Source organism: Aquihabitans sp. McL0605, from assembly GCF_049993875.1.
Classification (GTDB): Bacteria; Actinomycetota; Acidimicrobiia; order Acidimicrobiales; family Iamiaceae; genus Aquihabitans.
Genome location: NZ_CP188252.1, coordinates 3522903 through 3636439, shown reverse-complemented (window position 1 = coordinate 3636439; position 113537 = coordinate 3522903). Strand labels below are relative to the sequence as shown.

At 71.8% G+C, this 113537-nt stretch carries 108 protein-coding genes and 3 tRNA genes (2 of these 111 cut by a window edge); 51 read left to right on the top strand and 60 right to left on the bottom strand.

The genetic code is table 11. From position 1 onward, the window contains the following. Positions 1–1375, top strand: partial view of an ABC transporter ATP-binding protein gene (locus tag ACPPVX_RS16770; RefSeq protein WP_426571719.1) — the final stretch only. It extends 2429 nt beyond the left edge of the window; 1375 of the gene's 3804 nt are visible here — the last part of the coding sequence; its start codon lies off the left edge, out of view; it ends in the stop codon at positions 1373–1375. 24 nt (positions 1376–1399) lie between these two features. Here ACPPVX_RS16770 and vapC read toward each other — a convergent pair whose 3' ends face one another. The 7 genes from vapC to argS all read right to left on the bottom strand — a co-directional run bounded on the left by vapC (position 1400) and on the right by argS (position 8415). Next, complete coding sequence (gene vapC, locus ACPPVX_RS16765) at positions 1400–1789, bottom strand: type II toxin-antitoxin system VapC family toxin (protein WP_426571718.1); 390 nt, start codon at positions 1787–1789, stop codon at positions 1400–1402. Next, on the bottom strand, positions 1783–1995 hold the full coding sequence (locus ACPPVX_RS16760) for a type II toxin-antitoxin system VapB family antitoxin (RefSeq protein ID WP_426571717.1): 213 nt from the start codon (positions 1993–1995) through the stop codon (positions 1783–1785). The genes vapC and ACPPVX_RS16760 overlap by 7 nt, the downstream gene beginning before the upstream one ends. 33 nt (positions 1996–2028) lie before the next feature. Beyond that, a complete protein-coding gene (locus ACPPVX_RS16755) occupies positions 2029–2391 on the bottom strand; it encodes a VOC family protein (RefSeq protein ID WP_426571716.1) in 363 nt (120 codons plus the stop codon). 95 nt (positions 2392–2486) lie between these two features. Further along, positions 2487–3866 (bottom strand): threonine synthase, encoded by a 1380-nt coding sequence (thrC, locus tag ACPPVX_RS16750; protein ID WP_426571715.1) that lies wholly within the window; start codon positions 3864–3866, stop codon positions 2487–2489. 1 nt (position 3867) lies between these two features. Continuing rightward, positions 3868–5193, bottom strand: coding sequence for a homoserine dehydrogenase (locus tag ACPPVX_RS16745; protein WP_426571714.1), 1326 nt, complete (start codon positions 5191–5193; stop codon positions 3868–3870). A gap of 188 nt (positions 5194–5381) precedes the next feature. Beyond that, positions 5382–6653 carry a diaminopimelate decarboxylase gene (gene lysA, locus ACPPVX_RS16740; protein WP_426571713.1) on the bottom strand — a complete coding sequence of 424 codons (1272 nt, stop codon included), beginning with the start codon at positions 6651–6653 and terminating at the stop codon, positions 5382–5384. A 151-nt stretch (positions 6654–6804) separates the two neighbouring features. Further along, positions 6805–8415, bottom strand: a complete 1611-nt coding sequence (gene argS, locus ACPPVX_RS16735) for an arginine--tRNA ligase (RefSeq protein ID WP_426571712.1) — start codon at positions 8413–8415, stop codon at positions 6805–6807. A gap of 133 nt (positions 8416–8548) precedes the next feature. Between argS and ACPPVX_RS16730 the strand changes: the two genes are divergently transcribed. Further along, positions 8549–8620: transfer RNA gene (locus ACPPVX_RS16730), tRNA-Arg, on the top strand. 54 nt (positions 8621–8674) lie between these two features. Here ACPPVX_RS16730 and ACPPVX_RS16725 read toward each other — a convergent pair. Both ACPPVX_RS16725 and ACPPVX_RS16720 read right to left on the bottom strand, forming a co-directional pair. Beyond that, a complete protein-coding gene (locus ACPPVX_RS16725; protein WP_426571711.1) occupies positions 8675–9676 on the bottom strand; it encodes a matrixin family metalloprotease in 1002 nt (333 codons plus the stop codon). A gap of 37 nt (positions 9677–9713) precedes the next feature. Continuing rightward, positions 9714–10961 carry an acyl-CoA dehydrogenase family protein gene (locus tag ACPPVX_RS16720; protein ID WP_426571710.1) on the bottom strand — a complete coding sequence of 416 codons (1248 nt, stop codon included), beginning with the start codon at positions 10959–10961 and terminating at the stop codon, positions 9714–9716. 63 nt (positions 10962–11024) lie between these two features. Between ACPPVX_RS16720 and ACPPVX_RS16715 the strand changes: the two genes are divergently transcribed. Beyond that, positions 11025–12353: a Coenzyme F420 hydrogenase/dehydrogenase, beta subunit C-terminal domain gene (locus tag ACPPVX_RS16715; RefSeq protein WP_426571709.1), complete on the top strand. Its 1329-nt coding sequence runs from the start codon at positions 11025–11027 to the stop codon at positions 12351–12353. An 82-nt stretch (positions 12354–12435) separates the two neighbouring features. Here ACPPVX_RS16715 and ACPPVX_RS16710 read toward each other — a convergent pair whose 3' ends face one another. The 7 genes from ACPPVX_RS16710 to ACPPVX_RS16680 all read right to left on the bottom strand — a co-directional run bounded on the left by ACPPVX_RS16710 (position 12436) and on the right by ACPPVX_RS16680 (position 17590). Further along, the gene (locus tag ACPPVX_RS16710) at positions 12436–12807 is read right to left on the bottom strand and encodes a hypothetical protein (protein WP_426571708.1); all 372 of its coding nucleotides are present in this window, start codon (positions 12805–12807) and stop codon (positions 12436–12438) included. Positions 12808–13149: 342 nt separating this feature from the next. After that, a complete protein-coding gene (locus tag ACPPVX_RS16705; RefSeq protein WP_426571707.1) occupies positions 13150–13539 on the bottom strand; it encodes a hypothetical protein in 390 nt (129 codons plus the stop codon). Between the two features lie 10 nt (positions 13540–13549). Continuing rightward, positions 13550–14254 carry an N-acetyltransferase family protein gene (locus tag ACPPVX_RS16700; protein WP_426571706.1) on the bottom strand — a complete coding sequence of 235 codons (705 nt, stop codon included), beginning with the start codon at positions 14252–14254 and terminating at the stop codon, positions 13550–13552. Between the two features lie 2 nt (positions 14255–14256). After that, the gene (locus tag ACPPVX_RS16695) at positions 14257–14700 is read right to left on the bottom strand and encodes a YbjQ family protein (protein ID WP_426571705.1); all 444 of its coding nucleotides are present in this window, start codon (positions 14698–14700) and stop codon (positions 14257–14259) included. A gap of 96 nt (positions 14701–14796) precedes the next feature. Continuing rightward, a complete protein-coding gene (gene rsmI / locus ACPPVX_RS16690) occupies positions 14797–15600 on the bottom strand; it encodes a 16S rRNA (cytidine(1402)-2'-O)-methyltransferase (protein ID WP_426571704.1) in 804 nt (267 codons plus the stop codon). Positions 15601–15637: 37 nt separating this feature from the next. Further along, positions 15638–16714, bottom strand: coding sequence for a redox-regulated ATPase YchF (ychF, locus tag ACPPVX_RS16685; RefSeq protein ID WP_426571703.1), 1077 nt, complete (start codon positions 16712–16714; stop codon positions 15638–15640). Between the two features lie 63 nt (positions 16715–16777). Beyond that, a complete protein-coding gene (locus ACPPVX_RS16680) occupies positions 16778–17590 on the bottom strand; it encodes an HAD family hydrolase (RefSeq protein WP_426571702.1) in 813 nt (270 codons plus the stop codon). A 66-nt stretch (positions 17591–17656) separates the two neighbouring features. Here ACPPVX_RS16680 and ACPPVX_RS16675 point away from each other — a divergent pair, with 66 nt between their 5' ends. The 5 genes from ACPPVX_RS16675 to ACPPVX_RS16655 all read left to right on the top strand — a co-directional run bounded on the left by ACPPVX_RS16675 (position 17657) and on the right by ACPPVX_RS16655 (position 22747). Beyond that, complete coding sequence (locus ACPPVX_RS16675) at positions 17657–18691, top strand: PHP domain-containing protein (RefSeq protein WP_426571701.1); 1035 nt, start codon at positions 17657–17659, stop codon at positions 18689–18691. Positions 18692–19141: 450 nt separating this feature from the next. Next, positions 19142–20245: an ABC transporter ATP-binding protein gene (locus ACPPVX_RS16670; RefSeq protein WP_426571700.1), complete on the top strand. Its 1104-nt coding sequence runs from the start codon at positions 19142–19144 to the stop codon at positions 20243–20245. After that, complete coding sequence (locus tag ACPPVX_RS16665) at positions 20242–21009, top strand: ABC transporter permease (protein WP_426571699.1); 768 nt, start codon at positions 20242–20244, stop codon at positions 21007–21009. Before ACPPVX_RS16670 ends, ACPPVX_RS16665 begins: the two co-directional genes overlap by 4 nt. After that, on the top strand, positions 21006–21797 hold the full coding sequence (locus ACPPVX_RS16660) for an ABC transporter permease (RefSeq protein WP_426571698.1): 792 nt from the start codon (positions 21006–21008) through the stop codon (positions 21795–21797). The genes ACPPVX_RS16665 and ACPPVX_RS16660 overlap by 4 nt, the downstream gene beginning before the upstream one ends. Continuing rightward, positions 21794–22747, top strand: coding sequence for an ABC transporter substrate-binding protein (locus tag ACPPVX_RS16655; RefSeq protein WP_426571697.1), 954 nt, complete (start codon positions 21794–21796; stop codon positions 22745–22747). The genes ACPPVX_RS16660 and ACPPVX_RS16655 overlap by 4 nt, the downstream gene beginning before the upstream one ends. A gap of 81 nt (positions 22748–22828) precedes the next feature. Here ACPPVX_RS16655 and ACPPVX_RS16650 read toward each other — a convergent pair whose 3' ends face one another. From ACPPVX_RS16650 to ACPPVX_RS16640, 3 genes are read right to left on the bottom strand one after another with little or no spacing between them, the layout of a single operon-like run. Continuing rightward, positions 22829–23701 (bottom strand): thioesterase family protein, encoded by an 873-nt coding sequence (locus ACPPVX_RS16650; RefSeq protein ID WP_426571696.1) that lies wholly within the window; start codon positions 23699–23701, stop codon positions 22829–22831. 31 nt (positions 23702–23732) lie between these two features. Then, a complete protein-coding gene (locus tag ACPPVX_RS16645; RefSeq protein ID WP_426571695.1) occupies positions 23733–24590 on the bottom strand; it encodes a heme-dependent oxidative N-demethylase family protein in 858 nt (285 codons plus the stop codon). Continuing rightward, complete coding sequence (locus ACPPVX_RS16640) at positions 24587–26710, bottom strand: protein kinase domain-containing protein (protein WP_426571694.1); 2124 nt, start codon at positions 26708–26710, stop codon at positions 24587–24589. The genes ACPPVX_RS16645 and ACPPVX_RS16640 overlap by 4 nt, the downstream gene beginning before the upstream one ends. Before the next feature lie 115 nt (positions 26711–26825). Here ACPPVX_RS16640 and ACPPVX_RS16635 point away from each other — a divergent pair, with 115 nt between their 5' ends. Beyond that, entirely contained in the window at positions 26826–27746 is a 921-nt protein-coding gene (locus ACPPVX_RS16635; RefSeq protein WP_426571693.1) for a hypothetical protein, read from the top strand. Positions 27747–27755: 9 nt separating this feature from the next. Here ACPPVX_RS16635 and ACPPVX_RS16630 read toward each other — a convergent pair whose 3' ends face one another. Further along, positions 27756–28307, bottom strand: coding sequence for a DUF983 domain-containing protein (locus ACPPVX_RS16630; RefSeq protein WP_426571692.1), 552 nt, complete (start codon positions 28305–28307; stop codon positions 27756–27758). Positions 28308–28648: 341 nt separating this feature from the next. Here ACPPVX_RS16630 and ACPPVX_RS16625 point away from each other — a divergent pair, with 341 nt between their 5' ends. Next, complete coding sequence (locus ACPPVX_RS16625) at positions 28649–30697, top strand: FG-GAP-like repeat-containing protein (RefSeq protein ID WP_426571691.1); 2049 nt, start codon at positions 28649–28651, stop codon at positions 30695–30697. 57 nt (positions 30698–30754) lie between these two features. On the opposite strand, the gene ACPPVX_RS16620 is transcribed toward ACPPVX_RS16625, so the two are convergent. From ACPPVX_RS16620 to ACPPVX_RS16600, 5 genes are all read right to left on the bottom strand, one after another. After that, complete coding sequence (locus ACPPVX_RS16620) at positions 30755–33352, bottom strand: FtsX-like permease family protein (protein ID WP_426571690.1); 2598 nt, start codon at positions 33350–33352, stop codon at positions 30755–30757. Positions 33353–33459: 107 nt separating this feature from the next. After that, positions 33460–34137 (bottom strand): ATP-binding cassette domain-containing protein, encoded by a 678-nt coding sequence (locus ACPPVX_RS16615; protein ID WP_426571689.1) that lies wholly within the window; start codon positions 34135–34137, stop codon positions 33460–33462. Positions 34138–34140: 3 nt separating this feature from the next. Next, the gene (locus tag ACPPVX_RS16610; protein WP_426571688.1) at positions 34141–34818 is read right to left on the bottom strand and encodes an ABC transporter ATP-binding protein; all 678 of its coding nucleotides are present in this window, start codon (positions 34816–34818) and stop codon (positions 34141–34143) included. Between the two features lie 6 nt (positions 34819–34824). Continuing rightward, positions 34825–35289, bottom strand: a complete 465-nt coding sequence (locus ACPPVX_RS16605) for a hypothetical protein (RefSeq protein ID WP_426571687.1) — start codon at positions 35287–35289, stop codon at positions 34825–34827. A gap of 432 nt (positions 35290–35721) precedes the next feature. Continuing rightward, positions 35722–36255 (bottom strand): hypothetical protein, encoded by a 534-nt coding sequence (locus tag ACPPVX_RS16600; RefSeq protein ID WP_426571686.1) that lies wholly within the window; start codon positions 36253–36255, stop codon positions 35722–35724. A gap of 231 nt (positions 36256–36486) precedes the next feature. Here ACPPVX_RS16600 and ACPPVX_RS16595 point away from each other — a divergent pair, with 231 nt between their 5' ends. After that, complete coding sequence (locus tag ACPPVX_RS16595) at positions 36487–41010, top strand: BTAD domain-containing putative transcriptional regulator (RefSeq protein WP_426571685.1); 4524 nt, start codon at positions 36487–36489, stop codon at positions 41008–41010. A gap of 176 nt (positions 41011–41186) precedes the next feature. On the opposite strand, the gene ACPPVX_RS16590 is transcribed toward ACPPVX_RS16595, so the two are convergent. Then, positions 41187–41263 (bottom strand) — tRNA-Pro (locus ACPPVX_RS16590). A 70-nt stretch (positions 41264–41333) separates the two neighbouring features. Here ACPPVX_RS16590 and ACPPVX_RS16585 point away from each other — a divergent pair. Genes ACPPVX_RS16585 through ACPPVX_RS16575 form a run of 3 tightly spaced genes read left to right on the top strand, consistent with a single transcriptional unit; the run spans position 41334 to position 43435 of the window. After that, positions 41334–42023, top strand: coding sequence for a VOC family protein (locus ACPPVX_RS16585; protein WP_426571684.1), 690 nt, complete (start codon positions 41334–41336; stop codon positions 42021–42023). 12 nt (positions 42024–42035) lie between these two features. Then, positions 42036–42638 carry a hypothetical protein gene (locus tag ACPPVX_RS16580; protein ID WP_426571683.1) on the top strand — a complete coding sequence of 201 codons (603 nt, stop codon included), beginning with the start codon at positions 42036–42038 and terminating at the stop codon, positions 42636–42638. 11 nt (positions 42639–42649) lie between these two features. Then, entirely contained in the window at positions 42650–43435 is a 786-nt protein-coding gene (locus tag ACPPVX_RS16575; protein WP_426571682.1) for an enoyl-CoA hydratase, read from the top strand. 22 nt (positions 43436–43457) lie between these two features. Here the strand turns inward: ACPPVX_RS16575 and ACPPVX_RS16570 are convergent, their stop codons facing one another. Genes ACPPVX_RS16570 through ACPPVX_RS16560 form a run of 3 tightly spaced genes read right to left on the bottom strand, consistent with a single transcriptional unit; the run spans position 43458 to position 45918 of the window. After that, entirely contained in the window at positions 43458–44048 is a 591-nt protein-coding gene (locus tag ACPPVX_RS16570) for a hypothetical protein (RefSeq protein WP_426571681.1), read from the bottom strand. Positions 44049–44102: 54 nt separating this feature from the next. After that, complete coding sequence (locus tag ACPPVX_RS16565; RefSeq protein ID WP_426571680.1) at positions 44103–45245, bottom strand: ferritin-like domain-containing protein; 1143 nt, start codon at positions 45243–45245, stop codon at positions 44103–44105. Continuing rightward, positions 45235–45918, bottom strand: a complete 684-nt coding sequence (locus tag ACPPVX_RS16560; RefSeq protein WP_426571679.1) for a TetR/AcrR family transcriptional regulator — start codon at positions 45916–45918, stop codon at positions 45235–45237. The genes ACPPVX_RS16565 and ACPPVX_RS16560 overlap by 11 nt, the downstream gene beginning before the upstream one ends. 179 nt (positions 45919–46097) lie before the next feature. On the opposite strand from ACPPVX_RS16560, the gene ACPPVX_RS16555 reads away from it, so the two are divergent. The 11 genes from ACPPVX_RS16555 (at position 46098) to ACPPVX_RS16505 (ending at position 56947) form a co-directional block, all read left to right on the top strand. Beyond that, entirely contained in the window at positions 46098–47225 is a 1128-nt protein-coding gene (locus ACPPVX_RS16555; protein WP_426571678.1) for a BMP family lipoprotein, read from the top strand. A 73-nt stretch (positions 47226–47298) separates the two neighbouring features. Beyond that, complete coding sequence (locus ACPPVX_RS16550; protein WP_426571677.1) at positions 47299–48879, top strand: ABC transporter ATP-binding protein; 1581 nt, start codon at positions 47299–47301, stop codon at positions 48877–48879. Beyond that, positions 48876–50033, top strand: a complete 1158-nt coding sequence (locus ACPPVX_RS16545; protein ID WP_426571676.1) for an ABC transporter permease — start codon at positions 48876–48878, stop codon at positions 50031–50033. The genes ACPPVX_RS16550 and ACPPVX_RS16545 overlap by 4 nt, the downstream gene beginning before the upstream one ends. Then, on the top strand, positions 50030–51292 hold the full coding sequence (locus ACPPVX_RS16540) for an ABC transporter permease (RefSeq protein WP_426571675.1): 1263 nt from the start codon (positions 50030–50032) through the stop codon (positions 51290–51292). The genes ACPPVX_RS16545 and ACPPVX_RS16540 overlap by 4 nt, the downstream gene beginning before the upstream one ends. A 15-nt stretch (positions 51293–51307) precedes the next feature. Then, positions 51308–51712 (top strand): cytidine deaminase, encoded by a 405-nt coding sequence (locus tag ACPPVX_RS16535; protein ID WP_426571674.1) that lies wholly within the window; start codon positions 51308–51310, stop codon positions 51710–51712. After that, the gene (locus tag ACPPVX_RS16530; protein WP_426571673.1) at positions 51709–52485 is read left to right on the top strand and encodes a nucleoside phosphorylase; all 777 of its coding nucleotides are present in this window, start codon (positions 51709–51711) and stop codon (positions 52483–52485) included. Before ACPPVX_RS16535 ends, ACPPVX_RS16530 begins: the two co-directional genes overlap by 4 nt. A gap of 157 nt (positions 52486–52642) precedes the next feature. Beyond that, positions 52643–53749, top strand: a complete 1107-nt coding sequence (locus ACPPVX_RS16525) for a glycosyltransferase (protein ID WP_426571672.1) — start codon at positions 52643–52645, stop codon at positions 53747–53749. 3 nt (positions 53750–53752) lie between these two features. After that, positions 53753–54607: a phytanoyl-CoA dioxygenase family protein gene (locus ACPPVX_RS16520; protein WP_426571671.1), complete on the top strand. Its 855-nt coding sequence runs from the start codon at positions 53753–53755 to the stop codon at positions 54605–54607. A gap of 33 nt (positions 54608–54640) precedes the next feature. Then, positions 54641–55201: a GNAT family N-acetyltransferase gene (locus ACPPVX_RS16515; protein WP_426571670.1), complete on the top strand. Its 561-nt coding sequence runs from the start codon at positions 54641–54643 to the stop codon at positions 55199–55201. A gap of 52 nt (positions 55202–55253) precedes the next feature. Further along, positions 55254–56357, top strand: a complete 1104-nt coding sequence (locus ACPPVX_RS16510) for an adenosine deaminase (protein WP_426571669.1) — start codon at positions 55254–55256, stop codon at positions 56355–56357. Continuing rightward, the gene (locus tag ACPPVX_RS16505) at positions 56354–56947 is read left to right on the top strand and encodes a TIGR00730 family Rossman fold protein (RefSeq protein WP_426571668.1); all 594 of its coding nucleotides are present in this window, start codon (positions 56354–56356) and stop codon (positions 56945–56947) included. Before ACPPVX_RS16510 ends, ACPPVX_RS16505 begins: the two co-directional genes overlap by 4 nt. Before the next feature lie 123 nt (positions 56948–57070). Here ACPPVX_RS16505 and deoC read toward each other — a convergent pair whose 3' ends face one another. Continuing rightward, positions 57071–57730, bottom strand: coding sequence for a deoxyribose-phosphate aldolase (deoC, locus tag ACPPVX_RS16500; protein WP_426571667.1), 660 nt, complete (start codon positions 57728–57730; stop codon positions 57071–57073). Positions 57731–57838: 108 nt separating this feature from the next. Here deoC and upp point away from each other — a divergent pair, with 108 nt between their 5' ends. Both upp and ACPPVX_RS16490 read left to right on the top strand, forming a co-directional pair. Then, positions 57839–58462, top strand: coding sequence for a uracil phosphoribosyltransferase (gene upp, locus ACPPVX_RS16495; RefSeq protein ID WP_426571666.1), 624 nt, complete (start codon positions 57839–57841; stop codon positions 58460–58462). 68 nt (positions 58463–58530) lie between these two features. Continuing rightward, positions 58531–59280 carry a VOC family protein gene (locus ACPPVX_RS16490; protein ID WP_426571665.1) on the top strand — a complete coding sequence of 250 codons (750 nt, stop codon included), beginning with the start codon at positions 58531–58533 and terminating at the stop codon, positions 59278–59280. A gap of 4 nt (positions 59281–59284) precedes the next feature. On the opposite strand, the gene ACPPVX_RS16485 is transcribed toward ACPPVX_RS16490, so the two are convergent. The 3 genes from ACPPVX_RS16485 to ACPPVX_RS16475 all read right to left on the bottom strand — a co-directional run bounded on the left by ACPPVX_RS16485 (position 59285) and on the right by ACPPVX_RS16475 (position 62972). Continuing rightward, positions 59285–61021: a phospho-sugar mutase gene (locus tag ACPPVX_RS16485; protein ID WP_426571664.1), complete on the bottom strand. Its 1737-nt coding sequence runs from the start codon at positions 61019–61021 to the stop codon at positions 59285–59287. After that, complete coding sequence (locus ACPPVX_RS16480) at positions 61021–61863, bottom strand: purine-nucleoside phosphorylase (protein WP_426575048.1); 843 nt, start codon at positions 61861–61863, stop codon at positions 61021–61023. The genes ACPPVX_RS16485 and ACPPVX_RS16480 overlap by 1 nt, the downstream gene beginning before the upstream one ends. A 101-nt stretch (positions 61864–61964) precedes the next feature. Then, positions 61965–62972 carry an adenosine kinase gene (locus ACPPVX_RS16475; protein WP_426571663.1) on the bottom strand — a complete coding sequence of 336 codons (1008 nt, stop codon included), beginning with the start codon at positions 62970–62972 and terminating at the stop codon, positions 61965–61967. 130 nt (positions 62973–63102) lie between these two features. Here ACPPVX_RS16475 and ACPPVX_RS16470 point away from each other — a divergent pair, with 130 nt between their 5' ends. From ACPPVX_RS16470 to ACPPVX_RS16460, 3 genes are all read left to right on the top strand, one after another. Beyond that, positions 63103–63747: a hypothetical protein gene (locus ACPPVX_RS16470; RefSeq protein WP_426571662.1), complete on the top strand. Its 645-nt coding sequence runs from the start codon at positions 63103–63105 to the stop codon at positions 63745–63747. Between the two features lie 63 nt (positions 63748–63810). Further along, a complete protein-coding gene (locus ACPPVX_RS16465) occupies positions 63811–66381 on the top strand; it encodes a M1 family metallopeptidase (RefSeq protein WP_426571661.1) in 2571 nt (856 codons plus the stop codon). Next, positions 66378–67544, top strand: a complete 1167-nt coding sequence (locus tag ACPPVX_RS16460) for a metallophosphoesterase family protein (RefSeq protein ID WP_426571660.1) — start codon at positions 66378–66380, stop codon at positions 67542–67544. The genes ACPPVX_RS16465 and ACPPVX_RS16460 overlap by 4 nt, the downstream gene beginning before the upstream one ends. 39 nt (positions 67545–67583) lie before the next feature. Here ACPPVX_RS16460 and ACPPVX_RS16455 read toward each other — a convergent pair whose 3' ends face one another. From ACPPVX_RS16455 to ACPPVX_RS16430, 6 genes are all read right to left on the bottom strand, one after another. Then, positions 67584–68108, bottom strand: a complete 525-nt coding sequence (locus ACPPVX_RS16455; RefSeq protein WP_426571659.1) for a DUF4333 domain-containing protein — start codon at positions 68106–68108, stop codon at positions 67584–67586. Next, positions 68108–68740, bottom strand: coding sequence for a lysoplasmalogenase (locus ACPPVX_RS16450; RefSeq protein WP_426571658.1), 633 nt, complete (start codon positions 68738–68740; stop codon positions 68108–68110). The genes ACPPVX_RS16455 and ACPPVX_RS16450 overlap by 1 nt, the downstream gene beginning before the upstream one ends. Positions 68741–68774: 34 nt before the next feature. Next, positions 68775–69401, bottom strand: a complete 627-nt coding sequence (locus ACPPVX_RS16445) for an NUDIX domain-containing protein (RefSeq protein WP_426571657.1) — start codon at positions 69399–69401, stop codon at positions 68775–68777. Further along, positions 69362–70561, bottom strand: coding sequence for an NAD(P)/FAD-dependent oxidoreductase (locus tag ACPPVX_RS16440; RefSeq protein WP_426571656.1), 1200 nt, complete (start codon positions 70559–70561; stop codon positions 69362–69364). Before ACPPVX_RS16440 ends, ACPPVX_RS16445 begins: the two co-directional genes overlap by 40 nt. Before the next feature lie 86 nt (positions 70562–70647). After that, on the bottom strand, positions 70648–70839 hold the full coding sequence (locus ACPPVX_RS16435; RefSeq protein ID WP_426571655.1) for a ferredoxin: 192 nt from the start codon (positions 70837–70839) through the stop codon (positions 70648–70650). Positions 70840–71065: 226 nt separating this feature from the next. Next, a tRNA-Ala gene (locus tag ACPPVX_RS16430) sits at positions 71066–71138 on the bottom strand. 267 nt (positions 71139–71405) lie between these two features. Here ACPPVX_RS16430 and ACPPVX_RS16425 point away from each other — a divergent pair. Beyond that, positions 71406–71846, top strand: a complete 441-nt coding sequence (locus ACPPVX_RS16425) for a CAP domain-containing protein (protein WP_426571654.1) — start codon at positions 71406–71408, stop codon at positions 71844–71846. Positions 71847–72182: 336 nt separating this feature from the next. On the opposite strand, the gene ACPPVX_RS16420 is transcribed toward ACPPVX_RS16425, so the two are convergent. Beyond that, positions 72183–72689 (bottom strand): hypothetical protein, encoded by a 507-nt coding sequence (locus ACPPVX_RS16420; RefSeq protein ID WP_426571653.1) that lies wholly within the window; start codon positions 72687–72689, stop codon positions 72183–72185. A gap of 277 nt (positions 72690–72966) precedes the next feature. Beyond that, positions 72967–73470 carry a cyclic pyranopterin monophosphate synthase MoaC gene (moaC, locus tag ACPPVX_RS16415; protein ID WP_426571652.1) on the bottom strand — a complete coding sequence of 168 codons (504 nt, stop codon included), beginning with the start codon at positions 73468–73470 and terminating at the stop codon, positions 72967–72969. A gap of 40 nt (positions 73471–73510) precedes the next feature. Here moaC and ACPPVX_RS16410 point away from each other — a divergent pair, with 40 nt between their 5' ends. Further along, a complete protein-coding gene (locus ACPPVX_RS16410; RefSeq protein WP_426571651.1) occupies positions 73511–74410 on the top strand; it encodes a septum formation family protein in 900 nt (299 codons plus the stop codon). 25 nt (positions 74411–74435) lie between these two features. On the opposite strand, the gene moaA is transcribed toward ACPPVX_RS16410, so the two are convergent. The 3 genes from moaA to galU are packed head-to-tail and all read right to left on the bottom strand — an operon-like array spanning position 74436 to position 77621. Then, on the bottom strand, positions 74436–75437 hold the full coding sequence (gene moaA, locus ACPPVX_RS16405; protein ID WP_426571650.1) for a GTP 3',8-cyclase MoaA: 1002 nt from the start codon (positions 75435–75437) through the stop codon (positions 74436–74438). Between the two features lie 60 nt (positions 75438–75497). Then, positions 75498–76715, bottom strand: coding sequence for a gephyrin-like molybdotransferase Glp (glp, locus tag ACPPVX_RS16400; protein ID WP_426571649.1), 1218 nt, complete (start codon positions 76713–76715; stop codon positions 75498–75500). Positions 76716–76721: 6 nt separating this feature from the next. Continuing rightward, positions 76722–77621, bottom strand: a complete 900-nt coding sequence (gene galU, locus ACPPVX_RS16395; protein ID WP_426571648.1) for a UTP--glucose-1-phosphate uridylyltransferase GalU — start codon at positions 77619–77621, stop codon at positions 76722–76724. Between the two features lie 137 nt (positions 77622–77758). Between galU and ACPPVX_RS16390 the strand changes: the two genes are divergently transcribed. The 3 genes from ACPPVX_RS16390 (at position 77759) to ACPPVX_RS16380 (ending at position 79706) form a co-directional block, all read left to right on the top strand. Continuing rightward, the gene (locus ACPPVX_RS16390; RefSeq protein ID WP_426571647.1) at positions 77759–78154 is read left to right on the top strand and encodes an FmdB family zinc ribbon protein; all 396 of its coding nucleotides are present in this window, start codon (positions 77759–77761) and stop codon (positions 78152–78154) included. Positions 78155–78161: 7 nt separating this feature from the next. Next, entirely contained in the window at positions 78162–78959 is a 798-nt protein-coding gene (locus tag ACPPVX_RS16385) for an S-methyl-5'-thioadenosine phosphorylase (RefSeq protein WP_426571646.1), read from the top strand. A gap of 114 nt (positions 78960–79073) precedes the next feature. After that, positions 79074–79706, top strand: coding sequence for a hypothetical protein (locus ACPPVX_RS16380; RefSeq protein WP_426571645.1), 633 nt, complete (start codon positions 79074–79076; stop codon positions 79704–79706). Here the strand turns inward: ACPPVX_RS16380 and ACPPVX_RS16375 are convergent, their stop codons facing one another. Then, the gene (locus tag ACPPVX_RS16375; RefSeq protein WP_426571644.1) at positions 79707–80621 is read right to left on the bottom strand and encodes an undecaprenyl-diphosphate phosphatase; all 915 of its coding nucleotides are present in this window, start codon (positions 80619–80621) and stop codon (positions 79707–79709) included. A gap of 147 nt (positions 80622–80768) precedes the next feature. Between ACPPVX_RS16375 and ACPPVX_RS16370 the strand changes: the two genes are divergently transcribed. After that, on the top strand, positions 80769–81020 hold the full coding sequence (locus tag ACPPVX_RS16370; RefSeq protein ID WP_426571643.1) for a hypothetical protein: 252 nt from the start codon (positions 80769–80771) through the stop codon (positions 81018–81020). A 39-nt stretch (positions 81021–81059) separates the two neighbouring features. Here the strand turns inward: ACPPVX_RS16370 and ACPPVX_RS16365 are convergent, their stop codons facing one another. Both ACPPVX_RS16365 and ACPPVX_RS16360 read right to left on the bottom strand, forming a co-directional pair. After that, on the bottom strand, positions 81060–82403 hold the full coding sequence (locus tag ACPPVX_RS16365; RefSeq protein ID WP_426571642.1) for a TldD/PmbA family protein: 1344 nt from the start codon (positions 82401–82403) through the stop codon (positions 81060–81062). A gap of 148 nt (positions 82404–82551) precedes the next feature. Continuing rightward, positions 82552–83940 (bottom strand): TldD/PmbA family protein, encoded by a 1389-nt coding sequence (locus tag ACPPVX_RS16360; RefSeq protein WP_426571641.1) that lies wholly within the window; start codon positions 83938–83940, stop codon positions 82552–82554. Positions 83941–84014: 74 nt separating this feature from the next. On the opposite strand from ACPPVX_RS16360, the gene ACPPVX_RS16355 reads away from it, so the two are divergent. After that, positions 84015–84392 (top strand): thioesterase family protein, encoded by a 378-nt coding sequence (locus ACPPVX_RS16355; protein WP_426571640.1) that lies wholly within the window; start codon positions 84015–84017, stop codon positions 84390–84392. Positions 84393–84548: 156 nt separating this feature from the next. Continuing rightward, the gene (locus ACPPVX_RS16350) at positions 84549–85250 is read left to right on the top strand and encodes an HAD family hydrolase (protein WP_426571639.1); all 702 of its coding nucleotides are present in this window, start codon (positions 84549–84551) and stop codon (positions 85248–85250) included. 25 nt (positions 85251–85275) lie between these two features. Here ACPPVX_RS16350 and ACPPVX_RS16345 read toward each other — a convergent pair whose 3' ends face one another. Continuing rightward, positions 85276–86118: an alpha/beta fold hydrolase gene (locus ACPPVX_RS16345; protein ID WP_426571638.1), complete on the bottom strand. Its 843-nt coding sequence runs from the start codon at positions 86116–86118 to the stop codon at positions 85276–85278. An 8-nt stretch (positions 86119–86126) separates the two neighbouring features. Beyond that, complete coding sequence (locus tag ACPPVX_RS16340) at positions 86127–87044, bottom strand: hypothetical protein (protein WP_426571637.1); 918 nt, start codon at positions 87042–87044, stop codon at positions 86127–86129. Between the two features lie 134 nt (positions 87045–87178). Between ACPPVX_RS16340 and ACPPVX_RS16335 the strand changes: the two genes are divergently transcribed. Both ACPPVX_RS16335 and ACPPVX_RS16330 read left to right on the top strand, forming a co-directional pair. Next, positions 87179–88156 (top strand): lysylphosphatidylglycerol synthase transmembrane domain-containing protein, encoded by a 978-nt coding sequence (locus ACPPVX_RS16335; protein WP_426571636.1) that lies wholly within the window; start codon positions 87179–87181, stop codon positions 88154–88156. Beyond that, entirely contained in the window at positions 88153–89028 is an 876-nt protein-coding gene (locus ACPPVX_RS16330; RefSeq protein ID WP_426571635.1) for a phosphatase PAP2 family protein, read from the top strand. The genes ACPPVX_RS16335 and ACPPVX_RS16330 overlap by 4 nt, the downstream gene beginning before the upstream one ends. A 45-nt stretch (positions 89029–89073) precedes the next feature. On the opposite strand, the gene ACPPVX_RS16325 is transcribed toward ACPPVX_RS16330, so the two are convergent. Both ACPPVX_RS16325 and ACPPVX_RS16320 read right to left on the bottom strand, forming a co-directional pair. Beyond that, on the bottom strand, positions 89074–90138 hold the full coding sequence (locus ACPPVX_RS16325) for a DUF2332 domain-containing protein (RefSeq protein ID WP_426571634.1): 1065 nt from the start codon (positions 90136–90138) through the stop codon (positions 89074–89076). Further along, positions 90135–90935, bottom strand: a complete 801-nt coding sequence (locus ACPPVX_RS16320) for an adenylate/guanylate cyclase domain-containing protein (RefSeq protein ID WP_426571633.1) — start codon at positions 90933–90935, stop codon at positions 90135–90137. The genes ACPPVX_RS16325 and ACPPVX_RS16320 overlap by 4 nt, the downstream gene beginning before the upstream one ends. Before the next feature lie 170 nt (positions 90936–91105). Between ACPPVX_RS16320 and dxs the strand changes: the two genes are divergently transcribed. Then, positions 91106–93010: a 1-deoxy-D-xylulose-5-phosphate synthase gene (dxs, locus tag ACPPVX_RS16315; protein WP_426571632.1), complete on the top strand. Its 1905-nt coding sequence runs from the start codon at positions 91106–91108 to the stop codon at positions 93008–93010. A 536-nt stretch (positions 93011–93546) separates the two neighbouring features. Then, positions 93547–94161 carry an endonuclease domain-containing protein gene (locus tag ACPPVX_RS16310; RefSeq protein ID WP_426571631.1) on the top strand — a complete coding sequence of 205 codons (615 nt, stop codon included), beginning with the start codon at positions 93547–93549 and terminating at the stop codon, positions 94159–94161. Positions 94162–94287: 126 nt separating this feature from the next. Here the strand turns inward: ACPPVX_RS16310 and ACPPVX_RS16305 are convergent, their stop codons facing one another. Next, positions 94288–94965, bottom strand: a complete 678-nt coding sequence (locus tag ACPPVX_RS16305; RefSeq protein ID WP_426571630.1) for a NifU family protein — start codon at positions 94963–94965, stop codon at positions 94288–94290. Positions 94966–95190: 225 nt separating this feature from the next. Between ACPPVX_RS16305 and ACPPVX_RS16300 the strand changes: the two genes are divergently transcribed. From ACPPVX_RS16300 to ACPPVX_RS16290, 3 genes are all read left to right on the top strand, one after another. Beyond that, positions 95191–95832: a hypothetical protein gene (locus ACPPVX_RS16300; protein WP_426571629.1), complete on the top strand. Its 642-nt coding sequence runs from the start codon at positions 95191–95193 to the stop codon at positions 95830–95832. Positions 95833–96091: 259 nt separating this feature from the next. Beyond that, positions 96092–96883 (top strand): hypothetical protein, encoded by a 792-nt coding sequence (locus tag ACPPVX_RS16295; RefSeq protein WP_426571628.1) that lies wholly within the window; start codon positions 96092–96094, stop codon positions 96881–96883. A gap of 1 nt (position 96884) precedes the next feature. Further along, positions 96885–97676 (top strand): SDR family NAD(P)-dependent oxidoreductase, encoded by a 792-nt coding sequence (locus ACPPVX_RS16290; RefSeq protein WP_426571627.1) that lies wholly within the window; start codon positions 96885–96887, stop codon positions 97674–97676. 87 nt (positions 97677–97763) lie between these two features. Here the strand turns inward: ACPPVX_RS16290 and ACPPVX_RS16285 are convergent, their stop codons facing one another. Continuing rightward, on the bottom strand, positions 97764–99083 hold the full coding sequence (locus ACPPVX_RS16285) for an inositol-3-phosphate synthase (RefSeq protein WP_426571626.1): 1320 nt from the start codon (positions 99081–99083) through the stop codon (positions 97764–97766). Between the two features lie 181 nt (positions 99084–99264). Between ACPPVX_RS16285 and ACPPVX_RS16280 the strand changes: the two genes are divergently transcribed. Then, positions 99265–99501, top strand: coding sequence for a hypothetical protein (locus ACPPVX_RS16280; RefSeq protein ID WP_426571625.1), 237 nt, complete (start codon positions 99265–99267; stop codon positions 99499–99501). A gap of 48 nt (positions 99502–99549) precedes the next feature. Here ACPPVX_RS16280 and ACPPVX_RS16275 read toward each other — a convergent pair whose 3' ends face one another. The 3 genes from ACPPVX_RS16275 to murA form a co-directional block, all read right to left on the bottom strand. Continuing rightward, a complete protein-coding gene (locus ACPPVX_RS16275) occupies positions 99550–100632 on the bottom strand; it encodes a DUF2804 domain-containing protein (RefSeq protein ID WP_426571624.1) in 1083 nt (360 codons plus the stop codon). A 79-nt stretch (positions 100633–100711) separates the two neighbouring features. After that, positions 100712–102553 carry an ABC-F family ATP-binding cassette domain-containing protein gene (locus ACPPVX_RS16270; protein ID WP_426571623.1) on the bottom strand — a complete coding sequence of 614 codons (1842 nt, stop codon included), beginning with the start codon at positions 102551–102553 and terminating at the stop codon, positions 100712–100714. 131 nt (positions 102554–102684) lie between these two features. Next, positions 102685–103998: a UDP-N-acetylglucosamine 1-carboxyvinyltransferase gene (gene murA / locus ACPPVX_RS16265; protein ID WP_426571622.1), complete on the bottom strand. Its 1314-nt coding sequence runs from the start codon at positions 103996–103998 to the stop codon at positions 102685–102687. A gap of 116 nt (positions 103999–104114) precedes the next feature. On the opposite strand from murA, the gene ACPPVX_RS16260 reads away from it, so the two are divergent. Beyond that, on the top strand, positions 104115–104978 hold the full coding sequence (locus ACPPVX_RS16260) for a DUF3097 family protein (protein WP_426571621.1): 864 nt from the start codon (positions 104115–104117) through the stop codon (positions 104976–104978). Between the two features lie 70 nt (positions 104979–105048). Continuing rightward, positions 105049–105435: a thioredoxin gene (gene trxA / locus ACPPVX_RS16255; protein ID WP_426571620.1), complete on the top strand. Its 387-nt coding sequence runs from the start codon at positions 105049–105051 to the stop codon at positions 105433–105435. An 18-nt stretch (positions 105436–105453) separates the two neighbouring features. Here the strand turns inward: trxA and ACPPVX_RS16250 are convergent, their stop codons facing one another. After that, positions 105454–105768 (bottom strand): alpha/beta fold hydrolase, encoded by a 315-nt coding sequence (locus tag ACPPVX_RS16250; protein WP_426571619.1) that lies wholly within the window; start codon positions 105766–105768, stop codon positions 105454–105456. A gap of 120 nt (positions 105769–105888) precedes the next feature. Between ACPPVX_RS16250 and ACPPVX_RS16245 the strand changes: the two genes are divergently transcribed. Both ACPPVX_RS16245 and ACPPVX_RS16240 read left to right on the top strand, forming a co-directional pair. Further along, entirely contained in the window at positions 105889–106362 is a 474-nt protein-coding gene (locus ACPPVX_RS16245; RefSeq protein WP_426571618.1) for a hypothetical protein, read from the top strand. A 149-nt stretch (positions 106363–106511) separates the two neighbouring features. After that, positions 106512–107879, top strand: a complete 1368-nt coding sequence (locus ACPPVX_RS16240) for a transaminase (RefSeq protein WP_426571617.1) — start codon at positions 106512–106514, stop codon at positions 107877–107879. A gap of 7 nt (positions 107880–107886) precedes the next feature. Here the strand turns inward: ACPPVX_RS16240 and ACPPVX_RS16235 are convergent, their stop codons facing one another. From ACPPVX_RS16235 to ACPPVX_RS16225, 3 genes are all read right to left on the bottom strand, one after another. Next, a complete protein-coding gene (locus ACPPVX_RS16235) occupies positions 107887–108744 on the bottom strand; it encodes a hypothetical protein (protein WP_426571616.1) in 858 nt (285 codons plus the stop codon). 59 nt (positions 108745–108803) lie between these two features. Next, positions 108804–109799 (bottom strand): GNAT family N-acetyltransferase, encoded by a 996-nt coding sequence (locus ACPPVX_RS16230; RefSeq protein ID WP_426571615.1) that lies wholly within the window; start codon positions 109797–109799, stop codon positions 108804–108806. A 112-nt stretch (positions 109800–109911) separates the two neighbouring features. After that, on the bottom strand, positions 109912–110415 hold the full coding sequence (locus ACPPVX_RS16225; protein ID WP_426575047.1) for a MarR family winged helix-turn-helix transcriptional regulator: 504 nt from the start codon (positions 110413–110415) through the stop codon (positions 109912–109914). A gap of 75 nt (positions 110416–110490) precedes the next feature. On the opposite strand from ACPPVX_RS16225, the gene icmF reads away from it, so the two are divergent. Further along, a protein-coding gene (gene icmF, locus ACPPVX_RS16220; RefSeq protein ID WP_426571614.1) for a fused isobutyryl-CoA mutase/GTPase IcmF crosses the window boundary here: on the top strand, positions 110491–113537 show its 5' portion. 217 nt of this gene lie beyond the right edge of the window; only the first 3047 of its 3264 coding nucleotides appear in the window; its start codon is at positions 110491–110493; its stop codon lies beyond the right edge, outside the window.

The following is a 113537-nucleotide window of genomic DNA, read 5'->3' as shown; positions in this document are numbered from 1 at the left end:
GACCGGCCTGGTCACCGCGGTCGTCGCCCTGCTCACCTGCGTCGGCGTCGGCATCGCCCTCGTGGTCATGGACTGGCGGCTGGCCCTCCTGGCGATGATCGTCATGCCACCGCTCGTCATCGCCACCGTCTGGTTCCGCCGCCGCTCGGGCGCCGCCTACGACGACGCCCGCGACAAGGTGGCCGTGGTCAACGCCGACTTCCAGGAGAGCCTCACCGACGTCCGTGTCGCCCAGGCGTTCACCCGGGAGGACCAGAACACCAAGCGCTTCGCCAGCCGTTCGCGCGACTACCTGGGCGCCCGCCTCCGGGCGCAGCAGCTGGTGGCGATCTACTTCCCGTTCGTCGAGTTCCTCTCGGGTGTGGCCGGTGCCATCGTGCTGGCCGGCGGCGCCGCCCTGGTGCGCAACGGGTCGCTGACCTCGGGCGCCCTCATCGCGTTCGTCCTCTACCTCGACCTCTTCTTCTCCCCCATCCAGCAGCTGTCCCAGGTGTTCGACACCTACCAGCAGGCGCGGGTGGCCCTCGTCCGCATCGGCGGCCTGCTGGCCGAGCCGTCATCGATCCCCGAGCCCGCCGACCCGGTCGAGCCCGGGGAGCTCACCGGGCGCATCGAGTTCGACGACGTGCGGTTCTCCTACTCGTCCACCGGCGTCGAGGTGCTGCACGGGGTCGACCTGGTCATCGAGCCCGGCGAGACGGTGGCGATCGTCGGCGAGACCGGCGCGGGCAAGTCCACGCTGGAGAAGCTCGTCGCCCGCTACTACGACGTCGACGGCGGCCGGGTGCTGATCGACGGGATCGACATCCGCACCCTCGACCTGGCCGGCTACCGCCAGCAGCTCGGCGTGGTGCCGCAGGAGGCCTTCCTGTTCGCCGGCACCATCCGCGACAACCTCGCCTACGGGCGGCCCGACGCGTCGGATGCGCGGGTGGAGGCCGCCGCCCGTTCGGTGGGCGCGCACGAGGTCATCGCCGCCCTGCCCGGCGGCTACCTCCACGTGGTGGGCGAACAGGGCCGGTCGCTGTCGGCCGGGCAGCGCCAGCTGCTGGCCCTGGCCCGGGCCCAGGTGGTCGATCCCAAGATCCTCCTGCTCGACGAGGCCACCGCCAACCTCGACCTGGCGAGCGAGGCCCGGGTCAGCGAGGCCATGGGCATGGTGGCGTCGGGTCGCACCGCGCTGGTGATCGCGCACCGCCTGTCCACCGCGGTGACCGCCGACAAGATCGTGGTGATGGACGAGGGCCTCGTCGCCGAGGTGGGCACCCACCACGACCTCATCGCCGCCGACGGCGTCTACGCCCGCCTCTGGGAAGCGTTCAGCGGCGAGGCCCCCGCCGCCGGCGGCGAGCCTGCCGTCGCCGCCGCCGACTGAACCGAGCTCGGTCTGGTCGGCCGATCAGGCCGCGAGGCGCAGCGGGGTGTGGGCGGCCAAGGCGACGAAGTCTCGGTCGTTGGCGAGCACGGGCACGTCGTGGCGCACGGCGACCGCTGCGATCAGGCAGTCGACCATCGAACGGACGGTCGCACCGTTGACTCGGCACATCCGGTAGAGGAGCGCCGACGACGCCCAGTCCTCGGAGGTCACCTCCAGCAGCTCGACTCGCCCGAGGAGTGCACGCAGCTGCTCGCCGTGACGACCCGACCGAGCGCCGGCGAGGACCTCCATGACGACCGGCTCCGTGAGCGCTCCTCCATCGTCGAGGAGCGCTTCGACCGCATCGGCGGTGCGGAGGTTCCCGTCGCGGAGGTACTCGATCCACGCGGACGTGTCGATCAGCGTCACCACGACTCGGGCGCACCCATCCCCGAGCGGATCTCGTCGAGGTCCGCGTCCCAGCCGGTGCCGCGCATGGCCAGCGCCTCATCGAGGGTCATGCTCCGGGCGGCCTCGCGCAAGGCCAGGTTGACCGCATCTCGCTTGGTCTTGCAGCCGTAGCGCCGCATCACGGCCGCGCAGGCGTCCTCGTCGATGTCGATGTTGGTGCGAGCCATACACCAACGATACACCAGCGATGCGCCACGGGATCAGGCCGGCTGCCAGAGCTGGATCGCGTTGCCCTCGGGGTCGCTCAGCTGGGCGAACCGGCCGTTGGGGTACTCCTCCGGATCCACCTCGACACCGATCCCCGCGGCTCGCAGCTGGGCCACCATCGCCTGCAGGTCGCGGACGCGGAAGTTGAGCCCCCAGCCGGCGGGCCCGAGCGGTGGGCCGTCGAGTTCGGCGCCGAAGGGGGCGAACGCCGTCGGGCCCGCCGCCTGCGTCCACACCTCGGCGTCGTAGGACGTCGGGATCTCGTCCACGCCGAGGTGCTCGGCGTACCACCGGCCGAGCGCCGCCGGGTCCGCCGCCGTGAAGAAGAACCCACCGATGCCGTCGACCTTTTCCATGGTTCGAGCCTGCCACCGATCCCCGACCGGCCGCTCCGACCGAGCCCGATCAGGTCACGAGCAGCGCCCGGGCAACCATCGGTGACCCGAAGGGGTCAGTGGCCGGTGAGGGCCTGGACGTGGGCTTCGAGGACGGCGAGGTCGGCCGGCTTGGTCTCGTAGGACTCCTGCCGGTCGAACAGGTCGGCGAGGTGCTCGGGAAGCTCGGGACGGATGCCGATGGCCTGCTCGACGGCGTCGGGGAACTTGGCCGGGTGGGCGGTGGCGAGGCAGATCATCGGCACGTCGGGGTCGCGCCGAGCGGCCCGGGCCGCGGCGACGCCCACCGCGGTGTGCGGATCGAGCACCACGCCCGTGGCCTCGTAGGTGCGACGGATCTCGGCCCGGGTCTGGTCGTCGTCGAACGAGGCCCCGTCGAACACCTCGGTGACCGATGCCAGGCGGGTGTCACCCGTCTCGACGCGGCCCTCGTCCTTGAACTCGGCCATGCGGTCGGCCAGGAGCAGCGGGTTGCGCTCGTAGAGCTCGAAGAGGAGGCGTTCTGCGTTGGAGGACACCTGGATGTCCATGCTCGGGCTGATGGTGGGGTGCACGCCGGTCTTCTCCATCACGCCGGTGGCGAGCCAGCGGGTGAGGATGTCGTTGCTGTTGGACCCGACCACGAGCTGGCTGATGGGGGTGCCGGTGCGGCGGGCGACCCATCCCGCGAAGACGTTGCCGAAGTTGCCGGTGGGCACGGAGAACGACACGGGCTCGCCGGCGCCGACGGCCTTGGCCGAGGTGACGTAGTAGACGACCTGGGCCATCACCCGCGCCCAGTTGATGGAGTTCATGGCCGACAGCCCCACGGTCTCACGGAAGGCGACGTCGGCGAACATCTGCTTCACGAGGTCCTGGCAGTCGTCGAACGTGCCCTCGACCGCCACGTTGTGCACGTTGGGCTCGTGGACCGTGGTCATCTGCTTGCGCTGCACGTCGCTCACCCGGCCCGCAGGGTGCAGCACGACGATGTCGAGGTTGGACCGGCCGCGGCAGGCCTCGATGGCCGCAGAGCCGGTGTCGCCGGAGGTGGCCACGACGATGGTGGCCCGCTCGCCCCTGGCCGTGAGCTCGTGGTCGAACAGCCGGCCCACCAGCTGGAGGGCCACGTCCTTGAACGCGATGGTGGGGCCCCAGAACAGCTCGAGGAGCCACAGCCCGTCGTCGATCGGGCGGACCGGGCACACCTCGGGGTGGTCGAACGTGGCGTACGCCTCGGTGACCATGGCCCGGAAGGTGGCCTCGTCGAGGGACGGAGCGACGTACGGCGCCATCACGGCGACCGCGGCGTCGACGTAGCTGGCGTCGAAGCTCAGCCCGGGCTGCTGGCGCCACTCGTCGGGCACGTAGAGGCCGCCGTCGGTGGCCAAGCCGGCGAGGAGCACGTCGCCGAACTCCAGGACGGGAGCCTGGCCTCGCGTGGACACGTACTTCACGTCACGCCTCCTGGTCGTCGCCGATCACCCGCAGCACGGAGGTGATCCGGTGGATGACGTCGAGCTCCCGCAGGTCTTCGAGCGTGGCCTGCACGTCGGCCTCGCGAGCCTGGTGGGTGATGAAGATGAGGCGGGCGTCGGCGCCGACGCCTTCCTGCTCGAGCGAGCGGATGGAGACCGCGTGGCGCTCGAACGCCTCGGCGACGGCGCGCAGCACGCCCGGCCGGTCGACCACGTCGAGGTTGACGTAGTAGCTGGAGTGCAGCTCGTCGATGGGACGGATCGGGCGGCGGGTGAGGGTGAGGAGGTCGGCGTGGGTGCCCTTGCGGAGGTTGCCCGCGGCATCGACCAGGTCGCCCAGCACGGCCGACCCGGTGGGATCGCCACCGGCCCCGCGGCCGTAGAACATGAGGTCGCCGACCGCAGCGCCTTCGACGAACACGGCGTTGAACGAGTCCCGGACGCCGGCGAGCGGGTGCGACGTCGGGACCATGGCCGGGTGCACGCGCACGGCGACCTCGTCGGGACCACCGGCCACGGGCACCAGCTCGGCCACGGCCAGCAGCTTGATGACGTAGCCGAGGCGGCCGGCGAACTCGATGTCGATGGCCGAGATGTTGGAGATGCCCTCGTGGTACACGTCGCCGGCCACGACCTTGGCCCCGAACGCCAGCGAGGCGAGGATGGCCGCCTTGGCCCCGGCGTCGAAGCCCTCCACGTCGGCGGTGGGGTCTCGTTCGGCGTAGCCCAGCTCCTGGGCCTCGGCCAGCGCCTCGCCGTAGCTCGTGCCCTGCTCGGACATGCGGGTGAGGATGAAGTTGGTGGTGCCGTTGACGATGCCCATGATGCGGCGCACGTCTTCACCCGCGAGCGACTCGCGCAGCGGGCGCAGGATCGGGATGCCGCCGGCCACGGCCGCCTCGAACAGCAGGTCGACGCCGGCGGCGGAGGCGGCGGCGTAGAGCTCGGCGCCGTGGTTGGCCAGCAGCTCCTTGTTGGCGGTGATGACCGGCTTGCCGGCGGCCATGGCCGCGAGGATCAGCTCCCGGGCCGGCTCGATGCCGCCGATCACCTCGACGACCACGTCGATGTCGGGGTCGGCGACCACCTCGTTGGCGTCCCGGGTGAGGATCGACTCGTCGAGGTCCACGGGCCGCTTCCGGGTGAGGCTGCGGACGGCCACGCGGGCGATCTCGAGCTTGGTGCCGGTGCGGGCCGCGATCTCGTCGCCACGGTCGGCCACCAGCTGCACGAGGGCTGCGCCCACGTTGCCGCAGCCCAGCACGCCCACCCGCACCACGGACTTGTCAGAGGTCGTCTCGCTCACGGAGCGAGGCTACCGGTCGGCCCGACGGCGCCCCGAACGAGAACGCCACCCCCATCGGACCTGGCACCCATCCCGGACACCACCGTCCCGGAACCCTGCCGGGTTCCAGACCCCCATCGGACCTGGCACCCATGTCGGACACCACCGTCGTGGAACCGTGCCGGGTGGTTCGGGAGGTGGCCGGCGGGTCAGCCGACGTCGGTGGCGAGGAGGTCGGCCTCGGTCTCGCGGCGGATCACGAGCCGGGCCTGGCCATCGGCCACGAACACCACGGCGGGACGCGGCAGCAGGTTGTAGTTGGAGCCCATCGAGCGGCCGTAGGCCCCCGTGACCGGCGTGGCGATGAGGTCGCCGACGACCAGCCCGGCGGGCACCTTGGCCTCGGACACCAGGACGTCGCCGGACTCGCAGTGCTTGCCGACCAGGCGCACGACCTCGGTGCGGTCGGCGGTGACGGCGGCGGGGACGAAGGTCTCGTAGCCAGAGCCGTAGAGCGCGGGGCGCGGGTTGTCGATGAAGCCGCCGTCGACGGCCACGAAGGTGCGGATGCTCGGCACCTCCTTGATGGTGCCCACCCGGTAGACGGTGATCCCGGCGGCCGCGGCGATGGCCCGGCCCGGCTCGGCGGAGACCCGGGCGGTGATGCCGGCGTGGTCGCAGGCCTTGCGGACCACCGCGCCCCACTCGGTGATGCTGGGGGCTTCCTCGCCCTCGATGTAGGCCACGCCGATGCCGCCACCGATGGAGAGCTCGGGGAGCCCCGTCTGGTTGACGAACGGGGCGAGCGCCTCGATGGCCTGCTCGAAGAACCCGGCCACGAACACCTGCGAGCCGATGTGGGCGTGGATGCCGACCAGCTCGACGGCGTCCATGGCCCGGGCCCGCTCGACCGCCCTGGCCGCGTCGCCCACCTTCAGCCCGAAGCCGAACTTGGAGTCGTCCTGGCCGGTCATCACGAACTCGTGGGTGTGGGCTTCGACGCCCGGGGTGATGCGCAGGAGGATCTGCGGGACGATGCCGTCGGCACCGAAGAGGCCTTCGAGCCGGTCGAGCTCGTCGAAGCTGTCGACGACGATGCGGCCCACGCCCGCGTCGCGAGCGGTGATCAGCTCCTCGTCGCTCTTGTTGTTGCCGTGGAGGACGATGCGGTCGGCCGGCACCCCTGCCGACAGCGCGACGGCCAGCTCGCCACCGCTGGCCACGTCGAGGTGCATGCCCTGCTCGTGGGCCAGGCGCGCCATAGCGCGGCACAGGAACGCCTTGGTGGCGTAGGCCACCCCGTCGCCGAACGCGGCCACCGCTTCGGCGCACCGGGCCTTCAGCTGGGCTTCGTCGTAGACGAACAGCGGCGTGCCGAACTCCTCGGCCAGCTCGGCGAGGTCGCAGCCGCCGACGAGCAGCTGACCGTCGACCCCGACCGTGCTCGAGTCGGGCAGCAGCCCCCAGGGCAGCGCGCTCACGCGGCACCCCCCGTCGTCGCCTGGTCGATCGTCCACCCCACCGGGGGAAGATCGACCACAGGATCGGAGGCGCGGACGGCCGCGGATCCTTGTGGTCGATCGTCCACCTCCCAGGGGGAAGATCGACCAGAAAGGAGGGGGGTGCGGGTGCTCACATGGACTCCGGGGCGCTGACGCCGAGCAGGTCGAGGCCGATGGCGAAGCCGATGCGAGCCGACTCGACCAGCCAGAGGCGCGCCTGGGTGAGCTCGGGGCTGACCCCATCACCCATCACGTAGCAGTCGTGGTAGAAGCCGTGGAACCGGTCGGCCAGCTCGCGCACCCAGGTGGCGACCTTGTGCGGGGCGCGGTCGGTGGTGGCGATGCGGACGATGTCGGGCAGCTCGGAGAGCGTGCGCAGCAGCTCGAGCTCGCGCTCGTGGGTGAGCAGACCGAGGCTCACCTGGTCGACGGGGAGGCGGGTGACGCCGCGCTCGGCCGCCACCCGGTTGATCGAGGCGATCCGGGTGTGGGCGTACTGCACGTAGAAGACCGGCGACTCCTTCGACTCGGAGCGCACCTTCTCGAGATCGATGGTGACGGCCTGGTCGATCGAGGCCAGCAGCGAGAGGAGCCGGGTGGCGTCGGCGCCGATGTCGGCGACGATGTCATCGAGGTCGACGGCGTTGCCGAGCCGCTTGCCCATGCGGCCGCTGGCGAGCGACACCATCTGCCCGAGCCGCACCTCGATGCGGTCCTTGCTGACGCCGAGCGCCTGCACGCCCGCCACCAGAGAGGCCACCTGGCCGTGGTGGTCGGCGCCCCACACGTTGATGACCCGGTCGAAGCCCCGGGTGATGAACTTGTTGCGGTGATAGGCGATGTCGCCGGCGAGGTACGTGTAGTCGCCGTTGCCCTTGCGCAGCACCCGGCGCTCTCGTGGGTCGCCGAACTCCTTCGACTCGAACCAGAGGGCGCCGTCCTCTTCGGTGACGAGACCCTTGGCCTGCAGCTCGGCCACCGTCTCGGCCACCGCCGAGCTCTCCTCGATGGAGGCCTGGCTGTACCACTCGTCGTAGTGGATGTGGATGGACTCCATGGTGGTGCGGATGCCACCGAGGATCCGCTCCGCGGCCCACTGGCCGGCGACGGTCACGTCGTCGGGGCCGTCGTAGCCCTTGGCGATGTCGGCCACGTACGCACCGGGGTACCCGTCCTCGGGCACCGGCTCGCCCTTGTGGTGGGCCAGCAGGCTGGCGCCGAGGCGGCGGATCTGCCCGCCGGTGTCGTTGACGTAGTACTCCCGGCTGACGACGTGGCCGGTGCGGGCCAGGAGCCGGGCGAGGGCATCGCCGTACGACGCGAACCAGCCGTTGCCGACGTGGATGGGCCCGGTGGGGTTGGCCGACACGAACTCGACCATGACCTTCTCGCCGTGGCCCAGCTCGGGCGTGGCGTAGGACTCGACGCCCGAGGCCACCACCTCGGACAGCACGTCGTGCAGCCACGTGGGGGCGAGGCGGAAGTTCACGAAGCCGGGACCGGCGATCTCGACGGACACCACGTGCTTCGGCAGGTTGGCGTTGAGGTGCTCGACGAGCTGGGCGGCCAGCTCACGGGGGTTGCGGCCGGCCTTCTTGGCCGAGGCCAGCGCCACGTTGGACGACCAGTCGCCGTGCTCCCGGTTGGCCGGTCGCTCCATCGAGACCTGCTCCGGAAGCGGTTCGACGGCGAGCGCCACCAGGGCGCCGCGCACGGCTTCGGCGAGGTCATCGCGGATCACGGCAGATGGTCCTTCCAGGACGGACGGGTGTGGACTGGCGAGGCTACCTGCGCCCCTCTCACGCCTCCCCAACCGATGCGTCGGACCAACCGCTTTGGGCAGGTGCAGGGCACGATCTAGGGTGACGACCCCTGCCCTCGTAGCTCAGGGGATAGAGCATCGCCCTCCGGAGGCGTGTGCGGGCGTTCGAATCGCCCCGAGGGCACAAGGACGATCGGCCCGGCGCTCCAGCGCCGGGCCGCTTCGCGCCCGTGGGAGCTCAGAGGGCGGGGCGGCAGGTTCCCGACCCGAGCTGGTGCAGGCCGGCGAGGTCGCCCGAGCCCCAGTCGAGCGCGCTGCGCTCGCGGGCAGACGGGTACATGAGCTGGTGGGCGTCGTCGACGTGGTCCAGCCCGACCAGGTGGCCGGCCTCGTGCTGGACGATGGCCCGGGCCCGGTCGCCCGACACCGATCCCGCGCCGGCGAAGACGTCGGTGTCGAGGATGATGACGCCGCTCACGTACGCCAGCTCGTCGCGCTGCGGATCGGTCGCCGCGAGGGGCACGGTCAACCCGGCCACCGCCCCGCCCAGCTCGGGCGTGGCCTCCTCGTCGGACCAGGCGATCAGGACGGGCGCCCACCGGTCGCCGTAGCGGCCAGGCTGGAAGGGCGGTCGGTTCACCGATGCCGCCTCGTCGGTCTCCCCTGCCGCCTCGAACTCGAGCCCCGTCGCCTCCGAGGTGCGCCGGATGGCACCGCGGATCACCTCGTCACCCGACGCCGGTGCTCCGGCCGGGTTGACGACGTAGCGGATCGGCCGGCACGGGTCCCAGGTCACGGGCGAGCCGTCGGCGTGCGAGTGGATGAAGGCGAACGGGCCCGGATCTCGCGGGGACGGAGGCGGCTTGCCGAGCGGCGAGCGCGCCGCCGAGAGATCGGGGGCGGGGTGGCCGGAGCTGAGGTCGCCGCCGGAGCCGGTGCTGTGGACGCTCATGCGCCAGACCGCGAGCCCGATCAGCGGCACCAGGACCAGGCCGAGCACGATCCACCCCCGGCGCTGACGGCGGCGCACCCGCCTCGCCTCGTGCGCTCGCGCCGCACCATCGGCGGCCACCCGGGCCGCGAGCGACGAGGCGCGCTCGGCGCGCCGGGCCGCCTCGGCGCGGTCCTGCGCGCTCGGCTCACGCACCGTTGCGGCCCGGGCGAACTCCGGGTCGAGGAGCGCGCGGAACGGATCGTCCCCCGGCACCTCGTCGTCTGGACCGGCCGACTCGTCCGCCACCGCGGCAACCGTACGCGGGCCGGGCGGCGGAGGGCGGCTACTTGGCCGGGGTCGGGGGCTTGGGCTCGCGCGGGAGGCCCAAGAAGCGCTCGCCGACGATGTTGCGCTGGATCTCGGCGGTGCCGCCCCAGATGGTCTCGGACCGGCTGAAGAAGAACGACGACATCATCGGGCTGGGCTTGTACGAGTCTCGGCCCTTGGCCCGCATGACCGCCGGCCACGCTCCGCTGGCCGGGCCGCTGTCGACGAGCATCGAGGCGGCGCCGAAGATGTTCAGCGCCAGCTCCATGGCGTCGCGGTGCATCTCCGACCAGAACATCTTGTTGGTGAGGCTGAGCGAGATGACGCCCATGTCCTTGGTGCCGTTGAGCGTCTGGGTGAGGCCGCGCAGCCCGTTGATGCGCAGGATCTGGATCTTGGAGTAGTAGCGGGTCAGGCCCTGGCGCACGATCGGATCGCTGATCTTGCCGTTGGCCTTGGCCTCGTCGACCATGAGGTTGAACTCCTGCTGGAAGCGCCGGTAGCCGGTGGTGGCCGACATGCCGCGCTCGTGGCTGAGGGTGGAGTTGGCCACCTTCCAGCCGTCGTTCAGGCCGCCCACGACGTTGTCCTTGGGGCAGCGGGCGTCGGTGAAGAACACCTCGTTGAACTCGGCGGTGCCATCGGGCTGCACGATGCCGCGCACCTCGATGCCGTCCTGCTGCATCGGCACGAGCAGGTACGAGATGCCCTTGTGCTTGGGCGCCTCGGGGTCGGTGCGGGCGAGGAGGAAGCAGTAGTCGGCGAACTGGGCCTGGGTGGTCCAGACCTTCTGGCCGTTGATGACCCACTCGTCGCCGTCGAGCACGGCGGTGGTCTTCAGCGAGGCCAGGTCGGAGCCGGAGTCGGGCTCGGAGAAGCCCTGGCACCACGCCATCTCGCCCTTCATGATGGCCGGGAGGAAGTGCTTCTTCTGCTCCTCGGTGCCGTGCTGGAGGATGGTGGGGCCGACGAGCGTGTCGCCGAAGAAGTCGGCGCGCAGCGGAGCCTTGGCCCGGGCGAACTCCTCGGCCAGCACCACGTTCTCCATGGTGGACAAGCCCTTGCCGCCGTACTCCTTGGGCCACGACGCGCAGATCCAACCGCCGCCGTAGAGCTTGGCGGGCCAGGCCTCGTTGAACGCCTTCTTCTCGTCGGCGGTCTGCTCGAACCCCTCGTCGAACCAGCCGGCGGGGAGGTTCTCCTCCAGCCAGCCCCGGATCTGGGTGCGGAACGCTTCTGCTTCGGGCGGGTAGGTCAGGTCCATGCGCCCATCTTGACCCGCCGGTCAACGGGCGTGCCACCCGTTCGATGCCGCTAGGTTCGGCTCATGACGGTGACCGAAGCCCCCGCCGGCGACGCCCTTGCTCCCGAGCCCTCCTTCACCCGTGAGGAGGGCCGCTGGACGCACCAGTGGAAGGAGCTGTACGAGGAGGTCATCACCTCCGGGCTGTGCACCGGCTGCTCCGCCTGCGTGATCGCGTGCCCCCACGACGTCATCGGCTACGAGCACAAGGAGGGCGGCTACAAGCCCTTCCACATCGAAGATGAGCTCGGCCCCGGCGACTGCACCCACGGCCAGAAGGGCTGCACCAGCTGCACCCGGGCGTGCCCCCGCTTCCGCGACTGGGAGCCCACGGCCGACGAGCACCTGTTCGCTCGGGTCCGCGAGACCGAGGAGATCCACGGCATCGCCGAGCAGGTCCTGCTGGTCCGTGCCGCCGACGACCACGTCCACGAGACGGGCCAGGACGGCGGCCTGGTGTCGGCCATCCTCATCTGGCTGCTCGACGAGGGCTACATCGACGGCGCCCTGGTGTCGGGCCTCGAAGGCGACGGCTCCAGCTGGAGGGCCAAGCCCATGGTCGCCACCAACAAGGACGAGGTGCTGGCCACCGCCGGCAGCCGCTACACGTACTCCGCCAACTGGCTCGCCTACGACGAGGCCAGGGAGAAGGGGCTCGAGAACCTGGCCCTCGTGGGGATGGGCTGCCAGACCTCGGCGGCCCCCGTCATGTGGGCCCGCAAGATCGGCAAGGTCGGCAAGCCGGTGAAGTTCAACATCGGCCTGCTCTGCTCCAAGACGTTCGACGACCGCATCTTCGACGAGCTGTTCGACGCCAAGTACGGCATCAAGCGCGAGACCATCAAGAAGATGAACATCAAGGGCGTGTTCCAGATCTGGACGCACGACGGCGAGTACCACGAGGTGCCGCTCAAGGAGTGCCACGCCTGGACCCGAGAGGGCTGCAACCACTGCCCCGACTTCGCCGCCGAGCACGCCGACATCTCCACCGGCGGCATCGGCAAGTTCAACGACTACACGCTCACCGTCGTGCGCACCGAGCTGGGCCGCGAGGTCATGACCCGCATGGCCAAGGCCGGCGTCATCGAGGTGAAGCCGGCCGAGGAGGACCCCGCCGCCATCGTCTTGATGGACCGCCTGTCCCGGGTGAGCCGCAACCGCTGGCCCGAGCAGGCCATCGGCTTCCCCAAGCTGATGCCCCCGCCCCCGCCCAAGAAGAAGAAGGCGGCCGCGCCGGCCGCCGAAGCGGGCCCCAAGCCCGAGGCGGCGGCGAAGGCCGAGGGCGCCGAGCCGGCCAAGGCCGACGCCGAGCTCAAGCCGGCGTCACCGCCGGCCGAGCCGCCCACCGCCTGAGCAAGGCCCACCGCCTGGGCAAGGGCCCGGGCGCGGGGAACCGGCGCGGCCCGCGCCGATCAGCGCAGGCCCACCAGCCGGATCAGGAAGCGTCGGCCTTGCAGGAGCTGAAGGCCTTGATGAACGAGTCGGGCAGCGGGCCGCCCTCGTCGTCCATCCGCGCCTTGGTCTTCTTGAAGTCGGAGTACGGCACGTTCTTCTTGTACGCCGCGAAGACGCAGGTGCAGTAGTCCTTGGGCGACGCGATCTTGGTGACGTCGGCCTGGCCCTTGGCATCGGCGTTGCTGTTGTCGGACTTGGCGACGCTCTCGCAGCCCTCGATGAAGTTGTCCCGGGCCCCGTCGTAGCTGCTGGGGGCGCGCTGAGCGGCGCTGCAGCCCCCGAGCATGATGAGGGAGACGGCCGCCAGGGCCACCACGCGGGTGGCTCGACGACGGATCGGGGTTGCGGACACGCCTGGCTCCTTGTTCACGACCCGGCCACGCTAGTGCCGACCGGGACGCCGACCGAAGTCGGCGGAGGGGCTGCAACCGCCCCCAGGACGCGGGACGGGGGTGCCGGTGAAACCGACACCCCCGACACCATTCCGACCGACGCTCCCCCCGAACCGTCTGCCGGACATCTCCCCCCGCACCTTGCGATGCAGAACGATCCTTGAGCCGAGGACCAAGTTTCGCTGAACGAGATTCAACACGGAACGATGTCATCGTGCATAGGCCATATGGCCTATTTTCGAGTGATTATTCGGGTTTTGCGGGCGTGACCTGCGGTTGGTTACCCATCGGTCACTCTGCGGTCACACCAGCGGCTCCGGCGGGTCCCTCCGGACGATGCACAGACTGCCCGCCGGATCGTCGGGATCGAGGATCAGCCGGATGGGCAGGTCGTGCGGCTCGCCGTCGGCATCGACCTCGATGACGATCTGCTCGTCCCGCTTGGGCTCGAGCACCTCGCGCAGGCCGAGGGCCGATCCGGTGATCACCGCCCCGAGCAGGGAGCTGCGGCTCCACGCCACCAGCTTCGACGTGGCCGGCCGGTCACGCAGGTAGTCGGGCGGTTCCCAGGCGTCGAGGACCGCCATGACCTCGGCGTCGTAGTCGTGGTCGAGGCCGTCGTCGGGGCCGGTGTGGGAGGACCCGGCGTCGCGGGGGTCGGGCGGCTGGCTCGATCCGTGCGCCTCCTCCATGGCCGGCAGCCTACGGGGAGCCGGGAGCGAGTCGGCGGGCGTACCGAACCTCCTCGAAGGCCACCACCCCGAGGTCGACGGGGACGATCCGGCCGGTGGGCCGCCAGCCGTGCGCCTCGTAGAACGCCTGGGCAGAGGGGTTGGTGGCCAACGTGGACAGCTCGGCGCGGACGTACCCCACCGAGCGGAACCAGTCCTCGGCCTCGGCCAGCAACCGGCCCCCGCCCCCACGGCCCTGGGCGGTGGGATCGACGTAGAGCTCGTAGACCTCGCCGCTGTCGGGGCGGGTGGGATCGGCATCGTCAGGATGGACCGGTCCGGCATCGAGGTAGCCGAACACGGTGCCCGGGCGGCCCCACACCAGGAGGCGGTGGCGGCGCGACGGCGGGAGCATCGCCCGCCCCACCCAGAACGACGCCGGTGGCACCACGCCACGAGCGTCGAGGAACGAATCGGCCAGCACGCCGCCGCGGTAGTTGGCGCCGAACGCCCGCCACTTGATCGCGGCGATCGCGGCCCCGTCGGTGGGGGCGGCGACCCGGATGGGCTCGTCGGGACCCGGCGCTCCCGCGAACGGTGGCGGGAGCGACAGCCCGAACCGGCGTCGGATCAGCGCTGCGGTGCGCGCCGCGGAGGCGGTGGGCTCCGCGGGCGGTGGGTCGCCGGGCTCGGTGACGAGGCGCAGGAGGTCGGCGGTGGGATCGGCGATGACCACGCTCAGGTGCCGGGCACGCCGCTGGGGGCCTGGCCGGGTGCCCACTCGCTGACCTGGACCCCGTAGCCGCTCTGGTGCGGCATCTGCCCCTGCTGGACCATCGCCTCGTACTGGTCCTTGGCGTAGTCGCTCTGGGGCGTGACCCACACCGCCGTGCCGTACGCGCAGATCTCGGACCACTGGCCGAACGCGCCGCCGTCGAAGCGCATGCCGAGCACGGCGTTGGCGCCGCGGCCCTGGGCCTCGGTGACCATGCGGGCCATGGCCTCGTTGCGGCTCTGCACGAGCAGCTTGGTGAACTCGGGGATCTCGCCCCCGCCGATCGAGCGGAGCCCGGCGACGCAGCCGGCGCCCATGTTGCGGGCCCGGACGGTCAGCCCGAACACCTCACCGAGCGTCGCGGTGACGTCGTAGCCGGCCAGGTCGAAGGTGGTGGAGATGAGCATCGCCGGACCGTAGACCCGCCCCCGCCGACCCGCACCCGCCGCGTTCGGGTCGCCCGGCCACCTCGGGGGTGGTTCCGTGACCTGAGATCGGCGGGGTCAGGAGGTGGCGAGGGCGTAGACGCGGCGCTTGGCGACGCCGAGGTCGGCCGCCACCTCGGTGACCGCGTCGCGGGTGGAGGCGCCGGCCGCTCGGGCCTGGGCGAGGGCGGCGGCGATGTCGCCGTCGGTCACCTCGGCAGGCTCGGGGGCACCGTCGAGGACCAGCACGTACTCGCCGCGGGGCTCCACGTCGGCGGCGTGCTGCACGGCGCCGGCCAGCGTCCCCCGCCAGTGCTCCTCGTGTAGCTTGGTCAGCTCCCGAGCCAGCACGATGCGCCGGTCGCCGCCGCACGACGCCGCGAGGTCGGCCAGGGTGCGCGCCACACGGTGAGGCGCCTCGTAGAGCACGACCGTGCGGCGCTCGCCGACGATGGCCGCCAGGCGCTCGGTGCGCCCGGAGCCCTTGCGGGGCAGGAACCCCTCGAACGCGAACCGGCCCGCCGGCAGCCCGCTGGCCACCAGCGCGCTGATGGCGGCCGACGGGCCGGGCACCACCTCGATGGTGAACCCGGCCTCGGCCGCGGCCGCCACGAGCCGCTCGCCAGGATCGGAGATGCCCGGCATCCCGGCGTCGGACACGACGGCCACCACCTCGCCCCGGCCGAGTCGGGCGAGGACGTCGCCCACGGCCCCGTCCTCGGTGTGGTCGTTGACGACGCGCAGCGCCGCGGCGCGGATGCCGGCGTGCTGGAGCAGCCGGCCGGTGCGCCGGGTGTCCTCGCAGCAGACGAGGTCGGCGGCGGCGAGCGTCTCGATGGCGCGCGGCGTCAGGTCGCCCAGGTTGCCGATGGGCGTGCCCACCAGCACCAGGCGGCCCGGCCGCACGGGCCGGGACGGATCAGACGTTGAAGCGGAACTCGAGGACATCGCCATCGGCAACCTCGTAGTCCTTGCCCTCCACGCGGAGCTTGCCCACGTCCTTGGCCTTGTTCCACGAGCCCAGCTCGAGCAGCTCGTCCCAGTGGATCACCTCGGCGCGGATGAAGCCCCGCTCGAAGTCGGAGTGGATGACGCCGGCGCACTGCGGCGCCTTGTAGCCGGCCCGGAAGGTCCAGGCCCGGCTCTCCTTCTCGCCCGTGGTGAGGTACGTGCGCAGGCCCATGAGGTGGTACGCCGCGTGGATGAAGCGCTCGAGCCCGCCCTCGCCGAGGCCCAGGGCGTCGAGCATCTCGAGGCGCTCGGACCCGGTGAACTGCGCGGCCTCGGCTTCGAGCTGGACGCACATGCCGATGACCTCGGCCTGGCCCGCCAGCTCGGCTTCGACCGGGGCGATGATCTCGGGGATGCGCTCGAGGTCGCCCTCGCCGACGTTGACGAGCGCCAGCACGGGCTTGTTGGTGAGGAGGAACTCCTCCTTGAGCACGGTGCGCTGGTCGGCGGTGAGCGAGCCCCGGTAGATCGGGGTGCCCTCGGCGAGGAGCTCGTGGGCGGCGTCGAGCGCCTCGACCAGCTCCGTGAGGCTCTTGTCCTGCTTGGCGGCCTTGCGCCGCTTCTCGACGCGGCTCTCGACGGTCTCGAGATCCGCCAGCGCCAGCTCGATCTCGAGCACCCGCAGGCACTCGAGCGGATCGTCGGGGCCGGGGACGTCGGAGTCGACGAACGCCCGCAGCAGGAAGACGACGGTGTCGACCTCGCGGATGTGGGCGAGGAACTGGTTGCCCAGGCCTTCGCCCGTGCTGGCCCCTTCGACCAGGCCGCCGATGTCGACGAACTGCACGCTGGCGGGCACGACCTTCTTCGACTGCGACATCTCGGCGAGCAGGTCGAGCCGCCGGTCGGGCACCTTGGCCACCCCCACGTTGGGATCGGTGGTGGCGAAGGCGTAGGGCGCGGCGAGCGCGCCGCCGCCCGCAAGCGCGTTGTAGAGCGAGGACTTGCCCGAGTTGGGGAGGCCGACGAAGCCGAAGCGTTCCATTGCGCCGCACGCTACCGGCCGCCCCTCCCCCACCCCGAAGCCGCGAGCGGTGGCGCGCCCGGGTCAGCCGGCGGCGAGGATGCGCTCGATGACGAGGGCGACACCGTCGTCCTCGTTGCTGGCGGTGACCTCGTCGGCCTCGGCGAGCAGGATCGGGTGGGCGTTGGCGACGGCGACGCCGAGGCCGGCCCAGCGGATGAGCTCGAGGTCGTTGGGCATGTCGCCGAACGCCACGGTCTCGGCCGGCGCGATCCCCGCCTCGCCGAGCAGGCGCTCGACGGTGGATGCCTTGTGCACCGACGGGTGCGAGAGCTCGAGGAACGTCTCGGTGGTGGAGTGGGTGACCAGGGCCCGGTCGCCCACGAGCGCCTGGACCTGGGCCGCCGCGCCCGGCTGGGTGTCCTCGGGAAGCCGGATGATCAGCTTGGTCACCGGCTCGTCGAGGAACGAGCGGATGGGGCCGACCCGGAGCCCCGCCAGGAGCAGGTCGCCGAGCTGCGGCGACCCTGCCGCCTCGATCGAGGTGTCGGCGGAGAAGACCATCCCCTGCTCGACGCCCAGGACGGCGGTGGGGAACGCCCGCTCCACGTCGTCGACGATCGACACGGCCACGTCGACGGCGATGTCGGTGCGGGCGATCAGGCGGTCCTGGGCAGGGTCGTAGACCGAGGCGCCGTTGGCGCAGACCACCAGCCCCCGGTGGCCGATCTGCTCCACCACGGGCTCGATCCAGCGGGGCGGACGGCCGGTGGCCACGATGAACAGCAGGCCGGCATCCTCGGCGGCATCGATGGCCGCCCGGGTGCGCGCCGACACCGTCTTGTCCCCCCGCAGCAGCGTCCCGTCGAGGTCGGTGGCGATCGCTCGGTACTGCACGGAGGGCGACGGTAGCGGTGCAGCGGTCGGTGCCCGCGGTCCGTTCCGTCGCTACCCTCGGCCCCGATGGATCCTCTCGAAGCGCTCCTGCGCGTGGCGTACCTCCAAGACCGCGGCCTGCTCCCGTCACAGAAGACGGCGGCCTTCCTGAAGGCGGCCGATGTGGTGAGCCAGCTGCCACCGGGCGAGCTGGAGCAGCGGGTCGCGTCGGGCACCCTGCTGGAGCTGCCATCGGTCGGCGCCAGCACCGGCGAGGTCATCACGCAGGCCCTGGCGGGCAAGGTCCCCGACCGCATCGTGAAGCTCGAGGCCGAGACCGTGATCCCGCTCGGCGCGGGTGCCGACCTGCGCGCCGCGCTCAAGGGCGACCTCCACGCCCACTCCACCTGGAGCGACGGCGGCGCCTCCATCGAGACCATGGCGCGCGCCGCCATGGCGCTCGGCCACGAGTACCTCGTCATGACCGATCACTCGCCCCGGCTCACGGTGGCCCACGGCCTCAACCGGGAGCGCCTCCTCGCCCAGCTCGACGAGATCGCCGCGCTCAACGAGCAGCTGGCCCCGTTCCGCATCCTCACCGGCGTCGAGGTCGACATCCTCCTCGACGGCGGGCTCGACGGCGACGAGGACATGCTCGAGCGGCTCGACATCGTGGTCGCCTCGGTCCACAACAAGCTGACCATGGACCCGCTCCCCATGACCGAGCGCATCCTCAAGGCGGTCGCCAGCCCCCACGTCGACGTCCTGGGCCACTGCACCGGCCGCAAGGTCAAGGGCTTCGGCGACGACCTGCGGGAGATCCGGGCCCGTTCGAGCTACGACGAGCAGCTGATCTTCGACGCCTGCTCGGTCTACGGCACGGCCGTCGAGATCAACTGCCGCCCCGAGCGCCAGGATCCGCCGCCCGAGCTGCTCGACCTGGCGCTCGACGCCGGCTGCCTCATCAGCATCGACACCGACTCGCACTCCCCCGGCCACCTCGAGTTCCTCAACTACGGCTGCGACAAGGCCGTCGAGCACGGCATCGATCCCGCCCGGATCATCAACACGTGGACCGCCGACGACCTGCTCGCCTGGACCCGGGACCGGCGCGCGGCGTAGCGTCGACCCCCATGTCCAAGAAGACCGACAAGCGCAAGACCAACGCCCGGCGCAAGAAGGCCAACCACGGCACCAAGCCGAACGCCGGTCGCTGACCGTTCCGCCTCTCCGGGCCTTCAAGGCCCGGACGTGGCGGCCCATATGCGGCCCACAGGGATCAAACTCCCTCGCCGCTGAACAACGAGACCGGGGTGGCCTGCCCGGTCTCTTGTCCGTTTTGGGCCCGTGGCGGGTCCGGCTGACGCCCGCCGCCGAACCCGATTGCCTACTCAAATGGTCGGGTTTTCCCTGGACAGAGCGGTAGGGTTCCGCCATCAAGACCCAGCGACGCGCTCCCCAGCGCCGTGCGCGGTGGATCTCCGGGAACTGCGAGGTGCAGGGTGGAGCCACCGACAACCCGACGGCTCGCCGGTCTGACGCGCCCGTCATCTGGGGTACGGGGCGGGCAGCATGACCGACTCCGCGATCGAGCTCCGAGGCGTCACCAAGTCGTTCCCCGGTGCGGAGCGCCCTGCGGTCGCGCCGCTCGACCTCACCATGCGCGCCGGTGAGCTGACCGTCCTCATCGGGCCGTCGGGCTGCGGCAAGACCACCACGCTGCGCATGATCAACCGGCTGGTGAACCCCACCGACGGCACGATCACGATCGGCGGCGTCGACATCCGGGAGCAGTCGCTCACCGACCTGCGCCGCGGCATCGGGTACGTGATCCAGCAGATCGGGCTGTTCCCCCACCGCACGATCGGCCAGAACATCGCCACCGTCCCCAAGCTCCTCGGGTGGAGCAAGGCCCAGACCGAAGACCGCGTGGCAGAGCTGGCCGAGCTGGTGGGCATCGACGCCACCATGCTCAAGCGCTACCCCGCCGAGCTGTCGGGTGGCCAGCAGCAGCGCGTCGGCGTGGCCCGGGCCCTGGCCGCGGATCCGCCGGTCCTGCTGATGGACGAGCCGTTCGGCGCGGTCGACCCCATCGTGCGCGCCCACCTCCAGCACGAGCTGCTGGCGCTGCAGGAACGGGTGCACAAGACCATCGTCCTCGTCACCCACGACATCGACGAAGCGATCCTGCTGGGCGACCGGGTGGCCGTGCTCAACGTCGGCGGGATCCTCGAGCAGGTGGCTGCGCCCGACGAGCTGCTCGCCAACCCGGCCAACGAGTTCGTCGCCTCGTTCGTGGGCAACGAGCGCTCGATCAAGCGGCTGTCGCTCGCCACGGTGGCCGGGCTGGCGCTCGACCCCGGTCCGGTGCTCGACGTCGGCGCCCCGCTCGACGAGGCCAAGGCCCTCCTGTCGAGCAGCGGGTTCGACTGGCTCGGGCTCACCCGCGAGGGCCGGTTCCTCGGCTGGGTGCCGGCGGAGCAGATCCGCGAGCAGCCGCTCGAGGCGCTGGCGCCCGAGCCGGCGGTCGCCCAGCTGCACCCCTCCTCCACCCTGCGCGAGGCGCTCGAGGTCATCCTCACCGCTCGGTCGTCGGTCGCGCTCGTGGTCGACGAGGGCGATCACTACCTGGGCTCGGTCACCCTCGAGAGCATCCGCGAGGGGCTGTCGTCGTGACCACCAGGCGCAAGGTCACCTACGCCGTGCTCGCGGTGGCCGTGGTCGCGTTCGCGGTGTGGGCCAAGCACCGCATCGACGGGCTGAGCTCCGCCACCCAGGCCACCGACCCGATCTTCCGGTGGGAGTACCTGTTCAAGCGGGAGCAGACGCCGTCGGAGCTGTGGACCGCCACCCGCCAGCACCTCGAGCTCACGTTCGTGCCCGTGGTGCTCGGTACGATCCTGTCGGCCGGCCTGGCGGTGCTCGTGCTGCGCTTCAACTGGCTCCGCGGCCTGATCTTCACGTTCGCCGGGTTCCTCTACACGATCCCGAGCCTGGCGCTGTTCGGGGTGCTCGCCACCTACAACACCAACTTCCAGTCGGCGGTGATCGCCCTCACCAGCTACACGCTGCTCATCATCACCCGGAACATCGTCGCCGGCATCGATGCGGTCCCGCAGCCGGTGCTCGACGCCGCCGACGGCCTCGGCATGAGCCGGTCCCAGCGCCTGCGCAAGGTCGAGGTGCCGCTGGCGATGCCGGTCATCCTCACCGGCATCCGCGTCGCCACCGTGACCACCGTCGGCCTCGTCGGCATCTCGGTGGTCATCCAGCTCGGCGGCCTGGCCACCTACATCTTCGACGGCTTCCGGCGGCAGTACTCCACGGTCATGCTCCTGGGCAGCGTCGCCATCGTGCTGCTGGCCGTCGTCCTCGACCTGCTCATCCGGGGCATCGAGTGGGTGGCCACGCCGTGGGCCCACCGGCGGGTGGCCTCGTGATCGCCGCCGCCTCGCACCTCCTGGCCGCCGGTGAGCCCACCAACCTGTGGCAGTGGCTGGGCGACAGCAGCCAGCGCCCGGTCACCGGGGCCATCCCCGCCCAGGTGTGGACCACGCTCTGGCACTCCCTGCTCGCATTCGGCATCGCCGCGCTGATGACCATCCCCACCGCGGCCGTGCTGGCCCACTTCCGCCGGGCCGAGGCGCTGTCGAACGGGATCGTCAACCTGGGCCGGGTCATCCCCACCGTCACGATCGTCGGCCTGCTCGCCCTGGTGTCGCTCCGCAACGGGCTGGGGTTCGAGCCCTGGCCCATCGTGATCGCCCTGGTGCTGCTCGCCCTGCCCCCGCTGTACGCCAACACGTACACGGCGGTGCGCGCCGCGTCGCCCGAGGCCGTCGATGCGGCCCGGGCCATGGGGCTGACCGAGATGGAGATCCTGCGCCGGGTCGAGCTCCCGCTGGCGACCCCGCTGATCCTGGCCGCCAGCCGCGTGGCGCTCACCCAGGTGGTGGCCACCGAGACGCTCGGCGCCCTGTTCGGTGGCAGCGGCCTCGGGATCTACATCTACTACGGCTTCGCCAACCACAACATCTACGAGATCCAGGCCGGCGCCCTGCTGGTGGCCGGGTTGGCCATGGCCGTCGACCTGACCTTCTGGTTCGTCACCCGCTTCCTCGTCCCGAAGCCGCTGCGCCCCGTGCCCTCGAGCCGGCGCGCCTTCAAGCCCAGCCGCCCCATCGAACCCATCTCCATCAACAACCCATCCCTCGGAGGGACCCCATGAAGAACACCCCGCGTTCCCGCCGCTTGCGGGCCATCAGCCTGATCGCCGTCGTCGGCGTCTTGGTCCTGGCCTCGTGCAGCGACAACAAGTCCGACGGCGACTCGTCGAGCACGACGAAGCCGTCCGGTGCGACGGCGGAGAAGATCCGCATCAGCAGCCAGGACTTCAGCGAGCAGAAGACGCTGGCCCAGGTCTACGGCCAGTACCTCAAGGCGCAGGGCTTCGACGTCGACATCCAGAAGCCCATCGGCACCCGCGACCAGATCTACGCCGCGCTCGAGGCCGACAAGCTCGACCTCCAGCTCGACTACTCGGGCAGCGCGGTGACGTTCCTCGAGGGCACCGACGTGAAGACGAGCCAGGCCACCTCAGACGCCGATGCGACCTTCGCCGCCCTCCAGACCCTGCTCAAGCCCAAGGACCTCCAGGCCAGCGACCAGTCCGAAGCGGCCGATGCCAACGCGCTGGTGGCCCTCAAGTCGTGGGCGGACAAGAACGGCGTGACCAAGATCTCCGACCTGTCCGGCGTCGACGGCACCATCACCCTCGGCGGTGCGGCCGAGTGCGCCACACGGCCCGACTGCCTCCTCGGCTACAAGGACAAGTACGGCCTCGACCTGAAGTTCAAGGCCGTCGACTACGGGCCGCCGCTCGTCGCCGCCCTCCAGGCGGACGAGATCCAGGTCGCCCAGTACGGCTCCACCGCTCCGGAGATCGCCACCGGCAAGATCGTCGAGCTGAAGGACGACAAGGGCCTCCAGAGCGCCCAGAACGTGGTCCCCGTGTTCCGCACCGCGGTCGCCAGCGATGCCCTGACCAAGGCGCTCAACACCATCAGCGCCAAGATCACCACCGCCGACCTCGCCGCGTGGAACCAGGCCACCGACGTCGAGAAGGAAGAGCCGGCCGACGTGGCCAGCAAGTGGCTCTCCGACAACGGCTTCAGCTGACCCGCTGACCCCGTCCCGAGCGAGCCGGATCGGCCGTCGTCACCCCTGGGGTGGCGGCGGCCGCTCCGCGCCACAGGCCGCTCAGGTGACCCTGGTGAAGAACATCTGCTGGGCCGCCCACGCGACGAGCGTGGGGCCGTCGGCGCCCCTCGGGTCCCACAGGGCCATCTCGGCCGAGGCGTAGCCGTCGCCGGCCAGGTGGGCCTTGGCGTGGGCGAGGATCCAGCCGGGGGTGGCGTGGCCGAACAGGTGCAGGCTCAGGTCGACGCTGGGCGCGAACCACCCCGACTCGCGGGGCCCGAGCTTCTCGAACACGGCCCCGGGCATCACGTCGGCCATGACCAGCAGGGCCAGCGGGTCCATCAGGCCGTCGGCGAGCACCGGGGTGTCGTCGAACTTGAACCAGTTGGCCACCTCGGCGGCGCCGCGCGGCGTGTCGTCCCACGGCGCGTGGCCGATCCCGCCGCGGCCGTCGAGCACCTCGGCCCAGAACGGCAGCGGCCCGTCGACGCGAAGCCACTCGTCGCCGGCCTCGGGCGGCGGCGGGTCGCGGAACGACGGGCAGTCGTCGGGGTCGGGCACCTCGTCGGGGTAGGCCAGCTCGGTGAACGAGAACCCGGTGCGGTCGCCACCGAACACCCCGACCGCGCTGTAGCCCACCTCGCCGTCGGCGGCGCAGATGTCGACGCGGGCCTGCGACACCGAGCGGCCGCGCCGCAGGACCGTCACGTGCGCCTCGATCGGGCCCGACGGGACGGGCCGGACGAACACGCCGTGGATCGATCGGAGGGGCTGGTCGGTGCCGAGCTCGACCGCCATGGCCCGAGCGGCGACGGCCGACACGATCCCTCCCTGGGGGACCATCACCAGCACCCACTCATCGCCGATCGTGGCGCGGTACCGGCCGTCGCCCATCGGCTCCACCACCGTCGAATCCCACGCCCGCGCTGCCATCACCAGGACCCTAGGGGTGCGCCGCGACGGCTCAGGAACGAGTTGGGGCCACCGATCGCAGCCAGCTCACCGCGGCGACGCGGTGCGGAGCCATGCCGTTCATCCGGGTGAGCTCCGCCGGCTGGGCCTCGAGGCGGTCGGCCATCGCCCGGGCGGCGCCGGGATGGCCGGCGAACGCCGAGAACGGAGCCTGCTGCACGCGGATCGTAAACAGGACCACCCCGCTGGACGGCAGGCGGCGCAGGGTCTGGCGCTCGCTGCGCAGCCACAGCCCATCGCCCACCTCGCCGGCGGTGACCGGGCTGGGGTCGAGCGGGGGGTCGGGCGAGAACAGGGCGTCGTCGAGGTGCACGCTCCAGTTGCGGCGGGCCACCAGCACATCGGGCCGCAGCCGGTCGAGGAAGCGGTCGACCTTCTCGGCCAGGTCCTCGCGGTAGCGGGGCACGGGCCCGTGGATGGCGAGGGCGCTGCCGCCGACCTTGTCGCGCAGCCGCCAGTGCGACGGGAAGCACAGCACCGCCGCATCGAGGTGGGCGCTGCCGTCGCGATCCACCATGAGGACCAGGTCCTCCTGCGTGCGGCGGCCGGCGGCCTCGAGCGGGTGGAGCGACGGATCGACGGGTGCCTCGGCCAGGTCGGGACGGTGCCGGCGCTCCCACTGCCGCACCAGGGCGAGCACCTCGGCCGACGCCGCCTCGGTGCCTGGGAGGGCGGCGAAGACCTCGTCGCGACGCTGGTCGAGCAGCCGGGCCCGCTCGGCCAGCTCGCCATCTCGGGCCTCGTCGGGCAGGAGCCAGGCGGCGTCGTCGATGCGCGACAACCCCATCGCCAGCCACGGTGGTCCGGTGGGCGCCCAGGCGATCTCGTCGATCCAGGCGGGGCCGGTCACGGCAGGGGGAAGGTGTCGGGGTCGAGCCACAGGGCCGCCACCACGATGATCGCCATCACCAACCAGGCGACGATCAGCCGCTCGGTGGTGCGCCCCTCAGGGGCGCTGCGCGCCGCCAGCTCGTCGATGCCCATCCCGGTCCGGAACCGCGACGAGCCCTCGCGAGCCGTCAGGAGGGACACCGCGACCGCGCCGCCCCCGATGATCCGCAGCAGCACGTTCGTCACGGTCACCGACAGCGACGTGGCATCGAGCGCGTACCAACCGGCGAGGAGCACCGCGGTGACCCCGATGATCGGCGAGGTGCGCAGCACCGACGCCACGACGTTGCGAACGAAGCGCAGCGGGAGCCACAGCACCGCAGGGAGGTGGCGCTCGCCCCACCGGCCGGCGACCCCGTGGTCGGCGCGCAGGCGGCGGGCGACAGCGTCTCCGAGGGTCGCCAGCGCCGGCAGCACGAGCAGCACCACCGCCCCCAGGCCGATGACCGGTGCGGCGCTGGCGACGGCGATGGCGACGATGGCCAGCGGCACGGTGACCTTGCCCCGCGTCGGGACGAGCTCGGGGTGGCCGGGGGCGTACGGCGCCGGCGGCTCCTCGTCGAGGCGCGGATCGAGCGGGGCGCCGCGGGTGTGTTCGTCGGCCTGGGTGCGGTCGTCGCGGCCGGGAGCGGAGCCCTGCGGGACCCAGGTGCGGTCGTCGACGGCCGGCGGGGCGGCACCGGCGCCCAGGGGCGAGGTCAGGTCGCCATCGACGGCGGGAGCCCAGTGGGTGGTGACGGTCACCGGGCCGGGGCCGGCCACCAGCTCGGTGGCGAGCACCGCCCGGGCCTCGGCCGACCGTTCGGCCGTAGCCGCCTCGACGTACTCGTCCTCGTCCTCGTCCTCGGCGGACCCTTCGTCCTCGTGCTCGTGGCCCTCGGACCCGTCCAGGTCGGGCGGCTCGGACGGGCGGAAGGGCTCGACGTGATCGACCTCGTCGAGCGAGGCGATGGCGGCGAGGGGCGCCACCGCGGTGGGTCCCACGGAGACGGCCGGGCCGGGGTCGGCGAGGCCGAACGTGGGCTGCAGGTCTCGCGGCGCGCCGGCCAGGTCGGTGGTCATGGCCCCCTCGGTCCCGAGGAGGATCGACCGCGGCGTGTCGGGCAGCCAGCGGATGTGCATCCGGGCCAGGAAGGCGTCGAGGTCCTGCGGGCGGTGGGCCGGCTCGAGCTCGAGCCCGTCGAGGATGGCGTCGCTGACGGGCTTGGTGATGGCCTCGTTGAGCCGGCGGGGCGGCGGCAGCTCGGCTCCGCCGTCGCGCTCGACCGCGGCGACGGGGACGCGGCCGGTGGCCAGCCGGTAGCAGGTGGCGGCCAGGCCGTAGACGTCGGTGGTGGGCCCGAACCGGCCCTCGCCGCGGTACTGCTCGAGCGGCGCGTACCCGGGGGTGACCATGCGGGTCATGCCCATCGTCTGGTCCTGGTCGAAGTCTCGGGCCAGGCCGAAGTCGATCACCACGATGCGGCCGTGCTCGGTGAGCATGACGTTGGAGGGGTTGATGTCGCGGTGCAGCACCCCGGCGGCGTGCACGGGCCGCAGGGCGGCCGCCACCCGACCGGCCACGTCGAGGACCTCGGGCTCGGTGAACGGGCGGTCGCGGGCCCGCATGATGTCGACGAGGGTTCGCCCGCTCAGCAGCTCCATCACCAGGTAGGCGGTGCCGTGCTCCTCGAACACCTCGTAGACCCGCACGATCCCGGGATGGGTGAAGCGGGCCAGCACCCGGGCTTCGCGCAGGAACCGCTCGCGGGACGACCGGAACGACGCGCGGGCGTGAGGCGGCGTCAGGACCATCGATCCGTGGCGCACGGCCGACTCCGGGAACAGCTCCTTGACCGCGACCCGCCGCTTCAGGCGGGTGTCGCCCACCTCGTAGGTGATGCCGAAGCCGCCTCGGCCGATGATGCCGAGCACCTGGTAGCGGCCATCGGCGAGCGTGGTGCCCACCTCCAGCTCGGCCGGGGCGGCGATCTGGGTGCCGCACCAGGCACAGACGAGCCAGGCGTCGCCGACGGGCTGCCCGCAGTGCGGGCAGGGGTCTTCGAGCGCCTCGGGCGCGGTCGGTGTCGGATCGTCCACGGCGTCGCCAGGGTACGGGCTGTGCGGGTTCCGGCGGCGGTCGCCACCGCGGGCGGGCCGGTCGACGAGGCGGCCCGCTCCTACGGGTAGCGTCGTCGCCGTGACGGAGGGGGAGGTGACCGAACCAGCGCGCGACTGTGCGGGGTGCGGCAACCCCCTGCCTGCCGGCCGTTCGGTGTGCCCCCGCTGCGGCCTGCTCCAGCCGGCGAGCGCCGCTCCCACCTCGGGTGCGTCCACGCCGATCTCGGGCACGCCCACGGTGGTGGCCCCGCGCACCGTGCGACCGCTCGGCACCGCCCAGATCAGCGGGGCCTCCGGTGGTGCAGCGGCCAGCGCGCCCGCGGCACCGGAGTCCGGCGGGAAGCCTCCCCGGCGTCGCCGCGGCCGACGGGTGCTCCTCGCGCTCGTCGCCATCCTCGTCTGCGTGGGCGTCGCCGCTGGCGTGTTCGTCTTCCTCGACCGCCGCGACCAGGGTTCGAAGGCCGCCGACACCTTCTCCTCCGCGGCCGGCTCCGGCACCGAGGCCACCGTCCGGGGGTACTGCGCCGATCCTCGGGTGCTCCCGTCGTCGGCCGGCGTGGTCGCGTTCACCCCGGGGAACCCGGCCGTGGCGTTCACCCGGATCCCCCGGCCCGCCAGCTCCACCGACCTGCCGCCCGAGCGGGTGATCAAGGTGTCGCCGCCGCCGTCGGCACGGATCGAGCTGGGCCTCGCCAAGTCGCTCCCGCTCGTGAGCCTGGCCATGTGCTTCGACCAGACCTCCAGCAAGCCCACCGGAGGGACGTGCGACTACGAGCTCACCAACCCCGACCAGGTCGGCGAGCGGGTGACGGCCAAGCTGCTCCAGACCACCTACGACGTGCAGATCATCGAGCTCCAGACGGGCAAGACCGTCACCTCGGGCACGATCGCCACCAAGACCGATGCCTGCCCGCAGCTCGCCTACACCGGCGGCGACGGCGTCTCGAACGCGCTCACCGACCAAGAGGTGCTGGCGTGGGCCGACCAGCACGACGTGGCGACCCCGGGCAACTGACCCGTCGGCTCAGGTGACCGGCGGCGGAGGGTCGCCGGTCCCGTCGCCGTTCGCCGGCTCGGCATCGGGCGCGGTGCCCTCGGTCGGAGGCGGCCGGTCGGGGTCGACGGCGTCATCGTCATCGTCGCCCACCGCGTCGGCGGCGGCCACGATCTCGCCCATCTCGAGCGGCGTCATGATGAGGTCGAGCGCGGACCAGATGGTGCGGGAGTACGGGTAGAAGACCACCGGGCCGGCAAGACCGATCGTCAGGCCCAGGACGATGGCGAGGGTCATCCCGGCATCGGGGTGCTGGTCCTTCCATGCGATGAAGAACATCAGCATGAGGAAGAGAAAGCCCTCGACGATGGCGAAGTTGATCAGGTAGGCGCCGACGAAGAACCCCGGCTCGCGCTCGAACAGGTACCCGCAGGTGGGGCACCGCTCCTTCATGCGGAACCAGGACCGGTAGACGTGGCCGCCGCCGCACCGCGGGCAGTGCTTGAGGAAGCCCCGGCGCAGGAGCACGGCGGGGGTGGGCTTGGGCTGCAGCACATCGTCGACATCGATCGGACGAGCCATGGGGCCATCATCGTCTGTACGGACCCTGACGCACACCTTCGCGGCGCCTTCCCGAGCCCCTCCTCGTGGTCATCCGTCACCCCCGGGACCGCAGGTTCCGCCGCGGGACCGCCGGTTCCTCCGCCGAGTGCTGTCGGGACGCGCGTTCCTGCCGATAGGTGCCGGTGATCGAGCGATCCGGGGTGAGCCAGGCCCCACCCCACCCCCTCCGGGCCCGCCGCGCCGCGAGAACGGGTGAGCGCCGGCCGCGCCACGGGGCTCGAGGCGGCTGGCGCTGGATCGGGGCGGCCGGCCTGCTGGCGGTCCCGCTGCTGGCTCCCGTCGGCGCACCGCTCGGGTCCATGCCTGCCGGTGCCGCCACCACCACCCTCACCCTGCAGGGCACGGTGAACCACACGCTGGGCGGCGTGTACCCCGGCGCCGGACCGAAGGAGTCGTACGCCAGCCCGGCCGTCGGCGACATCACCGGCGACGCCGAGCCCGAGATCGTGGTGGCGAACATGGACGGCACCGTCGAGGCGTTCCGCGCCACCGACCGGGCGCGGCTGTGGACCCGCGACCTGGGCAACACCGCCATCCAGGCGTCGCCCACCCTCGCCGACCTGTCGGGCGACGGGAAGCCCGACGTGATCATCGGCACGATGGACGGTCGGGTGGTCTGGCTGGATGGGCCGACCGGCGCCGTCGTGCGCACCTTCCGCCAGGGGGCACCGCAGCACTGCCCCGCCGGGGTCGACTGCCGGCCCGACGGCTTCTTCGCCACCCCCGCGGTCGCCGACATCAACGGCGACGGACTGCTCGACATCGTCGCCCCCAGCTACGACCACTCCGTCTACGCCTGGTCGCGCGGCGGCACCCTGCTGTGGCGCCGCTTCCTCGAGGACTCCCTCTGGTCCAGCCCGGTCATCGCCGACGTCGACCGCGACGGCAGGCCCGAGATCATCCTCGGCGGCGACATCTACGCCGGCAACAACCTCGGCGTCCCCGCCGGCGGCCTGGTCTGGATCCTCAAGGCCAACGGCACCACCTACGGCAACTACCCCCGCACCGCGCCGGGGCAGACCGTGTGGTCGTCGCCCGCGGTGGCCGACCTGAACGGCGACAAGTACCCGGACATCATCGTGGGCTCCGGCGCCAACTGGGGCGAGCCGGCCGGCCGCAGGGTCGAGGCGTTCACCGCCCGCAACAAGGCCAACCTGCCCGGCTGGCCCGTGGCCGTGGACGGCCAGGTCATGGCCTCCCCCGCGGTCGGCGACATCGACGACGACGGCAAGCTCGAGGTGACCTTCGCCAGCGACTACGGCTACGTGTATGCCTACGAGGCGAACGGCACCCGCAAGTGGCGGGCGTGCAACCGCACCGCCGGGTCGTGCCCCACCAGCACCACCAAGGGCGGCACCGTCATCGCCGACGTCGACGGCGACGGCGTGCAGGAGGTCATCTCCACCCTCGAGCGCGCCGTGCGCGTGATGGACGGCCGCAACGGTGCCGTCGAGGCCACCTACACGATGTCGGCCAACAGCTTCCCCGGCGGCACCTCACCGGCGGTGGCGCAGGTGGACGGCAACGCGGTCATCGTGCAGCCGTCGATGTACGTGAACCACGCCGGCAACTGGTTCGGCACCGCCGGCGACGTGACCAAGGTGTACGTCTTCACCACCGGCACCGGCCTGTGCGAGGCCGACTGGCCGCAGTTCCACCGCAACGCCCGGCGCGACGGCACCTGGAAGAGCGGCGCCGACGGATGGATCCCCTTCCACTGCCCGGCCACGTTCGTGGCCCGCCAGTACCGCGACTTCCTCGGCCGCGGCGTCGACGCCCCCGGCAGCGCGTACTGGACCGACCGCCTCCACAAGGGCAACACGGGCAGCTCCGTCATCCGATCGTTCATGGACTCCAGCGAGTTCGGACGGGTGGTCGCACCGGTGGTGCGCGGCTACCTCGCCACCCACGGCACCTATCCGCCCACCGCCGCCACGGTCGACGACGCGGTCGCCCTGCTGCGCCAGGGCAAGACGGCCGCCCAGATCACGGACACCTTCGCCCACGACGCCGCGATCGGCTTGCTCAGCGACGCGCAGTTCGTCACCAACGTCTACCTGCACGTCTACAAGCGCTCGCCGTCGCCCACCGAGCAGGCGGCCGACGAGGCCAAGCTCGCCGGTGGCACCACCCGCGGCCAGCTCGCCAGCGGCTACGCCGAGGGCGCCACGGGCGCCGCCCGCCTCACCCCCGAGGTGAACGTGGCCATGGTCTACCTCGGCATGCTCGGCCGCGCCCCGGACGCCGGCGGTTGGACCTACTGGGTGCCGAAGGCCAAGACCAGCGGCACCGACGCCCTGATCACCGGCTTCCAGCGCTCCACCGAGTACGCCAACCGCGTCACCTGACCGGAGCGCACGCGCTGGCCACGGGAGCGCGACATCGACGATCTCGGCGGACTCCGATCATGTGGACCGGAGCAGCTCGATCCGGGGGCGGCGGGCGCTGGACACGGCGAGCGTGCCCGCCAGTGCCGTGGCGGCGACGCTCACCGTGGTGAGGGCGCCGAGGTAGACCCACGGGATCGAGAGCGTGGCCGGCGGCGGGTCGAAGACGCCGGTGAGGACCTTGACGAGCATGTTGGCAAGGGCCCAGGCCATGACCGCGCCGGCGGCGAGGCCGGCGACGGTCACGACCAGCGCCTCGGCCCACACGAACGCGCCGACCTGCCGGGGCGTGGCGCCGAGCGCAGTCACGATGGCGAAGGTTCGGCGCCGCTCGACCAGCCCCAGCCACAGGGTGAGGCCGGTGGCGGCCGCGGCGAGCGCGAGAGCGAACCCGAGCTCGACGCGCGTCAGACCGGACAGGTCGACCGCGGTCAGGCTGGACCCGACGACCTTGCGGCTGCTGGCGAGGTCGGTGACGGTGGCTGCGGTGCCGACCCTCGCTCGCACCGCACGGGCCACGGCCTGCGTGTTGTGACCGCCGGTGTCGACGAGGAACGTGCCGACACCGGCAGACCCGGTCTTCTGCGCGATGTAGCCGCGGTTGGCGACCAGGAAGCTGTCGCGAGGTGCGGTCGGGAACTCCTTGGCGATCCCGACGTAGTGGAACGTGACGTTTCGGTACTGCTTGGTGCGCGAATCCTGGAGCCGCAGGGTGACGGCATCGCCGGGCAGCAACTGGAAATCGTGCACGGTCTCCGCCGAGACCAGGATGCTGTCGGGGTGCTGGGCGAGCTCGGCCAGCAGCTGCTTGGCACTGCCCCCTTGGAAGTACGCGTCCTGGAGGCGCCCGGCGTCGCCGATCGTGGAGGTGTCCACCCCGTACAGGTCTTGGAGGTCGGCGCCGACGTAGGCGTAGCGGTGTTGGAGGGGCTCGACGTGGCGCACCCCGGGGGTCAACGCGATGGCGCGGGCCAGCGATGACCCTGGGGTCACCTGGGCCCCGGGCGAGACCGCGGCGGTGACGTCGGCGCCGTTCGTGAGCACGGCGTCGACCTCGGCCTGTTGGCGGTACGTGCTGTTGAACACCGCGGTCGACGCGGCGTACCCGATCGTCAGCGCCACGGCGGCGACGCCTCGGGCAACCAGCCGGCGCTGCCGCTGGAGCGAGGCGGCCACCGTGTCGGAGAGGTCGCTCGACAAGGGCCGGAGCGCCCGGTCGAGCACGGGTCGCCCGCGGCGAAGCAGCACGGCGGTGAGCCGGTAGGTGACCAGGCCGCCACCGATCCAGAGCAAGGCAGGGCCGGCGAACGCCCAGTAGCTGACCGAGATGGTGGGCACGCCTTCTACGGCGAGGACGAGGTGGTAGCCGTTGCGAGACGTGAGCCAGAACACGGCGAGGGCTCCTGCGATGAGGGCAAGGTCGAGGTACCAGCGCATCCACCGCGGGTCGCCGGAACGTCCGACCATCTGGCGGGCCACGGCGACGGTGGCGGTGCGGGCATCACGCCACGCGGGCAGAGCGATCGAGACGGCGGCGATGAGGAGCCCCGCCAGGACCGCGGCAGCAGACCACACCACGGCCGCGCTCGTCGTGGCCCCGAACCGGGCCGTGCCGAACGCGGCGCGACTGACGATGTAGGCGATGCCCAGCCCGAGCGCGGCGCCGACGACACCCACGAGCAGCGCCTCGGTGACGCTGAGCCACGTCAGCTGCCCGACGATGGCGCCGCGCGTGCGGAGCAGGGCCTGCTCCCGCCGACGGCGGTCTCGGCCCGAGCCGGCGACGGTGGCGGTGAGCAGCCCGGCGAGCACGGCGCCGGGCAGGCCGAGGAACAGGAACAGCACCTGCGCGTAGAGGGCGTCCTCGCGAGCACCGGCCAGGGCGGCGCCCACGTTGTCGCCCACGAGCCCCGCGCCGGCCAGCGTCACCTCGAGGTTGCGGGCCTGGCCGGAGACCGCGCTGTACGCGGCCGCCGGGTCCGTGGGCAGTTGGCGATCGAGCCGGGCGTGGACCTGGGATCGCACCAGGTCAGGGCGGTGCGCCGCCAGCGGATCGAACAGGCGGTGCCAGGTGGCCGCGGGGAGGATGAGCACGTCGTCCGGCGGCGCCTGGGCCTGCGCGCCCGGGGGCGCTCCGACCTTCTGGAACAGCGGATCTTCCTGCGGGATGTCGATCACGCCGGCGACGCGCACGCGCGCCGGTGGAAGGCCGGAGCGGTGGACGATCACCGCGCTGCCCGGTGCGGCATGGAGGTTGGCAGCGGTCTGCTGGTACAGGAGGACGCCGTCCGACGAGCCCGCAAGCGTGCGGAACTGGTCGGGGAAGGTGCGCCGATACGTGTCGCTGACGCCGAGGACCTGCGCGGCGCCCGTGGTCTGGACCGTCGACTGGTCCGGGGGCCCGGTGGTCGATTCGAGGCCGTCGACGGTGGCGAACTGGACCGGCTCTGCGGCCTTCACGTGGGGGTCCGCGGCGGTCTGATGCGCCACCACCGCAGGGTCTCCCCCGGGCTGGGTCTCGACCTGCCAGTCGACCGGGACCGTGGCGATGGCACGGGTGGTCATGGTGGCCTTCGATGCCGAGAGGAACGCACCGATGGAGGCGAGCAGTCCCACGGCGAGCGCTATGCCTGCCGAGGTCACGAGCAGCCGTCCGGCCCTTCGCCGGATGAGCCCGCCTAGCCACAGCGCTGAGAGCGCAGGAGCCACGGCACGACGCCGTGTCATCGTTCGATCAGCTCTGGCGCTCGGAGGCCGCCGTCGGTCATCGACCAGCGAAGGCCGAGGCGGTCGGCGACGGCCGGATCGTGGGTGTTGACCACCAGGGCCGCGCCGGTGCGGTCGGCCGCTGCGAGCAGGGCGTCGACCACAGCGGCGCCCGCGTGGTGGTCGAGCTGCCCGGTCGGCTCATCGGCCAGCAGGAGCTTCGGGTCGGCGGCGACGGCGCGGGCGACAGCCACACGCTGGGCCTGACCGCCCGACAGCTCCTCGGGAAGCCTGGTGGCCAGCTCGGCGAGCCCTAGGGCGGCGAGCGCATCGAGGGCCCGGGCCCGGGCCACAGCCCGGTCGGCGCGGGAGAGCAGCAGCGGCAGGGCGACGTTCTCGGTCACGTCGAGCGGCGGCACCAGGCTCGGTGCCTGGAAGACCACCGCGACCGCGCCAGGCCGGAGGTCGTTCGGCCCGCCGATCCCGGGCCATTCGATGGACCCGGTGGTCGGCTGATCGAGGCCGGCCAGCAGGTGCAGCAGCGTGGTCTTCCCCGAGCCGGATGGCCCGACGAGCGCGATGCGATCGCCGGCGCGAATCGTGCACGTGACGTCGTGGACGGCGACTACTGCTTCGGGGCCCCTGCCGAACGTGCGGGCCACGCCGGACACGTCGACGAGCACGGTGCGGGCCACGGCTCAGCCCCCTCCCGTGGCGACCCGGCCGTCGACCAGCTCGATCCTCCGGTCGGCGGCGGCCGCTACCGACGGGTCGTGGGTCACGACCAGCACCGCAGCGCCGGCGCGGGCACGGCTGCGGAGCAGGACGAGGAGGCGGTCGGCACTGGCCTCGTCGATCTCACCTGTGGGCTCGTCAGCCAGGATCACCGCTGGATCGTTCGCCAAGGCGACGGCGAGCCCGGCACGCGCTGCTTCGCCCCCCGAGAGCGTCAGCGGTGAGGCCGCGGCACGGTCGGACAGGTCCACGCGGGCCAGGAGGTCTCGCCGCTCCGCGGGGCGCGCCCGGCCGGCGAGTCGCTGAGCGACCGTGATGTTCTGCTCCACGGTGAGATGGTCGAGCAGGTTGCCGGACTGGAACAGCACCCCGACGAGCTGCGCGCGCAGTGCGGCTCGGTCGACCTCGCTGCGTCGAGTCATGCTGGCGGTCCCGTAGGCCACCGTGCCGCCGTCGGGCTCGTCGAGACCTGCCAGGCACGCGATGAGCGTCGACTTGCCCGAGCCAGACGGCCCGGTCACCGCGACCACCTCGCCGCGGTCGAGCTCGAGCGACACTCCTCGCAGCGCCAGCGTCTCGTCGTCCCCCGTGTGGAAGAAGCGATAGAGGTCCAAGGCACGCAGTGCCGGGTCGGCGGTCATCGCCGCTCACTTCCAGGTGAGCGAGTCGCTGACGGTCCGCCACGGATCGACGTTGTCTGCACCTTTGGCCCCGGAGAGGGTCAGGACGACGGTCGTCCCGCTGCGGTTGAACACATAGCGCTCCACAGCGAGGAGCGCCTTCTTGGCGGTCACCGGGTTCGGCGCCGAGCCGATGGTGTAGGTGGCACGGACACCTGGGCCGGACTTCCGAGTGATGGTGGTGACCTTCCCCAGATGGAAGTCGGGGTCCTTCGAGACGTCGCTCAGGTCGGCCGACTTCACGCTGGTGACGGTCGGCCGGGTGGTCGACGGGTGGGAGCTCGCCTCGACCGAGTTGTACTTGTCCGTGAACGTCACGGCCGAGCCGTTGGTCGTGCGGGCCCAGCCTTCGGGCACCTTGATCGAGTAGTTGGCCCCGGGCGGCGTGTAGGCGACGAACACCTGGTTGTCGGGGATGTCCCCGGGGGTCACCGGCTCGGGGGCGTTCGGGTTGGCGACGCCGGCGGGAGCGGTGGTGCTGGACGCGGATCCATCACGCGCAGGCAGTGATGATGATGACGACGAGCCAGACGAGCCGCACCCGGCCAGCGCGATCGCGAGCGCCAAGACGACGACGGCGGCGGTGGGCGGGGTCGGCAGGTGCGGGCGGGCAGCGGGCCGTGAGCGGCGCATCTGAGTCCACCTCGAGGTCGCGGATGAGGGACGAGCCCAGCGTACGGATGCGTCGGCTAGCGGCGACCTCAGATGTGGCGAGCGGACGGTTAGAAGTCGGCCAGAACCGTGGTCAGGGGCGTGACCGCGCCCGTACCGTTCCTCCATGGGCGACCCTTCGCGCCGGTGTGGATCCGTCAGCCCACGGGGCGACGGATCCACACCGGATCAGGCAGAGCGCACCCGGACGGGCTACGGCTGGGCGAGCTCGATCAGCATCTGGTAGCTGCCGGTGCTCGGATTCGGCCCGGTTGGGTCGGTGGTCCCACGGAAGACTGCGAGGCCCCGAGCGTCACGGAAGACGCCGTCACCGGCGACGATGTACCCGGTCACGACCTCCGAGCCGTCCGCGTTGACGCGGACGCGCTCCGCGAAGGTGACGTGGCCGCTCCCGCGTCCGGCAAGGGTAGCGGCGTACGTCTCACGAGCACAGCCGATCAACGTGTTGAGCGCCGGGTCGAAGATCACGCTGAGGGTGTAGGTGCTCACACCAGTGAAGTCGCCGGTGCTCGTGGTCCCTCCCGTCATATCGACCTGGTACTTGTCCCCGGCCGGCGTGACCGAGGTGATGGTGGGCCCGGGATCGACCCAGGTGCCAGACGCCGTCACCACGGTGTGGTGGTGCGAGACGCGGCCCAAGGCGGAAGCGGAACCGGCGTTCAGGCCGCTGATCGCCAAGCAGACGAGCCCCACAGCGAGGCAGCGGATGGTGAGTGTGCGTTTCATGGGTCATTCCTCCGGATCGTGGGCCGGGCGAGTGCGCCGTCCCGTCGTTGTCCCTGCGATCGTCGGTCCGACCGGTCTCATCCCGGTCCACAACCGGTCGCTCGGCGGTCGCCCGGTCCGCTGCCGGCGGTCCGAGGTCGAACACGAGGCCGGTTGCCCCCGCGGCCAGCTCACGAACCACCAGGCACGACGAAGACCAGGGCGAGACCGCGGCCGGTCAGAGTGCGTCTCATGGGTGCATCGTCCACGTCATGGGCCGATCGGCTCGCTCACCCCGGTGGTGTCGCCTCGAGCATCGATCCGGCCGGTCTCGTGGCAGTCCGTGATCGGTCACACCCTGCTCACCGCGGCCTGTCGCTAATGTCCCCGTTGATGGAGTTCCGGATCCTCGGGCCCCTCGAGGTAGCTGAGGCGGGCCAGTCCATCCGACTGGGGAGCCGGCGGGAGCGGGCGGTGCTGACCGCCCTCGTGCTGGCCGGCGGCGACGTCGTCAGCGCCGACCGCCTGATCGACGCGCTCTGGGGGGACCACCCCCCGCGCTCTGCGGCCAAGACCCTGCAGAACAACGTGCTCAAGCTGCGCAAGGCGCTCGGTCCCGGGGTGATCGACACCTGCAGCCCCGGCTATCGCCTCGCCGGCCAGCCGAGCTTGATCGACTCGTGGCAGTTCGACCGGGTGGTCCGATCCGCGCTCGACGCACGTGCCGCCGGCCAGCCCGGTGACGCGGCCACGAGGTTCAGGGAGGCACTCGGTCTGTGGCGGGGCGCGCCCCTCGAAGAGCTCCAAGGGTGGGCGCCCGCCGATGCCGAAGCCGCCCGCCTCTCCGAGCTGCGACGAGTCGCGGCCGAGGAGCTCGTCGACGCCGAGATCGCCTGCGGCCGTGCGGCGTCGGCGGTGGCCGAGCTCGAGTCGATGGTGGCCGAGGAGCCGCTCCGAGAGCGACGTTGGGCGATGCTCATGCTGGCCCTCTACCGGTGCGGACGTCAGGCCGATGCCCTGCGGACCTATCAGCGGGCCCGCACCCTGCTCGGCGACGAGCTCGGCATCGAGCCCGGGCCCGAGCTCCGCGCGCTCGAAGGCGCCATCGCTGCCCAGGACGGGTCCCTCGACCTGCTCCCCGACGCCGTGGTCGCTGGAGACGACGAGGGCGACCCGTCGGCGACGTCGCCCTACAAGGGCCTGATGCCGTTCGAAGCCGAGGATCGCGCGCTCTTCTTCGGACGCACGGCGGTGGTCGCCGATCTCCTCGGCCGCGTCGGCCGGGATCGCTTCGTCGTCGTGGTCGGGGCTTCCGGGAGCGGCAAGTCATCCGTGATCCGGGCAGGGCTCCTGGCGTCGTTGCGGGATGGCGGACTGCCTGGCAGCGAGGCATGGCCGACCATGGTGATGACGCCCGGCTCGCACCCGCTCATGGAGCTGGCCTCCGGCCTGGCCCTGGCGCTGAAGCGTCCCGTGTCGGAGGTGGCCGACCAGCTGCAGGTCGACCCCTGTGGGCTGGCGTCGCTGGCCCGCGATCGGGTGCCCTCGGGCGCACAGCTCGCCATCGTCGTCGACCAGCTCGAGGAGCTGTTCACCCAGACCCGCGATGCGGCCGAGCGTCAGTGGTTCGTCGCGTTGCTCGTGGGTGCGCTCAACGACGTCGGTGGTCGCGTGACGGTGGCCCTCGCCATCCGTGCCGACTTCTACGGTCAGTGCGCGACCCATCCCGAGCTCGCCGCCCTGCTCGACCGCAGCTCGACGCTGCTCTGCCCGATGGCGCCAGATGAGCTGAGGGAGGCCGTCACCGGGCCAGCGGTCACGGCCGGGCTCGAGGTGGAGCCGGGGCTCGTCGAGCTCGTCGTCCACGACATCGGCGAGGAACCGAGCGCGCTGCCGTTGCTGTCGCACGCGCTGCTGGAGACGTGGAAGCGCCGCCGACGTCGTGCCCTCACCGTGGCGGGATATCGCGAGGCCGGGGGCGCTAGCGGTGCGATCGCGCTGACGGCCGAATCCCTGTACCGACGATTCGATCCTCGGGAGCAGGCTCGTGCCCGCCAGCTGTTCCTCCGCCTCACCGAGCTCGGCGACGGGACCGAGGACACGAGCAGGCGGGTCAGCCGAGACGAGCTCGTCGCGCACGGAGACGGCACGCCACCCGACGCCGTGCTGCAGCAGCTCGCCGCGGCGCGGCTCGTCACGATCGACGCGGACACCGTGCAGGTGGCGCACGAGGCGATCATCCGCGAATGGCCGCGGCTGCAAGGTTGGCTCGACGACGACCGGGAGGGACGGCGGGTCCATCGCCACCTCACCCACGCGGCGAGCGACTGGGAGGCCCTCGGTCACGAGCCCGGTGAGCTCTATCGAGGACCGCGCCTCGCAGCCGCTTCGGAGTGGTTGGCACAGGCAGGGAACCGCGATGACCTCAACGCGCTCGAGGCGGCCTTCTTGCAGGCCAGTTCTGCACGCGAAGGCGCGGAGCAGGCGGCACGGGAGGAGCAGGCCAGCGCTCGCGAGCGCTCGAACCATCGGTTGCGGGCACTCCTCGTCGCGGTCGGAGTTGCGCTCGTGCTCGCCCTCGCCACCGGCGCGACGGCGGTCGTCCAGCGGAACCGGGCCAACGACGAGGCGACGTCGGCGCGGGCGGCCTCGCTCGACGCCACGGTGGGTCGATTGGTCGCCCAGTCCAAGACGCTGCAGAGCGAGAACCGCTACCTCGGGGCGCTCCTCGCCGTCGAGGCGAACCACTTCCGGGACGATCCCCAGACCCGCGGTGCGCTCCTCAGCGCCTTGCTCGACGACCCGCAACGCGTGCTGACGATCCCCACGCCGACCTCGGATGCGGTCGCACCGCTGTCCGACGGCAGCGCGCTGGTGCTGACGCAGGGTCGCGTCGAGCGCTGGGACCTCGCAGCAGACAAGCGGCTCGGGACCTTTCCCGGTCCGTTCGCCACCGCACTGACCGTCGCGCCCTCCGGCACCGTCGCCGTTGGCCGGGCGGACGGGTCGATGGTCCTGGTCGATCCCTCCGGCAAGGCCCGCGACGTCGAGATCCACGCCGCTGCCGACATGGGGCCCGGACCGGGCCGGACCATCGGTCGGGTGGAGACCGGTGGGTTCGGTCTGGGTCCGGGCGACCTCGCGTTCAGTCCCGATGGACGGTTCCTGGCCGCCGCGTTCGGCATCGTGGGTGACCCCGCTCCTGTGAAGGGGGAGGACTCGGTGCGGGTCTGGGACACGGCCACGGGCGAAGAGCTGCCCGCGAGGTACGGGGGAAACTCCGGGCCGGTCACCGCGGTGGCCTTCAGCCGAGATGGCCGGGTGCTCATCACCGGGGGCGACGACGCGGCGATCGTCCTGCACGACGCGTCGACCGGAGCGATGCTGGGCGCGCCGCGCGGCATGGGCGGGCTCGTGATGTCGGTCAGCTCCGACCCTTCCCGGAACCGCATCGCGGTGGGCGCGCTCTCGCAAGGGGAGGCCGTGCTCGACCTCGACACCCACGAGATCACGAGCTTGGGCTCGGCGAGCGAGGCCGACGGGGCCTGGAGTGCCGACGGTGCCCGCCTCGTCGTGGGTGGCGACGGTGTCGTGCAGGTCTACGACGCCAAGACGTTCCACCGGATCGGCGCCCCGATCGTCGCGCAGACGGGGTTGGCCTCCCCTCGCTTCGATTCCCGGGGACGCATCCTGGTCGGCGGACGCAGCGGGCCGGCGACCCTGTGGGACCTCGAGGGTCAGTCGGTGCTCGTGCGCCCGCTTCCGGGCGCCCCGACCTACGTGTTCCCCATGGCCGGGGGCAGGTTCATCGCGGCACCCGACCGCAAGGACTCGGTCACCTTGTACGACGCCCGCACGCTGCGCCCCCTGCTTCCGGTGCTGAGCCCAGGTCCGGGACCGAGCCTCCACTTCCCCTTCCCGACGGCCTTCGCCGCGAGCTACTACGACGGCGACCAGATCGCGGTCATCAACCGGGCCGGCACGATGCAGCGCTACGACGTGGCGTCACGACGACCGATCGGCGCGCCGTTCCAGCTCGGCTTTCCCGCGGTGTACGCGGTCTACTCCCGCGACATGCGCACCATCGCCGTGGGTGGCTACCAGGGCGAGATCGCGCTGGTCGACCTCGGAAGCCACCGCGTGCGCCGGCTGGAGAGCCACCTGACCACCTACGTGGATGGGCTCGCCTTCACGCCCCTGGGGGATCTCGTCGCCTCCGCGGTCGGCCAAGCGGTCGTGTTCCGCCACCTCGAGCGCAGATCACCCGTCGTGGACGACCTCAGCCGGTTCACCCACCTCGCCCACTTCACCCAGGCCAGCTCGGGCCCCGCCGGGATGGACATCTCACCTGACGGCCGCACGATGGCCATCGGCAGCGGCGGCTCGGTGGCGTTCGTCGACCTCGCCACCGAGGCGCTGATCGGTGCGCCTGTTCACGTCGATGCGAACCCCATCAGTTGGATCGCGTTCAGCCGGGACGGCAAGACGATCGTCACCTCGGACCCGAGCAACACGGCCCGCCTCCTCGACGTGGCGACCCGTCAGGTCGTCGGGCCGATCCTCGATCTGGGCCCCGTGACCGGGCCCGTCTTCAGCAGCGACAGCAAGACCCTCGGCACGTCCACCCCGAGGGGCGGCGCGCTGCTCTCCGTCGATCCCGTCGTCTGGCGTCGAGAGGCCTGTCGTCTGGCCGGCCGCAACCTGACCGACGAGGAGTGGGCCAGGTACCTCCCGGACGAGGGTCCCCGACAGAGGACCTGCCCGCAGTACCACTGACCACGACGCGGTGGCGCGCTCCGCGGCCGACCGTCCCCGGACCCTCCATCCTTCAACACCCACCAAGACACGACAGAAGGGCCGCCGGAACCATCCGGCGGCCCGCTCTCGCGACCTCCCCCGCGTGTTCCGGCGGGTTCTGTCGGCACTGCTGGGAGGGTTGTGTCGTCAACCCGTGGTCTGGCCGGTGAGATTTGAACTCACGGCCCCCGCGTCCCAAACGCGGTGCGCTACCAAACTGCGCCACGGCCAGTCGCGCTCACGGTACCGGGCGCGCCCGTCGCACCCGAACTCGGTACCGGCCGCCGGTAGGGTCCGGGGCCATGGGCGCAGGAGCGGGAGCCGCAGGTCCGGGCCCACGGCTCGTGGCTCTGCAGATCGCCGATGACCCGTCGTCGTGGGCCGCCGCGGGCTTCACGGTCATCGACGGCTCGGTGGTGGTGGGAAGCGTCCGCCTGGAGCTGACCGGTCGGCCGGCCGACGGATCGCGTCGCGGCATCACCGGCTGGACCGTCTCGGGCCTGGCCGTCACCGACGGGCACCTCGATGGGTTGCCCACGAGTTGTCGCTCCGACGTGGCCGCCTCCGACGACCCGACACCCGGACCGCACCCGAACGGGGTGACCGGGCTCGACCACGTCGTGGTCGCCACCCCCGACCTCGACCGCACGATCGACGCGCTGGCCGGCGCCGGCCTGGAGCTGCGCCGCATCCGCGACACCACCAGCCACGGGGCCGCGATGCGCCAGGCGTTCTTCCGCCTCGGCCCCACCATCCTCGAGGTGGTCAGCGGCGACACCGGCTCGGGCCGACCCGCCGCCGACGCTCCGGCCACGTGGTTCGGGCTGGCCGTCGACGTCGACGATCTCGACGAGACCGCGGCGTTCCTGGGCGACGGGCTGGGCTCCGTGAAGGTCGCCGTGCAGGAGGGACGGCGCATCGCCACCTTGCGCCACAAGCACTTCGGCCTGTCGGTCGCCGTCGCGGCCATGGACCACCACGGTGGCCGGTAGGGTCCGGCGCGCATGCTCGATCACGTGTTCACCGATGCCATCGGCGCCCTCCGCGACACCGTCGAGGGGGCCATGCTCGAACGCCAGGCGTTCGAGGAGCGCTTCCAGGCCGACGTGCTGCTGGGCGACCTCACCTGGGAGACGTCGTACGCGCTGCCCGGCGAGGGCTCGCCGCCGCGCACCCGGGCCGACCTCACGCTCGACTGGCCCACGTGGTCCCAGACCGCCTACCGGTCCTGGTACATCGGCGACGCCATCGAGGAGCCCCCGCGCATCGAGATCGAGATCGTCCTGCGCATCCAGCGCCTGGCCGAGCAGCCCGACCCCAAGCGGGTGCTCGAGGTGCTGCCCGCCGAGTCGAGCCTGATCGGCTCCGAGCGGCTCATCCGCTCCGGGCCCACCGTCGAGATCATCCACGGCGACGACCTCGACGAGGTCGAGTGGGCCATCGAGGTGTCCTACGAAGGCACCTACGAGCTCGAAGAAGACGTGCTGGAGGACGGGTCGAAGCTCGACCAGCACTTCAGCTCGATGGGCGGCTGGATCGCCTCCACCCTCGTTCGGCTGGGCGACCTCACGTTCGAGTTCTGCCCACCCGACGATCCCTCCGACTGAAGGAGCCCACGATGACCGACCTCGTGCTCACCGAGGTGGCCGACCAGATCGCCACCATCACGCTCAACCGCCCCGACGCTCGCAACGCGCTCTCGGGCGCGCTGCTGAAGGAGCTCGTCACATCGGTCAAGGCCGCCCAGGCCGACGACGCCGTCAGCGTGATCATCCTCACCGGCGCCGACCCGGCGTTCTGCGCCGGCCTCGACCTCAAGGAGCTGGGTGCCGGCGCCAGCACGCTCACCAGCACCCGACCCCGCGACGACACGCCCGTCGAGCGCCGCGGCCCGCTGCCTCCCGGCCCCAAGCCCGTGATCGGCGCCATCAACGGCGCCGCCATCACCGGCGGCTTCGAGCTGGCCCTGGCGTGCGACTTCCTGGTGGCCTCCGACCGGGCCCGGTTCGCCGACACCCACGCCCGCGTCGGCATCCAGCCGTGGTGGGGCCTCACGGTCCTGCTCCCCCAGGCCATCGGCCTGCGCCGGGCCCGCGAGATGAGCGCCACCGGCAACTTCTGCGACGCCCAGAAGGCGCTCGAGTGGGGCCTCGTCAACCACGTCGTCCCCCACGACCACCTGCTGCCGTTCACCCGGGGCCTCGCCGCCGACATCGTGTCGAGCGACCAGCGCGCCGTCCGCCAGATCTACGACACCTACGCCCGCGGGTCGCGGGTGACGGTGGGCGATGCGTGGATGGTCGAGAACGATGTGGCCGCCGCCTGGCAGGGCCAGGGGCTCGACCCCGACGAGATCGAGCGCCGGCGCCAGGGCATCACCGACCGGGGCCGCGGCCAGCTCTGAGCGACGCCATCCGACGGGCGGATCAACCGCCCGACGACACCGAGGTGGTGGTGGTGGTGGCCTTGATCTGATCGCCGCACACGTTGCCGGTCTGGAAGTCCTCGACCAGGTACCGGCTGATGGGCTGCCCCGCGGCCACGTACCCGGTGCGCAGATCCGAGGTGGTGTAGCGCACACCGGCCACGCCCTTCACCGAACGGACCACGGCGAGGCGCAGCACCGCGCCGGGCGGCGGTGCCGTGTAGGGGGTGTCGACCTTGAAGCCCTGCGGCGTGGCCCCGATGGCGAAGCTGGCCATGGGGATGCCGGGGCCCGACACCTCCCAGTACGGCTTGCTCTTCTCGTCCCACAGCGCCACCCGGACCACCGGCGCGGCAGCGCAGTCGGGGATGTGGACCACCTGGAAGCCGCCGACCTTCTCGATGCCGACCGGGTCCTGCCAGGGGTCCTCGCCCTGCTTGTCCTTGCCGACCACGGGCACGACATCGGAGATGCTGTTCCACAGCACGATCGCCGCCAGCGCCATCACCGTGAGCACCACGCAGAAGACCAGGATCGACGGCCCACTGCGCTGCCACCACCGGAGGCGGGGTCGACGTCGGGGCGCGGTCATGCGCCCACGATCCCACATCCGCCGCCCGTGTCGGGACCGGCCCCTCGCACGGGGTCAGCCCGCTGCGGCATCCAGGCGGTCGGCGGAGACGGCGTCGAGGTCGAGGTCGAGGTACTCCTCGCTCGTGTCGGCCCAATCCTCGAACTGCGAGACGCCGAGCGTGTCGAAGCGCGCGCGGAGCCACCCGTCGTTGGCGTCGAGCAGGCCCAGCTTCTTGCAGTTGGGCACGATCTTGGAGAACAGCAGCTGCTGGAACGGATCCTGGTTGCGGTCGCCGACGCGCAGCCGCGGGATGATCACCTTGGGATCGACGCCCATCCGCTCCCACACCTCCTGCTGGAGCAGGCGGTCGCGCATGCGGACGGCGGCCTCGAAGGCGAACTCCTGGCGCTCGAGCATCTCGGCGTCGGTCAGCCCTTCGTAGAACTCCTTCAGCGACAGCACGCCGAAGGCCACGTGGCGGGCCTCGTCGCTCATGACGTAGCGCAGGAGCTGCTTGAGGAGCGGGTCCTGGGTGACCTGCATGGCCATCCCGAACGACGCCAGCGCCAGCCCCTCGACCATCACCTGCATGCCGAGGTACGTCATGTCCCAGCGGGCGTCGTTGATGATGTCGTCGAGCAGCAGGCCGAGGTGGGCGTTGATCGGGTAGTGGCCGTTGAGCTTGGTGTCGAGGTACTTGGCGAAGACCTCGACGTGGCGGGCCTCGTCCATCACCTGCGTGGCCGCGTAGTACTTGGCGTCGATCCACGGGACCGTCTCGACGATCTTGGCGGTGCACAGCAGCGCACCCTGCTCGCCGTGCATGAACTGGCTGAGGCTCCACTTCTGGACCTCCATGCCGAACTCGGTCCAGGTGTCGTCGTCCCACGACGCCACCGGCGTGCCGGACAGGTCCACCCCCTTGTGGGCGAACGCCTCGGCTCGGGGGCCGTTCATCGCCCGCGCCAGCTCCTCGGGATCGGACTCGATCGACCAGTCGAGGTCGGTCTCGCCGTTCCACTGGGCGTGCTTGGCCTTCTCGTAGAGCTTGTTCAGCTGCGGGCGGGCGCCCTTCTCGTAGTCCCACGTGAAGATGGCATCGGCGTTGTCGGCGACCACGTGGACGGCGTCGTCGACGTCGGCGCGGGTCACGGACAAGATGGCGTCGAGGTCGTCGACCCCCGACCGTCCCAGGATCTCCTCGTCAGTCGGCATCTCGATCTCCTTGGGGGGTCGGCTCGGTGAGGGCGCTGCTCAGGAAGGCGGCCGGGTCGCCGGTGGCGGCGAGCAGCCGGCCGATGAGGGCCTCCCACGCGTCGGTGTCGGGCATCGGCGGGTCGAGCACCTCGAGGAGGAGGAAGCCCAGGCCCACCGCGTGGCAGAAGGTGACCAGCGAGTCGGTGTCGACGTCGTGGTCGATGCCGCCCGTGGCCTTCGCCCCTTCGACGATCTCCGCCAGGCGGTCGCGGCGGTCGTTCATCCGGGCCTTCAAGAAGGCGAGGACGGTGGGCTCGTGGCGGGCGGCGACGAACGACTCGAGCAGCACCCCGGGGGCGTACAGCTCGCGGTCGGTCGGGGTCTGGTTGCGCTCGACGAGGTGGCTGCCCGCGATGCGCAGGATGTCCTCCATGCGGCCCTCGAACCGGTGGTCGGAGAAGAGGGAGTCGAACTCGCCGGCGGTGGCCGCCTCGATGGCCGAGGCCAGCAGCTCGTCCTTGCCGCGGAACCGCGAGTAGATGGCGCCGGTGGTCACCCCGGCGCGGCGGGCGATCTCGGCGACGCCGGCGCCCGCGTAGCCCTTCTCCGCGAACACCTGGGTGGCGGCCGCGAGCAGGCGCGTCCCCAGCGGATCGTCGTCGGGACCGGGCTCCATCGACTGCGCAGACACCCCTGCACGATAACGGTCGTTATTGGGATGTGTCCAGGGTCTCTCGATCCGGCTCCGGTTCGGTCAGCGATCGTTCCGGTCCGCTCGCAGAAGCCGGCGCACGCCCCGGGAACGCGTTGTAGGTTCACGTTCCACCCGACGCAACCAGGCGACCGGGGTCCGGACACAGGGAGAAACTCGTGAAGCATCGATCAGGCAGGCAACTGCTGATTCTGCTCTTCGCAGCCTTCGCACTCATCCTCGCCAGCTGCGCCAGCAGCGATTCCGGCGGTGGCTCCGATGGTGGCAGCAAGACCTCGGGCGGAGAGTCTGCGGCCACCTGCCAGGGCAAGACGGGTGAGAAGCAGGAGGCCTCAGACCTCGGGGGCACCAACGATCCCGACGGCAAGGGCAAGAAGGTCGGCATGGTGTTCGACATCGGCGGCAAGGACGACCACTCGTTCAACGAGTCCGCCTACAACGGCATCACCGCCGCCGCCACCAACATGGGCATCACCCCCACCACGCTGGAGCCCGACGCCACCGGCAGCAACCGTGAGGCGCTCCTCCGCCAGCTCGCCGAGGCCGGCAACGGCCTGATCATCGGCGTCGGCTTCAACTTCGCCGACGGCATCACCGCCGTGGCCAAGGACTACCCGGACATCAAGTTCGCCATCGTCGACAGCGTCGTCGATGCCCCGAACGTCACGTCCATCACGTTCGCCGAGGAGCAGGGCTCGTACCTGGTCGGCGCCATCGCCGCCCAGTCCACGAAGACCAACGACATCGGCTTCGTGGGCGGCGTCGAGACCGACCTGATCAAGAAGTTCCAGGCCGGCTACGAGGCGGGTGTCAAGGAGGTCAACCCCGACGCCAAGGTCGAGGTCAAGTACATCACCCCTGATGGTGACTTCTCCGGCTTCAACGATCCGGCCAAGGGCCAGACCATCGCTGCGGGCCTCTACGACGCCGGCGCCGACGTGGTGTTCCACGCGGCCGGCGGTTCCGGCTCCGGTGTGTTCAAGGCCGCCCAGAGCGCGGATCGCCTGGCGATCGGCGTCGACTCCGACCAGTACTTCCAGGTCGATGCCGGCCAGCAGAAGTGCATGCTCTCGTCGATGATCAAGCGCGTCGACGTCGGCGTCTACGACACCATCTCCACCTACGTCAGCGGCACCGACAAGGGCGGCGTGCAGGTGTTCGACCTGAAGAACGGCGGCATCGACTACTCGGTCGCCGGCGGCCAGGTGAAGGACAAGGCCCAGATCGATGATCTGAAGCAGCAGATCATCGACGGCAAGATCAAGGTCCCCACGACCCCCAGCTGATCCACGCCGTGAACCCGATCAAGACCCGGGACCGGTCCGCCGGTCCCGGGTCTTGGCGTTCTGGAGGCTGCCGATGACCGTTCCCACGCAAGATCCCCCCGCTCCAGCACCCGACGAGTCGGCCGCGCCCGCCGTCGAGCTCGCGGGCATCGTCAAGCGCTTCCCCGGCGTGGTGGCCAACCGCGACGTGAACCTCCGCGTCACCGCGGGCACCATCCACGCCATCGTCGGTGAGAACGGCGCCGGCAAGAGCACGCTCATGAAGATCCTCTACGGGATGCAGGCCCCCGACGAGGGCACCATCTCGAGGAACGGCGAGGTCGTCCACTTCCGCAACCCCAACGACGCGATCGATGCGGGCATCGGGATGGTGCACCAGCACTTCATGCTCGCCGACAACCTCACCGTCATCGAGAACATCGTGCTGGGCTACGAGCCGCGCCGATCGTTCCCCCTCAACTTCCTCGTCGACCACGGCGCCGCCCGCACCCAGATCCGCGAGCTGGGCCAGCGCTACGGCATCTCCGTCGACCCCGACGCCCTGGTCGAGACGCTCGGGGTCGGCCAGCGCCAGCGGGTGGAGATCCTCAAGGTGCTGTACCGAGGCGCCACCACCCTGATCCTCGACGAGCCCACCGCCGTCCTCGTGCCGCAGGAGGTCGACGAGCTGTTCGCCAACCTCCGAGAGCTCAAGCGCGAGGGCATCACGATCCTGTTCATCTCGCACAAGCTCGACGAGGTGCTCGCCGCCGCCGACGACATCACCGTCATCCGCGCCGGCACCACCGTCGCCACCCGCAAGCCGGCCGACGTCACCGCCAAGCAGCTCGCCGAGCTGATGGTCGGCAGCGAGCTGCCCACCCCCGAGACCCGCGAGTCCACCGTCACCGACCAGGTGGAGCTCGAGGTGCGCGGCCTCACGATCGAACGGCCCAACGGGCGGCCGATCCTCGACGACGTGTCGTTCGCCATCCGGCGCGGCGAGATCGTCGGGGTGGCCGGCATCGAGGGCAATGGCCAGACCGAGCTGATCGCCGCGATCTTGGGGATGGATGCCACCACCTCCGGAGCGGTGGTCCTCGGCGACACCGACATCACCACCTGGTCCACCCGCGAGCGACGAGACGCCGGCATCGGGTACGTCCCCGAGGACCGCCACCGCCACGCCCTGCTGCTCGACGCCCCCCTGTGGGAGAACGAGATCCTCGGCCACCAGACCCGGGCCCCCAACGTCAAGGGGCCGTGGATCGACCGCGAGGGGGCCCGCCGCCGCACCACCGAGATCGTCGAGCGGTTCGACGTGCGCACCCCCAACATCGAGGTCAGCGCCGAAGCCCTCTCCGGCGGCAACCAGCAGAAGCTGATCATCGGCCGGGAGCTGATGGCAGAGCCCGTGGTCATGATCGCCGCCCACCCCACCCGCGGGGTCGACGTCGGCGCCCAGGCCTCGATCTGGGACCAGCTCAAGGACGCCCGCAAGGCGGGGCTGGCCATGCTGCTCGTCTCGGCCGACCTCGAGGAGCTCATCGGCCTGTCCGACACGCTGCTCGTCATCTTCGAAGGGCGCATCGTGGCCACGCTCGACCCGGCCACGGCCACCCCCACCGCCCTCGGCGAGTACATGACCGGCTCAGCCACGGGAGGCGCCGGATGATCCGCCGCATCACGCTCGCCCTCATCGCCCCCGCCCTGGCCCTCGCCGTGGCCATCGCGGTCTCGTCGTTGATGCTCGTCATCACCGGCAACAGCGCGCGAGAGGTCTTCCACGTGATCTTCACCGAAGGCTTCAGCCGGGCGGTGATGGTCGAGACCGTCAACCGGGCGGCGCCGTACTACATCTCCGGCGTCGCGGTCGCCATCGGGTTCAAGATGAACCTGTTCAACATCGGCGTCGAGGGCCAGTACAAGCTGGCAGCACTGTTCGCCGCCGCGGCCGGCGCCGCCGTCACCCTGCCGGGACCGTTGCACCTCGTGTTCATCATGGTGGTGGCGATGGCGGTCGGCGCCGCCTGGGCCGCCATCCCGGGCCTGCTGCGTGCCTACCGCGGCGTCAGCGAGGTCATCTCCTCGATCATGCTGAACGCCACCGCTCTCGGCGTGGGCGCCTTCTTCCTGACCCGGTGGTTGCGACAGCCGGCGTCGGAGAGCCCGGTCCTCGGCACCAAGCCGCTCCCGCTGTCGGCCCGGATGCCCACGCTCAACGACGCCCTCCGCGTCATCGGGATCAACGTCCCCGACGCCATCCGGGTGCAGTCCTACGTGTTCGTCGCCCTCGCCGTGGGCATCGCCTACTACCTGCTGATCTGGCGCAGCCGCTACGGGTTCGACCTGCGCGCCACCGGCTCCAACCCCGAGGCGGCCACGGCCAGCGGCGTCAACGCCAAGCGCATGATCATCACGGCGATGCTCCTGTCGGGCGCCGTCGCCGGCCTCATCGGCCTCAACAACGTCCTCGGTCCGGCCGGCCGCTACAGCGACGTGTCGGTGGTGGGCGGCCTCGGCTTCACCGGCATCGCCATCGCGCTGCTGGGCCGCAACAACCCGATCGGCATCGCGTTCGCGGCGCTGCTCTGGGCCTTCATGGACGCGGTGCAGACCCCCCTGTCCACCGCCCAGCTGCCCAAGCAGATCACCTCGATCATGCAGGGCATCACGGTGCTGTCGGTGGTCATCGCCTACGAGGTCGTCCGCCGGGTCGCCGCCCGCCAAGAGCTCTCCGGGCTCAAACGGGAGGTCACCGCCGGTGGCGCCCAACCGACACCCGGCGCCCCGAGCGGGCCCTCCGGGCCGGAGGTGGCGCCGGCATGACCTCGCTCATGAACCCTCCCGAAGCGATCAAGGACCTCCCCCCGCGCCAGCGCTTCGCCGACATCCCCCGCTGGGCCAAGGGCGTCCTGTACATCTGCCTGGGCGTGGGCGTCCTGTCGCTCACCCGGGTCCTGACCGGTGCCGGCCAGCTGACGGCCGAGAACACCATGCGATCGGCGCTCTACCTGGCGCTGCCCATCGCCCTCGCCGGGCTCGGTGGCCTCTGGTCCGAGCGGGCCGGCGTCGTCAACATCGGCCTCGAGGGGATGATGGTCCTCGGCACCTGGTTCGGGGCGTACGGCGGCATCGCCTACGGACCGTGGCAGGGCATCGCGCTGGGCATCGTCGGCGGGGCGGTCGGCGGGCTGCTCCACGCGCTCGCCACCGTCGTGTTCGGCGTCGACCACATCATCTCCGGCGTGGCCATCAACCTGCTCGCCGTGGGGTTCTGCCAGTTCCTCACGTCGGTCAGCTGGAACGGGGTGTCCACCCGTGAGTCCCCCACCATCCCCAGCAACGTCGGCAACGTCGACCTGCTCCCGTTCCTCAACAGTCCGCTGAGGACGTTGAGCGGGCAGCACCGCTTCTTCCTGTCCGACCTGTCGAGCATGGTGCTGTCGATCACCACCCACGTGTCGCTGCTCACGATCCTGGCGCTGCTGCTGTTCCCGCTCACCTACCTGATCCTGTGGCGGACGCCGTTCGGGCTCCGGCTCCGCAGCGTGGGCGAAGACCCCGACGCCGCCGACTCGCTCGGCGTCAACGTGTACCGGATGAAGTTCGTGGCGGTCACCATCTCCGGGGCCCTGTCGGGCCTCGCCGGCGTGGTGCTCGTCTACCTCTTCAGCGGGAAGTTCCAGGACGGGCAGACAGGTGGCCGCGGCTTCATCGGCCTCGCCGCGATGATCTTCGGCAACTGGCGACCGGGCGGGCTCCTCGTCGGCGCCGGGCTGTTCGGCTTCATGGACTCGATGCAATCGCAGGTCACCGCGACCAGCCACGCCCTGCTCATCGGCGCCGCCCTGGCGTTCGTGATCACCGGGCTGGCCTGCGCGTGGCGCCGCCTGTGGGTGTCGACCGCCGTGTTCGCCCTGCTCGCCGCAGGGTGCGCGTACTGGTACCAGACCACCGACGAGCTTCCGAGCGAGATCATCCCGTACTTCCCGCACGTCACCACCCTGCTCGTGCTGGTGTTCGCCAGCCAACGGCTGCGACCTCCCGCCGCCGACGGCAAGGTCTGGCGCAGGGGCGGGCGATGAGCGCGGCGGCCTCGCGTGGCTGACGTCCCCTGGGACGACCTGCGCACCGCCGCGCGCGCCATGCTCGACCACGCCTATGCCCCGTACTCGCGGGTGCGGGTCGGGGCCGCGGCGCTCGTCGACGATGGCCGGGTGGTCACCGGGTGCAACGTCGAGAACGCGTCGTACGGGCTGTCGCTGTGCGCCGAGTGCGGGGTGGCCCAGGCCCTGACCGCGTCGGGCGGCGGGCGGCTCGTGGCGCTGGTCGTCGTGGGCACCGACGGCAGCTACCTGGCGCCGTGCGGACGGTGCCGCCAGATCCTGTTCGAGTTCGGCGGCCGCGAGCTCCTGGTGGAGACGGCCGGCGGGGTGGTCACCCTGGAGGAGCTCCTCCCCGGAGCGTTCGGCCCCCACGACCTCCCCGAAGGGCGGAGACCATGAGCGACGACCAGAAGTACCACCTCGGCTTCGGGCGCTCCGACCTGCCCGAAGGCACCACCACCGTGCTCCTCTGCGGCGACCCCGACCGGTCGGAGCTGGTCGCCACGCAGCACCTGGCCAACAGCCGCGTGCTGGCGCGCAACCGTGGGCTCGACGCGTTCGCCGCCGAGCTCCCCAGCGGCCGACCGGTCGTGTGCGCCACCAGCGGCATGGGCGCACCGTCGGCCAGCATCGTCGTCAACGAGCTGGTCCAGACGGGCATCACCTCCGTCATCCGGATCGGGACCAGCGGCTCGATCCAGGAGCACGTCGGGGTGGGCGACATCGTGATCGCTGCCGCCGCCCTCACCAACCAGGGGGCCGCCGACGACATCGCCCCACCGCAGTACCCCGCGTCCGCTGACCCCTTCCTCACCGTGGCCCTCGCCGTCGCCGCCGGCCGCCTCGGCATCACCCACCACGTGGGCACGATCGCCAGCACCGACACGTTCTTCGAGGGCCAGGAGCGGTCGGAGTCGTCGGCCAACCGGGACCTCCTGCGCCGCCACCGCGGCATGACCGACGAGTACCGCGCCCTCGGCGTCCTCAGCTTCGAGATGGAGGCCGGCACCATCTTCAAGATGGGCGGCGTCTACGGCTTCTCGGCCGGCTGCGTCTGCGCCATCGTCGCCGCCCGCACGGCCGGCGAGGACGTCCACGTCAACGCCAAGGACGAGGCCGTCGCCCGGGCCATCGAGGTGGCCATCACCGCCGCCGACACCTGGCAGCGCTGACGAGCCTTCCGGCACCTCGACACGGGTCGACGGCCCGATCCGACCGCGCCGCTACGCTCGGCCCCGCTTCAGGGTGCGGCGCCCCCGCCGCTCCAGACGCGATGGGCATCCCGAGGCCGCGAGCGACGGCCACCTCCACTGACGCCGCGAGGTCGACTTGCAACGCCGCTCCGCTCGGAACGTTCCCCACATCCAGCTCATCGCCGACGGCTCCGGCGAGGCCCTCTCCCACCTGTTCTCCGGGTTCGGGCTGCTCCACCAGCAGGGCCGGGCCGACGTGGCGATGACGCGGGCGGCGGTGTACCGGCCCGATGCCAACGGCTCCACCAGCCTGCGGGCCGTGGTGGACGGCGACCTGCGGCTGGCGTTCGACCTCATCGACGGGCCGCAGCTCCGCCCCGACGACCTCGACTGGGCCACCACCTACTTCAAGCGCAGCTACCGCAGCTCCGAGCACGGCGACGACGCCCGCGTCCTGCCCCTCGGGCTCAACTACCCGGCCTACACCCCTGGCGACTGGCGGGGCACCCGGGCGTGGTGGTCCCTCCGCAGCGCCCGGCCCAAGACGGCCAAGGACGCGATGGTCCAGATCGTGCGGCTCAACCGTCCGCTGTCGAAGGTGCTGTCCCCCAACGGCGGCTGCCTGCACGCCGACGTCGAGACGCTGGAGCAGGAGCCGCGGGCGTCCGAGGATCCGCGGATCGTGATGATGACCAGGGTGTGGGACCACACGCGGATCCAGGGCGAGAAGGCCGACCAGTGGCGGGAGATGAACGACGACCGGGCCCGATGCGTCCGCGCCGTTCGAGAGCACTTCGGATCGGCCGCCACGTGCGGCATCGCCCCCAGCGACTACGCCCAGCGGTTCTACCCGGACTGCGTCATCGACGAGGCGGTCGCGGCCAAGCCGAACTACCTCCGGCTCATGCGCGCCGCCGACATCGGCGTGGCCACGGCGGGCCTCCGCGGCTCGAACGGCTGGCGGCTGGGCGAGTACCTCGCGGCCTCCAAGTGCATCGTCACCGAGCCGCTCCAGTCGGAGGTGCCGGGCGGCTTCGCCGAGGGGACCAACCACCTCACCTTCGAGGACCCCGATCAGTGCGTCGAGCAGTGCACGCTGCTCATGGAGGATCTCGACCGCCGCCGGGCGATGATGGAGGCCAACCAGCGGTACTACCGCTCGTTCGTCCGCCCCGACGGCGAGGTGGCCCACGCGCTCGAGCGGGCGGGCGTGCCGCTCGCCCCCGGCCCCGAGAGGACCTGAGCCATGCACCTCGATGCCGACCAGCTCGATGCCTGGGAGCGCGACGGCTTCCTCACCATCCCCGGCGCGATCGACCCCGCTCGCTGCCAGGAGCTGATGCAGCGGGCCGACGAGATCGTCACCGCGTTCGACCCGGCCACGGTGTCGATCTTCTCCACCCACGAGCAGACGCGCACCTCCGACGAGTACTTCATGGCATCGGGCGACAACATCTCCTGCTTCTTCGAGGAGGAGGCGTTCGGCCCCGACGGCCGGCTCGTCCACGACAAGGCGCGGTCGATCAACAAGATCGGCCACGCCATGCACGACCTCGACCCGGTGTTCGACTCGTTCAGCCGGCAGGCCGCGTTCGCCGACGCAGCTGCGTCGATCGGCATCGCCCGCCCCCTGCTGCTCCAGTCGATGTACATCTTCAAGCCGCCGCACATCGGGGGCGAGGTCAGCTGCCACCAGGACTCCACGTTCCTCTACACCGACCCCATGTCGGTGGTGGGCTTCTGGGTCGCCCTCCAGGACGCCACCCTCGAGAACGGGTGCCTGTGGGCCCAGCCCGGTGGCCACCGCACCCCGCTGCGCAAGCGGTTCGTGCGCGAGCCCGGCGGTGGCACCTCGTTCGAGGAGCTCGACGCCACGCCCTTCCCGGAGCCCGGCGGCAGCGAGCTCGTCCCGCTCGAGGCCGAGGCCGGGACGATGGTGCTCCTCCACGGTCTGCTCCCCCACTGGAGCGACGTCAATCGCAGTGCGCGCAGCCGGCACGCCTATACGGTGCACATCATCGACGGAGCCACCAGCTACCCCGCCGAGAACTGGTTGCAGCGTTCACCCGACCTCCCGCTCCGGGGGTTCGACGCCGCGTGATCCCCCACCCGGGCAGATGAGGATCGATCCACGATGACGCCGGACCGCCACGACGAGCAGCTGAGCTTCCGGCCCATGGTCCTCGAGGACCTGCCCCAGCTCAGCGCCTGGCTCCAGGAGCCCCACGTGGCCGAGTGGTGGGACGACGCATCGGAGACCGTCGAGGGCGTCGAGGCCAAGTACCGCGACCGCGTCGAGGGCGAGCACCCCGTCGAACCGTGGGTGATGGAGGTCGAGGGCGTGCCCGTCGGGTTCGTGCAGTGGTACCGGGTCGAGGACGAAGCCGAGTGGTACCCCGGCCTCGCCATCCCGCCGGGGACCGTGGCCCTCGACATCGCCATCGGCGATCCCGACTACGTCGGCCGGGGCCACGGCCGCCGCCTGGTGCTCGAGTTCGTGCACCACGTCCTGCGCGCCCGAGCACCCGACTCGCCCGAGGTCTGGATCGACCCCAACCCCCGCAACCTCCGCGCCATGCGGGCCTACCGGGCGGCCGGGTTCACCGACACCGGCATCGACCTCCCCGACCCCGACGCCCCCTCCGAGGTCCGCCGCCTCCTCACCATGTCGTGGCCCGGCCCCACCTTCCACTAGGCGTTCACCAAACGGCCGCTCACCGATCCGTGGCCGCCGGTATGGTCCTCTGATGGCAGAGCGGATCGACATGGACTCCATCCGGCGGGCGCCCAAGGTGCTCCTGCACGATCACCTCGACGGCGGGTTGCGACCCTCCACGGTGATCGACATCGCGGCCGAGGTCGGCCACGAGCTGCCGACCACCGACCCCGACGCGCTCCAGGCCTGGTTCACCGAGGGTGCCAACCGGCGAGACCTCGACCTCTACCTCGACACCTTCGAGCACACCGTCGCCTGCATGCAGACCCCGGAGCACATCGAGCGCGTCGCCGCCGAGTGCGTCGAGGACCTGGCCGACGACGGCGTGGTCTACGCCGAGGTGCGCATGGCCCCGGAGCTGTGCATCGACGGCGGCCTCACCCCCGACGAGGCGGTCGAGGCCATCCTCGCCGGGTTCGACAAGGCCAGCTCCGGCCGCCGCATCGAGGTGGGCCTGCTCGTCACCGCCATGCGCCACGCCGCCCGCTCCACCGAGATCGCCGAGGTCGCCCTGCGCCACCGCGACCAAGGCGTGGTGGGCTTCGACATCGCCGGGAGCGAGTCGGGCAACCCGCCCAGCCGCCACCTCGACGCCTTCCGCACCATCGCCCAGGCCAACTCCCACATCACCATCCACGCCGGCGAGGCGTTCGGCCTGCCGTCCATCTGGGAGGCGCTGCAGATCTGCGGCGCCGAGCGGCTGGGTCACGGCGTCCGGATCATCGACGACATCGAGGTGGGCGACGGCGGGCAGATCTCTATGGGGCGGCTCGCCTCGTTCGTCCGCGACCGGCGGGTCCCGCTCGAGATGTGCCCCACCTCCAACGTCCACACCGGCGTGTGCGACACGGTCGCCGAGCACCCGATCGGACTGCTCCGGCAGCTCCGGTTCCGGGTCACGGTCAACACCGACAACCGTCTCATGAGCGACATCTCGATGTCCCGCGAGTTCGCCAACCTCCACGAGGCCTTCGGGTGGGGCTGGGACGACTTCGAGTGGCTCACGATCAACGCCATGAAGAGCAGCTTCTGGCCGTTCGACAAGCGCCTGCGGATCATCGACGACCAGATCAAGCCCGGATACGCCGCGCTGAAGGCCTCGGGCCTCGGCACGTCGGTCCGCACCGCCCCGTGAGCGGCCCGATCCGGAGCGTCGCCGTCTTCTGCGGGTCGAACCACGGCACCGAGCCCGCCTACGCGGCCGCGGCCGAGCACCTCGGCGGCCTGCTCGTCGAGCGCGGCATCGGCCTGGTCTACGGCGGCGGGGCCGTCGGCCTGATGGGGGTGGTGGCCGACGCCGTGCTGGCCGGCGGCGGCGAGGTCACCGGCGTGATCCCCCAGCACCTGTGGGACCGGGAGGTCGGCCACATCGGGCTGTCCGAGCTGCTCATCGTGGGCTCCATGCACGAGCGCAAGATGGCGATGGCCGACCGGGCCGACGCGTTCATCGCCCTGCCCGGCGGCGTCGGCACCCTCGAGGAGCTGTTCGAGGCCATCACGTGGACCCAGCTCGGCATCCACGAGAAGCCGGTCGGGCTGCTCGACGTCGCCGGCTTCTACGCCCCGCTCCTCGCCTTCCTCGACACCACGGTGGAGCAGGGCTTCCTCCGCCCCGGCCACCGGCAGATGATCGTGTCCTCCACCGACGGCACCGAGCTCCTCGACGCCCTCGCCGCCTGGGAGCCCGTCACCACCTCGAAGTGGCTGACCCCCGACGAGCGCTGACCCCGCCAACACCCGCCCCAAACCCGACCCAAACCTGAACTTGTTGCAGCCAGTGCTCCATGCAGCACTCAGTGCAACAAGTTCGTGCGGTTGGACGGGTGACGGTCGGGCCGCTCGACGGATCTACAGGGCTTCGAGGATCTGGCGGCTGGCGGAGCACCCCAGGCGGGTGGCGCCGGCGTCGATCATGTCGAGCGCGGCGCCGAGGCTGCGGATGCCGCCCGACGCCTTTACGCCCAGCCGGCCGTCGACGGTCTTGGCCATCAGCGCCACGGCGTGCAGGGAGGCACCACCGGCGTGGTGGAAGCCGGTGGAGGTCTTCACGAAGTCGGCACCGGCATCCTCGGCCACCTGGCAGGCCGAGACGATGGCGTCGTCGTCGGCCAGCGCCGCCGACTCGATGATCACCTTGAGGATCAGGGGCGACGGCACCACGGCGCGCACCGCGGCGATGTCTTCGCGCACGCGGTGCCACAGCCCGGCGGACGCCAAGCCCAGGTCGATCACCATGTCGAGCTCGGTGGCCCCCTCGGAGGCCGCCTGCGCGGCCTCGGCCGCCTTGGCCTCGGACCGGTGCGCACCCGAGGGGAAGCCCACCACCGTGCACACCGCGATGTCGTCGGGTACGGCGTAGGCCGCCAGCGGGAGGCGGTTCGGGGCGATGCACACGGCGGCGACCCCCAAGTCGGACGCCTCCCCGCAGAACATCGCCACCTGTCCAGGTGTGGCGGCCACATCGAGCAGGGTGTGGTCGATCATCCGGGCGAGCTCGGCACGTTGCATCGAGCCATGGTGCCAGCAGTTGGGGCCGAACCCACCGACGACGGTGTCAGCCAGGAGGCTCGGCCACCCTCCCGCACCCGACCGGTCCGGTGTGCGCATCATGGGAGGGTGCTGACCACCGTCGTCGACCACCCGCTCGCCGGCCGGGCCCTGTCCACCCTCCGCGACCAGGACACCGATCGGGCCGCGTTCCGCGTCGCCATGGACGACCTGGCCGGCATTCTGGTCTACGAGGCCACGCGCAGCCTGCGGGTGGAGACCGTCGAGATCACCACCCCGATGGCCGTCACCGAGGGGGTGCGGGTCACCGAGCCTCCCATGGCGGTGCCGATCCTGCGCGCCGGGCTCGGACTGCTCCCCGGTGTGCTGCGCTACCTGCCCGACTGCCCCACGGGGTTCATCGGCGTGGCCCGCAACGAGGAGACCCTGATCCCCGAGCCGTACATGAACTCGGTCCCCGACGACCTCCACGGCCGCGACGTGCTGGTGCTCGACCCCATGCTCGCCACGGGCGGATCGCTCATCTACGCGTGCGGGCTCCTGCGCGACCGCAACCCCGGCCGCCTGGTCGCCGTGTGCGTGCTGGCCGCGCCTGAGGGGGTGGCCGCGCTCGACCGGAGCGGCCTCGCCGACGAGCTGGTGGTGGGATCCATCGACGACCACCTCAACGAGGTGTCGTACATCGTCCCGGGCCTGGGCGACGCCGGCGACCGTCTCTACGGCACCGCCTGAGCGGCCCGATCGCGGCGCCACCACCAGCGCCACGTGTGCCCGGCCGTCCCGACGGGTAGGGGAAGGTCATGAGCATGCGCCTCGAGAGCCTCACCGTCGACGCCCGGGACCCGGAGGCCCTGGCCACGTGGTGGTCCGAGGCCCTCGGCTGGATCATCTGCTACGAGGGCGACGGCGAGGTCAACCTCTGCGAGCGCCTCGACCCCGACGGCACCCACCCGTACCCGGAGCTGTCGTTCGTGGCGGTCGAGCACCCCCACGAGGGCCAGGAGCGCATCCACCTCGACCTCAACAGCTTCTCGGTCAGCGACCAGCAGGCCACGGTGGCGCGCCTGACGGAGATGGGTGCGACGCCAGCCGACGTGGGCCAGGCCGACGATGCCCCGTTCGTGGTGCTGGCTGATCCCGAGGGCAACCACTTCTGCGTGCTCGACCCCCGACCCGAGTACGCGCACCTCGGGTCGGTCGCCGGGTTCACGCTCGCCGCCCACGACGCCGGCGCCCTCAAGGACCTGTGGGCCGCGGCCACCCAGTGGACCGTCACCCGCGACGACCCCGACTACGTGGTGCTCACCCCGCCCGACGGCGGCCTCCCGTTCGAGATCATCACCCGCCCCACCATGGGCGCCAGCGACGCCAAGGACCGGATCCACCTCGACCTGGCCCCCGCCGCCGACCAGGACCAGGCCGAGGTGGTGGCCCGCCTCGAGGCGCTCGGCGCCCGCCCCGTCGACGTCGGCCAGCAGGGCGACGAGTCCTGGGTGGTCCTGGCCGACCCCGAGGGCAACGAGCTCTGCGTCCTCTCCCCCAGGGACTGACCCCTCAGGTGAGGCCGGTGGCGGCGGCGACGGCGTCGACCAGGCGCTGCACCTCGGCGACGGCGCGCGCCCGCACCTCGGGCAGCTCGGTGGTCGACTCCACGGGCTCGACCACCTCGACGTAGGCCTTGAGCTTGGGCTCCGTGCCGCTCGGCCGCACCACCACCCGGGCCCCGTCGAGGTGCCAGATCAGCACGTCGCTGGGCACGAAGCCACGTCCGGCATCGCCATCGATCAAGTCGTCGGTGCGGATCACCGGACGACCGGCCAGCTCCGTCGGAGGGCCGGTCCGCATGCGGTGCATGGCCGCCGCCATGACCTCCATCGCATCGGCGCCGGGGATCCGCACCGACCACTGGGTGGTCTGGTGGACGCCGTGGGCGATGGCCAGCTCGTCGAGCACGTCGAGCACCGTCAGCCCCTCGTCGGCCAGGGCGGCGACGGCCTCGGCGAACACGACCGCGGCGGTGATGCCGTCCTTGTCGTGCACGAGGTCGCCGATGCAGAAGCCGAGCGCCTCCTCGTAGCCGAAGCCCAGGTGCCCGTGGGGCCCCGCCGCCCGGCAGACCCACTTGAACCCGGTGAGGGTCTCGACGAAGCGGACGTCGACCGCCGCGGCCATCTTCCCGAGCAGCGTGGACGACACGATGGTGGTGGCCAGGGTGGCGCCCGGGGCGATGCCCCCGTTGGAGAGCAGGTGGTCGGCCAGCACCGCGCCGATCTCGTCGCCCCGCAGCGCTCGCCACCCGCCGGGCGAGCCCGGGTCGGGCACGGCGGCTCCCAACCGATCGGCATCGGGGTCGTTGGCGATCAGGACCTGGGCGTCGACCCGGCGGGCCGTGGCCAGGCCGAGGTCGAGAGCACCGGGCTCCTCGGGGTTCGGGAACGCGACCGTGGGGAAGTCGGGGTCGGGCTCGACCTGCTCGGCCACCTCGTGGGCGGGCTCGAAGCCGGCCGCCTCGAAGACCCGGCGGAAGGTGGCGGCCCCCACGCCGTGCATCGCGGTGTAGGCCACCCGGACCGAGCGAGCCTCGGGCACCAGGCCCACCTGCGAGGCACCGGCGACGTAGGCGGCGAGCAGCTCGTCGCCCACGTGGACGATGTCGGGGTCGCCGTCGTCGGCGTAGCGCACGTCGACCGCACGGGGCGTGGCGTCGATGGCCGCGGCGATGATGGCATCGAACGGGCCGACGATCTGGCGGCCGGTCCCGTCGTAGACCTTGTACCCGTTGTCCTGCGGCGGGTTGTGGCTGGCCGTGACCATCACGCCGGCCGCGGCACCGAGGTGGCGCACGGCGAACGCCAGGACCGGCGTGGGCAGCGGGCCCGGCAGCAGGTGAGCGCGGATCCCGGCCTCGGCGAAGATGGCCGCGCTGCGGGTGGCGAAGTCGGCGGAGCGGTGACGGGCGTCGAAGCACACCACCACGCCCCGGGCGGCGGCATCGGCCGGACCGTCGGAGCGGAGCCACGACACGATGCCGTTGGCGGCCCTGGTGACGACCGCCAGGTTCATGCGGTTGGGGCCGGCGCCCAGGGCGCCGCGGAGCCCGGCCGTCCCGAAGTCGAGGTCGGCGGCGAAGCGCTCGGCGAGGTCGGCCGCAGCCGCAGGGTCGCCACCCTCGGCCGCCTCGATGATCGCGTCGAGCTCCTCGCGGGTGGTGGGGTCGGGATCGGCGGCCACCCACGACCAGGCCCGCTGCACCAGCTCGGGATCGACGGGTGGGTTGGCGGTGCCGGCCATCAGGTCCGCCCCACGATCTGGGCGATGAGCCCACCCATCCGCTCGGCGCTGTGGGCCGCCACCGCCAGCACGTCGTCGTGGTCGAGCACCTCGTCGGACAGCCCGGCCGCCAGGTTGGTGACCAGCGAGACGGCCAGCACCTCGGCGCCGGCGTGCACCGCGGCGATGGTCTCGATGACCGTGGACATGCCCACCAGATCGGCGCCCAGCGTGCGAGCCATGCGCACCTCGGCGGGGGTCTCGTAGGTGGGGCCGAGGAACCCGCCGTAGACGGCCTGCTCCAGGGTGGGGTCGACCGAGCGGGCCAGGTCTCGCAACCGGGGCGAGTACGCCGTCGACATGTCGGGGAACCGCGGCCCGATCCGGTCGTCGTTGGGGCCGAGCAGCGGCGTGCGCCCGGTGAGGTTCACGTGGTCGGAGATGAGCACGGGCTGGCCGGGCCACATGCCGGGCCGCAGGCCGCCGGCGGCGTTGGTGAGCACGACCGTGGAGCACCCGGCCCGGACGGCCGTCCGCACGGCGTGGGCCACCACGTTGGGGTGGTGGCCCTCGTAGAGGTGGACGCGGCCCATGAACGCAAGGATGCGGCGGTCGCCGTTGACGATGGACCGCACCGACGTGCCGTGCCCCTGCACCGACGCCTCGGGGAACCCGCCCAGGTCGGTCATGGGCAGCTCGGCCGCCACCTCGCCCATCTGGTCGGCGGCCGGCTTCCACCCCGACCCGAGCACGATGGCGATGTCGTGGCGATCGGCGCCCGTGGCCGCCGCCAGCGCCGCCGCCGATGCCTGGGCCGCCTCGTAGGGCTGCTCGACCGGATCAGGGAAGCTCATGGCGGCCAGTCTGCCCGAGCACCCCCGCCGACGTGCAGAACCGTGTCCCTGCGACACGAGACCGCACCGCCACCCGGGATGCCGGGCGGGCGAGGTGGAACGCCGGCGGGTCAGCCGAGGAGGGAGACGGTCTGGGCGAGGTTCATGCCCGGACGGGGACCGATGTGGCCGATGACGGCCGCGGCGGCGATCGAGCCGAGGCGGCCCGACTCCTGGAGGGTGCGGCCCTGCGACCAGCCGTAGAGGAACCCGGCGGCGTAGAGGTCGCCGGCGCCGGTGGTGTCGACCCGCTTGGGGACCTGGTGGGCCTCGACGGGGACGACCTCGTCGGCGGTGACCACGACCGACCCGTGGCGGCCGCGTGTGACCGCCGCGATCTCGCAGCTGCCCCGCACGGCGGCGATGCCCGCATCGAAGGAGTCGACGCCGTAGAGCTTCATGATCTCCTCCTCGTTGGCGAAGAGGATGTCGACGCCGCCCTGGACCAGCTCGAGGAAGTCGGCCTGGTGGCGGTCGACGCAGAAGCTGTCGGAGAGCGTCAGCGACACCTTGCGGCCCGCCGAGTGGGCCGCTTCGGCGGCGACCCGGAAGGCGGCCTTGGCCTCGTCGCGATCGAAGAGGTAGCCCTCGAGGAAGGTGACCTTGGCCGACGCGATCAGGTCGAGGTCGAGGTGGTCGGCGCACAGGGTGGCCGACGCGCCGAGGTACGTGTTCATGGTGCGCTCGCCGTCGGGGGTGACCACGATCATGCAGCGGCCGGTGGGGTCGCCATCGGTGGCCAGGTCGGCGGAGAAGTGCACCCCGAGCGAGTTGAGGTCGTGGCCGAACGCCTTGCCCAGGCCGTCGTCCTTCACCCGGCCGATGTAGGCCGCCCGCCCGCCGAAGGAGGCGACGCCCGACAGCGTGTTGGCCGCGGAGCCACCGGAGGCCTCGGTCTTGTCGTCGCCCATGGCGGCGTAGATCTCTTGGGCCCGCTCGGTGTCGATCAGCGTCATCGAGCCCTTGGTGAGGTGCAGCTCGTCGATGAACGACTCGGCCTCGGTGCTCAGCACGTCGACGAGGGCGTTGCCGATCCCGAGCACGTCGAAGGCGGGTGACTGGTCCGTAGGGCTGCTCACAAGGCGGAAACCCTAGGCGGGCAGGGCGTCTCGGACGGAACCTGGACCGCTGGCCAGGGGCGCGGCACCGGCCCGTCTAGCGTGGGCGCCCACGTCACGACCGTGCCCTCCCCCTCCCCAGGAGCCAGCCATGACCCGCTCGTCCACCCTTCGCTTCGGCACCGCCGCGGCCGCCGTCGCGATGGCCGCGCTGCTGGCCGCCTGCGGTTCGAGCGGCGGCGACCAGGCGGACAGCACCACCACGACCGCCGCCTCCACCACCACGGCCGATGCCGGCACCACCACCTCCACCACCGACGGCACCACCTCCACCAGCAGCGCTGCGGGCGGCACCACGTCCACCACCCTCAGCAGCGAGGGGGTCGACACCGAGACCACCAAGCTCGAAACGCTCCCCGACGGGAAGCACTACGGCTACATCGCCGGCATCGAGAACGGCACGGTGGAGGGCCAGGCCGTCCAGGTGATCATCTTCGACAAGGTCGACTTCCTCACCGGCGCCGACGCGGTGGCCGCCGCCCACGAAGACGGCGCCATCCCCGCCGACCAGGACTTCGTCGACAACGACTACTACATCCGCAACCAGAACCAGACGGTCCGGCGCCTCGCCGTGGTCCCCGATGCCACCGTCACCTCGCTGAGCGGCGGCTCGCCCGACCCGGTGCCGTCCAGCGTCACCGAGGTGGCCAAGACCGACTTCCTGTACAAGATCGACGTGGGCAACGTGCGGGGCATCACCACGGTGTCGAGCATCGAGGGCGTGTTCTTGCCCTGAGGTCCACGGCCCCGCCGGTAGCCTCGGCCGGGTCCTGATCGCCACCTGCTGACGAGGAACCCCGTGCCCGAGCACGACCTGAACCGCCTGCCCACCACCGTGGTGCCGTCGCACTACGACCTGGAGCTGATCCCCGACCTCGACGCCGCCACGTTCACCGGCACCGAGGCAGTGACGGTGGTGGTCGCCGAGGCCACCGACACCCTCATCCTGCACGCCCTCGACCTGGAGATCTCCGAGGCGTGGCTGCAGCAGGACGACGTCCGCATCGAGGCCACCCCCTCGTTCGACACCCCGTCGGAGACCGTCACGCTCACGCTCTCCACCCCCGCCGAGCCGGGGTCCTGGACCCTCCACACCAGCTTCACCGGCGAGCTCAACGACAAGCTGGTGGGCTTCTACCGGTCCACGTTCGTCGACGATGCCGGCGTCACCCAGACGCTGGCGTGCACCCAGTTCGAGTCCACCCACGCCCGCCGTTCGTTCCCGTGCTGGGACGAGCCGGCGTTCAAGGCCACCTTCGCCATCCGCCTGGTGGTCGACGACGGCCTGTTCGCCGTGTCCAACGCCATGGAGACCGCGGTCGACGAGCTGCCCGACGGCCGGCGCCGCGTCCACTTCGCCCCCACCATGCACATGTCCACCTACCTGGTGGCGTTCATCATCGGGCCGCTCGAGGCCAGCGAGACGGTCGACGTCGACGGCGTGCCGCTGCGGGTCATCGCCCCTCCCGGCAAGGCCGACCTCACCCCGTTCGCGCTCGACGTGGGCGCCTTCTCGCTGCACTTCCTGGCCGAGTGGTACGGGATCCCCTACCCCGGCGACAAGCTCGACCTCATCGCCATCCCCGACTTCGCGTTCGGGGCCATGGAGAACCTGGGCTGCGTCACGTTCCGCGAGACCGCCCTCCTGCTCGACCAGGACCACTCCACCCAGGCCGAGCTGCAGCGGGTGGCCGACGTCGTGGCCCACGAGATCGCCCACATGTGGTTCGGCGACCTCGTCACCATGGGCTGGTGGAACGGCATCTGGCTGAACGAGGCCTTCGCCACGTTCATGGAGATGCTCACCACCGACGCCTACCGGCCCGAGTGGGAGCGCTGGACCGACTTCGGGCTGGCCCGGTCGGCCGCGTTCGACACCGACTCGCTCACCACCACCCGGCCCATCGAGTACGAGGTGGTCACCGCCGCCGACGCCGAGGGCATGTTCGACGTCCTCACCTACGAGAAGGGCGCGTCGGTCGTCCGGATGCTCCAGCAGTACCTGGGCGAGGACCGCTTCCAGGCCGGCATCCGCCACTACCTCGACACCCACAAGTTCTCGAACACCGAGACCACCGACCTGTGGGACGCCATCGAGCACGCCACCGGTGAACCGGTCCGCCAGATCATGGACTCGTGGATCTTCCGGCCCGGCCACCCGGTCATCGGCATCGAGCGGTCGGCCGACGGCACCTCGCTCACCGTCACCCAGGACCGCTTCTCGTTCCAGCCCGACGCCGCCGCGGGGGTGGAGCTCCCCACCGAAGAGCCCCGGTCGGTGCCCGTCGTGCTGCGGCTGGGCCACGGCGACGAGACGTCGCTGCACCGCCTGCTGCTCACCGAGCACCAGGCCACGGTCGAGGTCGAGCACGTGCCCGACTGGATCGTCGGCAACCACGAGGGCAACGGCTTCTACCGCGTCGAGCTCGCCGATGCCGAGCTGGCCACCCTGGCGGCCAGTGCCCTCGAGGTGGCGTCGCCGCTCGAGCGCTACGGCCTGGTCGAGGACGAGTGGGCCCTGATCCTGGCCGGCCGGGGCTCGGTCGCCGGGTTCCTCAACCTGGCCCGGAGCCTGGCCAACGAAGAGGACCTCTCGGTCTGGCAGCGCACCATCGGTGCCCTCGGCAGCCTCAGCCGCACGGCCGGCGACGACAACGAGGCGTCGTTCGAGGGCTGGGTCCGCGCCCTGCTCGGCCCTGCGCTCCAGCGCCTCGGCGACACCCGCGTGCCGGGCGAGCCCGAGCGCACCACCGCGCTGCGGGCCTCGCTGTTCGACGCCCTCGCCCGCACGGGCAACGACACCTCCCGCCGCGAGCAGGCCGCCGCCCACTTCGCCGCCCTCGGCGAGAACCCGGCCGCGGTCGATGCCGACCTGGCCGATGCCGTCGTGCGCGTCGTGGCCTCCACCGCGAACGCCGACACGTGGGAGGAGCTGCGCCGCCGCGCCGCCGCCGCCCGCACCGCGCAGGACACCCTCCGCCACCAGGGTGCCCTCGCCGACACCGACGACACGTCGCTGGTGCTGCGGTTCTGCGAGCTGTGCCTCACCGACGAGATCCGGGCCCAGGACGCCTTGTTCCTCCTGCGCCGGGCCCTCGCCAACCGCCACGCCAGCGCCGAGGTGTGGACGTTCCTCACCGAACGGTGGGAGCAGATCACCACCCAGTTCCCGTCGAGCACCGTGCCCCGCCTCATCGAGGGGATCCGCGGCATCACCGACCGCAAGCTCGCCACGCAGGTGGTCGAGTTCCTCGAGGCCAACCCGCCCAAGCAGGGCGCCACGCTGGTCCGCCAGCACATCGAGCGGATGTGGGTCACCGTCGCCCTGGCCGATCGGGTGCCCGCAGAGCTGGGCGCGGCGCTCGGGTGATCCTCAACCGCCGGACCCCGTCGATCTGGGTGTTCGGTGTCGACCACGACGCCATCCAGCTGACCTGGCGCCTCCTCGCGCCCGGCCCGCTGCGCCTGCGGGTGGTCGAGGACGACGTCGACTGCGACGTCACGCTCCAGGTCGACGCCACGCCGGGGGCGGTCCTCCTCACCGGCCTGCCGTCCGGGCGCCTGCTCACCGTCGAGGCGAGCGGCGCCTCCCTGGCCGGACCGGTGCGCCTGCTGGCCCGCACCCTCGCCGCGCTCCCCGGCGAAGAGCTCTGCCGGATCGCCACCGTCAGCGACCTGCACCTCGGCACCGAGGTGTTCGGCCACCGCGGCACCATCGACGATCCGTTCCTCCACCCCGACCCGCACCCGGTGCGCTGCGCCCGCGCCGCGCTCGGCGAGGCGGTGGCGTGGGGTGCCGAAGCCATCGTCGCCAAGGGCGACCTCACCAACAAGGGCAACCCCAGCGAGTGGCGGCAGTACGCCGACCTCCTCGCCGAGGTGCCGGTGCCCGTCGACGGCCTGCCCGGCAACCACGACCACGGCCACCCCGAGGCCCGCCACGCCCTCACCCCTGCCGAAGCCGCCGGTGCGTTCGGGCTCTCGATCGCCCAGCCGCTCACGGTGCGCGACCTGCCCGGGCTGCGCGTCCTGCTCATCGACACCACCCGAGGCGGACGCCACGGCGGCACGCTGGCGCCGGTCCTGCACGACGTCATGGACGCCGTGGCTGAAGCCGATCCGGCGGGCGGGGTGCTGATCGCCCTCCACCACCAGCTCCAGCCGCACCGCCTCCCCGAGGGCTGGCCGCCCGGGATCGGGCGCGACGAGAGCGCGTCGTTCCTCGATCTGCTGGGGGCCGCCCACCCGCACGTGCTGGTCACCAGCGGCCACACCCACCGCCACCGCCGCTGGGGGCGAGCGGGTGTGGTGGTGACGCAGGTCGGCTCCACCAAGGACTTCCCCGGCGTGTGGGCCGGCTACGTGGTGCACGAGGGCGGCATGCGCCAGATCGTGCGCCGCACGCAGGCCCCCGACGCCATCGCCTGGACCGACTACAGCCGTGTCGCCGCCTTCGGCGCCTGGGAGCACGCCGCCCCCGGCCGCCTCGACGCCCGCTGCTTCGACATCGCCTGGAGCCGGCGCCACCCCTGAGGTGGGCCGCACCCTGAGGCGGATCGATCCTGCGCCCGGCTACTTCGCCTGGGCCGGCTTCACCGTGAACGAGAGGGTGCCGCTCGGGTCGACCACGGTGACGGTGACCGAGCGCTTGCTGGTGAGGTCGGCGGCGCTGCACGTCGACGTGCTCCTGGGAGCACGCACCTCGAACCCGCCCTTCCTGCAGTCCACCAGGAACTTCCGGCCGAACTGCTTGGCGAGCGACGCGCTCAGCTTGGCGGCCACCTGGTCGCTGGAGACCACGGCGGCGAGCGGCGTGACGCGCAGCGTGCCCCGGTCGTCGGTCTGGCGGACGGTGACCCGCAGGGTGCCGGCCTTCGACCCCAGGACGATGCGGCACTCGAACGTGCGGCCGGTGCCCTTGGGCAGGTCGGCCGGGCACGTCGTGGACTTCACGGCCGGCTCCACCTTGGCGGCCACCGACCGGCCGACGGCGCGCTCGGTGGCGGCCTGGTCGAGCGTGCTCGCCGAATCGCTGCACGCGGCGGCGGCCACGAGCAGGCCCACCGCCAGCACCATCGCCGCCCCGGTCCGTCGCATCACACCAGCCAGGCGACGAGGCCGATCTGGCCGAGGTGGTACGTGACCATCACGGCGAGGGGGCCGAACCGGCGCTGGTCGACGAAGCGGTTCCAGGCGAGCGTGGCGTCAGAGGCGTAGAAGAGCGAGGCGCCGGCGATGGCCCACGGGTCGGCCGTCCCGAACGCGCTGACCACCATGGCGGAGATCACCACCAGGTAGGCGATGACGGGCCCCACCATCTCCGGCTGGGTCTTCCTCACCGTCTGCACCACGGAGCGGCCCACCACGGCGACGCACGCCACCACCACGGCCAGGCCCACCAGGCTCCAGCCCAGCGACGTGGGCGCCAGCTGCAGCCCCACGATGTAGGCGATGTGGCCCAGCAGGAACGAGACCAGCCCGGCCACGAACCACTTCTCGTCGAGCATCAGGAACACGTCGCCCGCCAGCGACAGGAGCAGGCCGATCACCATGGCGGTGCGGATCTTGCTGTCGACAGGGTCGAGGGTGACAGCCACGCCGATCAGGAACACCAGGGTGGCCGGCTTGGCGACGTAGCGGACCGAGACCCGGCCCACCCACGTGGCCCACCAGTCGGTGAGCGCGAAGGCGAAGGTCAGGCCCAGCAGGACCCACGACGTGGTGGTCATCGCCTCTTCCAGCCCTGGTGCACGGGGGCCGACACTACCCGTGGGGTGCGGGAGGCGGTCCGGGCTCGGGGCCGGGGCCGGGATCGATCAGGGCCCCCAGCGCCGAAGCGGCGAGCGTGAGCGAGTCGGGGCACAGCTGGCGCCCGGCGATCCACTGCTCGATGTCGTCGAGCCGGATGCGGTCGGCCGTCAGGACCTCGCCATCGGGGAACGTGAACGGGCCGTCGTGGCGAGCCAGGTAGACCCGGCCCAGGAGCGACACGTCGGCGTCGTCGTAGGCGCCGCCACCGATCTCCTGGAGGCCGGCTTCGACGCCCGCCTCCTCGCGCAGCTCGCGGAGGGCGGCATCGCCCCAGTCCTCGCCCACACCGACCACGCCGCCGAACGCCACGTCCCAGCGGCCCGGCCACACGTCCTTCCAGAGCGCCCGCTGGTGCACGATCAGCTGCTCGTCGCGGTCGACCACCACGATGTAGGTGCAGCGGTGGCGCAGGCGGCGCGAGCGCATCTCGGCGCGGGTGACCACGTCGAGCACCGTGCCCGCTTCGTCGACCACCTCGACCAGCTCCCGGGCGGCCGAGGCCGCGGCCTCGGCCCCCGCACCGGAGGCGGGCCCGTCGGTCACGGAGCGGCCGCCGCCGCGGCGAGGGCGTCGTCCCATCCCAGCCCCTCGGCGATGGCCCGGCGGTAGCGGATCACCTTGGCCGGCATGTTCATCGTGAGGGCGCCGACCACCTTGCCGTCGCGGCCGTAGAGGGCGCAGAACCGCCGGTCCTCGAGCGACCCGGCCACCATGGCGATGTCGTCGGTGGGCCGGACCCGGCCGGCGAGCTGGATCTTGCGGTCGTACTGGTCGCTCCAGAAGAACGGCACCGGGGCGAACGCATCACCGGGACCATCGCCCGCGAGAAGCCGGCGGGCGGCGTGGGCGCCCATGTCGAGGGCGTGCTCCCAGTGCTCGACGCGCATGACCTCGTCGTAGAGCTCGTTGGGCCAGCGGGCCACGTCGCCGCAGGCCACCACCCCCGGGGCCGCGAGCGTGGTGGCGTCGCACAGGACGCCGTCCTCGAGCGTGAGGCCGCTGTCCTGCAGCCACTGGGTGTTGGGGATGACCCCGATGCCCACCACCACCAGGTCGGCGGCGACCGTGGTGCCGTCGGTGAGGTGCACGGCGAGCGGCGACCCGGCGTCGATCGAGGCCACGCCGGTGTCGAGCCGGAGGTCGACCCCGTGGTCGCGGTGCACGTCGGCGACCACCGCACCCATCTCGGCGCCCAGCACCCGGGCCAGCGGCGCCGGGAGGGGCTCGACCATGGTGACCTCGACCCCGCGCTCTCGGCACGACGCCGCCACCTCGGCGCCGATGAACCCAGCCCCGACCACCAGCACCCGGGTGGCGCCCGCATCGAGCGCATCGCGCACGGCCAGGGCATCGTCGAGGGTGCGGAGGGCGTGGACGCCGGCCATGTCCTCGGTGCCGGGGATCATCCGCGGCGCGGCGCCGCACGCGATGACCAGGCCGTCGTAGGCCAGCGTCCGCCCGTCGCCCAGCGCCACCTGCCGGGCCGCCAGGTCGAGCCCCACCGCCGATGCGCCCAGCTCCCAGGTGAGGTCGAGCGCCTCGTTGGCGCCACCGGGCAGGGCCACCCGCTCGGCGTCCCAGTCGCCGCGCAGGACCTGCTTCGACAGCGGGGGCCGGTCGTAGGGCCGACGGGCCTCGTCACCCACCAGGGTGATCGTGCCGACGAAGCCGTCGGTGCGCAGCGTCTCCGCGGCGCGGAGACCCGCGAGCGAGGCTCCGACGATGACGATGTGATCCACGGGTGGTGCGTCCTTGGGTGACGTGGCCGTCGGCGGGGGGTGGCACCGCCGAGGCGACGGCGACCCAGGCGGACGGCGAGAGCGGGTCAGCCCTCGATGCTGATGGCCTGCTTGGGGCAGCGGGCCGCGGCCTCGGTCACCTTGGCGCGGAGGCTCTCATCGGGCTCCTCCTGCAGGACGTACAAGAAGTCGTCGTCGCGCACCTCGAACACCTCGGGCGCGATGCCCATGCAGACCGCATTGCTCTCGCACAGATCGAAGTCGACAACCACTCGCATCACGCCTCCAGGGGGTGGAACCGGTTCCTCCCGGCAACGTAGCCGCTGCTCGTGGGTGGCCGCGCGATGAGAGCGAATGCGCGCAAGCGCACCCGGGGCGACCAGGGCCCACCTGCGTGCTCGACCGCGCCGGGATGGCGTCTCGGACGGCCACCGGGCCGCCAGCCCAAAACGTGAACGATGCCCCGAGACAGCCCCGAAGGGTGTCCCGAGGCATCGCGCGGGGTGGAGGTGAGGGGAATCGAACCCCTGGCCTCCTCGATGCGACCGAGGCGCTCTACCAACTGAGCTACACCCCCGAAACGGGAATCGAACCCTAGCGCGACCCCTCCGCCCCGCTGCCACTCCGATGCCCCGATGACGACGTCGTCACGGCCCGTGCTCGTGTCGCTACTCATCGTGCGTCACCTTCGGTGGGGCCAGATCTAGGCCGCCCGGACCATTTCTCCCGACACCCGCCTCACAAAGCCCCAGTTCAGCCACACGGCGTGGTATTTCGGTCACGGAGGGCAGGAATCGACCCTCAAGTGTGGGGTGGTCGCGGCCGAGAGAGAGGTATGGCATCCGTGTCCCAGACCTCACTCCCGAAGCCCCGGCACCTGCTGGTGCTGGCGGTGGCCCTCAGCCTCGGGCTGCTGACCGCCTGCCTCGGCGCCCCCCAGTCGCAGGTGCTCTCCGAGCTCAACGGCGATCGCACCGCCAACCACCTCCGTGCCCTCGGCACCCAGGCCGACGCGCAGCGCAAGGCCCAGGCATGGGCTGAGAAGCTCGCTCGCGAGAACAAGCTGTACCACTCGAACCTCCCCGACGGCATCAACGTCAAGTGGTGCTCGATCGGCGAGAACGTCGGCTACGGCCCGAGCGTGCCGGCCGTCGAGGACGCCTACATGAACTCCCCCGGCCACAAGGCCAACATCCTCAACACCAAGTGGAACGGCGCCGGGGTCGGGTTCGCCAAGAACGGCAACCGCGTCTACACCGTCCAGGTCTTCATCAAGACCTGCTAGCAGCGTCGCTTCCTGACGGCACCTCGCGGAGGCCGGGCCCGGGGGCCCGGCCTCCGTCGCGCCCGCCACCGGCCCGCCGCCAGACCGCCGCCCAAGCCAGAGCTCGGCCCCGCCCATCATCTGGTCGATGCTCCACCCCACGGGTGCACGATCGACCACAAGAAGGGACGACTCGGCGCCCGCCACCGGCCCCGCTCACAAGCTGGTCGATCCTCCACCCCACAGGTGCACGATCGACCACAAAAGGGGGGACGATCATGGCCCCGGCTCAAGCCGGAGCGCGGTCGAGCAGAGACGACCGCACGCACGAGGGGTGCCCCTGGTCGGGGCCCGGCCTCAGTTGGAGGCGGAGCGGCGGATGGCCAGCGTGGGGGTGCTGGCGACGCGGGGGGCGGCCTGCGGGCGCAGGACCCGGACCTTGGCGGCGGCTTCGTCGGCCCGCACGCGGAGCTGGACGAGGGCGTAGATGTAGGCGCCGAGGGCGCCGGCCGAGGCGAGGAAGAGCAGCATCGTCATGGCGCTGGTGGAGACCAGCACGAGCAGCATCGAGACGATGGTGGCGACGCCGAGGCCCACGAGCACGTTCTGGCGGCGGCGGACCACCTGGCTGCGGTTCATCTGGGCGGTGCCGACGTTGGTGGCCGAACCGGTGGGGCGGTACGGGGCGTAGGTGCCGACCGGGCGGAGGGAGGTGCCGGGGGTGGCGCGCTCGAGGGTGGACAGCTGGCGGCGGAACGACACGACGGAGCTCGCCGGGCGGCCCTCACGGTGCTTGCGCATCATCGGAGGGACAAGGAAGAACGCCCACACGATTGCCAGGCACACGAATGCGAGCATCTCCACGTGGTGAACCTTCCTCATTGCTGTCGTGCAGACCGTACGCATCCCGCCCGCTGAAGGGGTGGATGGCACGAACGTGCGGTGAACCTGCTCCGTCCATCTCCTGATCACCAGGTGACCGGGCGGCTGCAGTTGTTACGGTTTTACTACGGATCGGGTCTGCAGGTCCACCTCGACGACGGGCGTCACATCGATCCGGACACTCCTCCCGACTCCGTGGAGGGCCCGCCCACTAGGGCCTAGGGCCAGCCGAAACCTGGACGAACTCCCAGGTCAGCGGTCAGAGACCGAGGTCGAGCTCGGGGTCGGTGGCCTCGCGCCGGAAGGTGCCCGAACGCCCCCCGGTCTTCTCCCAGAGGGCCACGTCGCCGATCGTCATGGAACGGTCAGCTGACTTGCACATGTCGTAGATCGTGAGGGCCGCGACCGACACCGCGGTGAGCGCCTCCATCTCGACGCCGGTGCGGTCGATCGTGTCGACGTGGGCCTCGATCTCGATGAACGTGTCGTCGATGTGGAAGTTGATCAGCACGGCGCCCACGAGCAGCGGGTGGCACAGCGGGATCAGGTCGGAGGTGCGCTTGGCGGCCTGGATGCCGGCCACCCGGGCGACGTTGAGCACGTCGCCCTTGCCAACCGAGCCGCGGGCCACGAGCGCCGTGGTCTCGGGCTGCATGTGCACGCGGCCGCGGGCGACGGCCCGGCGGTGCGACGGGTCCTTGGGCGTGACGTCGACCATGCGGGCACGGCCCAGCGGGTCCAGGTGGGTGAGGCGCTCAGGCATCGTCCGAGTCTAGGTGTGACCGGGCGGTACCCTTCCGTCCGTGGGGTGGAGGGCGGCGCTCGGTGCCGCGGCCTTGGCGATCGGCGTGGCGTCGGCCACCGCATCGTGCACCGCCGCCGGAGACCACTCCAAGGCGTCGGGGAGCACCAGCACCACCTACGTCTTGACCTACCACGACTACCAGCGGGGCGACTGCGTGGCGTGGGATCAGCAGCGCCAGAAGGCCGACGCCCGCGCCATCGCGATCGTCCCGTGCTCGAAGCCCCACGTCATGGAGATCACCGGGTCCACGGAGGTGCGCGACGACGGGACCGGGTACCCGACCGCCCAGGCCTCCGATCTCCGGGTCCGCCGACCGTGCACCGCCAAGGCGAGCGCCCTGCTGGGCCAACCCCTCGAGGCCGACGGGCGGTTCTCGCTCTACGGCCTGGGCATCACGCCGGAGGGGTGGCAGGAGGGCGAGCGCACCTACTGGTGCGGACTGGCCGAGATGGACGGGACCGACGGGACCGGGCGCTTGGCGGTCATGCGGACCGGTGACGCCCGCGGTGCGTCGCAGCGCCTGATCATCCCGGCCGGGACCTGCCACTCCTCGTACCACCAGCAGGTCGCCCAGCCGCACCTCGCCGCCCTGGTGCCGTGTGACCAGCCCCACGGGTGGGAGTCGATCGGCAGCGCCAAGGCCACGGCACCCAAGGGCGCGCCGTACCCGAGCACCGCGGACCTCCGCCGCCAGGTCGACGCTCGCTGCGATGCCCTCCTGAAGGCGTACGCGCCGTCATCGGCCGAGGTCCACGCGGGGAAGGTGGTGGCGACGCGGCTCGGCATGACCGTGACGGACTGGGCCGCCGGCGAGCGCGAGTTCCAGTGCCTGGCCGAACGACCGCCGGGACCCGACCTGCAGGAGGACCTGCTGATCGACCACTCGATCCGGGGCTGACCGCCCAGGGCTCGAGCGGGCGGCGCTAGCCGCCGATCTCGGACATGGATCGGGTGGGACGGGTGAAGGAGACCTCGCTGATGCCGTGGCCCGCCCACTTGCCGGCCACCGTGGCGACCAGCGCCGCTTCGAGGTCGTCGTCGGTGCCACCCGAGCGCAGCAGCGTCCGCAGGTCGGTCTCGTCGGTGGCGAACAGGCAGGCGCGCAGCTGGCCATCGGCGGTGAGGCGCACCCGGTCGCAGCTGGAGCAGAAGGGCTCGGTGACCGTGCCGATCACCCCGACCGCGCCGGTGCCGTCGAGGTAGCGGTGGGTCTGGGCCGGATCGGATCCACGCTCGATGGCCTCCAGCGGGAACACGGCGTCGATGGCGGCGACGATCTCCGCCGACGGCAGCACCGAGCCGCTGGTCCACTTCTGCTCGGCGTCGAGCGGCATGAACTCGATGAAGCGGACGACGACGCCCTCGTCGCGGCCGAACCGGGCGAAGTCGACGATCTCGTCGTCGTTCACGCCGCGGACCACGACGACGTTGACCTTCACGGGGTCGAACCCGGCAGCCACGGCGGCACGGATCCCGTCGAGGACCCGGGGCAGCTCGTCGCGCCGGGTCAGCGCGGCGAAGCGCTCGGGCTGGAGCGAGTCGAGCGAGATGTTGATGCGGTCGAGCCCGGCGGCGTGCAGGTCGTGGGCCATGGTGGTGAGGGTGGACCCGTTGGTGGTGAGGGCCAGGTCGACGCCGAGCGGCGACAGCATCTCGACCAGGTGCGGCAGCCGGGCCCGCACGGTGGGCTCGCCACCGGTGAGCCGGATCGAGTCGAACCCGAACCGCTCCACGCAGACCGTGGCCACGCGGGTGAGCTCCTCGAAGGTGAGCAGGTCCGAGCGCGGGTGCCAGTCCATGCCCTCGGCCGGCATGCAGTAGGTGCACCGGAAGTTGCAGCGATCCGTGACCGAGATCCGCAGGTCACGGTGGACGCGACCGAACCGGTCCGCCAAGGGGCGGGCGAGGTCGACGGGGACGGTCATCCCCCCAGGCTACGGCGCGCCGCGCCCGACCGCCTCAGCCCGGGGCCGGGTCTCGATCGATCAGGTGGGCGCGGAGAGCAGGACCACGGTGACCTGGTCGCCGGGGGCCACGGTGGTGCCGGCCGGGATGAGCGCCAGGCCGTTGGCGTCGGCGGTGGCCGACAGGTGGTGGCTGGCCTGGGCCGGGACCGGCGCGGCGCGCAGGCCCGGACCGTCCCAGGTGCAGGCCACGCGGAGGTACACGTCGCGCGGGCCGGCGCCCGAGAGCTCGACGGCGCTGGTGGCGGTGACGCGCGGCAGGTCGAGGTCGGAGCGGCCGGCCAGGCGGCGCAGCCCCGGCACGCCGAGGAGCGACAGCGAGACCATCGACGACACCGGGTTGCCCGGCAGGCCGAACACCGGCGTGCCGTCGAGCATGCCGAACGCGAACGGCTTGGCCGGGCGGATGGCGATCTGCATCCACCGCATGTCGGCCAGCTCGCCGAGCACCACCTTCACCAGGTCGAAGTCGCCCATGCTCACCCCGCCGCTGGTGGCCACGGCATCGCAGGTGGCAGCCGCGTCGCGGAGCGCGGTTGCGAGGGCATCGCGATCGTCGGCCACGGTGCCGAGGTCGACGGCGTCGATGCCGAAGGACCGGGCCAGGGCCACGAGCATCGGCCGGTTGCTCTCTCGGATCTGACCAGGGGCGAGCGGGCGGTCGTCGTCGATCAGCTCGTCGCCGGTGGAGATCACGCCGAGGCGCGGCCGGCGGATGACGACGGGCCGGCGCACGTTCACCGACGCGAGCACGCCGAGGTGGGCGGGGCCCAGCAGCGTGCCGCCGTCGATCACCTGCTCCCCCGCGGTGATGTCGCTGCCGGCCGAGCGGATGTTCCGGCCCGGTTCGACCGACGCCAGGATCTCGATCTCGGTGGCGTCGGGCCCGCCCCGCGTGGCCTCGACCATCACCACGGCGTCGGCGCCCGGGGGCATCGGCGCACCCGTCATGATGCGCACGGCCTGGCCCGGGCCCACCTCGGTGGTGGCGGCGGCGCCGGCGGCGACCGTGGCGACGACGGGCAGGGTGACGGGCCGGTCCTCGGACGCGCCGGCGACGTCGGCGGCGCGGACCGCGAACCCGTCCATGGCCGAGTTGTCCCACGGCGGCACGGCTTCGGGAGCCACCACGGGGCCGGCCAGCACGCAGCCCGCCGCGTCGATGAGCGGCACAGGGACCGGGCCGCGGGGGTGGCAGCGCGACAGCACGTGCTCTCGGGCTTCCGCCAGGGGGATCATCGGGCGCTACTCGGCGTGGAGGCCGTGGCGACGGCAGATCTCGGCGAGGAACCGGCCGAACGCGGGGCCGAGGTCGGGGCGCTCGAGGGCCAGCTCGACGATCGTCTGCAGGTACGCCGGGACCGTGCCGGTGTCGTAGCGGCCGCCGTCGAACGTGGCGCCGTAGACGGCCTGGTCGGCGAGGAGCAGGGCGATGGCATCGGTGAGCTGGATCTCGCCCCCGACCCCCGGCTCGACCTGCTCGAGCTTCTCGAAGATCTCCGGCGTGAACACGTAGCGGCCCATGACCGCCAGGTTCGACGGCGCCACCGCCGGCTCGGGCTTCTCGACGATGTCGAGGATCTGCACGAGGTGGTCGGAGATGCGCTCGGGCTTGGCGCAGCCGTAGCGCTTGATCTCGCTCTCGGCCACCTCCTGCAGCGCCAGCACCGACCGGCCGTACTGGGTGTGGATCTTGATCATGTCTCGCAGGAGCGAGTTGCCGTGGGCCATGAACTCGTCGCCGAGCAGCACCACGAACGGGTTGTCGCCGACGTGCTTCTGCGCCACCGACACCGCGTGGCCCAGGCCGAGCGGCTCGCCCTGGCGCACGTAGTGGATGTCGGCCAGCTCCGCGAGGTCGACCACCTCGGCCAGCTCGTTGGTCTTGCCCGACTTGTCGAGGTGGTACTCGAGCTCGAACTGGCGGTCGAAGTGGTCTTCGATCGACCGCTTCGAGCGACCGGTGATGATCAAGATGTCGTCGATGCCGGCGGCGACGGCCTCCTCCACCACGTACTGGATGGCGGGCTTGTCGACCACCGGCAGCATCTCCTTGGGCTGCGCCTTGGTGGCGGGCAGGAAGCGCGTGCCGAGGCCCGCGGCGGGGATCACGGCCTTGCGAACTGCTGATCTCGGGGTGCTCACGTCGGGCAGTCTCGCGCAGCGCCACCGCGGCGCGGCGGCCGCCCGCTGCCAGCGCATGTGCCGCAACCCGAGCGGGATCCCTACACTGGCAGTCTCCTTGTGAGACTGCTAACCGCCGATCCGCCCTGCGAGCGCCGATGCCCACCTACGAGTACCGCTGCAAGAACTGCAGCCACCAGTTCGACATCATCCAGTCGTTCGCCGACGATTCGCTCACCATCTGCCCCGAGTGCGGTGAATCGACCCTGAAGAAGGTCTTCGGCAACGTCGGGATCACGTTCAAGGGCTCGGGCTTCTACAAGACCGACAGCCGCTCCGCCGGCTCGTTCGGCTCCGCCCGAGACGCCGACAAGTCCGACAACGGGTCGAGCACCAAGAAGGCCGACAAGGCCGACACGTCGTCCACCACCAAGACCGACTCGTCGAGCTCCAGCACCTCGTCGACGAGCTCGTCGAACGGGTCGAGCTCGTCGAGCTCCTCCGGCTCCGGGTCGGGGTCGTCCGGGTCGTCCAGCTCCACCACCTCGGCCTGACCCTGCGGTGAGCGCCGCACCGCAGGCCGACGTCGGGGTGTTCGGCGGCTCCGGCTTCTACCGCTTCCTCGACGACATCACCGAGGTCGTCGTCGACACGCCGTACGGGCCCACCTCCGCGCCCATCGCCATCGGGTCGATCGGCGAGCGCACGGTGGCGTTCCTGCCGCGCCACGGGGGCGGCCACGAGCACCCGCCCCACCTGGTGCCCTACCGCGCCAACGTCTGGGCCATGCACGCGCTCGGCGTCACCAACGTCTTCGGGCCTTGCGCCTCCGGGTCGCTGCAGGCCCACATCGTCCCCGGCAGCTTCGTGGTCCCCGACCAGCTGGTCGACCGCACGTGGGGTCGGGCCGACTCGTTCTTCGACGGCAGCATCGGCGGGCCGGTCCACCACGTGGCGTTCGGCGAGCCCTACGACCACGGGCTGCGGGCCGTGGCCCTGGCCGCCTGCCGGGCCGAGGGCGTCGAGGTGCACGACGGCGGCACGGTCGTCACCATCCAGGGCCCTCGGTTCTCCACCCGCGCCGAGTCGCAGTGGTTCGGCTCGCACGGCTGGGAGGTCATCAACATGACCCAGCACCCCGAGGCCGTCCTCTGCCGCGAAGCCGGCCTGCGCTACGCCGCCATCGCCCTCATCACGGACTTCGACGCCGGCCTCGAGGGCACCGACATCCCGGCGGTCACCCAGGACGAGGTCTTCGCCTTCTTCGAAGCCAACGTCGAGACCGTCCGCCGGGTGCTCTTCCGCGCCCTCCAGTCGCCCCTGCCGGCCGACCGCATCGAGGCCGGTCCCGGCTTCTGACGCTCGCCGGCACCGGGTGCGCCATCACGGGAGCACCCCTGGCCCCGACGGCCACCTCCACCTAGGTTCTGGACGCCTTCCCCGTCCGCTGCTCTCCCTCGGAGGTGCGCGACCGTGGGTCGTGTCCGTTCGGTGCCCCGCAGCCGGGTGGCGTGGCACCGCCGCCTGCGCCTGCACCCCGCCGCCATCCGCTACTGGCTGCTCGTCGCCGCCCTGGCGTGCGTGGTGGCGGCCGTCGTCGCCCATGCGGTCCAGGAGGCCGCCACCGCCCAGCAGGCCTGGGGCCGCACCCGCACCGTCCTCGTGGCCACCCGCCACCTGGCCGAGGGCGAACCGCTCGCCGGCGCCACCAGGTCGGAGCGGTGGCCGGTCCACCTGGTGCCCGTCGGGGCCGTGGACCGGCTGCCCACCTCGGCCCGAGCGGGCGCGTCCCTCGATCGCGGGGTGCCCCTCACCGCGTCGGCGATCCAGCCGCCGGCGCCCGGAGCCGGCGACCGTCGGTCGGTGGCGGTCCCGCTGGCCGATGCGCACCTGCCGGTCGAGCGCGGCGACCGCGTCGACGTGTGGGCCACCCGCGATCCCACCGACGTCGCCGACGGCGACGCCTCCACCGTCCGCGTCGCTCGCGACGCCCGGGTGCTCTCGGTCGACGACCAGCGAGCCGTGCTGTCGGTGCCGCCCGCCGAGGTGCCGCTCCTGGCCGAGGCCGCCGCCCGCGCCGACCTCACCCTGGTGGGCAGCGGGTGATCAGTGCTGCGGGGCCGCCGGCGCGGCCGCGGCCGAGGAGCTGGGGGCGATGCACGCGTCGGTGGGCTTGGCGTCGATGGTGCCGGCCGCCAGCAGCACGATGAGCAGCACCCCGAGGCCCACCCGGTAGATCACGAACGGCACGAAGCTGTGCCCGGTGAGGAACTTCAGGAACCAGGCGATGGCGGCGAAGCCCACGACGAACGACACCACGGTGGCCACGATGGTGGGCCCTGCGCCCACGCTGCACGTGCCGACGTCCTTGAGCGAGAACACGCCGGAGAGGACGACGGCGGGGATCGACAGCAGGAACGAGAAGCGGGCCGCCGCCTCCCGGGTGAAGCCGAGGAACAGGCCGGCGCTGATGGTGGCACCCGAGCGCGACACGCCGGGGACGAGCGCCAGGGACTGGGCCACGCCGATGGTCACACCGTCCTTGGTGGAGACGTGCTCGATCTCCTTGGTGCGCTTCCCCACCTTGTCGGCCCACAGCAGGATCAGGCCGCCGACGATGAGGGTGGCCGAGATGAGCCGGAGGTCCCGGGCCCCGTTCTCGATCTGGTCCTTGAACGCCAGGCCGAAGATGGAGATCGGGATGGTGGCCACGATGAGGTACCAGCCCATGCGGGCGTCGTCGGTGGAGCGCCCCTCGGGGAGCTTCCGCCGCCCGACGAGCGAGCGGCCCACCCGCCAGGCGTCGGCGAACCACGCCATGGTGATGCGCCACAGGTCGCTCCAGAAGTAGATGACCACCGCGGCCATCGTGCCCAGCTGGATCACGGCCGTGAACGACGCTCCGGGGTCGCCCCACCCGAACAGCTCCGGGACGATCCGGAGGTGCCCGCTCGATGAGATGGGCAGGAACTCGGTGAGTCCTTGGACGATGCCCAAGATGACGGCCTCGAAGTACGACATGGCCGACCACCTTGCCATCTGGAAGGTAAGTGGAAGGTCATCGGGCACCAGCCCCGGACATCCTTCCAACCGGGGCCCCGCCGTGGTTGGCTGATGGGGTCGCAGGGCGTGCGGCGCGGGTGGGACGACCTGGAGGAGGCCCCGGTCATGGATGCGAGCGATGGGCCGACACCGGCCGACGGGCCCTCCCGGCCCTACCGGCGCATCGTGCTGGCCGGGGTCCTGGGCGGCCTGCTCCTCGCGGCCGTCGTCTTGGTGGGGGTGCTCTCGCTGCTCGGCGACGACTCCCCGGCCCCGACGACCACCACGGCCACGTCCACCTCCACCACCACGCAGGAGGTGGTGCTGGTCCCGCCCCTCGAGGTCGACAACACCACCACCGTCCCCGTGGGCGGCTGAGCCCGGCCCGCCACCGGCGGGATCAGGCGGAGAAGGCGGTCAGCTGCCGGAGACGGTGATGCCGTGCACGACGAGGCTGACGCCGGCCGAGCGCATCGGGAGCCACTCGATGTCGGCCCCCACCGCGGTGACCTCCGCCAACATCCGTTGGAGCGACGACGCGATGGTGAACTCGCGCAGCGGCTCGCCCAGCTCGCCACCGGTGATGCGCAGGCCCTCGGCGCCCGTGGAGAAGTCGCCCGAGACCGGGTTGACGCCGGAGTGGAGCCCCGACACCGAGCTGATCAGCACGCCGTCGCCCACCTCGGCCAGCAGCTCGGGCTGCAGCTTGGTGCCCGGGACCAGGCTGAGCGCCCGGCAGCCCACCGACGGCGTGGACGAGAAGCCCCGCACGGCGTTGGCCGTCGACGCGGTGCCGGAGCGCCGGGCGGTGTAGGCGTTGTGCACGAACTGGTTCAGGCGGCCGGCATCGATGAGCACGTTGCGCCGGGAGGCGAGGCCCTCGCCATCGGTCTCCGATGAGCTGTAGGCCAGCGGGTTGGTGGCGTCGTCGATCAGGGTGAAGGCGGCCGAGGCCACCTCCTCGCCCAGGCGCTCGGCGAACAGCGAGCGCCCCTTGAGCACCGACTCGCCCGACAGGGTGGAGCCGATGATCCCCAGCAGCTGGGCGGTGACGTACGGGTCGAGCACGACGGTGACGCGGCCGCTCTGGGGCTGGGTGGCCCCGAGCAGGCGGGTGGCCCGGCGCGACGCGTCGGCGGCGGCCACCGCGATGTCGATGTCCTCGGGCGTGCGGCCCACCGAGAAGCCGAACCCGGTCTGGGTGTCGTCGCCGTCCTGGGCCACGCACGACGCCGACACGTAGCACGAGGTCTCGCGGCTGTAGGCCCGGATGCCGGTGGTGGACACCACCGCCCCCTCGGACACGCCGTCGGCGTAGTCGGCCGCATCGACGCCGGTGATCCGGGTGTCGGTGCCGCGCAGCGCCTTCTCCAGCTCGACGGCCAGGTCGATCTTGGCCTCCGTGGAGAACTTGGACAGGCTCTCGCGGTACAGGTCGAGCTGGGGGATGGCCAAGCCGTCGGGCTCGGCCAGGCCCAGCCACTCGTCGGGCGTGGCGAACGTGGCGTTGTCGCGCGCTTCGGCGAGCGTCTCCTCCAGCACGTCGGGGTCGAGCGATCCGGCGTAGGCGAAGCCCTGCCGGTGGTCGGCGATGACCCGCACCCCGATGCCCGCCGAGGTGGCCGACGCCAGCTGCTCCACGTCGCCCTCGTACACGCGCACCTCGGTGGAGGTGCCGCGCCCCACCACCACCTCGACCTCTTCGCCCGCCTTGGCCAGCGCGACGATCCGATCACCGATCTGAAGCAGCTCCTCGCTCATCGCCGTGCACCCTCTTCCATCAAGGCCCCTTCATCGCCGCTCACCGTTCCGGCACGAAGAGCACTCGCTGCTCCGCAAGCTCCACATCGAGAACCCATGCCGTACCCATCGGTCGCACTCGCTCCGCTCACCGCTCCGATCGACATCGTCAGGCCGCCGTTCCGCCGACGGTGAGCGAGGACACCCGGAGGGTGGGCACGCCGTCGCCCACCGGGACGCCCTGGCCGTCCTTGCCGCAGGTGCCGGGAGGGCCCATCTCGAAGTCGTTGCCGACGGCGTCGATCAGCTCGAGCACCTTGGGCCCGTTGCCGATGAGGTTGCCCTCGCGCAGCGGCTCGGTGATCTTGCCGTCCTCGATCAGGTACGCCTCGGTCATCCCGAAGACGAAGTCGCCGGTGGCGGTGTTGACCTGGCCGCCGCCCAGGTGGGCGACGTAGACGCCGTTGGGCGTGTCGGCGACGATGTCGCCCGGGTCGGTGTCGCCGTTGGTGAGGATGGTGTTGGTCATCCGGACCATCGGCAGGTGCTTGTAGCTCTGGCGGCGCCCGTTGCCCGAGAGCCGGCGGCCCTCCTTGCGGGCCCGCAGCTGATCCCACATGTAGTCGGTGAGCACGCCGTCCTCGATCAGCACGTTGCGCTGGGCGGGCGTGCCCTCGTCGTCGATGGCGAAGGTGCCCCACTCGTTGCCCATGGTGCCGTCGTCGATGATGGTGACCAGCGGCGACGCCACCAGCTGGCCGACCCGGTCGGCGAACACCGACACCTTCTTCTGGATGTGGTCGGCCTCGAGCCCGTGGCCGCACGCCTCGTGGAAGAGCACCCCGCCGCCGCCCTTGCCGATGACGACGGGCAGCGCGCCCGACGGTGCCGGCCGGGCCTTGAGCTTGGTGAGCGCCTGCTCGGCGGCCTCGCGTGCGAGGTCTTCCACCTGGTAGCGGTCGAACAGCTCGAAGCCCATGGTGTGGCCGATGGAGCGGCGGCCGGTCTGCATGCCCGTGTCGCCCGACGCCACGACGCCCACGACGAACAGGGTGCGCGTCTGGTCGTCGTTGGCGAGGAGGCCGTCGGAGTTGGCCACCAGGATGCGGCGGCGGCTGTCGCCGTAGGACGCCGACACCTGCTTGATGGAGCTGCCGTGCGAGCGGGCGACCTCGTCGGCGCGCTGGAGCAGCTCGACCTTGGTGGCCTTCGCCACCTCTTCGGGCCGGGTGAGCACGGCCTGCGACGTGACCGCCTGCTCGGTGAGGGCCACCGTGCGCACCCCGCCTCCGCCACCCCGGGCGGCCGCAGCCGCCGCCTCCGCCGCAGCCAGCAGGCCCGGCTCGGACAGGTCGGCCGTGTGGGCGAAGCCGGTGGTCTCGCCCACGACGACCCGGATGCCGGCGCCCCGGTCGCGGCCCGAACCGAGCTCCTCGATCTTGCCGTCGTCGAAGCGGGCGGAGGACGATCGCTTGTCCTCGACGAACACCTCGGCGAACTCGCCACCGGTCTGCAGAGCGGTGCCGAGCACCCGGGACACCACGGCTTCATCGATCACGACGGACCTCTTGCGTTGACGACAGCGGGACCGGCGCTTGGAACGCCCGTCCGAGAGCGGCTTATCGTACCGAGGTGCCTGTCCATCTCGGACTGACCTCCAAGGCCAGTCTCATCGTCTCCGACGACGACACCGCCGTCGCCGCCCACTCGGGCGACGTCCCGGTCTTGTCCACCCCGCGCATCGTCGCCCTGTGCGAGGAAGCGGCCGTCGCCGCCGTCGCCGGCCAGCTCGCCGAGGGCGAGACCACCGTCAGCATGCGGGTCCAGCTCGACCACCTGGCCCCCTCCGCGGTGGGCAGCACGGTCACCGCCACGGCGAAGCTCGAGAAGGTCGAGGGCCGGCGGCTCAAGTTCTCCGTCTCGGTCAACGACGCCCGCGGCCTCGTCGCCGCCGGCAAGGTCACCCGGGTGGTCGTCGAACGCGACCGCTTCATGGACAAGTGCCTCTAGACCGTTGCCGTCGCTCACCACCGCCGCGCTGAACCGCTTCTCCTCGGCTGGCGCCTCGGAGCAGACCATGCTGTCTCTCCCGCTTCTGGCGCCTCCTTCGCCGGCACCGAGCCGCTCGGGCTCCCTCGCCTGCGGCGAAAGCGAGCGCTGGCTGTCATGACCACCGGTCAGATACAGGTCGTCGGCCTCGACGCCGACGACACGCTGTGGCACTCCGAGGTGTACTTCGAGCGGACCCAGCGCCGCTTCGACGAGCTCGTCGGCCGTTACGTCGACGACGGGATCGACGTCCACCGGGCCCTCGAGGTGGTCGAGCGCCGCAACCTCGTCCGCTACGGCTACGGCATCAAGGGCTTCACGCTGTCGATGCTCGAGTGCGCGATGGAGGTGACCGACGGCGCCATCGGCGTCGAGGAGCTGCAGCAGATCCTGGCGGCGGGCCGGTCCATGCTCGACCACCCCGTCGACCTCATCGACGGCGTCGACGACACCATCACCTACCTGTCCGAGACCGGGTACCGCCTGGTCATCGTGACGAAGGGCGACCTGCACCACCAGGAGATGAAGGTCATGGCCTCGGGCCTGGCCGACCGGGTCGAGCGCATCGAGATCGTGGCCGAGAAGGACGTGGCGACCTACCGCCGGGTCATCGCCTCCATGGAGGTGCCGCCCGAGCAGTTCTGCATGGTGGGCAACTCGGTCAAGAGCGACGTGCTGCCGGTGCTCGAGCTGGGCGGCCGCGCCGTCCACATCCCGTACCACATCACCTGGGAGGCCGAGCACGCCGACCACGACGGCACGGTGCCCACGCTCGACACCATCGCCGACCTCCCGGCCTGGCTCGAGACCCAGCGCTGACCCGGCCGCTCCCGCTGGGGGCGGCTCAGTCGACGAGCTGCTGAGCGGCCTCGCGGGCGGCCAGGAACGGCTCCACCGCCGCCCACCACGCCTCGGGGTTCTCGAACTGCGGGCTGTGCGCGGCGTCGGGGATGACCACCAGGTCTGCGGTGGGGATGGCGTCGGCCATGCGGCGCGACGCCCCGATGAAGCCCTTGTCCTCGGCGCCGACCACCACGCGCACGGGCATGGTGAGGCCGCTCAGCTCAGCGAGCCGATCGACCCGCGACGAGAGCTCGATCCCCATCGCCGCGTACATCGCGGGTGCCGACCGGTTCACCTTGGACTCGCCGAACTCGATGTAGCCGGGCCGCTCGGCGCGCACCCGCAGGTCGGCGGGGGCCTTCGGGGCCTGGGGCAGCATGGCGATGAGCTCGAGCAGGGCAGGGAGGCCCTGCGTGCGCAGCACGTCGACGGCCACCGCGACGGTGTCGGGGTCGAGGCCCTCGACCGGCCCGTGGTGGGTGTCCATCAGGACGAGGCGCTCGATGCGATCGGGCGACCGCAGCACCATCTCCTGGGCGACCATCCCGCCCATCGAGTGGCCGACCATCGAGAACCGCGCCCAATCGAGATCGTCGGCCAGCGTGAACAGGTCGGTGGCGTAGGTGCCGAGCGAGTACAGCTCCTCCTCGGCGGGCTGGTCGCTGTCGCCGTGGCCGCGCAGGTCGGGGGCGACGACCCACCAGCCCTCGGCCGCGAACGCGTCCATCCAGTCGCCGAAGTCCTCCTTGGCCCCGGTGAACCCGTGCGAGAGGAGCAGCGGCCGGCCGCCCTCCCCCGCCTCGAGCACCTGGAGCTGCACCGGACCGACGGTCCGCGGGGTCACGCTCGCCATCAGTGGCCGAACGCCTTCGACAGGTCGAGCTCGCTCACGTCCGCCTTGGGCGGCACGGTGATGTCGACGGGCTGGTTGAAGTCGTAGAGCTCGATGGTCTCGGTGATCGTGGGTGCCTGACCGGAGGGCCCGGTGGCCTTGCCGTCGTGGTGCAGGGAAGCGAGCTTGCCGAGGTCGTAGGAGACCGAGAAGCGCCGGACGTACCCGTCACCGTCGATCCAGGCCTGGGCCGGGATCGGGCCGAGGTCGCCGAGTGCCACGCCGTGCTGCGTGAGGTGCTCCTCGAGCTTCTTGCGATCCTTCACGCCGGCCTGGTCGAGCACCTTCGCCACGTCGAGCTCCACGCTGACGTGGCGGGTGGGGGTGCCCCGGACATCTTCGGTGCCGAGCTCCTTCACCGGACCGCCGGCGCCCTCGAGGAAGGTCAGCAGCGTGCCGGGGTCGGGCTGGACCGAGCCACCGAGCTTCGACACGGCGTCGGCGATCTTGGGCGAGGTCACCTTGATCCACGGCTTGGTGGCGCCGAACACCTGGAGGAACGGGGCCTTGAGGTAGACGGTGTCGCCGTCGTACACGGTCTCGATCGCAGCCTGCTTCGACGTGCCGCCCATCGACCCCGACAGGTCGGCGGTGAGGTGGGCCTTCTTGTTGGCGGCGTCGATCTCACCGGTGGACGTGATCGAGATCGACGGGCCGGCGCCGGCCGGCGTCGTCTCGACGGTGACCTGCACCTTCTCCGACGACACCGCCGAGGTGGTCTTGGCCGCGCCGGCCAGGAACGCAGCGGATCCCGTCTTGGGCGCCAGGCCCGCAGACACGGACTCGGCCTTGCCGCCGGTGGCACCGCAGCCGACCGCCACGACGCTGAGCGAGGTGGCCAGCACGATCAGCGACCGTCGGACGAGCAGGTTCTTCACGGGTACCCCCCAGGGACCTCGCCGGCCCTCCACGACGAAGGACCCCGCGACCGGCAGCGATCGTACTGGGAAAGGTGACGGCAAAGGGCCGCGGATAGGGTCTAGCGGCAACATGGACTGGAGCAGTGCCGCGCGTGCAACCCACCACCAAGCAGCGACTCATCATGATCGCCCGTCTGGTGGTCAGCGCCCTTCTCCTCTGGGTGCTGGTCGTCAAGATCGGTGACAACTGGAAGCAGGCCGCGCCCGACCCCAAGGCGTCGACGTTCGCCTGGCTCGCCGGCGCGCTGATCCTCACGTTCGCCGCGGTCATCTTGTCGGCCGTCCGGTGGAGCGCGGTGCTCGAGGCGCTCGACCTCAAGACCCCCTTCAACCGCCTGCTCTCCCTGTACTTCGCCGGCCAGTTCATGGGCAACGTGCTGCCCAGCACGATCGGCGGCGACGCCCTCCGGGTCACCCGGCTGTCGAAGGACAACGGGGAGACGCCCACCACGTTCGCCTCGGTGGTGCTCGAGCGCATGAGCGGCTGGGTGGTGCTGCCGATCCTCACCCTCACCGCCCTGGTCATCAACCCCGGCCTCCGAGAGCTCGGCCGCGCGTCGATGATCGCGTTCGTCACCGCGGCCGCCACCCTGCTCCTCCTCGTCGTCGTGCTCCTCCTCACGTCGCGCCAGGGCAAGGGCATCGAGGGCAAGTTCGAGCACAACGAGGGCTGGCGTCGCTTCACCAGCGCCGTGCGGCTCGGCATCCAGAAGCTCCGCCACGAGCCGGCGGCCACCGCCCGCATCCTGCTCACGGGCCTGGCGTACCAACTGATCCTGATCGGCTCGGCCCTCATGGCGGCCAAGGCGCTCGGCATGCCCGCCGGCGTCGGGCCCACCGCGCTGCTCGCGTTCGTGCCGGCGGTGCTCATCGCCCAGGTGCTGCCCATCTCCATCTCCGGCCTCGGCGTCCGCGAAGGCCTGTTCGTGTTGTTCCTGCACCCCCTCGGCGTGCCACAGTCTCAGGCCATCGCCTTGGGGCTGCTCATGTACCTGCTCAACCTCGTGGTGAGCTTGTTCGGAGCCCCGGCGTTCGCCGTGGGCCACCGGGTCCGCCCCTCCACACCATGACCGCAGCCACCTCCACCGACACCGACACCGACCCAGCACCCGTCGAGCACACCCCCCAGTCCGAAGGCCTGAAGTGGTGGCACGAGGTGCTGCTCGCCGGCGCGTTCTACCTCGTGTACTCCCAGGTGCGGAACTTCTTCGGCGCCGGCCCGGAGTCGCGGCTCATCGCCTTCGGGCACGCCAAGGACGTCATCAAGGTCGAGGACACGCTCCACCTGTGGATCGAGCCCCACCTCCAGCACTGGTACCTGTCGCTGCCGTCCAACGGGTACATCCGGTTCTGGAACATCTACTACGGCACCGCGCACTTCATCGTCACCATCGCCGTGCTGGTGATCGCCTTCCGGAAGGCGCCGGCGCGCTACCGGTTCATCCGCACCACGCTCGCCGGCACCACCGGCCTGGCGTTGATCGGGTTCGCCTCCTTCACGCTCATGCCGCCGCGGCTGCTCGGCGACACGTCGATCTACGGCGCCTGCCTCAACAAGGCGGTCGACTGCCACGGCTACGGCATCGTCGACACGATCGACCACTGGGGCGGGCTGTGGACGTTCGGCTCGGGCGGGATGGCCGCAATCTCGAACCAGTACGCCGCCATGCCGAGCCTGCACATCGGCTGGTCCACGTGGTGCGCCCTCAGCATGTGCATCGTGATCGGCCGTGGGTGGAAGCGGTACCTCTGGTTCCTCTACCCGGCCAGCACGTTCTTCTGCATCCTCGTCACCGGCAACCACTACTGGCTCGACGCCTTCTTCGGCCTGGTCGCCCTCAGCGGCGGCCTGCTCATCGCCGTGCTGGGCGACCGGATCCGTGCCGCCACCCTCGCCCGGCGAGCGGCCGCGGCCGACACCACCGCCGCCTCCGCCGCCTAGCCCTTCCCGCCTGGAGGCTGGAGACCGGCTCGGCCTGGCCTCGGGCTACCCGGTGGCGGAGCCCCGCCACACGACCGGCGGGCCGTGGTACGAGCTGGTGGCCAGCACCTCCGTCGATCCCCCTGGCCACCGGGTCAGCCGCAGCTCCGCCTGGTCGCCTCCCGGCTCGAGCCGGAGCCAGCCCACCGGCGCCTCGCTCGACGCCGCCCGCCCCGCCGCCTCGATGACGTTGAGCATCCGCTCGCGAGCCGGCGCCGACAGGTACTGGAACATGATCGAGTGGGTCACCACCGTGCAGCGTCCCGGAGCCGGGGCGGCGAGCTGCTGCTCGAGCCAATCGGGAGCGTCGGCACGATCGACCACCGGCGGATCGGCCGCGGCGACGGCCAGCGCGGCGTCGAGCCGCGCCAGGCGCTCGAGCTGGTCGGGCCACACGAACGAGCGGAGGCGGAGGCGCCCCGGCGCCGTGGCCACATCGATCGGGGCGATGTCGCTGCCACGCCGCTCCGCCACGACCAACGGGACCGACAGGTCGGGACCGCGGGGGAACCACGGGCGGTCGAACACCAGCGGGCTGTCGGCCGGCCCGAACGACACCCCGCCGTCATCGACGTAGCGGTACCGGTCGAACAAGAGGTTGAGGCCCGCGCTCGACCCCACCTCGAGCACGCGAAGCGGCAGGCCGAGCCGGGCCAGCTCCAGGTGGCCGCCGAGCATCGACGCGCTCCGACCGACCTCGTTGGTCTGGACCCCGCGGGTGAGCAGGTCGGCGATCTCGGGAGCGTTGTGCTCGGCCACCGTCAGCACGTCGGCGGCCAGGCCGCGCTGCTGGTGGCCTCCGACCGAGGGGTAGTGGCGGGCCAGCTCGGGGGCCCGGCCGTCGAGCACGATCAGGTGCAGCGCGCCCAGGAGGCGAAGCAGGACCGCGTCGCCGAACGGCGCCGTCGCCACCGGCTCGAGCAGCACGCTGATGGGGCCGCGGCGCTCCACGTCGGCGGCCACCGCCTCCAGCACGTCGGAGTACAGGACCGAGCCGGTGAGCTCGCACCCGAAGCGCTGCGTCTCGATCGTCTCCAGCAGCGTGCGCTGCGCGGCATCGCTGAGCGTCACGGGGCGGACGTCACCAGGACCAGGGACATCGGCTCGACGCCCTTGAGCTTCCTGCGCCGGGCCCGGCCGAACGCCACGCCCGGCATGGGCCCCACCGCCGATCGCACGTCGACCGAAGCCAGCACCTCGCTGCCCTTGGCCGCCTCGGTGATCCGCGCCGCCACGTTCACCACGTGCCCGAGCACGTCGTCGCGCGTCACCACCGCCTCGCCGACGTGGAGGCCCGCCCGCAGCCGCAGGGGCTGATCGATGGCCTCGACCAGCTCCAGCGCGGCCAGCAGCGCGGCCTCCGGCGCGGGGAACGTGAGCATCAGCCCGTCGCCCATGCGCTTCACGATGCGGCCGCCGCGGCTGCGCACCACCGGTCCCATCAGCCGCTGGTGGTCGGCGATCAGCTGGGCCGCCACCTCGTCGCCCTCCTGCGCCGTGAACCGGGTGAAGCCCTCGAGGTCGGTGAACATCACCGTGACCGGCTGGGACGGCACGTCCTCCTCCGCGTCGGTCCGCCCGAGCGACAGGCCCTGCAGGGCGCTCAGCCCCACCGATGCCAACGTCGACGGGTGCCGTTCGGAGGTGCGCTCCAGGAACCGCTCCACCATCTCGGCCGGCGGCGCGGTGCGGAACGGGTTCTCCGCCGGGTGCTCCAACCAGGCCCGGTCCACCAGCCCGACGTCGGCCGCCTGGGCCGCCCACTCGGGATCGCTGCGGATCAGGTCGGCCAGGCGCTCCGACACGCTGCGCCGCAGCGACGCCATCGCTGCCTCGCCCACGACCTTTGCCCGCTCGACTGGCGCCATCCGCCCATCGTAGGTGGGGCCTGCCGCCGACGATCCCGAGGCGTGCCCGTCCGACGGTCCTCGGACCCCGCAAGGAGTTCGCGCGGCCGGGAAGGTAGCGTGACGTGCCGGGTTCGGGCCGTGGTGCCACGCCCAGACGCCGTGCAGTTCTCCTGGAGGCCCCGCTGCCGATGCTGTTGGAAAAGATCACCTGCCCCGCAGACCTCCGCTCGCTCTCGGAGCCTGAGCTCGCCGTGCTGGCGCAGGAGATCCGGGACTTCATCGTGGGGGCCGTCGCCCGCTCGGGCAGCGGGCACCTGGGCTCGAACCTCGGCGTCGTCGAGCTCACGCTCGCCCTCCACCGCGTCTTCGACTCCCCCTCCGACCGCATCCTCTGGGACACCGGCCACCTGGCCTACGTCCACAAGCTCGTCACCGGCCGCCAGGAGGAGTTCGCCCAGCTCCGCAAGGCCGGTGGGCTGTCGGGCTACCCCAGCCGCGACGAGTCCGAGCACGACTGGATCGAGAACAGCCACGCCTCCACGGTGCTGAGCTACGCCCACGGCCTGGCCATGGCCGAGCACGCCGACGAGGAGACCGCCCGCCACCGGGGCGACGCACCGAAGCGCAACCACGTGGTCGCCGTCATCGGCGACGGCGCCCTCACCGGCGGCATGGCCTACGAGGCGCTCAACAACCTCGGCCACACCGGCCAGCGCGCCATCATCGTGCTCAACGACAACGGCCGGTCCTACGCCCCCACCGTCGGCCGCCTCACCGCCAGCGTGTCGCGGCTGCGGCTCGACCCCCGCTACGTCCGCCAGCGCCGCCGGGCCGAGGAGATCGTCCGCCAGGTGCCCATGGTCGGCCAGCACGTCGCCTGGGGGTTGTCGGGCGCCCGGGCCGGCCTGCGCGAGATGCTCGAGCCGCCGATCTTCTTCGAGACGCTCGGCGTCCGCTACAGCGGCCCGTTCGACGGCCACGACATCCCCCGCCTCGAAGAGGCGCTGCGCAACGCCGCCGAGTTCGACGGGCCGGTCGTCGTCCACGTCCTCACCAAGAAGGGCAAGGGCTACACCCCCGCCGAGGAGGACGAGGAGAAGCACCTCCACGACACGTCCGGCGTGTTCAACCCCGAGCTCGGCCCCCAGCCCAAGGGTCCCGGCGCACCCAGCTACACGAGCGCCTTCACCGAGGCCATCGTCAAGGAGGGAGAGGCCCGGCCCGAGCTCATCGCCATCACCGCCGCGATGCCCGGATCCACCGGCCTGCTCCCGTTCCAGGAGCGGTTCCCCGAGCGCTTCGTCGACGTCGGCATCGCCGAGCAGCACGCCGTCACCGCCGCCGCCGGCATGGCCATGGGCGGGCTGCGCCCCGTCGTCGCCGTCTACTCCACGTTCCTGTCGCGAGCGTTCGACCAGGCCAACCTCGACGTCGGCCTCCACCACCTGCCCGTGGTGTTCTGCCTCGACCGGGCCGGCATCACCGGCGACGACGGCCCCTCCCACCACGGCATCCTCGACATGGTCCTGCTGTCCAAGGTGCCGGGCATGACCATGTTCGCCCCGTCCTCGTACCAGGAGCTCCAGGTGATGCTCCACGATGCCCTCGAGCTGTGCGACGGCCCCGCCTCGCTGCGCTGGCCCAAGACCGCCGCCCCCGTCGTCGACGAGAGCGAGGTCGGCCACGGTCTGTCCGCTCGCAAGGCCCGCAGCGGTGCGCACGTGTGCCTCATCGGCGTCGGCAAGATGTTCGGCGCCTGCATGGAGGCCGCCGACCTGCTCGCCACCCAGGGGATCGAGGCCACGGTCTGGGACCCGCGGGTGGTCAAGCCCCTCGACCCCGCCCTGCTCGACGACGCCGCCTCCTTCGATGTCGTCGTCACCGTCGAGGACGGCCTCCGCGAGGGCGGCATCGGCTCGGCCATCGCCCGCGAGGTCGGCGAGCGCACCGTCGGCACCGGCCGCACCCCCCGGGTCAGCGTCCAGGGCGTCCCCGTGACCTACCTCCCCCACGGCAAGCCCGACGCCATCCTCGCCACCCTCGGCCTCGACGCCGAAGGCATCGCCGCCACCACCCAGACCCTCCTGGCCTAACCCCCCCCAGACGTTCTCTGGTCGATATCCCACCCCACGCGGGGAAGATCGACCACAAGGTGAAGTGCCGCCGATCCTCTGGTCGATATCCCACCTCCCACGGGGAAGATCGACCAGATGAATTGGGTGGCACGGTTGCGCCAGTTGCGGAGCACCGGGAGCCCTCCGCTCCGCCACGGGGTAGATGACAGCTGCCTTCCCCACACCAGATGGTCGTCGTCGAGACGACGTGGCGGAAGGACCGGATCGTGGACGAGGCAGCCATCGTGCGCGTTGCGAAGGGCCAGCACGGGCTCATCTCCCGGGCGCAAGCCCTGGCTCTCGATGCGACGGATCGACAGATCGACCACCGACTGGCCCGCGGCGGGTGGAGCCGCGAGCGATCCGGCGTCTACGTCGTGGGCGCGACGCCGGCGACCTGGGAGCAGCGGGTCGTCGGAGCCTGTCTGGCTGCCGGAGGTGACGCGTCAGGGAGCCATCGGACCGGAGCCCGGATCTGGGACCTGGTCGCCCGCTCGGGACGGGTCGAGATCACGATGGACACCCACCGCCGCGTCCGCCTGCCCGGGGTGACGGTGCACCGGTCGATCCTGCTCCCCGACCTCGACCGGACGACGGTCGCCGGCGTGCCGGTCACGTCGCTCGCCCGAACCATCGTCGACCTCGCCCCGATGAACAGCGCCGAGGTGGTGGGCCGGTGGATCGACGTCGGGATCCGTCAGCACGACCTCGACCTCGGAGATCTCGCCGGGTGCATCACCCGCCTCACCGTCCGGGGACGCCCCAAGCCGCTGTCGGCGATGCAAGCCATCGTCACCCGACAACCGGGCTACGACCCCGGTCGGAGCGTGCTCGAGTCGCGCGCCATCCAAGCCCTGGCTCACGGCTCCTGCCCCGAGCCGGTCCGCCAGCACCCCGTCAAGCGACCCGACGGGCGTTCCGGCTTCATCGACCTCGCGTACCCGCGGTGGCACATCGCCATCGAGCTGGACGGCTGGGCCGAGCACGGCCTGCGATCAGCGTTCGATCCCGATCGCGTCCGGGGCAATGACCTCGCGCTGCTCGGGTGGACGGTCCTGCGGTTCACGTGGACCATGACCGACCGCTACCTGTGCGAGACGGTGCTGGCGGCCATCGCCGCCTCGACCTGACGCCCTGCCGGTTCTCTGGTCGATCTTCCACCTCACGCGGGGAAGATCGACCAGAAAGGCGAGGGCTGCCCGGGCTCTGGTCGATGTTCCACGTCGCGCGGGGAAGATCGACCAGAAAAACGGGGGTCAGGCGTCGGTGTAGAAGGGGTTGACGCCGGCGTCGTGGTCGGTGGCGTCGACGACCTCGGTGATCTCGGGGATGTGCTCGAGGATCGACTTCTGGATGCCCTCGCGCAGGGTCAGGGCGCTGACGGCGCAGCCCTGGCAGCCGCCGCCCATGGTGACGACGGCCCTGCTCCCGGTCTGGCCGTCGGCCGGCTCGATCACCTCGACCAGGCTGGCGAACCCGCCGTGGGACGCCAGCGCCGGGTTGATCGACTGCTCGAGCAGCTGGTTGACCCGCTCGGTGACCGTGCCGGAGAGCTCGACCTCGGCGCCAAGGAGCGGATCGGGTCGGTTGGGGTTGCGGATCACGAGGCCGCCCTGGCCCTCGGCCGAGGGCAGGTCGAGCGTGGCGCCCCACAGGGCATCGACGCTGTCGGCCGGGATCATCACGATCAGGTCGCCCTGGTCGTAGATGAGGTCGTCGTCGGCCGCATCGACCCGTTCCTCGAAGGAGAGGTCGTAGGCGTACTCGACGCCGCGGGTGCCGGTGACCGCCACCCGCAGGCCCAGGGCCTCGGGGTTCTCCTCGGCGCCCAGGATGCTCAGCACCTGGGTGAGGGCGGCGTCGGTGACCTTGAGCGGAACCGGCTTGGTGACGACGGGAGCGGTGTCGTCGGCGGTGGTGGGGGCGTCTTCCATGGTGGCTCCAAGGCTACCGGCAGGCCCGTGAGACCCGTCGATCGGCATCGGCCACGTACCTCGGAGCCACGGGCCGGTCCCGCACCGGGGCGCCGGCCGACCGCTGCCGGGGGGCGAGGGAGACCGACCCTCCGGCGGCGTCAGGTACCGATCATGATCCCGCCGGGTGCCCGAAATGCTCGAACGGTACGCTCGCGGCCGACCCTCCCCCACAGGATCTCGGCCATGGCTCCCCCCTCCCTGATCACGATCTCGGCATCGACCCGTCGGACGACGGGCTTCTTCTGCCCCGTCTGCGGTGGTGACCGCACGGCGATCGTCCGCCAGGGGAGGCGCTGGGTGCGCGTCGGACCGCTGGCCGTGCTGCCGTGGCGCGGATCGGATGACCGGGCGACGTGCTGCTCGTGCCGGTCGGACCACCCGGCTGCGGCCCTCGACGTGTTGACCTCCGCCGCGCTGGCCCTCGTGCTCACCGAGGTGCGGGTGGCCCTCACGGCCATGACGGTCCGCACGGGCGGCGCGACCGATCCGGCGCTGCGCCGTCGGGCCGTCCAGATGGTTCGGACCGTCCGGCCGGCCTACACGCAGAACGATCTCGACCGGGACATGGCGCGCCTCGATCCCGCCGAGGTGGCCGCCCTGGTGGAGCCCCTCGACGATGCGATGGTCGCCGAGGGCAAAGAGGCGCTCGTCGCCGACATGGTGAAGGTGGCCTTGGCGGCCCACACCATCACCGGCCACCAACGCTGGCTGCTCGAAGCCGCGGGCCAGGGTCTGGGCCTCACCCCGCTGCACGTGACGGGCATCATCTCGGGCGTGGCGGCCGCGGTGGAGCCCGCCGCCGACGATCCCGCCGACCGTCCCTGAGCATTCCGCCGACCACCGCCGCCTCCACCACCCCCGGCGGCCGCTGCGCATCCACGCCTGGCCCCACCCGCGGCCTCCCTCCTACGTCCGCCCGCCTCTGCCGGGCACCTGCGCCACGACGCGAGCGAGGGCGCACCTCGGCGATCGGGTGACGAACGGTTGCAGGGCAGCCATCCGTGGACGACATCGGTCAGGACCGCAGGTGACCTCGTGCTCGGCTGCCGTACGATCCGAGGAGCCGACGACGTAGGGGTCGAACATGCTGCTGATCTTCGGGTTCCGGGTGCGGATGAAGACGGTGGGGACGCTGGTGTTCTTCTGTCCGGGGTGCGGCGGCGACCGCAACGGGCTGCGCCAGGTGGCCCGGCGCTGGTTCACCTTCTTCTTCATCCCGATCATCCCGCTGAACGTGGTGGGCGAGGTGGTCCGCTGCGAGACCTGCTCGCGCACCTATCGGCCCGACGTGCTCGAGCGGCCGACCACCGCAGCCCTGGGCCAGACGCTCGACAACGCCATCCGCGCCCTGGCCGTGATGATCGTGGGTGCGGGCGATCGGGGGTCGGGGCCGGTTCGGGCCAAGGCGGTGGAGCTGGTCGGGTCGGTGGCGCCGGGCTACGGCGGCGACACGCTCGACAGCGACCTCCAGGTGATGGATCCGGGCCTGGCCACCCAGTACGTGGCGCCGCTCGCCGAGGGCCTGGCGCCGGCCGGGGCCGAGCGGTTCCTGTCGGACCTGGTCCGGGTGGCCACCGCAGGTGGGCCGATGAGCGCGGGCCAGCGCCAGATCATCGACGATGCCGGCCGCACGCTGGGCCTGTCGGCGGCCTACGTCGTGGGCATCATCGCCAGTGCCGGGGGTTCCAGCGCGACGCCCGCCGCTCCCCCGTCGGCGCCCGCGTCGGCGTCGGACCCCACCGCGCCGGGGACGTTCCAGCCGCCGTTCGCCGACGAGGAGTCGACCCCCGCGCCGGGCCTGGAGCACGATCCGGCGGCCTGGTCGCCACCCGATCCGGGGTCGCGGATCGACGACGACCGCACGGAAGGGGCCTGAGGTGCGGGTGCTCGTCACCGGCGCCGGCAGCGGCATCGGCGAGGCCACCGCCCGGGTGCTCAGCGGCCATGGCCACCAGGTGGTCGCCACCGCCCGTCGGCTCGAGACGCTCGACGGCCTCGACGTGGCCCTGAAGCTCCCGCTCGACGTGACCAGCGAGGCCTCCGTGGCGGCCTGCGTGGCCGCGGCCGGCGACATCGAGGTGCTGGTCAACAACGCGGGCATCACCGAGACCGGCCCCATGGAGACCTACCCGCACGACGTGCTGCTGAAGATGTTCGAGACGAACGTGTTCGGGCCGATGCGGATGATCCGGGCCTTGGTGCCCGCCATGCGCGAGCGCGGCGAGGGCGTGGTGGTCAACGTCACGTCGGTCGAGGGCAAGGTGGCCGCCCCCCTCGCCGGCGGGTACTGCGGCACGAAGCACGCCTTGGAGGCCATGTCCGAGTCGCTGTCGTTCGAGGTGGGCCACTTCGGCGTCCGGGTGGTGATCGTGGAGCCGGGCTACATCGCTCCGGGCATGCGCAACGCGGTGCGCCACGGTGAAGACGGGACGGTGTACGAGGAGCTCCGCCGCCAGTGGAGCGGGGCCGACGAGACGATGGTCGGGCCCGAGGGCCGCCCCGCCCCCGAGCTGGTGGGTGAGGCCATCGCCGCCGCGATCGCCGATCCGGCCACGCCGCTGCGGGTCCCCGTGGGGGCCGACGCCGAGATGGTCCTGGCCACGCGCAAGCAGCTGGGCGACCACGACTTCACGGCGGCCATGCGAGACCTGCTCGGCCTCACCTGGTAGCCGTCGGAAACGACGAGCGCCCGGCCACCGGGGCCGGGCGCTCGCAGGTTCGTGCACCCGGCGCAGGGTGCTCCAGGAACGGGTCGGTCAGTCGGTGTACTCGGGGTCGAGGTGGGTCACCGGGTCGTCGCCCTTGAGCTGGCGGAGGGTGTTCTTCAGCTTCATGAGCTGGATGAAGATGTCGTGCTCGGGGTTGAGGCCGGGCACCGACGCCTGCGGGCTCTTCCAGTAGAAGCTCAGCCAGTCCTGGACGCCCTCGAGGCCCGACCGCTTGGCCAGGTCGAGGAAGAGGGCGAGGTCGAGCACCAACGGCGCCGCCAGGATGGAGTCGCGGCACAAGAAGTCGACCTTGATCTGCATCTTGTAGCCGAGCCACCCGAAGATGTCGATGTTGTCCCACCCCTCCTTGTTGTCGCCGCGCGGGGGGTAGTAGTTGATGCGCACGACGTGGGTGATGTCGCCGTACAGGTCGGGGTAGCGCTCGGGCTCGAAGATGGTGTCGAGCACGCCGAGCTTCGACACCTCCTTGGCCTTGAAGCTCTCGGGATCGTCGAGGATCTCACCGTCGCGGTTGCCGAGGATGTTGGTGGAGTACCAGCCCTCGACGCCCAGCATGCGGGCCTTGAACCCGGGGGCGAGGATGGTCTTCATCAGGGTCTGGCCCGTCTTGAAGTCCTTGCCGGTGACGGGCACGTGGTTGCGGGCCGCCAGCTCGAGCAGGGCCGGGGTGTCGAGGTTGAGGTTGGGGGCGCCGTTGGCGACCGGGATGCCCAGCTTGAGCAGGGCGTAGGCGTAGATCTGGCTGGGGGCGATGTCGGGATCGCTGCTCTTCAGCCCCTCCTCGAACGCGGCGACGGTCTGGTGGACGGCCGACGGCTCGCGGTACACCTCGGTGGACCCGCACCACACGGCGACCAGGCGGTCACAGCCGTTGGTCTCGCTGAAGGTCTGGATGTCGGTGGCCAGCTGCTCGGCGAGGTCCCACTTGGAGGTGCCCTCCTTGATGTGGTTGCCGTGCAGGTTCTTCACGTACGCCTGCTCGAACACCGCGGTCATCGGCTTGATGGCGCGGAGCTCTTCGCCGAGCTGCTCGAGCATGTGGCCGTCGAGCACGCCGGCGCGGGAGGCGGCGACGTAGGCGTCGTCCTCGAACACGTCCCAGCCGCCGAACACCAGGTCGTCGAGCTGGGCGAGCGGCACGTAGTCGTTGATCAGCGGGACGTTGTCGTCGGTGCGGGCACCGATGCGGATGGTGCCCATCTGCGTGAGCGAGCCGATCGGCTTGGCCAGGCCCTTGCGGATGGCCAGGCAGCCCGCGATGAACGTGGTGCCGACGGCGCCCATGCCGGGCAGCAGGATGCCCAGCTTGCCGGAGGCGGGGGCGATGTCGGTGGTGGGGTCGGACACTGAGGTCTCCGTTGAGAGGGGATGGAAGGCGGCGCCGCAGGCGGCCGACGACGTCGGGCGCAGGACCGCCGGAGCAGGCTAGGCGGTACCCGGCGTCCGAGCCTGGTCCGCAGGGCCCGCTCCCCGGGACCTCCAAGGGTGCCCAGCGCCCCTTCCCAGGTGGTGGGCGGACGATGCCCCCATGACGAAGCCACGAACCGTCCTCGGCCCTGGGATCCTCAGCGCCGCCCTCATCCTCTCGGCGTGCGGGAGCCCGGATCCCCGAGCGGCCACGGTGATCACGACCGGCTCGGTCGGCGTGACCGCGGCCGCGATCGCCCCGATCAGCGCGGCGGCGTCGGCCCGCTCGTCGACCAGCTCCGAGGTGGGCAGCTCCACGATCGAGCACCGCTCGGGAGCCGCTGCCGATGCCGCGTGAGGTGCCGGGATCCCCCGCACCCGCCCGCCGCCGCGGCGCGGCCCGCTGCTACCAGCGCGAGCGCGACTCCTCGGCGAAGCCCTGGAGCCCGTCGACGTGGTGGACCGCGCCGGTGTCGGTGGTGACGTGGCCCGACCAGGTGCCGAACACCTGGTGCACCTCGGTGCCCATGACGACCGCCTTCACCTGCGAGTGCTTGTCGTAGGTGGGCGTGAGCGTCAGGTCGAAGGAGCCGTCGGGGTGGTGCACCCGCCAGGGCTCGAGCGGCTGCTCCCAGCGGTAGTCCCAGGTCAGCTCCTCGCCGATCTTGGTGAGCACGCCGTCGACGATGACGCCGTTCTCGGTGAACCCGGTGCCCTCGGTCCACTTGGCCCCGATCTGGATGCCGACGACGGCGCCCTCGGCCGACCGCCCGGCGCCCCCGCCCCAGTTCCACCGGGTCTCGTACGGCCAGCGACCCCGACCGACGTCGAGCACGCCCCACGCCTCGTCGACGCGGTGGGTCCCCTCCGGATCGACCTCGGCATCGATCGCCGCCGACGCCGCGGACGACCCGAAGTGCACCACCTGGTCGCCGACCTCGAGCGTGCCGTGGGCCGGTCGGGCCTGGTGCTTCGACGTGTACTGGAACTGCTTGTCCGACCAGGGGATCACGACGTTGAGCGACTCGTGGCCGGCGGGCAGGTCGATCCGGGCGTTGAGCGAGCTGCGCTGCCCGTCGCCGTCGGTCCACCACGCCGCGATCGTGGTGCCCTCGGGGTCGTCGGTGAGGGCGACCTCGATCTTCGACGACTCGTACCGCAGCGGCGCCGACCCCGGCCGGTCGGGCAGCGCGATGCCTCGGGCACCGGGCACGTTGGCGGCCCGGCCTCCGGTCTCGCCGGTGGGCAGGTGGCACCACCACACCTCGGCGATGCCCAGGTAGTCGACGTCGGCGTAGACGATGGCGATCGACCAGTCGCCGGCGAGGATCGCCCAGTAGTCCCACCGCTTCGTGCGCCCCCAGCGGCCGCGGAGGTTGCCGGTGTGCAGCGGGGTGCGCGACCACCCTCGCGCCGCCGGGTTCAGCACCTTCCCGCCGGGAAGGCACAGGTCGACCGGCTGGGTGATCTCGGGTTCGCTGGTGGCCATCGCGGCAGTCAACCACGTCGCCGCGCACCCGAGGGCAGCCGGTCCCGAGCGGGCCGCTACCCGACGGGCCCGCCGAGGGTCAGGCCTCGAGCTCCTCGCCGAGGGCGAGCCAGCGCTCCTCGGTGTCGGCCAGCTTGGCATCGACCTCCGCCACCTCGTGGCCGACGGCGGCGAGCTGCTGGTGGTCGGTGGGATCGACCTGGGCCAGCCGGTCGACCAGGGCGGAGCGCGCCTTGTCGAGCTTGCGCATCTCCTTCTCCGCGTCCTTCATGAGCCGCCCCAGCGTGCTGGGGCTGCGCTTCTGGGCCCCCACCGGCGATGCGGACCGGCCCGCCGGAGCAGCCGTGGTGGAGCCGGCGGAGACCTTGCCCTTGCCCTTCGTCCCGCCGCCTCGCGACGCGCTGGTGGCGCCCGCCGACGAGCCGGTCTGGCGGCGGCCCTGCTCCCACGTGGCGTAGCCGCCCGGGAGGCGCTCGACGTCGTGGGCATCGTCGATGACGACCACGTCGGCCACGGTGCGCTCGAGGAACGCCCGGTCGTGGCTGACGACGACCAGGGCGCCGGGCCAGTCGTCGAGGAAGTCCTCGAGGGCGCGCAGCGAATCGAGGTCGAGGTCGTTGGTGGGCTCGTCGAGGAGCAGCACGTTGGGCCGCTTGGCCAGGGTCAGCAGCAGCTGGAGGCGGCGACGCTCCCCGCCGGACAGCGTCCCGATGGGGGCCCACTGGGCATCGCCGTCGAACCAGAACCGCTCGAGGAGCGACGCATCGGACCAGTCGGCGTGGCGGGCCGGGCCCGACACCGCGTCACGCACGCGCATGGTGGGGTCGAGGTCGGCGCCGCGCTGGTCCCACACGGCCAGCTCGACGGTGGACCCGACCACGACGCGGCCCTCGGCGGGCGCGATGCGGCCCCCCATGATCTGCAGGAGCGTGGTCTTGCCCGCGCCGTTGGGACCGACGACGCCGAGGCGCTCGCGCGGATCGAGCAGCAGGTCGACGCCGCGGAACAGCCACGGCGCGTCGGGCCCGAACTGGTGGCCGACCCCGTGGAGCTCGATCACCTGGTCGCCGAGGCGCGGGGTCTCGACGTGCAGCGGCATCTCGCCGCGCCGCGCCGGCGCTTCAGCCTTGCCCTGGACGATCGCGGTGGCCGAGCGGATGTGGGCCTTGGGCTTGGCGGTCCGCGCCGGGGCGCCGCGCCGGAGCCACGCCAGCTCCTTCTTGGCCAGGTTCTTGCGGACCGACTCGGCGGTGGCGGCCTGGGCGTCGCGCTCGAACCGGGCCTCGAGGTAGGACGAGTAGCCGCCCTCGTGGACGTAGGCCTTGCCCCGGTCGAGCTCGAGGATGCGGGTGGTGAGCCGGTCGAGGACGTGACGGTCGTGGGTGACCAGGATGAGGCCGCCGCGGTGGCCGGCCAGGCGGTCCTCGAGCCAGGCGATGGCATCGATGTCGAGGTGGTTGGTGGGCTCGTCGAGGATGAGCAGGACGGAGTCGTCGTCGGGCCCGCCGCCGGGTCCCACCTCGACGAGCGCCCGGGCCAGCGCCACCCGCTTGGCCTGCCCGCCCGACAGGCGGTCGGTGGCCACGTCGGCCAGGTCGCCGATGCCGAGCCGGCTCAGGATCACGTCGACCTCCCACTCCCGCTCGGGATGGGCGCCGGGCGCCACGGCGTGGTGCACCGTGCCCACGGGCAGGTCGTCGGCCTGGTCCAGCATCACGACCCGGGAGCCGCGCCCGGGCCGGAGGGTGCCGTCCTCGGGATCGGTCTTGCCCGCCAGCACCCGCAGCAGCGTCGACTTGCCGGTGCCGTTGATGCCGACGAGACCCAGCCGGTCGCCGGTCGACAGGGTCAGCGACACGTCGGAGAACAGCTGCCGACCGGGTCGGGAGGCGGACAGGCCGGTGGCGTCGAGCAGGATCATGGCTCGCCCACGCTACGAGCCGCCGCTCCCCGACCTCGCACCCGCCCCGCCCACCTTCTGGTCACCAGGCACTGCCCACCGACCACCCGTGACCCCGCGCAGCCGCGACGAGGCGGGCGGCGGGCGTGAGGTCAGATCTCGACGGTGGTGATGGGGAGGCCGAGCTCGGCGAACTGCTGCATCGGGCGGTGGTAGCCGCGCTCGAGGTGGTGGATGCCGCTGATCTCCGAGGTGCCGTCGGCGATGGCCGCAGCGATGACCGACGAGAACCCGGCCCGCACGTCGGGCACCTCGACCTTGGCCCCTCGCAGCTTGGACACGCCCTTGACGACGGCGGAGTGCACGGCGTTGGTGTCGTGGAAGCGGCACGACTCGCCGCCGAGGCACGTGGAGAACAGCTCGATCTCAGCACCCATCTGCTTCAGCGCGGGCACGTAGACCAGCCGGTCCTCGTAGACCGTCTCGTGCAGCACGGACATGCCGTCGGCCTGGGTGAACAGGACCACCAGGGGCGTCTGCCAGTCGGTCATGAACCCGGGGTGCGTGTCGGTCTGCACGGCGGCCGGCGACAGGCCGCGAGGCGAGGTGGCCAAGATGTACTCGTCGGTGATGTCGAACTGGGCGCCCATGCGGTTGAGCGTGGTGATGGCCGTGACGAGCCGGTCCTGGTCGCAGCCGTGCACCCGCACCTCGCCCTTGGTGAGCAGCCCGGCCACCAGGTAGCTGAACGCCTCGTTGCGGTCGCCCTCGAGCGTGGTCTCCGCCCCGCGCAGCGACGACACCCCGTCGATCGTGAACTTGCGGCCCGGCGACAGCTCGATGCGCGCACCCATGCGCTGCAGGAAGAGGGCGAGCTCGATGACCTCGGGCTCGGTGGCGGCGTTGCGCAGGACGGTGCGCCCCTCGGCCAGCACGGCCGTGAGCAGCACGGTCTCGGTGGCACCGACCGACGGGTAGGGCAGCTCGATCTTGGCGCCGCGCAGCTGGGCGGCCTTGGCGTGGAGCCCCTCGTCGGTCTCCTCGATCTCGGCGCCGAGCGCGGTGAGGGCCTCGATGTGGAAGTCGACCGGGCGGCGGCCGATCCTGTCGCCGCCGACCAGGGGGACGAACGCCTCGCCGGTGCGGTGCAGCAGCGGGCCGAGCAGGAGGATCGGGATGCGGTTGAGCCCGCTGAACGAGAGCGGGACGCGGGTGGTGACGCCCTCGTGGGGCTCGACGGTGATGACCCCGGCGGCCTCGTCGTGCTCGACGCCCACGCCCAGGGACCGGAGGATGTCGGCGGTGATGGCGACGTCGCCGACCTCGGGGACCTGGCGGATGGTGCTCGCGCCCTCGCCCAAGATGGCGGCGACCATGTGCTTGGTCACGGCGTTCTTGGACCCTCGGATGAAGACATCGCCCCGCAGGGGACCCGAGGGGGTGACCGACCAGGCGCGTTCGCTCATGGCCGTCAAGGGTACGCACCTCCCGTCACCGGAGCCGCAAGCACCCCGCGACCAGGCCCGCAGCGCCACGGGAGGGGGTCGACGGCCGGTGCCGGTGCGCCGCGTACCCTCGGGCCATGGCCGCTCCCCCGCCTCGCCGCCGCAACGACGGCATCTTGTCGGACCCGATCGACCTCGATGGGCCGCGCAACCCGCGGGTCCAGCACCCCCAGGTCCCAGCCCGCGCCGGGCTGGTGGTCAAGCAGCGCGGCACCCCGATCACCGGCACGGTGGTGGGCGTGGTCAACGGCTACCTGCACGTGAAGGACCGCCAGGGCTTCGAGCACCGCATGACGATGCTCAAGGGCGGGTTCGAGGTCGACGGCAAGGTCGTGACGCTGGTCGAGCCCCGTGGCCCTGCCCCCGGGGCGAGCGGTCCGGCGACGGCGGCTCGAACCGCGTCGGGCTCGATCGCCGTGCCCCGGGCGCCGGCCCAGGTGGCGCGGGCCAGCCGGATCCTCGTCGAGGGCCTCCACGATGCCGAGCTGGTCGAGAAGGTGTGGGGCGACGACCTGCGCGCCGAGGGGGTGGTGGTGGAGCAGCTCGAAGGCGCCGACCACCTCGACCACGTGGTGCGCGCGTTCGCGCCCAAGCCCGGCCGGCGGCTCGGCATCCTGCTCGACCACCTGGTCGACGGCTCGAAGGAGACGCGGATCGCGGCCACCGTGACCCACCCCGACGTCCTGGTGACCGGGCACCCCTACATCGACATCTGGCAGGCGGTGAAGCCCAGCGTGCTCGGGGTGGCGGCCTGGCCCGAGGTCCCTCGCGGCGAGCCGTGGAAGGAGGGCGTGCTGCGGCGCCTGGGGGTCGACGCCGAGCCCTGGCAGTTCTGGAAGCAGTTGCTCGGCCGGGTCACCAGCTGGACCGATCTGGAGCCGCCGCTGATCGGCGCGGTCGAGGAGCTCATCGACTTCGTCACCGAGCCGCCCGGCGCCTGAGGCAGGGGCGGGGAATGACCGGAGCCCTCGCATCGTTGGAGCCAGTGCCACCACGACGACCGGAGCACCCATGGCAACCATCGACCTGACCGAAGCAACCTTCCCCGAGACCGTCGGCGCCGAGGGCACCGTGCTGGTCGACTTCTGGGCGTCGTGGTGCGGACCGTGCCGAGCGTTCGCACCCACCTTCTCGGCCGTGTCCGAGAACCACCCCGACATCACCTTCGCCAAGGTCGACACCGAGGCCGAGCAGGGCCTGGCCGGCGCCGCCGGCATCCAGTCGATCCCCACGCTGATGGTGTTCCGCGACGGCATCTTGGTGTTCTCGCAGCCGGGCGCCCTTCCAGCCGCCACGCTCGAAGACCTGGTCAGCCAGGTGCAGGCCCTCGACATGGACGACATCCGGCGCCAGATCGCCGAGTCCGAGGCCGACGCCGAGGTCGACGCCGGCAGCTGATCGCGGAGGAGCCGTCGATCAGGTCGTGCGAGCGGCCTCGACCGCAGCCACCTGCTCGGCCACCAGCCGGGCCACCAGGTCGGGCTGGGCGCGCGGCACACCGGAGGTGCCGGCGCCGCGGACGTCGTAGGCCACCACGTGGTGGCGCGGGGCGAGCCGCTCGACGACCGGGTCCCACATGGCGTGGTCGTCGGGGTAGCCGTGGACCAGGACGACGGTGGGTGCACCGGCCGGGCCGTGCTCGTGGACCTGGAGCTCGAGCCCACCGAAGCCGGCCACCCGGCGCTCGCGCCCATCGGCTCGGCCGTGACGTGGGCGAGCCGCGGCGGTCATGGCCCGGGACTGTGCCATCGCGGCGATGGCTCGGTCAACGAGGCGGAATCCCGGCCGCCTCTTGACAACCCCTTGGCGTGGTGTGTTAAGCATGCCTAACACCGCTGCCGACGAGGACCCATGACCGCCGAACCCCACGTCCCCACCGATCCGCTCACCCTCTTCCAGGGCGGCGCCGCCGCCCACCCGGCCCGTCAGGCCTGGCTGCTCGAGCAGCTCGAGCAGTGGTTCGCCGGCGACCTCGCCGACGGGCGCGAGCGCCGCCGGGTGGTCGCCCAGGCCCTCCGCTCCGCCACGGAAGACGCGCACCGCTGGCTCGATGATCGCCTCGACGGGTGCGACCTGGTCCGGGTCGACCTCCTCATCGACGGCGACGGCACCCACCGCCACTCGGTCTTCCGGTCCCTGCCCACCCCGCTCGGCCTCCTGCTCATCTGCCTCGACCAGTGCCGCGTCGGCCATGAGGTCCGCGTCGTGCAGGAGCTCGCCAAGGCCGGCCGGGTCGAGGCCCGCGCCACCTGGCCCTTCGGCATGGACGAGGCCGAGACGCTCACCCGCCCGGCTCGCGTCCCCGCGGAGCTGCGCACGGTCTGATCACCACGATCGACCCGAGATCCCGAACGAGCGGCGACCGACACCGCTGCTCGCTCGGACGTGGGCGGGTGCCGGGACCCGGTTCCCCCGGCACCCGCTCCCACTTCGCACGGTACGGTCCGGCCAGCGCCCACCTGCCGGAGGAACCGATGGCCGACGTCGACCGCACCAAGCTCGCCGAGCGCCTCGCAGCAGAGCAGGCGGCCTTCGCCGCCGCCCGGCCCGCGTCGAGGGCTGCTGCTGCCGAGGCGGCCGAGCACCTGATCGGCGGGGTGCCGATGACGTGGATGGCCAAGTGGGTGGGCGGCTTCCCGATGTTCCTGGCCCAGGCCCGCGGCAGCCGGGTGACCGACGTCGATGGCCACACCTACATCGACTTCGCCCTGGGCGACACGGGCGCCATGGCCGGCCACTCCCCCGCGCCCACCATCGCCGCGATCCGCCACCAGGTCGAGGAGGTGGGGGGCGTGACCGCGATGCTGCCCACGGCCGATGCCGCCTGGGTCGCCGGCGAGCTGACCCGCCGCTTCGGCGTGCCCCGCTGGTCGTTCGCGCTCACCGCCACCGACGCCAACCGCTGGGCGCTTCGGCTCGCCCGCCTGGTGACGGGCCGCCCGCTGGTCGCCTCGTTCGCGTACGCGTACCACGGCACCGTCGACGAGACCTTCGTGGTGCGCGCCGACGACGGCTCCACGGTGGCCCGGGTCGGCAACGTCGGCCCCGCCGTCCCGCCCGCCGAGACCACCCGGGCCGTCGAGTGGAACGACCTCGACTCGGTCGAGGCGGCGCTGGCCCCCGGCGACGTGGCGGTGCTGATCACCGAGCCGGCGCTCACCAACATCGGCATCGTGCTCCCCGACCCCGGGTTCCTCGATGGGCTGCGCGCCGCCTGCGACCGCACGGGCACGCTGCTCCTGATCGACGAGACCCACACGCTGTCGGCCGGTCCGGGCGGGTGCACGCAGGCCTGGGACCTGCGCCCCGACATCGTCACGCTCGGCAAGTCGTTCGCCGGCGGCGTGCCCATCGGCGCCTACGGGCTCTCGGCTGCGGTGGCCGCCCGGCTCCAGGCCAAGGTCGACGCCTCCGACGCCGACCTGGTCGACGTGGGCGGGGTCGGCGGCACCCTGGCCGGCAACGCCCTCTCGCTCGCCGCGGCGCGAGCCACCCTCGGCGAGGTCCTCACCGACGACGCGTTCGTCGCCATGATCGATCTCGCCACGTCGTTCACCGCCGGGGTGCAGGCCACGCTCGACCGCCACGACCTCCCCTGGTCGATCGTGCAGCTCGGCGCCCGGGCCGAGTACCGGTTCGCGCGCCCGGCGCCGCGCACCGGCACCGAGTCGGCGGCCGCAGGCGACGACGACGTGGAGGAGTACCTCCACCTGGCCATGGCCAACCGGGGCATCTTGATCACCCCGTTCCACAACATGGCGCTGATGGCGCCGAGCACCACCCAGGCCGACGTCGACGCCCACACCGCGGCGTTCGCCGAGGCGGTCGCCGCGATCTGCTGACCGGTGGTCAGACCGCCGCGGCGGGCATCGGCCCGTCCCATGCGGCGGAGGGCTTGCGCATCGAGGCCCAGTACGACTGGGTGAACGCGATCTCCTTGCCCCACCTCGCCGCGCCGCCCTCGACGAGCTCGGCCTGGGCGGCGACCTCGCGCCGGCAGTGCGCGGACCACATCGTCATGAGCCCACCGCCGAGCACCGGCAGCACCAGCAGCGAGAGGGTCGAGGTGCCGGACTGCACGAGCCGGGGGATCACGAAGAGGAACGGGAAGCAGAACCCGAAGAAGACGAGCGGGATCGTCACCGCCGCCGTGCGGAACCGGCGGACCGCCTTCGTGAAACCCGGACCGTCGATCGTCGGGTGGTCGGAGGAGAACACCGCCTGGAAGCCGGCAGGCGCATCGGTGGGCGCCACGCGCCGCTCCCAGCCGAGCATCCGGCACGCCACGCCCGACCAGTCCTGCCCCTCGGCCGGTCCCGACCGGAGGCGGCTGCCCGGGAGGATGATCTGGCGGCCGCCTTCGGCGACGATCGCCACCACCGACCCCGGCGTCGGATCGCCGACGAGCCAGAAGCGCTGGTGGAGGTCGAAGTCGGCCGAGGTGTTGGGCAGGGCCACGTTGCCGATGACCGCCCCGTTCGGCGCCAGGATCTCGAGCGCGGCCCGCGGCATGCGCGCCTTGCCGACGATCGCGGCGCGCACCAGCACCGGGGTGCACCGGGCGTCGGCGGTGATGACGGTGGCGGCCTCGCGCTGGCGCCGGGTGCGCTTGGCGGCGGTGACCACCTCGACCTCGGGGCGCGGCGCGTGCAGCGGGGGTGACGCGCCGGAGCCGGTCGCGTATCGGTCGTCGGCAACCTCTACCACCCGGTTCCTGTCGGCCGGTGCGACCCGAAACGTGAGCACCCGGGCCCGCAACGCCCAGCTCAGACCGACGGATCGACGACGAGCTCCAGCTCCACCTCGTGGTGCACCGGGATCCCGTGAGCACCGACGAGCGGGATCGACGGCTTCACGTCCCGGGAGCGATCGGCGCCGCCGCGGTGGACGGCCACCAGGTCCCAGCCCCGCCGCTGGTAGAAGCGCAGGGCATCGGTGTTGTCGTTGTTGGTGATGAGCCACAGCCGGTCGACACCGAGGCGCCGGCCCTCGCTCCGCACGGCCCGCAGCAGCGCCGAGCCCACGCCGCGGTCGCGCACCCACGCCTCGAGGCCCACCACCTCGATCTCGTTCGCGGCCTCTACCCGGCGCCAGGTGAGGAGGCCGGCGGGCCGGCCCCCGATCTCGGCGAGGAGCGCTCCGAGGTCGGCGACGCGGTGCTCGACGCCGACGCTGACGATCGTCGACCCCCACTCGCTGGGCGGGAGGACCGAGAGGTCGAGCTCGCCGGGCGCCAGCGACCGGATATCGAGCCGCTCGTCCGGCGCCGGCTCGGGATGGGTGGGCGCGGCCATGGTGAGGTGGAGGCCGTCGGGCTCGAGCAGGACGCCGACGAAGCCGCTGTCCTCGTAGACCCGGACCGCGGGAACGTTGGTGGTGCGCACGCTCAGGCTCAGCCGGGCGAGGCCGTCGGCGTGCGCCCGGGCGAGCAGCCCCTCGATCAGCTGGTGCCCGGTGCCTCGGCCCCGAGCGGCCGGCGTGCAGGCGATGGCGATCTCGGGCGTCTGCACGTCGATGAAGCCGTAGCCGGGCGCGTCGGCCGGGAAGGAGCGGTACCAGGCCGCCCCCAACCGCTCGCCGGTCTCGTCGTCGACCGCCACCAGGCCCGTGTCGCCGACCCGCCCCCACCCGTCGAGGTAGCGGGCGAGCCCGGGGATCGCCTCCATGGCCTCGACGGTGTTCGGCGGGCCGTCAGGCGCCGACGAGTGCCCGAGCATCTCCCACAGGAATGGCAGGTCCTCGGTGGTGGCAGGGCGCAGCACGCCCGGAGCCTGCCACGCCGTCGTCCACGATCACCGACCATCGACGATCACGTTGCGCCTGCCGATCGGCGCGACCGCCGCCTGACCTCGCGGGCCGGTCCGCGGGGAGCGGTCAGGTGTCGAAGTCGTCGGCGCCGGCTCGGAGCTTGCGCAGGATGCGGTTGAGGTCGGCGCTGTCCCGGTCGGTGAGCTCGGTCACGCCCACGGAGGCGGCGACGACGGCCTTGGTGGCATCGACCACCGTGGCGCGGCCCTCGGCGGTGAGCTCGGCGAGGGTGGTGCGGCGGTCGGTGGGGTGCGGCACCCGCTTCAGGAGGCCCTGCTGCTCGAGCCGGTCGACGAGGTTGGTGATGCTCGCCTGGTGGAGCATCAGCCGGTCGCCCATCTTCCCGAGCGGCAGCACGCCCTGCTTCGAGAAGTGGAGCAGGACCAGCACCTCGTAGCGGGCGAAGGTGAGCGACCACGGGCGCAGGGCCTCGTCGACCCGGGAGAGCACGATCTGCTGGGCCCGCATGATCGAGGTGGCGGCCTGCATGGCAGCGGACTCGTCCCATCCCTGGCCGTCCCACTGGCGGCCGGCCTCGGCGATGGGGTCGAAGGGCAGCGGGCGCACCATGGCCGACCAGGGTAGTCGCTCGGTCATCCGACAGTCGGTAGACAGATAGTTGGAAGTCAAAGTATTCTGTTCCCCGTGACCAGCGAAGCCCTCCACCAGCCCGTCCACCCGGTCCGGTTCGTCACCGCGGCCAGCCTGTTCGACGGCCACGACGCATCGATCAACATCATGCGGCGCATCCTCCAGAGCCAGGGCGCCGAGGTCATCCACCTCGGACACAACCGCTCGGTCGACGAGGTGGTCACCGCCTGCGTGCAAGAAGACGTGCAGGGCGTCGCCATCAGCTCGTACCAGGGCGGCCACGTCGAGTACTTCCAGTACCTCGTCGATCTGCTGCGCGAGCGGGGCGCCGGTCACGTCAAGGTCTTCGGCGGAGGGGGCGGGGTGATCGTGCGCTCGGAGATCGATCAGCTCCACGCCTACGGGGTCAGCCGCATCTTCTCGCCCCACGACGGCCAGTCGCTCGGCCTGCCGCAGATGATCAACACGCTCATCCAGGCGGCCGACGTCGAGCTCGCCGTCGACCTGCCCGGCACGCTCGACGGCCTGTTCGGCGGCGACCACGCGGTGCTCGCCCGCGTCATCACCGCCATCGAGTCCGACACGCTGCCGTCGGTGCAGCGCGCCGAGCTGCGGGCCGCGGCCGAGGCGCGGACCGTGCCGGTCCTCGGCATCACCGGCACCGGCGGCTCGGGCAAGTCGTCGCTCACCGACGAGCTGGTCCGCCGCTTCCGCCTCGACCACGAGGACAAGCTCAAGGTGGCCGTGATCGCCATCGATCCCACCCGGCGCAAGGGCGGCGGCGCGCTGCTGGGCGATCGCATCCGCATGAACTCGATCGACCCCGGGACCATCTACTTCCGCTCGCTCGCCACCCGCACCGCCGGCACCGTGGTCCCGCAGGGCACCGACGACATCGTCGCCGCCGCCAAGGCGTGGGGCGCCGACCTCGTCATCATCGAGACGCCCGGCATCGGCCAGGGCGACGCCGCCATCGTCGACCACGTCGACCTGTCCCTCTACGTGATGACCCCGGAGTTCGGAGCCGCCAGCCAGCTCGAGAAGATCGACATGCTCGACTTCGCCGACGTCGTGGCCATCAACAAGTTCGACCGCCGCGGCGGCGAGGACGCCCTGCGCGACGTCCGGCGCCAGCTGGTCCGCAACTCCGAGTCGTTCGGCTCCTCGCCCGACGAGATGCCGGTGTTCGGCACGGTGGCATCCCGGTTCAACGACGACGGGGTCACCGGCCTCTACCAGGAGCTGCGCTCCCGGCTGCAGGCGCACGGGCTGACGAGCGTCGCCGGCGGCGGGGTCCTCCCCCACGTCGACACCAAGGTCTCCTCCGCCGACACCGCCATCGTCCCCGCCGCCCGGGCCCGCTACCTCGCCGACATCGCCGCGCACGTGCGCGACCACCACGCCACGGTCGCCGACCAAGCTGCGGTGGCCCGCGAGCTCCAGCAGCTCCGAGCCGTTCGAGCCCTGGTGGCCGAGACGGGCGGCGATGCCGAGGCGGCCAAGCTGCCCCAGCTGGAGGCAGCCGCCGACCAGCGCCTCGGCGCCGAGGCCCGCGGGCTGCTCGCCGTCTGGCCCCAGACCGTGGCCGACTACTCCGGCGACGAGCACGTCATCGAGATCCGCGGCCGGGAGCTGCACACCCAGCTCACCAAGGAGTCGCTGTCGGGGTCGAAGATCCCCCGCGTGGCGCTCCCCCGCTTCACCGACCACGGCGAGCTGCTGCGGTTCCTGATGCTCGAGAACCTGCCCGGCCGGTTCCCGTTCACCGCCGGCGTCTTCCCGTTCAAGCGCGACGGGGAGCGGCCGGCGCGCATGTTCGCCGGGGAGGGCGATGCCTTCAAGACCAACACGCGCTTCCACCTCCTCTCCGAGGGCCAGCCGGCCACCCGCCTGTCCACCGCGTTCGATAGCGTCACGCTCTACGGCTTCGACCCCGACCTGCGCCCCGACATCTACGGCAAGGTCGGCAACTCGGGGGTGAGCATCGCCACCCTCGACGACATGAAGGTGCTGTTCGACGGCTTCGACCTGTGCGACCCGAGCACGTCGGTCTCCATGACCATCAACGGCCCCGCGCCCACCATCCTCGCCATGTTCCTCAACACGGCCATCGACCAGCGCCTCGACCGGTTCCGCACCGAGGAGGGCCGCGAGCCCACCGCGGAGGAGGCCGTCGAGCTGCGGGCCTGGGTCCTCGCCAACGTCCGCGGCACCGTCCAGGCCGACATCTTGAAGGAGGACCAGGGCCAGAACACCTGCATCTTCTCCACCGAGTTCGCCCTCGGGATGATGGCCGACATCGCCGAGTGGTTCGTGGCCGAGCAGGTCCGCAACTTCTACAGCGTCAGCATCTCCGGCTACCACATCGCCGAAGCGGGCGCGAACCCCATCAGCCAGCTCGCCTTCACGCTCTCCAACGGGTTCACCTACGTCGAGGCGTACCTGGCCCGGGGCATGGCGATCGACGACTTCGCCCCCAACCTCTCGTTCTTCTTCAGCAACGGCATGGACCCCGAGTACACGGTGCTGGGCCGGGTGGCCCGGCGCATCTGGGCCGTCGCCATGCGGGACCGCTACGGCGCCGCGGAGCGCAGCCAGAAGCTGAAGTACCACGTGCAGACGAGCGGCCGGTCGCTGCACGCCCAGGAGATGGCGTTCAACGACATCCGCACCACCCTCCAGGCGCTCATCGCGATCTACGACAACTGCAACAGCCTCCACACCAACGCCTACGACGAGGCCGTCACCACCCCCACGGCCGAGTCGGTCCGCCGGGCCCTCGCCATCCAGCTCGTCATCAACGAGGAGTGGGGCCTGGCCATGAACGAGAACCCCAACCAGGGCTCGTTCATCGTCGACGAGCTCACCGACCTGGTGGAGGCCGCCGTGCTCGCCGAGTTCGACCGCATCGCCGAGCGCGGCGGCGTGCTGGGCGCCATGGAGACCGGCTACCAGCGGGGCCGCATCCAGGACGAGTCCCTGCTCTACGAGACCCGCAAGCACGACGGCACCCTGCCGCTCATCGGCGTCAACACGTTCCTCCCGCCCGCGGCCGACGACGGTGACGACGACGGGCACGTCGAGATCGAGCTGCAGCGCAG

Bases quoted from the DNA above. Each gene is read 5' to 3' on its own strand.
- moaC (WP_426571652.1), bottom strand. From the start codon at position 73,470: ATGCCTGAGCGCCTCACCCACCTGGACCCGCTGGGCCGTGCCCGCATG.
- ACPPVX_RS16675 (WP_426571701.1), top strand. From the start codon at position 17,657: ATGGATCCTCTCGAAGCGCTCCTGCGCGTGGCGTACCTCCAAGACCGC.
- ACPPVX_RS16585 (WP_426571684.1), top strand. From the start codon at position 41,334: ATGGGCGCAGGAGCGGGAGCCGCAGGTCCGGGCCCACGGCTCGTGGCT.
- ACPPVX_RS16630 (WP_426571692.1), bottom strand. From the start codon at position 28,307: ATGGCTCGTCCGATCGATGTCGACGATGTGCTGCAGCCCAAGCCCACC.
- ACPPVX_RS16370 (WP_426571643.1), top strand. From the start codon at position 80,769: ATGGATGCGAGCGATGGGCCGACACCGGCCGACGGGCCCTCCCGGCCC.
- ACPPVX_RS16485 (WP_426571664.1), bottom strand. From the start codon at position 61,021: ATGGCCGGCACCGCCAACCCACCCGTCGATCCCGAGCTGGTGCAGCGG.
- ACPPVX_RS16330 (WP_426571635.1), top strand. From the start codon at position 88,153: ATGACCGCAGCCACCTCCACCGACACCGACACCGACCCAGCACCCGTC.
- ACPPVX_RS16705 (WP_426571707.1), bottom strand. From the start codon at position 13,539: ATGGAGGAGGCGCACGGATCGAGCCAGCCGCCCGACCCCCGCGACGCC.
- ACPPVX_RS16245 (WP_426571618.1), top strand. From the start codon at position 105,889: ATGACCGCCGAACCCCACGTCCCCACCGATCCGCTCACCCTCTTCCAG.
- ACPPVX_RS16305 (WP_426571630.1), bottom strand. From the start codon at position 94,965: ATGGAAGACGCCCCCACCACCGCCGACGACACCGCTCCCGTCGTCACC.
- ACPPVX_RS16670 (WP_426571700.1), top strand. From the start codon at position 19,142: ATGACCGACTCCGCGATCGAGCTCCGAGGCGTCACCAAGTCGTTCCCC.
- ACPPVX_RS16695 (WP_426571705.1), bottom strand. From the start codon at position 14,700: ATGCTCATCTCCACCACCTTCGACCTGGCCGGCTACGACGTCACCGCG.
- ACPPVX_RS16595 (WP_426571685.1), top strand. From the start codon at position 36,487: ATGGGTGCATCGTCCACGTCATGGGCCGATCGGCTCGCTCACCCCGGT.
- ACPPVX_RS16550 (WP_426571677.1), top strand. From the start codon at position 47,299: ATGACCGTTCCCACGCAAGATCCCCCCGCTCCAGCACCCGACGAGTCG.
- ACPPVX_RS16545 (WP_426571676.1), top strand. From the start codon at position 48,876: ATGATCCGCCGCATCACGCTCGCCCTCATCGCCCCCGCCCTGGCCCTC.
- ACPPVX_RS16310 (WP_426571631.1), top strand. From the start codon at position 93,547: ATGGACACCCACCGCCGCGTCCGCCTGCCCGGGGTGACGGTGCACCGG.
- ACPPVX_RS16280 (WP_426571625.1), top strand. From the start codon at position 99,265: ATGACGAAGCCACGAACCGTCCTCGGCCCTGGGATCCTCAGCGCCGCC.
- ACPPVX_RS16570 (WP_426571681.1), bottom strand. From the start codon at position 44,048: ATGACCGCGCCCCGACGTCGACCCCGCCTCCGGTGGTGGCAGCGCAGT.
- ACPPVX_RS16295 (WP_426571628.1), top strand. From the start codon at position 96,092: ATGCTGCTGATCTTCGGGTTCCGGGTGCGGATGAAGACGGTGGGGACG.
- dxs (WP_426571632.1), top strand. From the start codon at position 91,106: ATGCTGTTGGAAAAGATCACCTGCCCCGCAGACCTCCGCTCGCTCTCG.
- deoC (WP_426571667.1), bottom strand. From the start codon at position 57,730: ATGCAACGTGCCGAGCTCGCCCGGATGATCGACCACACCCTGCTCGAT.
- ACPPVX_RS16520 (WP_426571671.1), top strand. From the start codon at position 53,753: ATGCACCTCGATGCCGACCAGCTCGATGCCTGGGAGCGCGACGGCTTC.
- ACPPVX_RS16515 (WP_426571670.1), top strand. From the start codon at position 54,641: ATGACGCCGGACCGCCACGACGAGCAGCTGAGCTTCCGGCCCATGGTC.
- ACPPVX_RS16435 (WP_426571655.1), bottom strand. From the start codon at position 70,839: ATGCGAGTGGTTGTCGACTTCGATCTGTGCGAGAGCAATGCGGTCTGC.
- ACPPVX_RS16270 (WP_426571623.1), bottom strand. From the start codon at position 102,553: ATGATCCTGCTCGACGCCACCGGCCTGTCCGCCTCCCGACCCGGTCGG.
- murA (WP_426571622.1), bottom strand. From the start codon at position 103,998: ATGAGCGAACGCGCCTGGTCGGTCACCCCCTCGGGTCCCCTGCGGGGC.
- ACPPVX_RS16225 (WP_426575047.1), bottom strand. From the start codon at position 110,415: ATGGTGCGCCCGCTGCCCTTCGACCCCATCGCCGAGGCCGGCCGCCAG.
- ACPPVX_RS16250 (WP_426571619.1), bottom strand. From the start codon at position 105,768: ATGACCGCCGCGGCTCGCCCACGTCACGGCCGAGCCGATGGGCGCGAG.
- glp (WP_426571649.1), bottom strand. From the start codon at position 76,715: ATGATCCCCCTGGCGGAAGCCCGAGAGCACGTGCTGTCGCGCTGCCAC.
- ACPPVX_RS16575 (WP_426571682.1), top strand. From the start codon at position 42,650: ATGACCGACCTCGTGCTCACCGAGGTGGCCGACCAGATCGCCACCATC.
- ACPPVX_RS16375 (WP_426571644.1), bottom strand. From the start codon at position 80,621: ATGTCGTACTTCGAGGCCGTCATCTTGGGCATCGTCCAAGGACTCACC.
- ACPPVX_RS16530 (WP_426571673.1), top strand. From the start codon at position 51,709: ATGAGCGACGACCAGAAGTACCACCTCGGCTTCGGGCGCTCCGACCTG.
- ACPPVX_RS16755 (WP_426571716.1), bottom strand. From the start codon at position 2,391: ATGGAAAAGGTCGACGGCATCGGTGGGTTCTTCTTCACGGCGGCGGAC.
- ACPPVX_RS16760 (WP_426571717.1), bottom strand. From the start codon at position 1,995: ATGGCTCGCACCAACATCGACATCGACGAGGACGCCTGCGCGGCCGTG.
- ACPPVX_RS16580 (WP_426571683.1), top strand. From the start codon at position 42,036: ATGCTCGATCACGTGTTCACCGATGCCATCGGCGCCCTCCGCGACACC.
- ACPPVX_RS16510 (WP_426571669.1), top strand. From the start codon at position 55,254: ATGGCAGAGCGGATCGACATGGACTCCATCCGGCGGGCGCCCAAGGTG.
- ACPPVX_RS16275 (WP_426571624.1), bottom strand. From the start codon at position 100,632: ATGGCCACCAGCGAACCCGAGATCACCCAGCCGGTCGACCTGTGCCTT.
- ACPPVX_RS16390 (WP_426571647.1), top strand. From the start codon at position 77,759: ATGCCCACCTACGAGTACCGCTGCAAGAACTGCAGCCACCAGTTCGAC.
- ACPPVX_RS16450 (WP_426571658.1), bottom strand. From the start codon at position 68,740: ATGACCACCACGTCGTGGGTCCTGCTGGGCCTGACCTTCGCCTTCGCG.
- ACPPVX_RS16610 (WP_426571688.1), bottom strand. From the start codon at position 34,818: ATGACCGCCGACCCGGCACTGCGTGCCTTGGACCTCTATCGCTTCTTC.
- ACPPVX_RS16260 (WP_426571621.1), top strand. From the start codon at position 104,115: ATGGCCGCTCCCCCGCCTCGCCGCCGCAACGACGGCATCTTGTCGGAC.
- ychF (WP_426571703.1), bottom strand. From the start codon at position 16,714: ATGGAACGCTTCGGCTTCGTCGGCCTCCCCAACTCGGGCAAGTCCTCG.
- ACPPVX_RS16365 (WP_426571642.1), bottom strand. From the start codon at position 82,403: ATGAGCGAGGAGCTGCTTCAGATCGGTGATCGGATCGTCGCGCTGGCC.
- ACPPVX_RS16470 (WP_426571662.1), top strand. From the start codon at position 63,103: ATGACCCGCTCGTCCACCCTTCGCTTCGGCACCGCCGCGGCCGCCGTC.
- moaA (WP_426571650.1), bottom strand. From the start codon at position 75,437: ATGACCGTCCCCGTCGACCTCGCCCGCCCCTTGGCGGACCGGTTCGGT.
- ACPPVX_RS16350 (WP_426571639.1), top strand. From the start codon at position 84,549: ATGACCACCGGTCAGATACAGGTCGTCGGCCTCGACGCCGACGACACG.
- ACPPVX_RS16565 (WP_426571680.1), bottom strand. From the start codon at position 45,245: ATGCCGACTGACGAGGAGATCCTGGGACGGTCGGGGGTCGACGACCTC.
- ACPPVX_RS16625 (WP_426571691.1), top strand. From the start codon at position 28,649: ATGCCTGCCGGTGCCGCCACCACCACCCTCACCCTGCAGGGCACGGTG.
- ACPPVX_RS16650 (WP_426571696.1), bottom strand. From the start codon at position 23,701: ATGGCAGCGCGGGCGTGGGATTCGACGGTGGTGGAGCCGATGGGCGAC.
- ACPPVX_RS16600 (WP_426571686.1), bottom strand. From the start codon at position 36,255: ATGAAACGCACACTCACCATCCGCTGCCTCGCTGTGGGGCTCGTCTGC.
- ACPPVX_RS16445 (WP_426571657.1), bottom strand. From the start codon at position 69,401: ATGGGACGACGCCCTCGCCGCGGCGGCGGCCGCTCCGTGACCGACGGG.
- ACPPVX_RS16455 (WP_426571659.1), bottom strand. From the start codon at position 68,108: ATGCGACGGACCGGGGCGGCGATGGTGCTGGCGGTGGGCCTGCTCGTG.
- ACPPVX_RS16240 (WP_426571617.1), top strand. From the start codon at position 106,512: ATGGCCGACGTCGACCGCACCAAGCTCGCCGAGCGCCTCGCAGCAGAG.
- ACPPVX_RS16655 (WP_426571697.1), top strand. From the start codon at position 21,794: ATGAAGAACACCCCGCGTTCCCGCCGCTTGCGGGCCATCAGCCTGATC.
- trxA (WP_426571620.1), top strand. From the start codon at position 105,049: ATGGCAACCATCGACCTGACCGAAGCAACCTTCCCCGAGACCGTCGGC.
- ACPPVX_RS16300 (WP_426571629.1), top strand. From the start codon at position 95,191: ATGGCTCCCCCCTCCCTGATCACGATCTCGGCATCGACCCGTCGGACG.
- ACPPVX_RS16540 (WP_426571675.1), top strand. From the start codon at position 50,030: ATGACCTCGCTCATGAACCCTCCCGAAGCGATCAAGGACCTCCCCCCG.
- ACPPVX_RS16715 (WP_426571709.1), top strand. From the start codon at position 11,025: ATGACGGTGACCGAAGCCCCCGCCGGCGACGCCCTTGCTCCCGAGCCC.
- ACPPVX_RS16490 (WP_426571665.1), top strand. From the start codon at position 58,531: ATGAGCATGCGCCTCGAGAGCCTCACCGTCGACGCCCGGGACCCGGAG.
- ACPPVX_RS16320 (WP_426571633.1), bottom strand. From the start codon at position 90,935: ATGGCGCCAGTCGAGCGGGCAAAGGTCGTGGGCGAGGCAGCGATGGCG.
- ACPPVX_RS16720 (WP_426571710.1), bottom strand. From the start codon at position 10,961: ATGGACCTGACCTACCCGCCCGAAGCAGAAGCGTTCCGCACCCAGATC.